General features: G+C 35.1%; 134 protein-coding genes and 4 pseudogenes (2 of these 138 running past the window's edge). 119 read left to right on the top strand and 19 right to left on the bottom strand.

The window, feature by feature from the left end:
• Positions 1-332: the 3' portion of a TetR/AcrR family transcriptional regulator gene (locus tag CCK98_RS20085; protein WP_088088201.1), read on the top strand. Its footprint begins 295 nt before the window's first position; 332 of the gene's 627 nt are visible here — the last part of the coding sequence; its start codon lies beyond the left edge, outside the window; it ends in the stop codon at positions 330-332.
• A gap of 178 nt (positions 333-510) precedes the next feature.
• Positions 511-687, top strand: coding sequence for a hypothetical protein (locus CCK98_RS35540; protein WP_179195872.1), 177 nt, complete (start codon positions 511-513; stop codon positions 685-687).
• A 151-nt stretch (positions 688-838) separates the two neighbouring features.
• Here the strand turns inward: CCK98_RS35540 and CCK98_RS20080 are convergent, their stop codons facing one another.
• A complete protein-coding gene (locus CCK98_RS20080; RefSeq protein ID WP_088088200.1) occupies positions 839-1,981 on the bottom strand; it encodes an SLC13 family permease in 1,143 nt (380 codons plus the stop codon).
• Positions 1,982-2,177: 196 nt separating this feature from the next.
• Here CCK98_RS20080 and CCK98_RS20075 point away from each other — a divergent pair, with 196 nt between their 5' ends.
• Positions 2,178-2,627, top strand: a complete 450-nt coding sequence (locus CCK98_RS20075; RefSeq protein ID WP_088088199.1) for a DinB family protein — start codon at positions 2,178-2,180, stop codon at positions 2,625-2,627.
• A gap of 125 nt (positions 2,628-2,752) precedes the next feature.
• On the opposite strand, the pseudogene CCK98_RS20070 reads toward CCK98_RS20075, so the two are convergent.
• Positions 2,753-2,923 (bottom strand): annotated as a pseudogene (locus tag CCK98_RS20070) (AIM24 family protein); the annotation flags it as partial.
• A 265-nt stretch (positions 2,924-3,188) separates the two neighbouring features.
• On the opposite strand from CCK98_RS20070, the gene CCK98_RS35535 reads away from it, so the two are divergent.
• Complete coding sequence (locus tag CCK98_RS35535; RefSeq protein WP_179195871.1) at positions 3,189-3,326, top strand: hypothetical protein; 138 nt, start codon at positions 3,189-3,191, stop codon at positions 3,324-3,326.
• 225 nt (positions 3,327-3,551) lie between these two features.
• Here CCK98_RS35535 and purF read toward each other — a convergent pair whose 3' ends face one another.
• Positions 3,552-4,931, bottom strand: a complete 1,380-nt coding sequence (gene purF / locus CCK98_RS20065) for an amidophosphoribosyltransferase (RefSeq protein ID WP_088088198.1) — start codon at positions 4,929-4,931, stop codon at positions 3,552-3,554.
• A gap of 197 nt (positions 4,932-5,128) precedes the next feature.
• Between purF and purK the strand changes: the two genes are divergently transcribed.
• The 8 genes from purK (at position 5,129) to purD (ending at position 13,208) form a co-directional block, all read left to right on the top strand.
• Positions 5,129-6,256: a 5-(carboxyamino)imidazole ribonucleotide synthase gene (purK, locus tag CCK98_RS20060; protein WP_088088197.1), complete on the top strand. Its 1,128-nt coding sequence runs from the start codon at positions 5,129-5,131 to the stop codon at positions 6,254-6,256.
• A gap of 64 nt (positions 6,257-6,320) precedes the next feature.
• The gene (purC, locus tag CCK98_RS20055) at positions 6,321-7,040 is read left to right on the top strand and encodes a phosphoribosylaminoimidazolesuccinocarboxamide synthase (RefSeq protein WP_088088196.1); all 720 of its coding nucleotides are present in this window, start codon (positions 6,321-6,323) and stop codon (positions 7,038-7,040) included.
• Positions 7,033-7,287, top strand: coding sequence for a phosphoribosylformylglycinamidine synthase subunit PurS (gene purS / locus CCK98_RS20050; protein WP_088088195.1), 255 nt, complete (start codon positions 7,033-7,035; stop codon positions 7,285-7,287). Before purC ends, purS begins: the two co-directional genes overlap by 8 nt.
• A 12-nt stretch (positions 7,288-7,299) precedes the next feature.
• Positions 7,300-7,983: a phosphoribosylformylglycinamidine synthase subunit PurQ gene (gene purQ / locus CCK98_RS20045; RefSeq protein WP_088088194.1), complete on the top strand. Its 684-nt coding sequence runs from the start codon at positions 7,300-7,302 to the stop codon at positions 7,981-7,983.
• On the top strand, positions 7,970-10,258 hold the full coding sequence (purL, locus tag CCK98_RS20040; RefSeq protein ID WP_088088193.1) for a phosphoribosylformylglycinamidine synthase subunit PurL: 2,289 nt from the start codon (positions 7,970-7,972) through the stop codon (positions 10,256-10,258). The genes purQ and purL overlap by 14 nt, the downstream gene beginning before the upstream one ends.
• A 13-nt stretch (positions 10,259-10,271) precedes the next feature.
• Positions 10,272-11,306 carry a phosphoribosylformylglycinamidine cyclo-ligase gene (purM, locus tag CCK98_RS20035; protein ID WP_088088192.1) on the top strand — a complete coding sequence of 345 codons (1,035 nt, stop codon included), beginning with the start codon at positions 10,272-10,274 and terminating at the stop codon, positions 11,304-11,306.
• Positions 11,307-11,308: 2 nt separating this feature from the next.
• Positions 11,309-11,887, top strand: coding sequence for a phosphoribosylglycinamide formyltransferase (purN, locus tag CCK98_RS20030; RefSeq protein ID WP_088088191.1), 579 nt, complete (start codon positions 11,309-11,311; stop codon positions 11,885-11,887).
• 58 nt (positions 11,888-11,945) lie between these two features.
• A complete protein-coding gene (gene purD / locus CCK98_RS20025) occupies positions 11,946-13,208 on the top strand; it encodes a phosphoribosylamine--glycine ligase (protein WP_088088190.1) in 1,263 nt (420 codons plus the stop codon).
• Between the two features lie 431 nt (positions 13,209-13,639).
• Here the strand turns inward: purD and CCK98_RS20020 are convergent, their stop codons facing one another.
• A complete protein-coding gene (locus CCK98_RS20020) occupies positions 13,640-14,542 on the bottom strand; it encodes a LysR family transcriptional regulator (RefSeq protein ID WP_088088189.1) in 903 nt (300 codons plus the stop codon).
• Positions 14,543-14,670: 128 nt separating this feature from the next.
• Here CCK98_RS20020 and gltB point away from each other — a divergent pair, with 128 nt between their 5' ends.
• Positions 14,671-19,221: a glutamate synthase large subunit gene (gene gltB, locus CCK98_RS20015; protein ID WP_088088188.1), complete on the top strand. Its 4,551-nt coding sequence runs from the start codon at positions 14,671-14,673 to the stop codon at positions 19,219-19,221.
• A gap of 16 nt (positions 19,222-19,237) precedes the next feature.
• On the top strand, positions 19,238-20,722 hold the full coding sequence (gene gltD, locus CCK98_RS20010; protein ID WP_088088187.1) for a glutamate synthase small subunit: 1,485 nt from the start codon (positions 19,238-19,240) through the stop codon (positions 20,720-20,722).
• 236 nt (positions 20,723-20,958) lie between these two features.
• Here the strand turns inward: gltD and CCK98_RS20005 are convergent, their stop codons facing one another.
• On the bottom strand, positions 20,959-21,963 hold the full coding sequence (locus CCK98_RS20005) for a DUF3231 family protein (RefSeq protein WP_088088186.1): 1,005 nt from the start codon (positions 21,961-21,963) through the stop codon (positions 20,959-20,961).
• Between the two features lie 249 nt (positions 21,964-22,212).
• Here CCK98_RS20005 and CCK98_RS20000 point away from each other — a divergent pair, with 249 nt between their 5' ends.
• The 10 genes and pseudogenes from CCK98_RS20000 (at position 22,213) to CCK98_RS19960 (ending at position 29,941) form a co-directional block, all read left to right on the top strand.
• The gene (locus tag CCK98_RS20000; protein WP_088088185.1) at positions 22,213-22,632 is read left to right on the top strand and encodes an Rrf2 family transcriptional regulator; all 420 of its coding nucleotides are present in this window, start codon (positions 22,213-22,215) and stop codon (positions 22,630-22,632) included.
• A 118-nt stretch (positions 22,633-22,750) separates the two neighbouring features.
• Positions 22,751-23,143: an IDEAL domain-containing protein gene (locus CCK98_RS19995; protein WP_088088184.1), complete on the top strand. Its 393-nt coding sequence runs from the start codon at positions 22,751-22,753 to the stop codon at positions 23,141-23,143.
• 72 nt (positions 23,144-23,215) lie between these two features.
• Positions 23,216-23,530, top strand: coding sequence for a thioredoxin (gene trxA / locus CCK98_RS19990; protein ID WP_088088183.1), 315 nt, complete (start codon positions 23,216-23,218; stop codon positions 23,528-23,530).
• 106 nt (positions 23,531-23,636) lie between these two features.
• Positions 23,637-24,761, top strand: coding sequence for an NADH-dependent flavin oxidoreductase (locus tag CCK98_RS19985; RefSeq protein WP_179195870.1), 1,125 nt, complete (start codon positions 23,637-23,639; stop codon positions 24,759-24,761).
• A 767-nt stretch (positions 24,762-25,528) separates the two neighbouring features.
• Positions 25,529-27,010: an NCS1 family nucleobase:cation symporter-1 gene (locus tag CCK98_RS19980; protein WP_088088182.1), complete on the top strand. Its 1,482-nt coding sequence runs from the start codon at positions 25,529-25,531 to the stop codon at positions 27,008-27,010.
• A 172-nt stretch (positions 27,011-27,182) separates the two neighbouring features.
• Positions 27,183-27,628, top strand: a pseudogene (locus CCK98_RS19975) (2-oxo acid dehydrogenase subunit E2); the annotation flags it as partial.
• Positions 27,629-27,708: 80 nt separating this feature from the next.
• On the top strand, positions 27,709-28,029 hold the full coding sequence (locus tag CCK98_RS19970; RefSeq protein ID WP_256942419.1) for a ribonuclease E inhibitor RraB: 321 nt from the start codon (positions 27,709-27,711) through the stop codon (positions 28,027-28,029).
• Positions 28,030-28,260: 231 nt separating this feature from the next.
• A complete protein-coding gene (locus CCK98_RS36455; RefSeq protein WP_256942418.1) occupies positions 28,261-28,620 on the top strand; it encodes a hypothetical protein in 360 nt (119 codons plus the stop codon).
• Entirely contained in the window at positions 28,595-29,368 is a 774-nt protein-coding gene (locus CCK98_RS19965) for a hypothetical protein (RefSeq protein WP_256942417.1), read from the top strand. The genes CCK98_RS36455 and CCK98_RS19965 overlap by 26 nt, the downstream gene beginning before the upstream one ends.
• Positions 29,369-29,491: 123 nt before the next feature.
• Positions 29,492-29,941: a DinB family protein gene (locus CCK98_RS19960; RefSeq protein ID WP_088088180.1), complete on the top strand. Its 450-nt coding sequence runs from the start codon at positions 29,492-29,494 to the stop codon at positions 29,939-29,941.
• Between the two features lie 179 nt (positions 29,942-30,120).
• On the opposite strand, the gene CCK98_RS19955 is transcribed toward CCK98_RS19960, so the two are convergent.
• Positions 30,121-31,332, bottom strand: a complete 1,212-nt coding sequence (locus tag CCK98_RS19955; protein ID WP_088088179.1) for an MFS transporter — start codon at positions 31,330-31,332, stop codon at positions 30,121-30,123.
• 382 nt (positions 31,333-31,714) lie between these two features.
• On the opposite strand from CCK98_RS19955, the gene fdhF reads away from it, so the two are divergent.
• From fdhF to CCK98_RS19925, 6 genes are all read left to right on the top strand, one after another.
• Positions 31,715-34,672 carry a formate dehydrogenase subunit alpha gene (fdhF, locus tag CCK98_RS19950; protein ID WP_373408502.1) on the top strand — a complete coding sequence of 986 codons (2,958 nt, stop codon included), beginning with the start codon at positions 31,715-31,717 and terminating at the stop codon, positions 34,670-34,672.
• A 15-nt stretch (positions 34,673-34,687) separates the two neighbouring features.
• Positions 34,688-35,167, top strand: coding sequence for a DUF1641 domain-containing protein (locus CCK98_RS19945; RefSeq protein ID WP_088088178.1), 480 nt, complete (start codon positions 34,688-34,690; stop codon positions 35,165-35,167).
• A 56-nt stretch (positions 35,168-35,223) separates the two neighbouring features.
• The gene (locus tag CCK98_RS19940) at positions 35,224-35,682 is read left to right on the top strand and encodes a phosphate-starvation-inducible PsiE family protein (protein WP_256942416.1); all 459 of its coding nucleotides are present in this window, start codon (positions 35,224-35,226) and stop codon (positions 35,680-35,682) included.
• Positions 35,654-36,001, top strand: coding sequence for a DUF2294 domain-containing protein (locus CCK98_RS19935; protein WP_088088177.1), 348 nt, complete (start codon positions 35,654-35,656; stop codon positions 35,999-36,001). Before CCK98_RS19940 ends, CCK98_RS19935 begins: the two co-directional genes overlap by 29 nt.
• Positions 36,002-36,012: 11 nt before the next feature.
• Positions 36,013-36,801: a formate dehydrogenase accessory sulfurtransferase FdhD gene (fdhD, locus tag CCK98_RS19930; RefSeq protein ID WP_256942577.1), complete on the top strand. Its 789-nt coding sequence runs from the start codon at positions 36,013-36,015 to the stop codon at positions 36,799-36,801.
• A 680-nt stretch (positions 36,802-37,481) separates the two neighbouring features.
• On the top strand, positions 37,482-38,486 hold the full coding sequence (locus CCK98_RS19925) for an ABC transporter substrate-binding protein (RefSeq protein WP_088088175.1): 1,005 nt from the start codon (positions 37,482-37,484) through the stop codon (positions 38,484-38,486).
• Positions 38,487-38,756: 270 nt separating this feature from the next.
• Here CCK98_RS19925 and CCK98_RS19920 read toward each other — a convergent pair whose 3' ends face one another.
• Positions 38,757-38,999: a glutaredoxin family protein gene (locus CCK98_RS19920; protein WP_088088174.1), complete on the bottom strand. Its 243-nt coding sequence runs from the start codon at positions 38,997-38,999 to the stop codon at positions 38,757-38,759.
• A gap of 420 nt (positions 39,000-39,419) precedes the next feature.
• Here CCK98_RS19920 and sstT point away from each other — a divergent pair, with 420 nt between their 5' ends.
• Positions 39,420-40,646: a serine/threonine transporter SstT gene (gene sstT, locus CCK98_RS19915; protein WP_373408541.1), complete on the top strand. Its 1,227-nt coding sequence runs from the start codon at positions 39,420-39,422 to the stop codon at positions 40,644-40,646.
• Positions 40,647-40,991: 345 nt separating this feature from the next.
• On the top strand, positions 40,992-42,356 hold the full coding sequence (gene glnA, locus CCK98_RS19910) for a type I glutamate--ammonia ligase (protein ID WP_088088172.1): 1,365 nt from the start codon (positions 40,992-40,994) through the stop codon (positions 42,354-42,356).
• A 157-nt stretch (positions 42,357-42,513) separates the two neighbouring features.
• Here the strand turns inward: glnA and CCK98_RS19905 are convergent, their stop codons facing one another.
• Positions 42,514-42,747 (bottom strand): ABC transporter, encoded by a 234-nt coding sequence (locus CCK98_RS19905; RefSeq protein ID WP_088088171.1) that lies wholly within the window; start codon positions 42,745-42,747, stop codon positions 42,514-42,516.
• Between the two features lie 245 nt (positions 42,748-42,992).
• On the opposite strand from CCK98_RS19905, the gene CCK98_RS19900 reads away from it, so the two are divergent.
• The 12 genes from CCK98_RS19900 (at position 42,993) to CCK98_RS19840 (ending at position 54,794) form a co-directional block, all read left to right on the top strand.
• Positions 42,993-44,066 (top strand): nitronate monooxygenase family protein, encoded by a 1,074-nt coding sequence (locus CCK98_RS19900; protein ID WP_088088170.1) that lies wholly within the window; start codon positions 42,993-42,995, stop codon positions 44,064-44,066.
• A gap of 143 nt (positions 44,067-44,209) precedes the next feature.
• Positions 44,210-45,160, top strand: a complete 951-nt coding sequence (locus tag CCK98_RS19895) for a ribose-phosphate diphosphokinase (protein WP_088088169.1) — start codon at positions 44,210-44,212, stop codon at positions 45,158-45,160.
• A 270-nt stretch (positions 45,161-45,430) separates the two neighbouring features.
• Complete coding sequence (locus CCK98_RS19890) at positions 45,431-46,990, top strand: acyl-CoA synthetase (RefSeq protein WP_088088168.1); 1,560 nt, start codon at positions 45,431-45,433, stop codon at positions 46,988-46,990.
• Between the two features lie 156 nt (positions 46,991-47,146).
• A complete protein-coding gene (locus CCK98_RS19885; protein ID WP_088088167.1) occupies positions 47,147-48,541 on the top strand; it encodes an MATE family efflux transporter in 1,395 nt (464 codons plus the stop codon).
• 85 nt (positions 48,542-48,626) lie between these two features.
• Positions 48,627-49,106, top strand: coding sequence for a PfkB family carbohydrate kinase (locus tag CCK98_RS19880; RefSeq protein WP_179195868.1), 480 nt, complete (start codon positions 48,627-48,629; stop codon positions 49,104-49,106).
• Positions 49,107-50,019: 913 nt separating this feature from the next.
• Positions 50,020-50,772 carry a hypothetical protein gene (locus CCK98_RS36450; RefSeq protein ID WP_256942415.1) on the top strand — a complete coding sequence of 251 codons (753 nt, stop codon included), beginning with the start codon at positions 50,020-50,022 and terminating at the stop codon, positions 50,770-50,772.
• Positions 50,773-51,094: 322 nt separating this feature from the next.
• Positions 51,095-51,832, top strand: coding sequence for an AAA family ATPase (locus CCK98_RS19865; protein ID WP_088090475.1), 738 nt, complete (start codon positions 51,095-51,097; stop codon positions 51,830-51,832).
• 176 nt (positions 51,833-52,008) lie between these two features.
• The gene (locus tag CCK98_RS19860) at positions 52,009-52,848 is read left to right on the top strand and encodes a DUF1835 domain-containing protein (protein ID WP_179195867.1); all 840 of its coding nucleotides are present in this window, start codon (positions 52,009-52,011) and stop codon (positions 52,846-52,848) included.
• A gap of 131 nt (positions 52,849-52,979) precedes the next feature.
• The gene (locus CCK98_RS19855; RefSeq protein ID WP_088088162.1) at positions 52,980-53,201 is read left to right on the top strand and encodes a hypothetical protein; all 222 of its coding nucleotides are present in this window, start codon (positions 52,980-52,982) and stop codon (positions 53,199-53,201) included.
• Positions 53,202-53,390: 189 nt separating this feature from the next.
• Complete coding sequence (locus tag CCK98_RS19850) at positions 53,391-53,696, top strand: hypothetical protein (RefSeq protein ID WP_088088161.1); 306 nt, start codon at positions 53,391-53,393, stop codon at positions 53,694-53,696.
• A gap of 211 nt (positions 53,697-53,907) precedes the next feature.
• Positions 53,908-54,240, top strand: a complete 333-nt coding sequence (locus CCK98_RS19845) for a hypothetical protein (protein WP_088088160.1) — start codon at positions 53,908-53,910, stop codon at positions 54,238-54,240.
• A complete protein-coding gene (locus CCK98_RS19840; RefSeq protein WP_088088159.1) occupies positions 54,213-54,794 on the top strand; it encodes a hypothetical protein in 582 nt (193 codons plus the stop codon). Before CCK98_RS19845 ends, CCK98_RS19840 begins: the two co-directional genes overlap by 28 nt.
• 422 nt (positions 54,795-55,216) lie before the next feature.
• Here CCK98_RS19840 and CCK98_RS19835 read toward each other — a convergent pair whose 3' ends face one another.
• Entirely contained in the window at positions 55,217-55,612 is a 396-nt protein-coding gene (locus CCK98_RS19835) for a DUF3888 domain-containing protein (protein WP_088088158.1), read from the bottom strand.
• A gap of 210 nt (positions 55,613-55,822) precedes the next feature.
• Between CCK98_RS19835 and CCK98_RS19830 the strand changes: the two genes are divergently transcribed.
• The 4 genes from CCK98_RS19830 (at position 55,823) to CCK98_RS19810 (ending at position 59,986) form a co-directional block, all read left to right on the top strand.
• On the top strand, positions 55,823-56,839 hold the full coding sequence (locus tag CCK98_RS19830; protein ID WP_088088157.1) for a hypothetical protein: 1,017 nt from the start codon (positions 55,823-55,825) through the stop codon (positions 56,837-56,839).
• A 135-nt stretch (positions 56,840-56,974) separates the two neighbouring features.
• On the top strand, positions 56,975-58,474 hold the full coding sequence (locus tag CCK98_RS19825; protein WP_088088156.1) for a hypothetical protein: 1,500 nt from the start codon (positions 56,975-56,977) through the stop codon (positions 58,472-58,474).
• A gap of 199 nt (positions 58,475-58,673) precedes the next feature.
• Positions 58,674-58,946, top strand: a complete 273-nt coding sequence (locus tag CCK98_RS19820; protein WP_088088155.1) for a hypothetical protein — start codon at positions 58,674-58,676, stop codon at positions 58,944-58,946.
• 572 nt (positions 58,947-59,518) lie between these two features.
• Positions 59,519-59,986 carry a DUF2691 family protein gene (locus tag CCK98_RS19810; protein ID WP_088088153.1) on the top strand — a complete coding sequence of 156 codons (468 nt, stop codon included), beginning with the start codon at positions 59,519-59,521 and terminating at the stop codon, positions 59,984-59,986.
• Positions 59,987-60,187: 201 nt separating this feature from the next.
• Here CCK98_RS19810 and CCK98_RS19805 read toward each other — a convergent pair whose 3' ends face one another.
• A complete protein-coding gene (locus tag CCK98_RS19805; RefSeq protein ID WP_088088152.1) occupies positions 60,188-60,631 on the bottom strand; it encodes an N-acetyltransferase in 444 nt (147 codons plus the stop codon).
• A gap of 103 nt (positions 60,632-60,734) precedes the next feature.
• Between CCK98_RS19805 and CCK98_RS19800 the strand changes: the two genes are divergently transcribed.
• The 4 genes from CCK98_RS19800 (at position 60,735) to CCK98_RS19785 (ending at position 64,158) form a co-directional block, all read left to right on the top strand.
• Positions 60,735-62,138 carry a PLP-dependent aminotransferase family protein gene (locus tag CCK98_RS19800; protein WP_088088151.1) on the top strand — a complete coding sequence of 468 codons (1,404 nt, stop codon included), beginning with the start codon at positions 60,735-60,737 and terminating at the stop codon, positions 62,136-62,138.
• A 194-nt stretch (positions 62,139-62,332) separates the two neighbouring features.
• On the top strand, positions 62,333-62,521 hold the full coding sequence (locus tag CCK98_RS19795) for a hypothetical protein (protein WP_088088150.1): 189 nt from the start codon (positions 62,333-62,335) through the stop codon (positions 62,519-62,521).
• A gap of 271 nt (positions 62,522-62,792) precedes the next feature.
• Complete coding sequence (locus CCK98_RS19790) at positions 62,793-63,326, top strand: RNA polymerase sigma factor (protein WP_088088149.1); 534 nt, start codon at positions 62,793-62,795, stop codon at positions 63,324-63,326.
• On the top strand, positions 63,286-64,158 hold the full coding sequence (locus tag CCK98_RS19785; RefSeq protein WP_088088148.1) for a hypothetical protein: 873 nt from the start codon (positions 63,286-63,288) through the stop codon (positions 64,156-64,158). The genes CCK98_RS19790 and CCK98_RS19785 overlap by 41 nt, the downstream gene beginning before the upstream one ends.
• A 242-nt stretch (positions 64,159-64,400) precedes the next feature.
• Here the strand turns inward: CCK98_RS19785 and CCK98_RS19780 are convergent, their stop codons facing one another.
• Positions 64,401-65,483, bottom strand: a complete 1,083-nt coding sequence (locus CCK98_RS19780; RefSeq protein WP_088088147.1) for a DUF4179 domain-containing protein — start codon at positions 65,481-65,483, stop codon at positions 64,401-64,403.
• Positions 65,480-66,046, bottom strand: coding sequence for a sigma-70 family RNA polymerase sigma factor (locus tag CCK98_RS19775; RefSeq protein ID WP_088088146.1), 567 nt, complete (start codon positions 66,044-66,046; stop codon positions 65,480-65,482). Before CCK98_RS19775 ends, CCK98_RS19780 begins: the two co-directional genes overlap by 4 nt.
• A 331-nt stretch (positions 66,047-66,377) precedes the next feature.
• Between CCK98_RS19775 and CCK98_RS19770 the strand changes: the two genes are divergently transcribed.
• The 13 genes from CCK98_RS19770 to CCK98_RS19720 all read left to right on the top strand — a co-directional run bounded on the left by CCK98_RS19770 (position 66,378) and on the right by CCK98_RS19720 (position 72,718).
• The gene (locus CCK98_RS19770; RefSeq protein ID WP_088088145.1) at positions 66,378-67,058 is read left to right on the top strand and encodes a hypothetical protein; all 681 of its coding nucleotides are present in this window, start codon (positions 66,378-66,380) and stop codon (positions 67,056-67,058) included.
• A gap of 138 nt (positions 67,059-67,196) precedes the next feature.
• The gene (locus CCK98_RS36445) at positions 67,197-67,475 is read left to right on the top strand and encodes a hypothetical protein (RefSeq protein WP_256942414.1); all 279 of its coding nucleotides are present in this window, start codon (positions 67,197-67,199) and stop codon (positions 67,473-67,475) included.
• Positions 67,453-67,680 carry a DUF4367 domain-containing protein gene (locus CCK98_RS36440; protein ID WP_256942413.1) on the top strand — a complete coding sequence of 76 codons (228 nt, stop codon included), beginning with the start codon at positions 67,453-67,455 and terminating at the stop codon, positions 67,678-67,680. Before CCK98_RS36445 ends, CCK98_RS36440 begins: the two co-directional genes overlap by 23 nt.
• A gap of 83 nt (positions 67,681-67,763) precedes the next feature.
• A complete protein-coding gene (locus tag CCK98_RS19760; RefSeq protein WP_088088144.1) occupies positions 67,764-67,973 on the top strand; it encodes a hypothetical protein in 210 nt (69 codons plus the stop codon).
• On the top strand, positions 67,942-68,292 hold the full coding sequence (locus tag CCK98_RS19755; protein WP_088088143.1) for a hypothetical protein: 351 nt from the start codon (positions 67,942-67,944) through the stop codon (positions 68,290-68,292). The genes CCK98_RS19760 and CCK98_RS19755 overlap by 32 nt, the downstream gene beginning before the upstream one ends.
• A gap of 595 nt (positions 68,293-68,887) precedes the next feature.
• Complete coding sequence (locus CCK98_RS19750) at positions 68,888-69,292, top strand: SMI1/KNR4 family protein (RefSeq protein WP_088088142.1); 405 nt, start codon at positions 68,888-68,890, stop codon at positions 69,290-69,292.
• Positions 69,293-69,481: 189 nt separating this feature from the next.
• The gene (locus tag CCK98_RS19745) at positions 69,482-69,901 is read left to right on the top strand and encodes a hypothetical protein (RefSeq protein ID WP_088088141.1); all 420 of its coding nucleotides are present in this window, start codon (positions 69,482-69,484) and stop codon (positions 69,899-69,901) included.
• Between the two features lie 145 nt (positions 69,902-70,046).
• A complete protein-coding gene (locus CCK98_RS35530; protein WP_179195866.1) occupies positions 70,047-70,220 on the top strand; it encodes a hypothetical protein in 174 nt (57 codons plus the stop codon).
• 167 nt (positions 70,221-70,387) lie between these two features.
• Positions 70,388-70,750 carry a hypothetical protein gene (locus CCK98_RS19740; RefSeq protein WP_088088140.1) on the top strand — a complete coding sequence of 121 codons (363 nt, stop codon included), beginning with the start codon at positions 70,388-70,390 and terminating at the stop codon, positions 70,748-70,750.
• Positions 70,751-70,953: 203 nt separating this feature from the next.
• Complete coding sequence (locus CCK98_RS19735) at positions 70,954-71,322, top strand: hypothetical protein (RefSeq protein ID WP_088088139.1); 369 nt, start codon at positions 70,954-70,956, stop codon at positions 71,320-71,322.
• 240 nt (positions 71,323-71,562) lie between these two features.
• Positions 71,563-71,982: a hypothetical protein gene (locus CCK98_RS19730; RefSeq protein WP_088088138.1), complete on the top strand. Its 420-nt coding sequence runs from the start codon at positions 71,563-71,565 to the stop codon at positions 71,980-71,982.
• A gap of 143 nt (positions 71,983-72,125) precedes the next feature.
• Positions 72,126-72,386: a hypothetical protein gene (locus tag CCK98_RS19725; protein WP_088088137.1), complete on the top strand. Its 261-nt coding sequence runs from the start codon at positions 72,126-72,128 to the stop codon at positions 72,384-72,386.
• An 80-nt stretch (positions 72,387-72,466) separates the two neighbouring features.
• Positions 72,467-72,718: a hypothetical protein gene (locus CCK98_RS19720; protein WP_088088136.1), complete on the top strand. Its 252-nt coding sequence runs from the start codon at positions 72,467-72,469 to the stop codon at positions 72,716-72,718.
• Between the two features lie 116 nt (positions 72,719-72,834).
• Here CCK98_RS19720 and CCK98_RS19715 read toward each other — a convergent pair whose 3' ends face one another.
• On the bottom strand, positions 72,835-73,038 hold the full coding sequence (locus tag CCK98_RS19715) for a hypothetical protein (RefSeq protein WP_088088135.1): 204 nt from the start codon (positions 73,036-73,038) through the stop codon (positions 72,835-72,837).
• 56 nt (positions 73,039-73,094) lie between these two features.
• The gene (locus CCK98_RS35525) at positions 73,095-73,265 is read right to left on the bottom strand and encodes a hypothetical protein (protein ID WP_179195865.1); all 171 of its coding nucleotides are present in this window, start codon (positions 73,263-73,265) and stop codon (positions 73,095-73,097) included.
• 272 nt (positions 73,266-73,537) lie between these two features.
• Between CCK98_RS35525 and CCK98_RS19710 the strand changes: the two genes are divergently transcribed.
• The 22 genes and pseudogenes from CCK98_RS19710 (at position 73,538) to CCK98_RS19590 (ending at position 89,400) form a co-directional block, all read left to right on the top strand.
• Positions 73,538-73,732, top strand: a complete 195-nt coding sequence (locus tag CCK98_RS19710) for a hypothetical protein (RefSeq protein ID WP_088090474.1) — start codon at positions 73,538-73,540, stop codon at positions 73,730-73,732.
• A gap of 159 nt (positions 73,733-73,891) precedes the next feature.
• Positions 73,892-74,833 (top strand): HEAT repeat domain-containing protein, encoded by a 942-nt coding sequence (locus tag CCK98_RS19705; protein ID WP_088088134.1) that lies wholly within the window; start codon positions 73,892-73,894, stop codon positions 74,831-74,833.
• A 153-nt stretch (positions 74,834-74,986) separates the two neighbouring features.
• A complete protein-coding gene (locus tag CCK98_RS19700) occupies positions 74,987-75,583 on the top strand; it encodes a hypothetical protein (RefSeq protein ID WP_088088133.1) in 597 nt (198 codons plus the stop codon).
• A gap of 190 nt (positions 75,584-75,773) precedes the next feature.
• Positions 75,774-76,022, top strand: a complete 249-nt coding sequence (locus tag CCK98_RS19695) for a hypothetical protein (RefSeq protein ID WP_088088132.1) — start codon at positions 75,774-75,776, stop codon at positions 76,020-76,022.
• An 832-nt stretch (positions 76,023-76,854) separates the two neighbouring features.
• Positions 76,855-77,374 (top strand): annotated as a pseudogene (locus CCK98_RS19685) (N-acetyltransferase family protein).
• Between the two features lie 1,675 nt (positions 77,375-79,049).
• Entirely contained in the window at positions 79,050-79,559 is a 510-nt protein-coding gene (locus CCK98_RS19670) for a hypothetical protein (protein ID WP_088088128.1), read from the top strand.
• Between the two features lie 76 nt (positions 79,560-79,635).
• Positions 79,636-79,818 (top strand): DUF2750 domain-containing protein, encoded by a 183-nt coding sequence (locus tag CCK98_RS19665; RefSeq protein ID WP_088088127.1) that lies wholly within the window; start codon positions 79,636-79,638, stop codon positions 79,816-79,818.
• 71 nt (positions 79,819-79,889) lie between these two features.
• Complete coding sequence (locus CCK98_RS19660) at positions 79,890-80,324, top strand: hypothetical protein (protein WP_088088126.1); 435 nt, start codon at positions 79,890-79,892, stop codon at positions 80,322-80,324.
• A 286-nt stretch (positions 80,325-80,610) separates the two neighbouring features.
• On the top strand, positions 80,611-81,138 hold the full coding sequence (locus CCK98_RS19655) for a nucleotidyltransferase family protein (RefSeq protein ID WP_088090473.1): 528 nt from the start codon (positions 80,611-80,613) through the stop codon (positions 81,136-81,138).
• A 171-nt stretch (positions 81,139-81,309) separates the two neighbouring features.
• Entirely contained in the window at positions 81,310-81,846 is a 537-nt protein-coding gene (locus tag CCK98_RS19650; RefSeq protein WP_256942412.1) for a hypothetical protein, read from the top strand.
• A gap of 141 nt (positions 81,847-81,987) precedes the next feature.
• Entirely contained in the window at positions 81,988-82,200 is a 213-nt protein-coding gene (locus tag CCK98_RS19645) for a DUF5316 family protein (RefSeq protein WP_088088124.1), read from the top strand.
• Between the two features lie 148 nt (positions 82,201-82,348).
• Entirely contained in the window at positions 82,349-82,624 is a 276-nt protein-coding gene (locus CCK98_RS19640; RefSeq protein ID WP_088088123.1) for a hypothetical protein, read from the top strand.
• Positions 82,625-82,750: 126 nt separating this feature from the next.
• Complete coding sequence (locus CCK98_RS19635) at positions 82,751-83,200, top strand: hypothetical protein (RefSeq protein WP_088088122.1); 450 nt, start codon at positions 82,751-82,753, stop codon at positions 83,198-83,200.
• A gap of 86 nt (positions 83,201-83,286) precedes the next feature.
• Positions 83,287-83,709: a hypothetical protein gene (locus tag CCK98_RS19630; RefSeq protein WP_088088121.1), complete on the top strand. Its 423-nt coding sequence runs from the start codon at positions 83,287-83,289 to the stop codon at positions 83,707-83,709.
• A gap of 71 nt (positions 83,710-83,780) precedes the next feature.
• Positions 83,781-84,521, top strand: coding sequence for a double-CXXCG motif protein (locus CCK98_RS19625; protein WP_088088120.1), 741 nt, complete (start codon positions 83,781-83,783; stop codon positions 84,519-84,521).
• A 193-nt stretch (positions 84,522-84,714) separates the two neighbouring features.
• Positions 84,715-85,185: a stage III sporulation protein AH gene (locus CCK98_RS19620; RefSeq protein WP_088088119.1), complete on the top strand. Its 471-nt coding sequence runs from the start codon at positions 84,715-84,717 to the stop codon at positions 85,183-85,185.
• Between the two features lie 165 nt (positions 85,186-85,350).
• Positions 85,351-85,638, top strand: coding sequence for a hypothetical protein (locus CCK98_RS19615; protein WP_088088118.1), 288 nt, complete (start codon positions 85,351-85,353; stop codon positions 85,636-85,638).
• A 157-nt stretch (positions 85,639-85,795) separates the two neighbouring features.
• Positions 85,796-86,278 (top strand): DUF4367 domain-containing protein, encoded by a 483-nt coding sequence (locus CCK98_RS19610; protein WP_256942411.1) that lies wholly within the window; start codon positions 85,796-85,798, stop codon positions 86,276-86,278.
• A gap of 157 nt (positions 86,279-86,435) precedes the next feature.
• Positions 86,436-87,014 carry a GNAT family N-acetyltransferase gene (locus CCK98_RS19605; protein WP_088088117.1) on the top strand — a complete coding sequence of 193 codons (579 nt, stop codon included), beginning with the start codon at positions 86,436-86,438 and terminating at the stop codon, positions 87,012-87,014.
• Positions 87,015-87,139: 125 nt separating this feature from the next.
• Entirely contained in the window at positions 87,140-87,331 is a 192-nt protein-coding gene (locus CCK98_RS36850) for an NUDIX domain-containing protein (RefSeq protein WP_306298953.1), read from the top strand.
• Between the two features lie 508 nt (positions 87,332-87,839).
• On the top strand, positions 87,840-88,373 hold the full coding sequence (locus CCK98_RS19595) for a sigma-70 family RNA polymerase sigma factor (protein ID WP_256942576.1): 534 nt from the start codon (positions 87,840-87,842) through the stop codon (positions 88,371-88,373).
• Position 88,374: 1 nt separating this feature from the next.
• Positions 88,375-89,400 (top strand): hypothetical protein, encoded by a 1,026-nt coding sequence (locus CCK98_RS19590; protein WP_088088115.1) that lies wholly within the window; start codon positions 88,375-88,377, stop codon positions 89,398-89,400.
• Positions 89,401-89,750: 350 nt separating this feature from the next.
• On the opposite strand, the gene CCK98_RS19585 is transcribed toward CCK98_RS19590, so the two are convergent.
• On the bottom strand, positions 89,751-90,005 hold the full coding sequence (locus tag CCK98_RS19585) for a hypothetical protein (protein WP_088088114.1): 255 nt from the start codon (positions 90,003-90,005) through the stop codon (positions 89,751-89,753).
• A 688-nt stretch (positions 90,006-90,693) separates the two neighbouring features.
• Between CCK98_RS19585 and CCK98_RS19575 the strand changes: the two genes are divergently transcribed.
• The 3 genes from CCK98_RS19575 (at position 90,694) to CCK98_RS35520 (ending at position 92,533) form a co-directional block, all read left to right on the top strand.
• Positions 90,694-91,119, top strand: coding sequence for a membrane lipoprotein lipid attachment site-containing protein (locus CCK98_RS19575; RefSeq protein WP_088088112.1), 426 nt, complete (start codon positions 90,694-90,696; stop codon positions 91,117-91,119).
• A gap of 612 nt (positions 91,120-91,731) precedes the next feature.
• Entirely contained in the window at positions 91,732-92,367 is a 636-nt protein-coding gene (locus tag CCK98_RS19570) for a hypothetical protein (RefSeq protein ID WP_088088111.1), read from the top strand.
• A complete protein-coding gene (locus CCK98_RS35520; protein ID WP_179195863.1) occupies positions 92,360-92,533 on the top strand; it encodes a hypothetical protein in 174 nt (57 codons plus the stop codon). The genes CCK98_RS19570 and CCK98_RS35520 overlap by 8 nt, the downstream gene beginning before the upstream one ends.
• Before the next feature lie 390 nt (positions 92,534-92,923).
• On the opposite strand, the gene CCK98_RS19565 is transcribed toward CCK98_RS35520, so the two are convergent.
• Positions 92,924-93,277: a hypothetical protein gene (locus CCK98_RS19565; RefSeq protein WP_088088110.1), complete on the bottom strand. Its 354-nt coding sequence runs from the start codon at positions 93,275-93,277 to the stop codon at positions 92,924-92,926.
• Between the two features lie 599 nt (positions 93,278-93,876).
• On the opposite strand from CCK98_RS19565, the gene CCK98_RS19560 reads away from it, so the two are divergent.
• On the top strand, positions 93,877-94,329 hold the full coding sequence (locus CCK98_RS19560; protein WP_088088109.1) for a hypothetical protein: 453 nt from the start codon (positions 93,877-93,879) through the stop codon (positions 94,327-94,329).
• Positions 94,330-94,978: 649 nt separating this feature from the next.
• On the opposite strand, the gene CCK98_RS19550 is transcribed toward CCK98_RS19560, so the two are convergent.
• The gene (locus CCK98_RS19550; RefSeq protein ID WP_088088107.1) at positions 94,979-95,845 is read right to left on the bottom strand and encodes a tyrosine-type recombinase/integrase; all 867 of its coding nucleotides are present in this window, start codon (positions 95,843-95,845) and stop codon (positions 94,979-94,981) included.
• A 152-nt stretch (positions 95,846-95,997) separates the two neighbouring features.
• On the opposite strand from CCK98_RS19550, the gene CCK98_RS19545 reads away from it, so the two are divergent.
• From CCK98_RS19545 to CCK98_RS19525, 5 genes and pseudogenes are all read left to right on the top strand, one after another.
• On the top strand, positions 95,998-96,357 hold the full coding sequence (locus CCK98_RS19545; protein WP_088088106.1) for an ankyrin repeat domain-containing protein: 360 nt from the start codon (positions 95,998-96,000) through the stop codon (positions 96,355-96,357).
• 151 nt (positions 96,358-96,508) lie between these two features.
• Positions 96,509-97,062: pseudogene (locus CCK98_RS19540) on the top strand (nucleotidyltransferase family protein).
• A 171-nt stretch (positions 97,063-97,233) separates the two neighbouring features.
• Positions 97,234-97,470 (top strand): hypothetical protein, encoded by a 237-nt coding sequence (locus CCK98_RS19535; RefSeq protein ID WP_142292180.1) that lies wholly within the window; start codon positions 97,234-97,236, stop codon positions 97,468-97,470.
• Between the two features lie 224 nt (positions 97,471-97,694).
• A complete protein-coding gene (locus CCK98_RS19530; protein WP_088088104.1) occupies positions 97,695-98,351 on the top strand; it encodes a hypothetical protein in 657 nt (218 codons plus the stop codon).
• 278 nt (positions 98,352-98,629) lie between these two features.
• Positions 98,630-98,863, top strand: a complete 234-nt coding sequence (locus CCK98_RS19525; RefSeq protein ID WP_088088103.1) for a hypothetical protein — start codon at positions 98,630-98,632, stop codon at positions 98,861-98,863.
• A gap of 220 nt (positions 98,864-99,083) precedes the next feature.
• Here the strand turns inward: CCK98_RS19525 and CCK98_RS19520 are convergent, their stop codons facing one another.
• Positions 99,084-99,530 (bottom strand): VanZ family protein, encoded by a 447-nt coding sequence (locus CCK98_RS19520; RefSeq protein ID WP_088088102.1) that lies wholly within the window; start codon positions 99,528-99,530, stop codon positions 99,084-99,086.
• Positions 99,531-99,585: 55 nt separating this feature from the next.
• On the opposite strand from CCK98_RS19520, the gene CCK98_RS19515 reads away from it, so the two are divergent.
• On the top strand, positions 99,586-99,798 hold the full coding sequence (locus CCK98_RS19515; protein WP_088088101.1) for a hypothetical protein: 213 nt from the start codon (positions 99,586-99,588) through the stop codon (positions 99,796-99,798).
• Between the two features lie 36 nt (positions 99,799-99,834).
• Here the strand turns inward: CCK98_RS19515 and CCK98_RS19510 are convergent, their stop codons facing one another.
• Positions 99,835-100,191 (bottom strand): hypothetical protein, encoded by a 357-nt coding sequence (locus CCK98_RS19510; protein ID WP_088088100.1) that lies wholly within the window; start codon positions 100,189-100,191, stop codon positions 99,835-99,837.
• A 374-nt stretch (positions 100,192-100,565) separates the two neighbouring features.
• On the opposite strand from CCK98_RS19510, the gene CCK98_RS19505 reads away from it, so the two are divergent.
• From CCK98_RS19505 to CCK98_RS19385, 22 genes are all read left to right on the top strand, one after another.
• Entirely contained in the window at positions 100,566-100,907 is a 342-nt protein-coding gene (locus tag CCK98_RS19505; protein ID WP_088090471.1) for a hypothetical protein, read from the top strand.
• A 139-nt stretch (positions 100,908-101,046) separates the two neighbouring features.
• Positions 101,047-101,514 (top strand): UPF0158 family protein, encoded by a 468-nt coding sequence (locus CCK98_RS19500; protein ID WP_088088099.1) that lies wholly within the window; start codon positions 101,047-101,049, stop codon positions 101,512-101,514.
• 185 nt (positions 101,515-101,699) lie between these two features.
• A complete protein-coding gene (locus CCK98_RS19495; protein WP_088088098.1) occupies positions 101,700-102,326 on the top strand; it encodes a DUF3885 domain-containing protein in 627 nt (208 codons plus the stop codon).
• A gap of 160 nt (positions 102,327-102,486) precedes the next feature.
• A complete protein-coding gene (locus CCK98_RS19490) occupies positions 102,487-102,807 on the top strand; it encodes a hypothetical protein (RefSeq protein ID WP_088088097.1) in 321 nt (106 codons plus the stop codon).
• Positions 102,808-102,973: 166 nt separating this feature from the next.
• On the top strand, positions 102,974-103,468 hold the full coding sequence (locus tag CCK98_RS19485; RefSeq protein WP_256942410.1) for a DinB family protein: 495 nt from the start codon (positions 102,974-102,976) through the stop codon (positions 103,466-103,468).
• A 195-nt stretch (positions 103,469-103,663) separates the two neighbouring features.
• Complete coding sequence (locus tag CCK98_RS35515) at positions 103,664-103,807, top strand: hypothetical protein (RefSeq protein ID WP_179195862.1); 144 nt, start codon at positions 103,664-103,666, stop codon at positions 103,805-103,807.
• Positions 103,808-103,877: 70 nt separating this feature from the next.
• Positions 103,878-104,120 (top strand): hypothetical protein, encoded by a 243-nt coding sequence (locus tag CCK98_RS19480; RefSeq protein ID WP_088088096.1) that lies wholly within the window; start codon positions 103,878-103,880, stop codon positions 104,118-104,120.
• Between the two features lie 602 nt (positions 104,121-104,722).
• The gene (locus tag CCK98_RS19470) at positions 104,723-105,586 is read left to right on the top strand and encodes a hypothetical protein (protein ID WP_088088094.1); all 864 of its coding nucleotides are present in this window, start codon (positions 104,723-104,725) and stop codon (positions 105,584-105,586) included.
• A gap of 257 nt (positions 105,587-105,843) precedes the next feature.
• The gene (locus CCK98_RS19465; RefSeq protein ID WP_088088093.1) at positions 105,844-106,119 is read left to right on the top strand and encodes a DUF5385 family protein; all 276 of its coding nucleotides are present in this window, start codon (positions 105,844-105,846) and stop codon (positions 106,117-106,119) included.
• A 1,322-nt stretch (positions 106,120-107,441) separates the two neighbouring features.
• Positions 107,442-107,876 carry a DUF4304 domain-containing protein gene (locus CCK98_RS19450; protein WP_088088090.1) on the top strand — a complete coding sequence of 145 codons (435 nt, stop codon included), beginning with the start codon at positions 107,442-107,444 and terminating at the stop codon, positions 107,874-107,876.
• A gap of 160 nt (positions 107,877-108,036) precedes the next feature.
• Positions 108,037-108,903 carry an Imm26 family immunity protein gene (locus tag CCK98_RS19445; RefSeq protein ID WP_088088089.1) on the top strand — a complete coding sequence of 289 codons (867 nt, stop codon included), beginning with the start codon at positions 108,037-108,039 and terminating at the stop codon, positions 108,901-108,903.
• A gap of 166 nt (positions 108,904-109,069) precedes the next feature.
• Positions 109,070-109,501: a hypothetical protein gene (locus CCK98_RS19440; protein WP_088088088.1), complete on the top strand. Its 432-nt coding sequence runs from the start codon at positions 109,070-109,072 to the stop codon at positions 109,499-109,501.
• Positions 109,502-109,707: 206 nt separating this feature from the next.
• Positions 109,708-110,397: a hypothetical protein gene (locus CCK98_RS19435; RefSeq protein WP_088088087.1), complete on the top strand. Its 690-nt coding sequence runs from the start codon at positions 109,708-109,710 to the stop codon at positions 110,395-110,397.
• Positions 110,398-110,665: 268 nt separating this feature from the next.
• Positions 110,666-111,085: a GNAT family N-acetyltransferase gene (locus CCK98_RS19430; protein ID WP_088088086.1), complete on the top strand. Its 420-nt coding sequence runs from the start codon at positions 110,666-110,668 to the stop codon at positions 111,083-111,085.
• A gap of 108 nt (positions 111,086-111,193) precedes the next feature.
• A complete protein-coding gene (locus CCK98_RS19425; protein ID WP_088088085.1) occupies positions 111,194-111,391 on the top strand; it encodes a hypothetical protein in 198 nt (65 codons plus the stop codon).
• A 167-nt stretch (positions 111,392-111,558) separates the two neighbouring features.
• Positions 111,559-111,786 (top strand): hypothetical protein, encoded by a 228-nt coding sequence (locus tag CCK98_RS19420; RefSeq protein ID WP_088088084.1) that lies wholly within the window; start codon positions 111,559-111,561, stop codon positions 111,784-111,786.
• A gap of 17 nt (positions 111,787-111,803) precedes the next feature.
• Positions 111,804-112,052, top strand: a complete 249-nt coding sequence (locus CCK98_RS19415) for a hypothetical protein (protein WP_088088083.1) — start codon at positions 111,804-111,806, stop codon at positions 112,050-112,052.
• Between the two features lie 166 nt (positions 112,053-112,218).
• The gene (locus tag CCK98_RS19410) at positions 112,219-112,566 is read left to right on the top strand and encodes a CPCC family cysteine-rich protein (RefSeq protein WP_088088082.1); all 348 of its coding nucleotides are present in this window, start codon (positions 112,219-112,221) and stop codon (positions 112,564-112,566) included.
• Between the two features lie 190 nt (positions 112,567-112,756).
• Positions 112,757-113,524 carry a hypothetical protein gene (locus tag CCK98_RS19405; protein ID WP_088088081.1) on the top strand — a complete coding sequence of 256 codons (768 nt, stop codon included), beginning with the start codon at positions 112,757-112,759 and terminating at the stop codon, positions 113,522-113,524.
• 170 nt (positions 113,525-113,694) lie between these two features.
• Positions 113,695-114,009 (top strand): hypothetical protein, encoded by a 315-nt coding sequence (locus CCK98_RS19400; RefSeq protein ID WP_088088080.1) that lies wholly within the window; start codon positions 113,695-113,697, stop codon positions 114,007-114,009.
• A gap of 501 nt (positions 114,010-114,510) precedes the next feature.
• Positions 114,511-114,945 carry a DUF4304 domain-containing protein gene (locus CCK98_RS19390; protein WP_088088078.1) on the top strand — a complete coding sequence of 145 codons (435 nt, stop codon included), beginning with the start codon at positions 114,511-114,513 and terminating at the stop codon, positions 114,943-114,945.
• Positions 114,946-115,238: 293 nt separating this feature from the next.
• A protein-coding gene (locus CCK98_RS19385; protein ID WP_256942409.1) for a sigma-70 family RNA polymerase sigma factor crosses the window boundary here: on the top strand, positions 115,239-115,343 show its 5' portion. Its footprint extends 420 nt past the window's final position; only the first 105 of its 525 coding nucleotides appear in the window; the start codon lies at positions 115,239-115,241; its stop codon lies beyond the right edge, outside the window.

Raw genomic sequence — 115,343 nt, 5'->3', positions numbered from 1 at the left:
TAAATCCTTTTGTAGAAGAAAATAAAGCTCGTTTTTCGGTTCACTTAGAGTTCAAACTTCATTCTTCAAGGAACAAAGAATTAACGGAACGTTTACGGGATCGGAGGCAAAAATATTTTATTTCTCAAATAACTGATATTCTTAAAGAAGGGCAGAAGTCTGGTGAAATAAAACAAGATGTGAATCCCGTAGTGTTTGCAGATCTATTTTGGTCCATGATCGATGGAGTGGTCTCGCAGACAATTGTATACGAAGATTATCCATACCAAGAGGTATTAAATGAAATAAAAAAAATGTTCATCCTAAGAGTTAAAGAACTATCGGTACATTAAGGCAAGCCCAACCTAATCGGCTTGTTTTTTTGCACTTATAAAATTGCTGCTGATAATATCAGGGACAAATTAAGAATCGTTGAACCATTAAATAAACCGAACGGTCGTCTTTTATACACTCGGGTTTTATTATGATGCTAAGAATTTATTCTTTAATTTTTGAGAGGAGAAAATACAAATGCGAATGTATGATTACCAAACAATGATTGGACTTAAACAACAGGAAGTGGAAAAAAGTGCTGAGTCTGCATGGAAGTATGTTAAGAATTCTAAAAAACAACTACAAGTTGATACAGCGGACGGCAAACAGTCTTTAAGGAAGAGATTGGAGAATTTGTTGGGGTTATCGAATTGAAGGTAAGATATTTCTTTGACCGGTCAAAAGAAAATTAGTTCAGGTTGGAGAGACTTAATCATAGGAATTCCCTTTTAATAAAAAATCAGGCATATCCAATTCTCTGGATGGTGCCTGATTTTTATATACACTGCATATGAAAAAGCTCATTTTAAAATAGTTTAATGATAAAGTACTGAATCAAACTTAAAAACGCTAAAAGGGAAAAATTATAGAGACTAAATTTAATTATATATTTTTTACTCTCGGTTGGATTTGCCTGAATGAATAGTTTGTAAGAAATCACACTGGCTAATGATGCAATAATGGTCCCTAGTCCTCCTATATTCACTCCCAATAATAAAGGTTTCCAATCTGTTGTGAATTCTGCCAGGAGGATAGAAGCAGGGACGTTACTAATAAATTGGCTTAAAAATATCGAGCTAAAATAGACGGAAGTAGTGTCTTTCAAATTTGCACTGGCAAATGCTTGTAATGTGTTTGAATTGGAAATATTTCCGATAAAGATAAAAAAACAGATAAAGGTAAACAGCAGCAGATAATCAATCTTTATCAATAATTTTACATTCAAAATGATCACGGATATGAATGTAACCACGAAGGCAACCTGGTAACTGACCATTCCAAAAATAGAAGCGATGATTATTGCTAGGATTAATCCCCAGACAGCTGGTTTTTTCCAATCGTCTAATAGCATGGGAGTAAGAACTACTTTCAAGTCTCTATTTTGCATTCTTTTTATAAGGATATATATAGAACATATCCCAAGGACAGCCATGAATAGGACGGTCGAAAAAAAGGGTAATGGCTTGATTCCATAATGAGAATAAATGAACAAATTTTGCGGATTTCCCATTGGTGTTAAACTGCTTCCAATATTGGCTGCAATAGTTTGCAGGATAATTGTCTCCATCATGGGAATTTTGGTTTTTTTGCTACTAACAAGAGTCAAAGGTACAAAAGTAAGCAGTGCCACATCGTTCGTCACAAACATTGAAGTAAAAAAACATAACAAAATTAATATGGCAGAAACGGACCGGCTATTATTACATTTATTAATAATAGCTATTGCGAATTTATCAAGAAATCTAAGTTCTTCCAACGCCTTTATGGTTAGCATCAGGCTAAATAAAATAAATAGCACTTGAAAATTGATATACTCCAATTTTGGAGGATAAATTAAAGAGCTTGTCACTGCTAAAATAAGTGAAATGGTAAAGACAATGTCTTTTTTTAGAAAACTAAATTTCAGTTTGATTCTTTTGTTTTCTTGTATTAGTACAGATTCTTTCACAAAACACCACCGGTAGTAGATAGAATATAACAACTATATGATTCTAACATGTACAGTTATGGTTGGAAACCTATAGATGATAATACCTAAAATTAGTAATGATTTATAACAAAAATATGTTGGTATTGTCTAAAATGTAAATGGTTCTAAATTCTATTTGATTATACATTTTGTTTAAATACATGGAGGTGGTAATGTGGAAACGATTCGAAATATGTTTGAGCATTTACATTGGTCTAATCATCGAATTCTTGAAACCTTAAAAAATATGGAAGGAGAGAACAAACAAGTTAAGAATCTATTCTCACATATACTTTTGGCAGAACATGTGTGGTTTACTAGGTTAAAAGGATCGGACAGTTCCAAATTACCTATTTGGGCAGAGGTCAGTTTAGAAGTCTGTGCAGAACTTGTTAATCAAAATCTGCAAAACTTTAAAGAATTTCTTTCTGGTTTTTCAAATTCTGATCTCGAACAGATCGTTTTATACAGAAATAGTAAAGGCAGAGAGTTTCAAAATTCGGTAAGGGATATATTGACCCATGTTGCATTACATGGTCAATATCACCGAGGACAGATCAATCTACTTCTGAGAGCTAATGAAAGCGAACCTGTTAATGTAGACTTTGTTACATTTAGGAGATAGAAGAGGGTATTAAATGGTGAACGCCAAAGCCAAAAAAAGTTTCTGGTACCATTAAATTTGGATGGTACCAGGAACTTTTTTTTGGTGTTTACCTTTTTCACCAACCCAACTAACTTTGCTTTCATGTAAACCTCTTCGTAGGGTTGGATTACAACAAAGCCTTCACCTTCGAACCTCATTTGAATGGACTCACCGCTGCCTCTTCCAAGAAAAGTCTTTAAACTGATATCTGTTTGAAATTCAGGCTGAAGATTTCCTGACCAGGCTACAGTTGCGTATAGATCCGTTATTTTTGGGAGTAAAAGAAAAATTTATCCTTTCAAAAGGTGGTGTAATAATAATGCACAAGGTAATCAAATTTCTCCACAGGAATTTCAAATTGAGGGGTAGACAATTACGAAAATGAATAAGACATTGAAGTGAACATAATAATAATGATATTCAGGCAGAAAAAGTCCTATTATTACCGGCTGGGATCCAAATTTTTCTCCTGATGAAGAAAAATCTTTAATTTAGGTTTTTAATAATACCTAAGACAATTATCGTAAAGGAGTAATGAAAATGATTAAAGAAAATCAGTATGTTGCAGCTACGCTTTCACCTAATTTGATTAATGAAATTCAATCACTAGAAGAAAAAATAAGCGAGCAAGCACATAAAAAAGTAGTGGTTATCGCGTACGAAAATGATAAAAATTAGTTAAGTAGAGATCTTTAGAGGAAAAAGGATGCCTTTTCTTTCTTTGCAAGGCTGGAATCAAATATTTATAATAATAAGCTAAAACCTTCATAAATTTGAAGGTTTTTCTTTATCGTAACATCTAAACTAACATAATTTAATTTCAAAAGTTTGGGTTTATTCGTGAATAAATATAATGATAAACTAGGACTTCCATTTTTGGAGGTCCTAGTTTAATTAAGATGATCACTTCAAATACAATTTAGTTGGATATGCTCCGCTAAAACAGGCGATACAGCGACTGCTTGTTTCTGCAAGATCTACATCTACCGCCTCTAATAACCCTTCCGTACTTAAGAAGGCTAATGAATCTGCTCCAATCACATTTCCCATTGCTCGTTCATGTTCATGTTTGTTAGCAAAAAGTTCTTCTTTGGTCGGCATATCCACTCCATAAAAACAAGGATTTCTTACCATAGGGGAACTAATTCGTACATGGACCTCCTTGGCACCTGCCTGACGAATCAATTCAACAATTCGCTTGCTTGTCGTTCCGCGAACAATCGAATCATCAACAAGCACGACCCGCTTATCCTCGAGAATTTCACGGACAGCACTTAATTTTAGACGAACGGCCAAGTCCCGCAATTCTTGGGTTGGTTCAATAAATGAACGACCGGCATAGGGGTTTTTGATGATTCCCATTTCATATGGAATTCCTGATTGTTGGGCATAACCCATTGCTGCAGGGACACTCGATTCTGGAACGGCAACGACAACATCAGCTGGTGTCGGATGTTCTTTTGCTAAAATTTGGCCTAATTCTTTCCGTATGGCTAAGACACTTCTTCCATGAATCACACTATCTGGACGAGCAAAATAAACAAATTCAAAGGAGCAAAGGGAAACGTCACCTTTTGGAGCAAATCTTCCTGTTTTTATTCCCTTCTCGTTCACAAGAAGCCATTCGCCCGGTTCCACATCCCTCCAGAACTTAGCATCTACCGCATTTAGTCCACATGTTTCTGATGACGCGATAATGGATTCACCAATTTTTCCAAGGCTAAGGGGACGTAATCCATGGCGATCCAGGGCAATCAGCATTTGTTTATCAGTCATGATGCACAAAGCAAAGGAACCGTCAATCCGCTTCAGGACATCCGGGCCAGCTTCATCAAAATATTTTTTACTGGATCGGGCTATTAGGTGAGCAATAATTTCCGTATCAGTTGTTGTCTGAAAGATGGCACCCTGTTGTTGGAGAACCTTCCGTTCAATATTGGCGTTCACTAGGTTCCCGTTATGGGCAACGGCCAAATCGCCCTCACTGTACTTAAAAACAAGAGGTTGTGCGTTTTGCAGTAAACTTGCACCAGAAGTAGAATATCGTACATGACCGATGGCCATATTTCCGCTTAGTCCATCCAGAATCTCACGTGAAAATACTTGAGTAACTAATCCCATGCCCCTGTGATGTCTGAATAATTTTCCATCACTAGCCACAATTCCTGCACTCTCCTGGCCACGGTGTTGAAGGGCATGAAGTCCATAATATGTTAAATGTGCCGCTTGGGGGTGATTAAAAACTCCAAATACACCGCATTTCTCCTGCATTTCTGAATCCATTATTATATTCCTCCCCTGATTTCATTTCATTATTTTTGGCGAAAGCAGAATTTTTATCCTTTTCTTTCAATGTCTAGTTGATTGTATTGGTTTTGGTTAACTATCAAAATTTTTTTGATAAAAAAAGTAAAGGAGTGTGTTTCAGGAAAACCTAAAATTATGAAAAGTTTAAAAAAGGATGAGGGAGGAAAAATACTTTGACAGTTATAAAACCCGGCTCAACGATTGGTATCTTAGGGGGAGGCCAGCTTGGAAGAATGATTTCAATGGCTGGTAGAAATATGGGATATCGTTTCATTACTTTGGATCCGACACCTAACTCACCCTGTGGGCAAGTTGCAGATCTTCAAATCACAGCTCCCTATTCTGAGCTTAAAGCAGTTAAAGAACTAGCAGATTCCTCAGATGTTATTACTTATGAATTTGAAAATGTAGATTCTACTATAACCTCCATGTTAGAAACTACATCCTTTGTACCTCAAGGAAGCGAACTGCTCAAAATAACCCAAAATCGGATTCGGGAAAAATCCACATTAAAGTCCTTCAATGTACCAGTAGGTTCTTTCTTGGTCATACAATCGGAAAATGACATTAAAACGGCTATCGATCGTTTGGGATTGCCTTTCATAATGAAAACAGCTACAGGGGGATACGATGGGAAAGGGCAATGGGTAATAAAAAGCAGGGATGAAATTCCAATAGCCATTGAGGCTTGGAATAAGGCAGGGATGGACATGATCATCGAACAATTTATCCCGTTTAGCAAAGAATTATCAGTGATTGTTGCCCGAAATATTCAAGGTCAAACAAAGACTTTCCCAGTAGCTGAAAATGTCCATATTAAGAATATCCTGCATCAGTCCTTCGTTCCTGCAAGAATCACCGATGAGCAAAGGATTCAAGCGGAAACTACAGCATTGAAAATAGCTGACTCCTTACATGTAGTAGGATTAATTGCGATAGAGATATTCCTTACGAATGATGGTGAAATTATCGTGAACGAGTTAGCACCAAGACCTCATAATTCCGGACATTTTTCAATGGATGCATGTATTACTTCTCAATTTGAACAACATATAAGGGCAATATGTGGACTACCCTTAGGAGATACTACTCTTTTAAGTCCGATTATAATGGTTAATATTTTGGGTCAGCATCTAAGTCAAGTGCTAGATAAAATAGATCAGCTTCCTCCAACAGCCAAACTACATTTATACGGCAAAAAGGAAAGCGTAGAAAATCGGAAAATGGGTCACATTAATTTTTTAGGTTCAACTCTCGAGCAAATAGACAAGCAAATTAAGGATCTTGGAATTTGGTCATAAGGATACGCGGCTATTATAGTCGTCCGGCTAAAACATAACCCACGAGTGAAAAGAGTGAAAAATAATGGAAAAATTAGAACAGCTTTATGAAGGTAAAGCGAAAAAAGTGTTTAAAACATCAGAACCAGGAAAGTATTGGATTGAATATAAAGATGATGCCACTGCCTTCAATGGTGAGAAAAAGGGTCAAATAGCAGGAAAAGGAACTCTAAATAATGAAATTAGTGCCATTTTCCTAAGTTTGCTAAAAGAAAAAGGCGTGGATAATCATTTTATTAAAAAGATTTCATCAATTGAGCAGATTGTTCAGCAGGTAGTGATTATCCCGATTGAGGTTGTCGTTCGCAATATAGCGGCGGGCTCACTTGCAAAAAGGCTGGGATGGGAGGAAGGGAAGGAACTCCCAAAAACCATTGTGGAATTCTACTATAAGAATGATGAGCTAGGGGACCCTTTGATTAACAATGATCATATTGCCATTCTTGGGCTGGCTAGAGAGTCTGAAGTAGCAGCCATTCGAAAGGAAGCATTAAAAATCAATGATATTATGAACGAATATCTCTTAAACAAAGATATTATCTTAGTGGATTTTAAAGTAGAGTTTGGAAAAACCCCTGCAGGCACTATTATCTTAGCAGACGAAATCTCTCCGGATACGTGTCGATTTTGGGATGCCGATACAAAGGAAAAGTTAGATAAAGATCGGTTTAGGCGGGATTTAGGGAACGTTGAGGAAGCTTATCAAGAAATATTAAGGAGAATTGGGGGTAGTGTCAATGTTTAAAGCAACGGTATATGTAACCTTAAGAGAAAGTGTTTTAGATCCCCAAGGGAATGCCGTTCATGAGTCGCTGCATTCACTAGGATATGATGAGGTTGGAGATGTACGAATAGGAAAATACATGGAGCTGGAAATTAATAGCGATGATCAAAAGGCGGCAGCAGAACGAGTAAAGGATATGTGTGAGAAGCTGTTAGCCAATACGGTGATTGAAGACTATCGGTTTGATCTTACTAAGCAGGAAGGATAGGAGGGGAATTAGTTGAACTTTGCTGTACTGGTTTTTCCTGGCTCAAATTGCGATGTGGATATGTATAAGGCTGTTTTAGATACGATTGAACAGTCGGTCGAATATGTATGGCATCTAGAAACGGACCTATCAAAATATGATGCAATTCTTGTTCCAGGTGGTTTTTCCTATGGAGATTATTTGCGGCCTGGGGCTGTTGCGAGCTTGTCTCCTGTCATGGAGCAGGTGAAAATTGCGGCTGAAGAAGGGAAATTGATTCTTGGTGTCTGTAATGGATTTCAAATACTAACTGAAGCTAATCTTTTGCCAGGTGCTTTAAGAAGAAATCAGCGGTTAAAATTTCATTGTGACACCATTGATTTAAAAGTAGAAAACAACCAAACTCCGTTCACATTAGACTATCAGGAAGGTGAAACGATACGTATTCCAATTGCCCATGGCGACGGAAATTATTATTGTGATCAAGAGACATTGGATCAATTAGAAAAGAACAATCAAATCGTATTCAGGTATAAAGGGACGAATCCAAATGGGTCGATTTCTGAGATTGCGGGGGTAATCAATGAGAGAGGAAATGTATTAGGTTTAATGCCCCACCCGGAACGCGCGGTTCATAAATGGCTGGGAACTGATGACGGAAAACGTATGTTTTCATCTATTTTAAGTTACTGGAGGAAACAACATGGTACAGCATAAAGAACCAAATCCTGAGCAAATCGCCCAGCAGGAGGTCTATCGGGAAATGGGATTAACCGATGAAGAATTTGATAAAGTAATCGAAATTCTTGGACGGAAACCAAATTATACCGAAACAGGCATATTTAGTGTCATGTGGTCCGAGCATTGCAGCTATAAAAATTCGAAGGTAGTGCTCAAACGTTTTCCGACTTCCGGCCCGCATGTCTTGCAAGGCCCTGGAGAAGGAGCAGGTATTGTTGATATCGGTGATAATCAAGCAGTCGTGTTTAAAATTGAAAGCCACAATCATCCTTCGGCCATTGAGCCCTATCAAGGTGCTGCAACGGGAGTTGGCGGTATCATTCGGGATGTTTTTTCCATGGGTGCACGCCCGATCGCTTTAATGAACTCTCTTCGTTTTGGCGAACTTGATAACCCAAAAACCAAATATATCTTTGAAAATGTGGTTGCAGGTATTGCCGGATATGGTAACTGTATGGGCATTCCAACGGTTGGCGGAGAGATATATTTTGATTCCTCCTATGAAGGGAATCCCCTTGTTAATGCCATGTGTGTGGGTTTAATCAGCCATGATGAAATTCAAAAAGGCGTGGCAAAAGGGATTGGTAACCCTGTCATTTATGTTGGAGCTGCTACCGGAAGAGACGGCATACATGGAGCTACATTCGCTTCAGAAGAGTTGAGTGAAAATTCCGAAGCGAAACGTCCAGCCGTCCAAGTGGGCGATCCTTTTATGGAAAAATTGCTGCTGGAAGCAACTCTTGAATTGATCGCCTCTGGTCATGTGGTCGGGATACAAGATATGGGGGCGGCTGGGTTAACCAGCTCAAGCTCTGAAATGGCCAGTAAAGCGGGAAATGGCGTTGAATTGGATCTTGATCTCGTTCCACAGCGAGAAAAAGGAATGAATGCTTACGAAATGATGCTTTCAGAATCACAAGAAAGAATGCTGGTTGTTGCGAAAAAAGGAAAAGAAGGAGAAGTAAAAAAGATATTTGATAAATGGGGGCTCCACTCCGCTGTGATCGGCCGGGTGACTGATGATAACCAACTCCGTTTACTTCACAAGGGAGAAATCGTAGCGGAAATCCCCGCAGACAAGCTGGCAGAAGATGCCCCAGTGTATTGTAAGCCATCTAAAGAGGCGCCATATTATGAAAAATATTCTTCCTTAGACACAGCTGCAGCTATTGAAGAGCCAAAGGATTATCATTCAGTTCTGCAGCAGCTGCTAGCATCGCCTACGATTGCCAGCAAAGAGTGGGTATATCAACAGTATGACTATATGGTTAGAACAAATACGGCAGTCATACCTGGATCGGATGCGGCTGTAGTTGCTATCCGTGGTACACGAAAAGCCTTGGCGATGACAACGGATTGCAATGGAAGGTATGTTTATCTTGATCCGTTTGTTGGAGGAGCTATCGCGGTAGCAGAAGCGGCGCGTAATGTCGTTTGTTCCGGTGCAGAGCCTTTAGCTATTACAGATAACTTGAACTTTGGAAGTCCAGAAAAGCCGGAAATCTTCTGGCAGTTTGAAAAGGCAGCGGATGGGATTAGTGAAGCGTGCCGTCAACTCAATACTCCGGTTATTGGCGGAAACGTCAGCCTATATAACGAAACAAAAGGAGAAGCTATTTTTCCAACACCAACCATTGGCATGGTTGGGTTAATTAAAGATATCGCTCACATTACAACTCAGGATTTTAAAAATGAAGGCGATGTAATTTATTTAATTGGGGAAACCAAAGCCGAAATAGGCGGGTCGGAATACCAGAAAATAATGACTGGAAAGATCGAAGGGCGCCCGCCGCAGTTAAACCTTGATTTGGAAAAGAAAATACAAGCTTTTACCCTTAAGATCATTCAAGAAGGATTAGTCCAATCGGCTCATGATGCGGCAGAAGGCGGTTTAGCAATAGCGATAGCTGAAAGCTGTATTGGTGGGAAGTTGGGAGCAGAAATCAAGTTAACTGATGAACTGCGAACGGACTTAAGCCTCTTTAGTGAAACGCAATCTCGAATTATTCTTTCCGTTTCTCCGGAACTTGCGGAGAAGATAAAAGAAATGGCACAACAGATGGAGGTGCCCATAAAAGAAATCGGTAGGGTGAAAGGTCAGGAACTATCAATTACACATAATGGAAAGACCGTTATTTCTCAACCGATTACTACATTGGAAGAAGCCTGGAAGAATGCAATTCCTAACATAATGCGTTCGGGATTATTAAAAAAGCTCAACATGCAGGAAATCTCTGCAAGTTTACCGTAAAGGAGAGAAACGAATGAGTGATGCTTACCGCCAAGCTGGAGTCAATATCGATGCGGGAAATGAAGCCGTTGAACGAATGAAAAAACATGTAAAAAAAACCTTCCGTCCAGAGGTTCTAACGGGATTAGGAGGGTTTGGGGCTCTATTTAAACCAGATTTAAAGAAGATGGAAGAACCTGTTTTTGTTTCTGGTACGGATGGAGTAGGGACCAAATTGAAAATTGCTTTTGCCATGAACAAGCATGATACCATTGGAATCGATGCGGTTGCCATGTGTGTGAATGACGTCATCGTCCAAGGAGCCGAGCCGCTTTTTTTTCTAGATTATTTAGCCTGCGGTAAGATCGTCCCGGAAAAAATTGAAGCCATAGTTAAAGGGATTGCTGATGGATGTGTGCAGGCGGGGTGTTCCCTAATTGGCGGTGAAACTGCCGAGATGCCGGGAATGTATCAGGACGAGGAATATGATATTGCAGGCTTTACTGTTGGTATGGTAGATCAAAAACATGTCATTGATGGTTCGAAAGTAAAAGAAGGCCAAGTTCTAATTGGTTTAGCTTCAAGTGGTGTACATAGCAATGGTTTTTCACTTGTCCGGAAAGTTCTTTTGGAGGATGCTAAGCTCTCATTAGGTGACTATGTGGATGAATTGGGGGCTGAACTGGGAAGCGTATTGCTTGAACCAACCAAAATTTATGTGAAATCCATCCTTTCAACTGTAAGAAAATATACTGTCTATGGTCTTGTTCATGTAACCGGAGGAGGTTTTTATGATAATATTCCACGAATTCTTCCAAAGGGTTATCTAGCTGAAATTAAGGAGGGATCTTGGAAGGTCCCAGGAATTTTTTCCTTTATTCAAAAATCAGGCGAAATTTCAGATTATGATATGTTCCGAACCTTTAATATGGGAATTGGAATGATATTAGTCGTAGATTCTGCAGACACCACAGCTATTATCGAGCACCTGCAAACGTTGGGTGAGGATGCCTTCGTAATTGGTACAGTGCAAAAAGGTACTGAAGACGTCGTATTCAAGAAGGAGTAAGTATGAAGATTGCAGTTTTTGCTTCTGGTACGGGTTCTAATTTTTCAGCGATTCTAGAATCCATTCATTCGAAAAAAATCATTAACGTTGAAGTGGTTTTACTGGTCAGTGACTGTCCTGAAGCCCTTGCAGTACAGAAAGCAAGGGATGAACGGATCCCGGTGTTTACTTTTTTTGCTAAGGACTATCCAAACAAAAAAGCTTATGAATTAGAGATCCTTGACGAGTTAACACAAAGGAAGGTTGATTTTATCGTATTGGCTGGATATATGAGACTGCTGGGGAATGTATTACTCCGGGTTTATGATCGGAAAATCATCAATGTCCACCCGTCTTTATTACCAGCATTCGCAGGAAAAGATGCCATTGGTCAAGCGCTCGATTATGGGGTAAAGGTGACTGGGGTCACGGTCCATTATGTCGACGAAGGAATGGATACAGGACCCATAATTGCCCAACAGGCAGTCACAATCGAATCGGACGAGACAAGAGAAACCTTAATTGAAAAAATTCAAGAGCAGGAGCATAGATTATTACCAGAAGTGATCCAAAGACTGGCGAATAGGGAGGCAGCGAGATGAGAAAGGCTAGATGCATTGGATTTATTGAAGGAAAAGAAAGACCTGGAGGTAAAACGAAATGAAGGTGTTAGTCATAGGGGGAGGAGGCCGTGAGCATGCGATTGTTTGGAAACTGTCTCAAAGTCCTAAAGTTACTCAAATTTATTGTGCTCCGGGCAATCCTGGGATTGCAGAGTTAGCAACATGTGTTTCAATAACGGTTTCAGATATAGAGAAATTAGCCGCTTTTGCTAAAATGGAACAAATCGATCTTACCTTTGTAGGACCAGAAGAGCCTCTCTCATTGGGTATTGTTAATTATTTTAAAGAGCAGGGATTAGCGGTTTATGGCCCTTCAAAGGAAGCGGCAATGATAGAGGGAAGTAAGGCATTCGCTAAAGAATTAATGATCAATTATGGGATTCCGACAGCTAAATATGCTGCGTTTACAAACTATGAGGACGCACTAGCTTATGTTCGCAGCGAAGGGGCACCAATTGTGATCAAAGCGGATGGCTTAGCTGCAGGAAAAGGTGTGGTTGTGGCAAAAACACTGGAAGAAGCGGAAGATGCACTTCAAAGTATGATGAAAGAAGTTTCCTTTGGCTTGGCGGGGGCGAAGGTGGTTGTTGAGGAATTTTTAGAAGGAGAAGAATTGACCCAGCTCGCTTTTGTGAATAGGACTATTGTAAAGGCAATGGTTCCGGCACAGGACCATAAGCCGGTTAATGATGGTGACCAGGGACCAAACACCGGAGGAATGGGAACTTATGCACCGTTACCACATATTGATTCATCAATGGTTGAGCGGATTATTCATGAAATAGTCGAACCAACGGCAAAAGCGATGGCAGCGGAAGGCTGTCCTTTTGAGGGGATTCTATATACCGGTTTAATGCTGACAAAATCAGGTCCAAAGGTCATTGAATACAATGCACGCTTTGGCGATCCGGAAACACAGGTAGTTCTTCCACTGCTAGAAACAGATTTACTGGATATCTTGCTGGCAAGTCTCACCGGAGAATTAGAAAAGGTAGAGGTGAAATGGAAAGACAAGTCTGCTGTTTGCGTGGTTATGTCTTCTGCTGGTTATCCGGGACCATACGAAAAGGGCCAGGTAATAAAAGGATTGGATCATGTAACTGATCCGGCTATTGTATTCCATGCCGGTACCACTTTAAAGGATGGCGAAATGCTTACAAATGGAGGCCGTGTACTGGGAATCACTGCCATTGGCGACCATTTGAAGGAAGCCAGAGAGGTGGCTTACATATCCGTAGAAAAGGTTTCTTTTATAGGTGCACATTACCGAACCGATATAGGATCTAAAGGAGTTCGTTGACTATTAATAACGTGTCATAAGCGACCCTTATGAAGGATAAATCTCTTGTTCCTGAAGCGGCTTTTGTCTTTCATACCGCTTATGAAGGACAAATCACTTGTTCCTGAAGCGGCTTTTGTCTTTCATGCCGCTTATGAAGGACAAATCACTTGTTCCTGAAGCGGTTTTTGTCCTTCATACCGCTTATGAAGGACAAATCTCTTGTTCCTGAAGCGGCTTTTGTCCTTCATACCGCTTATGAAGGACAAATCTCTTATTCCTGCAGCTACATTTGTCTTTCATACCGTTTATGAACGATAAATCTTTAGTTCCTGTGACCACAGAAAAAAGGAAATGGCTATAATGTCCGTCCCATATGGACAAATGAGCTAAAGTGTCTTTTAATGGTGCCTGACACCCACCACATCGTGACACCACACCGATAATCCCATCTATTGGAACTGCTCTAATACGCGGAAAAAATCAATCGCAAATTGGTAAAAGAGATTTTCGGATGGTGCTAGGTCCCTGTATTTTGGTGTGATAAGGCCGACTGTTCTTTTCACTTGAGGGGAATCAATCGGTATTTTTACTGTAAACCGTGGAATGGAGTCGTGAACGGTGCTTTCTGGTAAGAGGCATACCCCGATGCCTGCTGAAACCAGTCCCTTTAATGCATCTAAATCCTCTCCCTCTGAGGTGATATTTGGTACAAATCCTGCTTCTTTGCATGCCTCAACAGCAATTTTCTGGAGAATATACCCTTTTGGGAATGAAACGAAGGAATCGTTTCGTAACTCACCTAGATCTAATCTCTTTCGGTCGGCAAGTGAATGGTTTGCAGGAAGCAAAGCAGAAATGTTTTCTGTAAATAAAATTTTTGATTCAATATCAGGATCCTTTGTTGGGACAGGACCAATAAACGCGAGATCAATTTCTCCATTTTTAACGGCATCAATTAAGTATAGATAGGAACCTTGACGCAAATGGAAAACAACGTTTGGCTGCTTTGTTCTAAAAGCAGAGATCACGGTTGGAAGCCAATAGCTTGCTAAACTTGTTGGATAACCAATTTTAATGGTGCCGGATTGAGGATCTAAATACTCATCAATCTTTTCTTTTGCCTCATCAATAAATTTTACCGCCTTTTTTATATGAGTTAAAAAGATCATTCCAATCTGGGTTAACTTAATGTTCCTTCCGGTTCGTTCAAATAGACGAACACCGAGTTCATCTTCAAGCTTGGCAATCTGAAAACTTACCGCGGATTGAGCTACATTTAGATTTTCAGCCGCTTCTGTTACATGTTCGCGTTCAGCAACCTCCATAAAATACCTTAATTGACGCAATTCCACGCTAATTCCCTCCATTCATATTAATATCAGATTGATTTAATCTTAATTATATATTGTTTATATGTATGTTTAAACATAAAATTACTTCATACTGATTTATCGGAAAATTAAGAACGGGGGAGATAATAATGACATATCACCAACTACCAAAAGCACAAGGTCTCTACCGCCCAGAATATGAACATGATGCATGCGGAATTGGATTATATGCCCACATTAAAGGGTATGCAACTCATGAGATTGTAAAAAAAGGACTAAGCATGCTTTGTAAGCTAGACCACCGCGGGGGACAGGGAAGTGATCCATTTACAGGAGATGGCGCCGGGCTCATGGTTCAGATTCCAGATAGCTTTTTCCGAAAAGCCCTCCAAAACGTCCAATTACCTGAAAAAGGTCGCTACGGGGTAGGGATGCTTTTTTTCTCAAATAATGATTCAGAAAGAGAAAATATAGAATCTTATATTAATAAAATGATTGAACAAGAAGGACAGACGGTTCTCGGCTGGAGGACAGTGCCTGTTAATGCTGAAACTATTGGTGAAACAGCCAAGCAAAGCCGCCCGTTCATCCGCCAAGTATTTATCGGAGCAAACGAGGGACTGTTGGATGAATTATCTTTTGAGAGTAAATTATACATCATTAGAAAACAATCAGAACAATGGGCAATGGCATCGGATTTACGTTTTTATTTTGCCAGCCTCTCAAGCAGAACCATTGTATACAAAGGGTTATTAACACCGGAACAGGTAGACAGGTTTTACCTTGATTTACAGGATGAGAGTTTTGTATCGGCTTTTGCTTTAGTGCACTCCCGCTTTAGTACAAATACGTTCCCTAGCTGGGAAAGAGCTCATCCAAACCGGTACCTGATCCATAATGGGGAAATTAATACACTTCGCGGTAATGTCCATTGGATGAAGGCGCGTGAAAAGCAATTTGTGTCGGAAGCATTTGGTGAGGACCTGCAAAAGGTGCTCCCAATCTTAGATACTGATGGAAGTGACTCTTCGATTTTAGATAACGCACTTGAATTCTTGGTGTTAGCTGGCCGGAAACCTGCTCATGCTGCGATGATGCTGATACCAGAACCATGGTCAGAAAATCCGCATATGACAAAGGAAAAGAGAGCTTTTTACGAATATCATAGCTGTCTGATGGAACCTTGGGATGGTCCAACGGCTATTTCCTTTACGGACGGCAAACAAATAGGGGCAATATTAGATCGGAACGGCCTTCGTCCGGCTCGATATTACGTTACTGATGATGATTATATTATTTTTTCATCAGAGGTTGGCGTCATCGATGTCGAACCCGAGAAAGTAATATATAAAGAACGTTTAAGCCCAGGCAAAATGCTTTTGATTGATTTAGAAGAAGGCCGAATTATTTCGGATGAAGAAGTAAAATCCGAAATGGCTGAAGCTCTTCCTTATCAACAATGGTTAGATGAGCAATTGGTTCGATTAAATGACGATGGACAAAACGGAGAAGAGGTTCTATCGGATTTACTAGTTCGCCAGAAATCATTTGGATACACATACGAAGATATTTCAAAATATCTAGTTCCTGTTGTGAGCGAAGGGAAAGATCCAATTGGAGCAATGGGAAATGATATGCCATTAGCGGTTTTATCTGACCGTGCTCAATCCTTGTTTAACTACTTCAAGCAACTATTTGCCCAAGTAACCAATCCGCCAATTGATTCACTTCGTGAAGAGATTGTCACATCGACGATGACATTATTAGGGGCGGAAGGAAATATATTGAATCCTTCAGAATTAAACTGCCGCCGAATTCAGCTGGATACACCGGTAATAACCAATAGTCAACTGGAACAGCTAAAATCATTGGATTTAGTTGATTTTAAGAGTAAGGTAATTGACATCCTGTTCACTGAAAATATCGAAGGCAGTCTTGATAGGATTTGCCGAGAGGCGGATGATGCCATCTCTGAAGGTGTAAGTCTATTAATCTTATCTGATCGTAACATGAATCAAAAGGAAGCAGCGATTCCTTCCTTATTGGCTGCAAGCGCCCTTCATCAGCATCTGATTCGTGAAGGCAGCAGAACGAAAGCAAGCATCATTATTGAATCAGGGGAAGTACGTGAAGTTCATCATTTGGCCGCTTTAATTGGCTATGGTGTTGATGCCATCAATCCGTATCTTGCCTTCGCAACATATAAGCAGGCTATCTTAGATGGAAGCTTACCGTTCACATATGAGGAAGCAGTAAGCAAGTATGTAAAAGGAATGACTGAGGGCGTTGTAAAAGTCATGTCGAAAATGGGAATTTCAACCGTCCAAAGCTATCGTGGTGCGCAAATTTTTGAAGCAGTTGGAATTAGCGGAGATGTCATTGAACGTTACTTTACTGGAACAGTTTCTCAGCTTGGCGGAATCAGTTTAGATACAATTGCCGAAGAAGCGAAGATGCTCCATACTGCTGCATTTGCGGATTCTTATGATCATACATTAGATTCAGGAAGTAACTTCCAGTGGAGAAAAACAGGGGAACATCACGCGTTTAACCCTGGAACCATTCATACCCTGCAATGGGCTTGCCGTAAAGGCGATTACGAATTATATAAAAAGTATTCCAAGCTAGCAAATGAAGAAAGAATTGGATTCTTACGGAATTTGTTCTTATTTGATGAATCAAGAACGTCTTTACCAATCGAGGAAGTAGAAACAGTTGATTCCATTGTTCGTCGTTTTAAAACAGGAGCCATGTCATTTGGATCCATTAGTAAGGAAGCCCATGAAACATTGGCGATTGCGATGAATCGCTTAGGAGGAAAAAGCAACTCGGGTGAAGGCGGGGAAGATTCAAGCCGCTTTATCTTGGATGGAAATGGCGATAACCGCCGAAGTGCTGTGAAGCAAATTGCTTCAGGCCGATTCGGAGTAAAGAGTCATTATCTTGTCAATGCTGATGAGCTTCAAATTAAAATGGCACAAGGGGCAAAGCCAGGTGAAGGCGGACAGCTGCCTGGGAACAAAGTTTACCCATGGGTGGCCGATGTTCGTGGTTCTACACCAGGAGTCGGGCTGATTTCGCCGCCGCCGCACCATGATATCTACTCGATTGAAGACTTGGCACAATTGATTCATGATTTAAAAAATGCCAATCGGGATGCCCGAATCAGCGTTAAGCTCGTATCCAAGGGCGGAGTAGGAACGATTGCGGCAGGTGTTGCGAAAGGTGCAGCTGATGTTATTGTAATCAGTGGTTATGACGGCGGAACAGGAGCATCACCAAAAACCAGTATCCAACATACGGGATTACCATGGGAGCTTGGACTTGCCGAAGCACACCAAACATTAATGCTTAATGGCTTGCGTGAACGTGTTGTCCTTGAGACAGACGGTAAATTAATGACGGGAAAAGATGTCGTAATGGCTGCCTTGTTTGGGGCAGAAGAGTTTGGTTTTGCGACTGCACCGCTCGTTGTGCTCGGATGTGTGATGATGCGCGTATGTCACTTAGATACTTGCCCGGTTGGAATTGCTACACAAAATCCGGAGCTTCGTAAAAAGTTCACAGGAGAAGCTGATTACATCGTTAACTATATGCGTTTTGTTGCCCAAGAAGTACGTGAACTAATGGCCGAGCTTGGCTTTAGAACCGTTGACGAAATGGTAGGACGTACAGATGTTCTGAAAATGAGTGACCGTGCAAAAGCACACTGGAAAGCAAAGGATCTAGATTTAACTCCATTGCTGCATCAACCTGAAGGAGTTCGTACGTTCAAGACTCCACAAAATCATAAAATTGATGATTCACTTGATATTCAAAAAATCTTGCCGGCGGTTCAACAAGCATTAAAAGATCGAATTCCAGTGGATGCGAGCTTCCCTATTACGAATGTTAATCGTGTCGTTGGAACAATCGTCGGAAGTGAAGTATCGAAGCGTTACGGTGAAGAGGGGCTTCCTGAAAATACGATTACTCTAAGATTTACTGGATCTGCAGGTCAAAGCTTCGGTGCCTTTGTTCCGAGAGGCGTGACATTAGAGATTTCGGGTGACGTAAACGATTTCCTTGGAAAAGGCTTATCTGGCGGTAAGTTGATTGTGAAAACAGACGAATCTTCTAAACTATCGGCAGGAGAAAATGTAATCGCTGGGAATGTTGCTTTATATGGTGCGACAAGCGGCGAAGCGTATATTAATGGACGTGCCGGTGAACGTTTTGCGGTCCGTAATAGTGGTGTGAACGTTGTGGTCGAAGGAATTGGTGACCATGGCTGCGAATATATGACGGGCGGACGCGTTGTTATTTTAGGTGATGTTGGCAAAAACTTTGCGGCAGGGATGTCTGGCGGAATTGCGTATGTATTAGCAGACGATCAAGATGCCTTTAAGAAGTTATGTAACCAAGAGATGATTGAGATTGAAACTTTAACGAAAAACGATGCGAATGAACTTAAGCAAATGATTCAAAATCATTTCTATTATACGAACAGTGTGAAAGCAGGCTGTGTTCTAGAAAACTGGGAAAATCATGTGAGAAAATTTAACATGGTCATTCCAAAGGACTATAAACGCATGTTGGACCAAATCCAGAAGCAAAAGGAAAAAGGTCTAACTGAAGATGAAGCGATTATGAGTGCGTTTTTAGCCAATTCTTCCAAACAGAAAAATACACCTAAACAGCCAGAAGCTGTACTACGCTAAGAAAGGGGAGAGGAAGATGGGAAAAGCAACAGGATTTATGGAATACGATCGAGAAAAAGGAAAAGAACGAAATCCCCTTAAGCGTTTAGGCGACTGGAAAGAGTATTCAGCTCCTTTCTCGGATCAAGCCTTAAGCAGACAAGGAGCACGGTGCATGGATTGCGCCACTCCTTTCTGCCATATAGGTATGGAAATTCAAGGAGCAACATCAGGCTGTCCGATTCATAATCTTATTCCAGAGTGGAATGATTTGGTTTATCGCGGCCGTTGGAAAGAAGCACTCGATCGTTTGCTAAAAACGAATAATTTCCCTGAGTTCACAGGGCGAGTTTGTCCAGCTCCGTGTGAAGGTTCATGTACGCTGGCTATTACTGATCCAGCGGTAACGATTAAAAATATTGAGCAGGCAATTATCGATAAAGGTTTTGAAAATGGCTGGATCACGCCTCGTATTCTAGTTTCACGGACCGGGAAGAAAGTAGCGATTATCGGTTCCGGCCCTGCAGGATTGGCCAGTGCAGATCAACTAAACCAAGCAGGTCACTCGGTAACGGTTTTTGAACGTTCTGACCGTGCTGGTGGATTACTCATGTATGGGATTCCAAATATGAAGCTTGATAAAGAAGTGGTGGAGCGTCGAATCAGCTTAATGACCCAAGAAGGTATCAAGTTTGTTACCAATACAGAGGTTGGAAAAGATATTTCAGCTGAAGACCTGCAAGCACAATTCCATGCCGTGATTCTATGTACAGGCGCGCAAAAACAGCGTGAACTAGTGATTGAAGGTCGCGAGGCAATAGGGATTCATTTCGCAATGGAATACCTATCTAAAGCGACAAAGAGTTATTTGGATACGAATTTTGAAGATGGTCAGTTCATCAATACGGAAGGCAAAGACGTCATCGTCATTGGGGGTGGCGACACAGGAGCGGACTGCGTGGCAACAGCCCTGCGCCAAAACTGTCGAAGTGTGGTTCAGTTTGGTAAACACCCTCAGTTACCTGAGACTCGTAATTCTGGAAATCTGTGGCCTGCTTATCCCAATGTTTTTACAATGGATTATGCTTATAAAGAGGCAGAAGCAAAGTTTGGTGAAGATCCACGTCAGTATTCTATCCAAACGAAGAAAATGGTGGCGGATGAAAACGGCAACTTAAAGGAACTTCACACCATTCAAATGGAAAAATTGAGAGACGATGAAGGTCGGTTCTATTTTAAAGAAATACCAGGTACAGAAAAAATATGGCCCGCTCAATTTGTGTTTATTGCGATAGGATTTGAGGGAACGGAGCAGCAGCTTTTAAGCCAATTTGGTGTAAAAGCTGCCAATCAAAAGATCGAAGCAGCATACGGTGATTACAGAACAAACGTAGAAAGTGTATTTGCTGCGGGAGATGCAAGAAGAGGGCAAAGCCTAATTGTCTGGGCTATCAACGAAGGCCGTCAGGTCGCGCATGAAGTGGACCGTTATTTGATGGGGAAATCCTTATTACCAAAATAATTGTAGAGTTTGATCAAAGACCTGATTCATCACATTATTGAATTCAGGTCTCTTTTTTATGAATTAAAGTATAAGTTCCTGCGGAATAGATGTTTATTAATTGACAATGTTTATTATTTAAAAATAAAGGCGTAGTAGAAGATTTTTAAATTAATTAACCCAAAAATAAAGAATGCACATTAAAAAGAAAAAAACTAGCCTTTTTTAAGGTTAGTTTTGCTGTTCTAAAAAAACAATTATTTTGTTAATTGATTTCGATCCTCTATCTGTGGTGGTTCTTCCATCCAGCCATTTTTGATCATAATCTTTCCACCATCTTGAGCAAAAGTGAAAATATCTTTTGCAAGAAAAGCCATTTTTGCCGGCAAGTCACTTCGTAAACTGAATCCACCGCCTAATGCATTACTTCCGAGCCCAAATGAAGCTAATAAAGTGGTGTTGTACATCATTAATTTGTCGGAAAATGGTGCGGTTTTTGACGTTGTTGCTTTACCAGCATGAGTAGCTGGGGGCTCAATATAACTATGGCGTAAAAATTCACCTAAATCTATTTCGATTTTTTTGGACAATTCCATTCCTTTGGTAAGATATTTTCGAACCTCTTTATCAGAAGCAACTTGAGCGAATCCAATCATTAATTGCATCCCTACAAGGTTAGTTTCAATTGCATGATGGATAAGAGAAACTTCAACCGTATTCAGGGATCTAGTTTCACTAAACCAAGTAAACCCATCCATATAATTTTTATCCTGTACAAAATTTACCTGTTTTGGCATTGATACAAAAGGTGGACGTACTAGTACCCCTTTTTCTAAAAGGAATTGAGTTGCTTGGCTGTTCATTGATTGTGATTCAGCTGTCATTCCGATAAATAAATCTTCTATATCCTTTCGATAGGACATGCCTGTGAAAAGTGCATAAAGGCTCATTTCCACTTTAGTCATCAAATGTAAATACATAATATCGTACATAAAATCAAATAACTTTGGAACGCTTTTATATACATCGTTTTCTGTAAAACCAATTGGAATTACTGAGCCTTCTTGTTGAAAAATACTTTTAATCATCTCAATGTTTTTGGCGGCACCATTATAATATGACTGTAACAGTTGTTTTCCTTCAGGATCGGAGTGCTCGATAAAATGTTCCAATACTCTAAGCATCATGGTTTGTTCTTGATAAGCCATCCACAGATTTGCTAATTCTGATGAGGTAATAGGTGCTTGGCTTGAAGTCGTCATGCTAAACCCCCCCTAGTTTTATTATTATAATGTAACCATTAGGAAATAATTTTATGAAATGCTATAGAGTGCTTCTTCTAAATAATGAGTAAAATTTTATCCTGCATAAACTAAATTTTTTGATTGCAAAAACAATTTTCAGGAATTTAATGGGCATAGTAGAAATTATTAATATGGAGTTATTTTTGTTGACTTTATAAACTGTAAATATTAAAATTACATTAATCTTCTTGAGGAGGAAGCATCAAAGTGAATAGTGATTTTACGATAGCCGTCCATAGTTTAGTCTATTTAGCTTATTTACCAGATCATATGGCTAGCAGTGAGTCAATCGCTACCAATGTTTGCACAAACGCCGCACGGATTCGGAAGATCATGAGCTGTTTGCGAAATCATGGATTTGTTAAGACAAAAGAAGGTATCGGCGGTGGCTATATTCTCGACTGTAACTCTCAAGAGGTATCATTGGCAGATATTTATCGTATAGTTTCACGCGGAAGCCTAAAACCAAACTGGTGCACAGGTGATCCGGAGCAAAAATGTGTTATATCGTCAAATACCCAAGTGGTTATGGATCAGATTTTCAATGATGCTGAATTGTATTTTGAAAAATATTTAGAGAATATTACGCTTAGTACTGTTTTAGAAAAAATTAAACATTGTCCATGATTTAGTTTTTTCTTTTATTTTTACTGTATATTATTTTATTACAGTATGATGGAATATCGGTGATAAACTTTTAAAAAAACCAAACTGTAACTTTTTTTATAACATTTAAGGGGTGTAGATGACAATGGCCGATAAATATCGATTTGAAAATGGGGATTGGGTTCAGGGGAGGTCCAGAGATGGAAAACTGATCCACGGGTATATAGAAACCGTAGACACTCACAAAGGAATGCTACAAGTAAAAGTGGTCGATAGTGACAATGAAAAAGCGATTGGAAAATCGATTTGGATTGTAAATAAACGGGCTGAAAAGCTGCCCGAGACAACTGGTAGAAATGAAAGTGAGCTTTTAGCTTTAATAGATTTGGCTTTACTATTTAAGGATGAGCAGTGGTTTAAGGAATTATCGGCGAAATTAGTATCTATAAAAAAAATTCAAGAAGTGCCTATCAAGAAATCTGAATTTCTAATCAGTGGAAACAGAACGAGGAATTTTGATATAAAAAGATAATTTTCATATATTTGTAAGAGTAAACAATTAAGTTTTTTTAAAATAAAAAAATTATTTTGGAGGAAAAAAATAATGGCAATTTCACACGTAACAGATCAAACTTTTGCTGCAGAAATGAAGGATGGATTGGTGTTAGTAGATTTTTGGGCTCCATGGTGCGGCCCTTGTAAAATGATTGCACCTGTGTTGGAGGAAATCGATGCTGAAATCGGTGATAAAGTTGGGATTATCAAACTTAATGTAGATGAGAACCCAGAAACAACACGAGCATTTAGCGTCATGAGTATTCCAACGTTGATTCTTTTCAAAGATGGTGTTGAAGTAGAAAAGGTTATCGGCTTCCAACCAAAAGAAGCTTTGACAGAAACAATTTTGAAGCACACTTAATATGGTAGGATTTGCTTTGAACGAAACGGTAAACTATAGGATGAAGTTGTAGATTGGCAAAGTAATTTCCAATTTAACATTAATGAACAAGGTGGAGGAGTAAAGCATGATGAATGTAAAATTTGCACCATTATTTGAGTCATTTACGATAGGAAAGGGGATTCATTTAAAAAATCGAATTGTCATGGCACCCATGACCAATTTCTCATCAAATCCTGACGGGACCGTCTCAGATGCGGAAGTCAAGTATTATCAACGACGTTCCAATGGTGTCGGAATGGTCATTACAGCATGTACCTATGTGACCAGGAATGGTAAAGGATTTCATGGTGAATTTGGTGGAGACCGAGATGAGATGATCCCAAGTTTGCGTCGTGTGGCATCAGCGATTAAAGAGAAGGGTGCGAAAGCGATTTTGCAAATCTTCCATGGCGGACGCCAGGTTCCACCTGAATTAGTAGATGGTGATGTGGTAAGTGCTAGTGCAGTTCCTTCAGAAGGTGCAGGAAAACCTGTACCCCGGGAATTGACTGAAACAGAGATCGAATCCATTATTCACGATTTTGGAGAAACCACTCGACGAGCCATTGAAGCAGGTTATGATGGTGTTGAATTACATGGTGCCAATGGGTACCTGATTCAGCAATTCTTTTCCCCTCATTCTAATCGTCGTGTAGACCGATGGGGTGGGACTCTTGAAAAACGTCTAACTTTTCCGTTAGCGGTTATTGATGAAGTAAAAAGAGTTGTTGCTGAATATGGGAAAGAGCCTTTCTTGGTTGGCTATCGTTTTTCCCCTGAGGAACCTGAAACACCTGGGATCACTATGGCTGACACACTCGCACTAATAGATACACTTGCAGAAAAAGACCTTGACTATCTTCATGTTTCATTGCTGGATTTCAGGTCAACACCTAAACGCGGAGTTGAGGACACACGTTCACGGATAGAAATCATTCAAGATCGTGTAGGTGACCGTGTTCCAGTAATCGGTGTCGGTTCGATTTATACAGCTGATGAGGCCTTAAACGCTTTGGAAACAGGAGTGCCATTAATCGCATTGGGACGTGAACTGATTATTGATCCCGAGTGGGTGCAAAAAGTGGAACAAGGTAGAGAATCTGAAATTGTCACCAAAATAAACAAGAATCATCAGCACGCGCTGGAAGTACCAGATCCCTTGTGGCAGGCCATTATTCATTCGCCAGGATGGTTTCCGGGAGTAGAATAGATCAATTCATTACATGCTAACGGTATAAAGAGGGTACCTAAGAGAGCGAACAGTTTATTTAACAGGACAAAAAACTGTGTAAACTGAAAAACTTACGTTTTTAAGATTTTCGGATAATACACAAAGAAAAACCGACTTTCATTCTATATTTTAGAATGGAGAGTCGGTTTTTTCTTAATTTCCACTCCGATTACTTTATTTAATCCTGGAATCGTATTTTATTCGTGTCCATTAAATGGGTGTTTGACCACAGGCATTCTAGAAATACATTTTTAGATTCTGATTGGTAAGAAATCATGTTAGTGAACCTTCCGATATAGAGGACAAATCATCTCCTCTTTATTATACTCCATTATAACGTAAAGGTTGGCACTTCGGAGATGCAGATAATCGATCCGATGTTTCATCTTACATAACATAAAAGAATTGATAGAAATAATTCAACTTTTTGTCCAATGACAGAATGAATCTAAGATATATAATATAGGATAGGGAGGTAGGTTTTTTTCCTTTTGCTTTGCCTGGTACAAAGAGGATTGCAAAGATCCTAGCAGCAGAAGTTGAAGAACAATGGGTGGTGACGCTATAGTTAATTTTTAAAATCTATCTTAAATTTTTTAAATATTCTTTCAAATTTAGCTTGTGTTAAGGTAAATTCGATACCAATCATGTTTAAATCTTAAAGATTTCTGTCATATCCTTGATCTCTGACGGCAAAATTGTTTCACAAGAAAAGCTCGTTAAATAACCAATAAGGGGGAATTTTGTTGAAAACGCAAATTGAACAAAATGGGATTGTTACCCTGACACCTGAAGTAGCCGATGGTTTAAGTAACAGTGAAATGTGGAATGATGATTTACGCCCAACGACAATTAAGGAACATTCCTGGAAGGGGCTGAACTTTGCCACTTTATGGATTGGTATGTGTTTGTGTATTCCTGCTTATACGATGGCTAGTGGCTTGATTTCTTTAGGAATGAACTGGTGGCAAGCTATTGGAACGATTTTTCTTGGGAATGTTATTGTCCTTATCCCCATTTTATTAAACTCACATGCAGGTACGAAATTTGGAATTCCCTATCCAGTATTTGCACGATTATGGTTTGGTTCAAAAGGGGCTCACATCCCAGCTTTAGCAAGAGCCATTGTTGCTGCTGGCTGGTTCGGGATTAACACATGGATTGGTACGGGTGCAATTGATACACTTTTATCGGCTTCATTTCCTGCCTGGAGAAGCTTTTCAGGACATACGGCTATCGTTTTTGCCTTGTTTTGGGGTTTAAATGTGATTGTAGCCTATAAGGGACCTCAAGCAATGAAAGTACTAGGCTTAATAGCGACACCGATTGTGGGAATCGCTTCGATCATTCTTCTTATTTGGGCGTATACTAACGCAGGAGGCTGGGGCCCAATCTTGGACACCCCATCTGAATTCAATACAACAGGTGCGTTTTTAAAAGTATTTTTTCCTGCATTAACAGGAGTCATTGCTTTCTGGGCAACACTTGCATTGAATATTCCTGACTTCTGTCGGTATGCAAAAAGTCAAAAATCACAAATGATTGCTCAAAGCTTCTCTCTTCCACTTACGATGAGTATCTTCTCCTTTATTGGAATCGCCGTCACATCTGCAACTGTGGTGATTTTTGGAACAGCCCTTTGGGATCCTGTTCAACTGCTTGCGAAATTCCCACCATTTGTTATCTTTTTGGGAACATTAATCATTGTAATTGCATCCTTAACGATTAATGTCGGTGCAAACATCGTCGCACCTGCTCGTGCTATTGAAAATTTAAATCCCAAACGAATTACTTTCGGATTAGGTGCTCTAATAACGGGGATCTTTGCAATCTTAATGCAGCCATGGTACATTATGGAGAACTTTGGAAACTATATTTTTGGTTGGCTTGGAACATATGGGGCATTACTCGGTCCTATTGATGGGATTGCAATTGCCGATTACTGGCTTGTGCGCAAGAGACAAATGGCACTTAATGAACTATATGATGTAAACGGCCGCTATAGTTATACATCAGGTTTTAATAAAAACGGCGTTTATGCCCTGATCATCGGTGTAGCTGTTCCTGTACTTGGTCTTTTCATCCCGGGACTTCGCTTTTTATGGGATAATGCCTGGACATTCGGATTGTTTATCTCTATTATTGCTTACACCTACTTAATGAGAGGCGACCAAAGTGTTCTAAAACCAGGGGAATATGAAAATATAACGAGCTGGGGTGAAAATTGACTATTCCCGCTACTCTTTATTCAATGATAATAGTCCCTGGTACCATCTAGAAAATATTAATTGACTAAAAAAAGTGCAAGGCACCATCCTATTACCTGGAAGGTGCCTTGAACTCAATTATTAATAAAAAAATTCTGTTTCATTACTTGCCACTGATTCTTTTTTATTGCCGGGAGTGATCGTTTTGAAAAAATTTTATAACATTGGAATTGCAGTTCAAACCGAGAATGGACTTGTTGTATCGGTACTTAAGGATGCAGACTATTAAAATATCTCTGGACTCGCAAAGGAAATCGGCATGCTTACAAAAACAGCAAGAGACAACAAATTAACCATGGATCATATGAAAGGAGGAACATGTACAATTTCGAACATCGGATCAGCTGGAGGACAACGGTTTACTCCATATTAACCATCCAGAAACCTCCATCTTGGGGATTGGGGAAATTATTGAAAAGCCGATCGTGAGGATTGGGGAAATTACCATTGGCAAAATGCTTCCCTCTTTCTCTTAGTTATGACCACTCTGTAATTGACGGCGTTATTGCCCAAAATGCATTAAACCATATTATGAAATTATTGGAAGACCCTGAACTCCTGTTATTGAAATTAGAATGAAAATGAAAATGATTTTATTTTCACGAAGATGTGAATTATAATGACAACAATGAATGTACTAGAATATGGAGGAGAAACGAATGAAATTTCCAAATGATGCTGATGGAGATGCTTTACGTAGTCTATATAAAGAAGGATTAGATTTAAAAAAACAACAATCAGTGGAATTTTTTGTTGCCGTGCCTGACAAAGCAACAGGTGAAAAATTATCGCAAGTATTAAAAGGAGAAGGATTCAATTGTTTCATAGAGCAAGATGACGAAACTGAAGAGTGGGCATGTTGTTGCTCTAAAAGAATGCTATTAAATTATAATGAATTAATTAAAATACAGAATAATTTAAATAACTTAAGTAAACCACATGGTGGTTATTCAGACGGTTGGGGTGTTTTTGTAGAGTAAAAGGATTGAGGGAGGTATTTTGAGTTTAGCGCCTAGTGTGATAGTATCGATCCCCCTTGAGGGAAATATTAATTAAACTGGATCGGACATGTTGCTGCATGTTCGGTCTTTTTAATTCTAAGCTCTTTTAGAAACTTTGTTGCTTTTGTGCCCACTTAATGGCGACTTTAGAAAGGTTTTGAAGAATTCAAAGGCAATCGAGTCCGAACCAGAGTCAGGTTCGGACCATAGGTGATGATCAATTTATTTTGTGAAACATTTCACAAAATGTTCAATAATACGACGTCTATGGAAATGATTTTTCATGTATATTATCACTACAGTCATGTTGTTTATATTACTAGGGGGATTACTAATGAAAAAGATATTTCAGATACTATTAACACTAGGGATTGTTATGACACCTTTTTTGCACAAGCACATGTGAAGTGGTTCACAAAAGTAGTGCCACATAAGGAGTCTATTGAACATATATTATCACCGATGTTTATATTTTTAACTCTAGTTGCGGCCATTGTTTTAGCTGCATTAACCTTGATCATTCCGAAAATGGCTGAATGGGGAAATGGAGGATCGTCTCTCCAGTTTTAGAAAGTATTCTAGATACTTATTAAAATATGGGACCGCCATTGCGCTAATAATTCAAATGATAAATGGAACGTTATTTGCTCCCGAGTTCCATATAAGTAGTACTTTCATTACTGTATTAGCGTGGGTGACCATTGGATTTTTATTGATTCCGCATCATATTTCAACAAAAATCGGCGCTTCTATTTTATTAGGATTATTTATTTATGTAACGATCCATCATGGCATTTTCTATATGTTAGACTACGGTTTTTATGTAGCCATTATTGGTGTATTATTAGTAGGTAATACAAAGCTGGAGAAGGCAGGGTTTCCATTTCTCTATTTAGGGACAGGACTCTCACTTAGCTGGGTAGCCGTTGAAAAATGGGTATATCCAGGTATGGCATTAGATATTGTCACTAACCATCATGTGCCTACATTTGGCTTCGCACCAGAGTTGTTTGTTGTAATGGCGGCATTTATCGAGTTTGTCGTGGGTTATTTGTTAGTTGTCGGTATCTTAAATCGTGTGTTAGGTTTTGTGGTAACAGGCATTTTTATCTCAACCACGATGCTCTTTGGAATGACAGAAGTCATCGGCCATTTCATGATTCACATTGTATTAATCATCTTCATTATTGAGGGTGTTTCATTCTATAACCCGCCGATTAAAATGCATAAAACTAAAACAGATCAATTTATCTTTGTATTTTTAAACTTCATTTTTGTGCTAGCAACCTTTTTATTGATTTACTATCGTTTCGCATAAGGCCATTTGTAGTGAGATTTTTCTTAAAGACTTAAACTGAGTACTAATGATCGTGTCTAAATATATAATCGTTATAAATTTTATTTGCTAACACATATTGATAAAGTACATGGAGGTGGTCAAGTGGAAACGATCCGAAATATGTTTGAGCATTTAAACTGGGCTAATCAACGAATTCTTGAAACCTTGCAAAATATGGAAGGGGAGAACAAACAGGTTAACAATCTATTCTCACATATCCTTCTGGCAGAACATGTGTGGTTTACTAGGTTAATAGGGTCAGACAGTTCAAAAATACCTATCTGGGCAGAGGTCAGTTTAGGTGCTTGTACAGAAATGGTTAACCAAAATAATCTAAACTTTAAAGAATTTCTTTCTGGTTTATCTATTCCTGCTCTCGATCAGATCGTGTCATACAGAAATAGTAAAGGCAATGAGTTTAATAATTCGGTAAGAGATATCTTTACCCATGTTGCACTACATGGTCAATATCATCGGGGACAGATCAATCTACTTCTCAGAGCAAATGAAATCGAACCTGTTAATGTTGATTTTATTACATATAGGAGATAGATGAAGGAATCTGGTATCAATAAGGTGTTATTAAGCAAGATTTATAATGATTTAAGATAATAAATGTTAATGAAAAGCTCTAGACACAATCGTTAGGTTGGTCCTAGAGCTTTTATTTTTTGTATTCAATTATAAAATTCGTCGATTTGTGCGACGGTTCGAGTAAAGCCATCTTTTTCTTATAGTCTATGTGGAGAATGCTGTATTCTTCTTGTAGAAATGGTTCCTAATCGAATCGATATGATTATAGAAATAATAGCGAGAACTACAATCATAGAGACAACACCAAGCCAGCCAAAACTACTATAAAATGTACCACTGGCCGTTCCTCCAATACTTGAACCCGCATAATAGAAAAACAAATATAGGGATGCTGCTTGTGCTTTGTCGTGAGTAGCAAGTTGTCCTACCCAACCACTTGCAATCGAATGGCCAGCAAAAAATCCGTAAGTAAAGATGGCTATTCCGATAATTTTTAACCATAAAGACGAATTTAACGTTATACATGCACCTAACAATACAATGAATAATGACATCAGTAATAATTTTCTTTTACCGTATTGATCAGCTAACATGCCCATCCAAGTAGAGCTAAATGTTCCAACAATATACACTATAAATATAAATCCAACTAAGGTTTGACTTAATGAATAGGGTGGCACTATGAGTTGAAAACCAATATAGTTATATAAAGATACAAAGCATCCCATTAATAGAAATCCAGTGAAAAATAGGTAAAGGAGACCTGGTTCTTTAAATTGGACAAACAATGAGGTTACTAACTTCTTTATTTCAAATTTTCGGGGTTTGAAATGAGTAGATTTCGGTAAAATAAACCAAAAAATAAGGCTAGCAATTAAACTAATCATTCCAATTACGGCTAAAGCTACATGCCAATTAAAATGATCTGTTAAAATTCCACTAATTATTCGACCACCCATGCCACCAATGGAGTTCCCACTTATGTATAATCCCATTGCCATCCCTAAACTTTTCGGTTCAATCTCCTCTCCTAAGTAGGCCATCGCTACAGCAGGCAATCCAGCTAATGAAATCCCTTGTAATATTCTACATAAGATTAATAGATGAAAACTCGGACTAAACGCTGTTAAAATGGATAGTATCGATGAGGCAAACAAAGAAATAGTCATGACTGGTTTCCGGCCAAATACTTCAGATAAAGAACCAGCTATCAACATACTAATGGCTAAAGCGATTGTAGTAGAGGACAAGCTTAAACTTGATACGGCTGGTGAAATATGAAATTCCTTCCCTATCTCAGGTAGTAATGGTTGGGTACCCCAAAGGATAGCAAATGTATTAAAACCACCTGCAAATAAAGCTATGTTTACCATTTTAAATGTGTGTGTCCCACGCTGAATATAACCCATTATTAAAGCATACTCCTTTAGTTGTTTTAAAATAAGGTTTTATTATTTATATCTACTTATCATACTCCTCCTTTTACATAAGTTCTATTAAAATCCTTTTAAGAAACAATGCTAGAAATAAATAGATAAAGAGTTAATGCTAATTTCGGGTAGTGCAGACATCTTATTAATGTTCACCGTATTGACATAAATATTAAATACACTTAAACTTGTCAAAGTGGTGTTCGAATTTTGTTCACAATGTTTGAATGCCACCTTTAAAAAGTAAATGGATTGGTAAAAAGTATTTTAAAATGCTCGATATACATCCATCACAAAAGATCTATGTACTATTACATAGTTGTTTTGTGATGGATTTTTTTATTTTCTGGAGGTATAGGGAATGGCAATCAACATGGTTACTGTATCGATTAATTGCGTAAAGCAAGTAGTCGAAGAGAATGGAAGAATATTAGATTATTTAAATAACCAAGGAATAGAACATCCACACATCTGTTATTCGGAAATTACAGGTCCTATTCAGACCTGTGATACATGTATGTGTGAGATAGATGGAAAATTAATGAGGGCCTGTTCTACCACTTTTACTAGTGGGATGGAGATAAAAACAAACTCAGAATTAGCAAAGTCTGCACAAACAGAAGCAATGGACCGAATTTTAGAAAATCACATGCTGTATTGCACCGTTTGTGATAACAATAATGGCAACTGCCGCGTACATAACACGGCTGAACTGTTAGAAATTGAACATCAAACACGTCCATTTCGTTCGAAAGGGTATGAAGTGGATATGTCCCATCCTTTCTACCGCTATGATCCGGACCAATGTATCCTTTGCGGTAGATGTGTAGAGGTCTGCCAGGATGTTCAAGTAAATGAAACCCTATTAATTGATTGGGAAAGCAAGATGCCGCGTGTGAACTGGGATGGCGGCAAGTCGATTAATGAATCGTCATGTGTGTCGTGCGGCCAGTGTGTGACTGTTTGTCCGTGTAATGCCTTAATGGAAAAATCCATGCTGGGTGAAGCTGGATTCATGTCGGGGATCAAAGATGATTTGCTTACACCGATGATCGACCTTATCAAAGCTGTGGAACCAGGCTACAGTGGCATATTTGCTGTTTCAGAAGTGGAAGCAGCAATGCGGGATACGAGAACAAAGAAAACCAAAACCGTTTGTACATTTTGTGGTGTAGGTTGCACCTTTGAAGTGTGGACAAAGGGCCGGGAAATCTTAAAAGTAGAACCAGTTGAACAATCACCGGTGAACAGCATTTCTTCTTGTGTAAAAGGTAAATTCGGCTGGGATTTTGTGAATTCAGAAGAACGATTAACCACTCCACTGATTCGCAAAGGAGATGAATTTGTTCCAGCAAGCTGGGATGAAGCACTCACACTTATTTCTAATAAATTAGGTAACATACAACAAACCTATGGCAAGGATTCGATTGGTTTTGTTTCTTCTTCTAAAATAACCAACGAGGAAAACTATTTGATGCAAAAATTAGCCCGCCAAGTGTTTGGAACCAATAATGTAGATAACTGCTCACGATATTGTCAATCTCCTGCAACAGATGGGTTATTGTCAACGGTTGGTTTCGGCGGTGATTCTGGAACGATCCAAGATATTGCCAAAGCTAGTTTGGTTATCATCATTGGCGCGAATCCAACGGAAGGACACCCAGTTTTAGCTACCCGAGTAAAACGAGCTCATAAGCTAAATGGTCAAAAATTAATTGTTTCCGATTTACGTAAACATGAAATGGCGGAACGCTCAGATCTTTTCATTCATCCGAACCAAGGAACAGATTTTGTTTGGCTTAGTGCGGTCGCAAAATACATCATTGACAAAGGCTGGGAAAACAAGCAGTTTATCCGTCAACATGTTAATCAATATGAAGCATTTGTAAAACACTTAGAAATATATACGTTAGATTACGCCCAAAAGGAAACAGGAATAGCAAAAGAGTCCTTAATGGAAGTGGCGAAAATGATAGTTGAAGCAGACGGAACCTGTATTCTTTGGGGAATGGGTGTTACTCAAAATATTGCTGGCAGTTATACGTCTGCAGCCATCTCAAATCTGTTATTACTGACAGGTAACTATATGCGCCCAGGTGCTGGTGCTTATCCGCTTCGTGGACATAATAACGTCCAAGGTGCTTGTGATATGGGGACTCTGCCCGGATGGCTTCCTGGAAATCAACATATTTCAAATGATGAAGCAAGACAAAAGTTCGAACAAGTGTACGGAGTGGAAATCTCCCATAAACCAGGTAAGGATAATATTCAAATGCTCGAATCAGTCGAGACGGGCGATTTAAAAGCCATTTACCTAGTCGGCGAAGATATGGCTTGGATTGACGCTAATGCCAATCATGTCCATGAAACACTATCAAAACTAGACTTTTTTGTCGTTCAGGATGTCTTTTTTACAAAAACAGCGCAGTTTGCTGATGTGATTCTTCCAGCGGCACCATCACTAGAAAAAGATGGAACCTTCACCAATACAGAACGTCGTGTTCAACGACTTTATCAAGTACTCAAACCACACGAAGATTCAAAACCAGATTGGTGGATTATTCAGCAAGTAGCGAATCATATGGGGGCCGATTGGAGCTTCCAGCATCCAGGTGAAATATTTGCAGAAATGGCCAGCCTTGCACCGATTTTTGCAGGGGCGAGTTATGAGATGTTGGAAGGGTGGAATAGCTTTTTCTGGGGCAGCCATACAGGAGAAAGCACACCGCTTTTATTCACAGACGGTTTCAATTTCCCTGATAAAAAAGCGGTGTTTTCATTAATGGAATATGTTCCACCAGTCCGATTTGGAAAGGAATTTGATCTGACTTTAAATAATGGACGGTTATTGGAACATTTCCATGAAGGCAATTTAACCAACAAATCAAAAGGTTTGCTATATAAGCTACCAGAGGTATTTGTCGAAGTCTCTCCGGAACTTGCAGCGGAACGGGAAATTTCTGAAGGGGCATTGGTCAGGTTAATTTCCCCTTATGGAGCGATTAAGTTAAGGGCAACGATTACTAGCCGCGTACAGGGAAAGGAATTATATGTTCCAATGCACTCTGTCAGTCATGAAAATGCCATTAACCTTTTAACAGGAAGTGCTGGTGATGTGCATACACGTACTCCTGCTTATAAACAAACACAAGTGAGGATGGAAGTGATCAAAGCAAGAGGCGAATCACCGATTCCAGCCTTTAATCCTCGGAATGCGAAAAGAACGCCACAAAATGGAGTAGAGGTATTCCGCAAATGGGAACGGGACGATTATCAGCAGATTGCGTCAGTAAACGAATATATCAAACCAGGGGTATAAAAGGGGAGAATCAACGTGGCAAAACCAATTACTGCTTTTGCAAATAGACAAAAGTCAGAAGAAGAACTTCATTTCGAGAAAATTGACCATTTAGTTGATCATGTCATCCAAAATGCTGATGGATTAAAACAAACCATTGCCCTTCTGCATGAACTTCACGAAAGTGGAATACTAGAAGCGCTTGTGTCCCTTGTCCAGGCAAAAGAGAAAGTGGCGAAAATAGCTGTTGATCAAATGGTACGGCCACCTGTAACCAATCTTATTAACAATGCGATGGCGGCAGCAGGGGCGTTAACGGAATTAGATCCTGCTTTTACTAAAAAACTAGTCGATGGCGTATCAACTGGTATGAAAAACGCAGAAGAAAGTGTGAAAAACGGAGAAAAGGCAGGAGTGATGGATCTTTTTAAAGCGATGAAAGATCCTGATATCAATCGGACCATTTTATTTGGGATTCATTTATTAAAAGGAATTGGTGAAGGTTTAAAGGATTGAATCCTCTTAAACCTTCCTTTACTAACGATTTATTTTTAGAGAAAGCGGGAAAAATAGTGGAATCAAAGATTTTAACCCAATGTATTATAAAGTTTGCACAGTTAGTTAAGAACATTACTTTAATTGCGTTGCTGTTCCTTTTGATCTATTTAATGCTGAGGCAAACTTACTATATTGGAATATATGCCATCTATGATTCAAAAAGTGTTCATTTGATATTAGAACAAATTTTAAACTTTTTTCTATATCTTTCCTTTTTCTCAATGATAGTAATTTACCTTGAAAAACGTGAAAATTTCTCACTGCGTTATTTAATTTACATTGGAATTACCGCAACTGTACGTTACATTATCGTTAATCGTTCAGATGCGATGCAAAACCTGTTATTAACGCTTGTTATTCTATTGCTTATTTTTGGTTATCTTTTGTTAACTCCATCTATGAATGAATTGCGAAGTTATTTTAAGAACAGGAGGTGGCAGCGCATTGAGCAAAAAAGAACATCAATTCAATGAAATTGTCCGGAAGGTAAGAAAAGACTTATTTGGAAAAGGTCCAGAATCCATTAAAACAGTATTCTGTGAAAATATGGCGATTACGACTCTCAGAGGTAATTTAACTCCTGTTGAGAAGTTTATCATGCACAGTCCTGAAGGGTTTGAACAAGTACACCGGGCAAGAACAAAAATGATTCAAGAGCATTATAAACAACATAAGCCGGTTGAGATGGAAGACATCATTCAATCAAAATTACTGAATCTATTCTCAGACATCAATATTGAGGAAGATGTTGCGATATCGGTCTTTTTATTTGAAAAACCGATTGAGGGGTGAGGAACTTGTTACTGCAGAATGAAACTAGTTTTTCAATTGTTCGTTTTAAGGATGGGGAATTATCTAGAACAGATGATACGATTGTGACCGAGTTTCCCATCACGATTAAACTCAATCAAGTAGAATTTGCGACACTGGTGTGTACGCCAGAATATCTAGAAGAGATGGTTATTGGTTTTTTGGCATCGGAAAATGTGATTAAACACTTTGATGATATAGAAGATATTTGGATCGAAGAAGGCCGGGGCTTTGCGCATGTTACGGTAAAACAGCAGCCAGATTTATACGAAAAATTAAGGTCCAAACGCTATGTAACCTCTTGTTGCGGAATGTCAAGGCAAGGATTCTATTTTGTCAATGATGCGTTAACGGCTAAGAAACTCCATCATATCAAATTGACACTCACACCTAATAAATGCATTTCGCTTATGAAGGCATTACAGCAAGAAGCGGCGACATTTAAGCGGACAGGCGGGGTTCATAATGCGGCATTGTGTGACCAAAATGGGATGTTGGTCATGCGAATGGATATCGGCAGGCATAATGCCCTTGATAAATTGTATGGTTTTTGTGTTAAGGATTCCATTCCAACTAACGATAAAATTCTTGTGTTTAGTGGAAGAATCTCAAGTGAAATTTTAATAAAAGCATCTAAAATGGGATGCTCTGTTGTTCTATCGAAAGCCGCTCCGACTGAACTAGCCCTTGAGATGGCAAACAAACTTGGTATTACAACGGTTGGGTTTATTCGTAACCAAAGTTTTAATATCTACACGCATGATTGGAGAATACAAGAATAGAGTTGTAATTGTAACCACCAGTTTTTGCAATAGAGTGCGAGGCACAACCAGCAATTGGATTGTGCCTTGTGCTTTTTTTTGAATGCTGCACGTCAAAATGCATATTGCAAACGAATTTGAAATTGAGGAAACAATGGATTATTTGAGGCGGTATGAATTTAAGGGTATTGTTTTTGGTTGAACCAATTAGAGCAATTAGAGTGCCTTACACTTTTTCTTTGTAAAATCTATATTTAGGAGCTATTAAAAGGAGAAACTAACAACGATACAAAGAAATGGTTCAGGACAATAGCCAAAGTAGCTATGATAAAACTTTTAAAGGAAATTTAAATATAAATGATCACTATTTAGTAAAAGGTTTATATGTCTCCCAATTAGGTTATATTATCCGAGAAACTACTGTACACCAATGTGGGTCAATACAAATTTACATGCTTCGCAGGGCTATCTTCTCAAATTTCCCCAAATAAAATAGTTCTTTTTCTTTGTTCTTAATATGTAAATCATTATAAAACATCTTATTCTTGAAAATTACTATTGTCCCACAGTTACTTTACGTGATAAAATCTGAATATTATAAATTTTTTTTATAATAATTTACGATAGTAAGGGAAACTGTTTCCTTTATTGTTCACCAGGAGAATACATAAATAGTGGTTTGATTTGGGGAGGAATAACAGATGAAAAAGAGTTTAGCGTTATTATTTTGTGGGGTATTATTGTTGCTTTCGGCATGTGGAGGGGGAAGTAAGGAAACTGGCGGACAGACAAAGGACAAAAACGAGAAAGTGGTGAAAATAGGTATTACGCAAATTGTCGAGCATCCGTCACTTGATGCTGCACGAGAGGGTTTTATCGCGGCTCTAAAGGATGCCGGCTATGAAGAAGGAAAGAACTTGAAGCTTGATTACCAAAATGCCCAGGGAGATATGAACAATAATATGTCTATTGCCCAAAAATTGGTTGCAGACAAGAATAACCTTATTTTGGCTATCGCCACCCCTAGTGCTCAGGCGGTGGTCAAGCAGACGAAGGATATTCCAATATTGTTTACCGCCATTACTGATCCAGTTGGGGCCGAACTTGTCAAAAGCCTGGAAAAGCCAGGCGGGAATGCGACAGGCACATCTGATACGCACCCAGATGCGATAAAGAATACGATTGCTGCAATTAAAACATTTATCCCCGATGCCAAGAAGGTAGGCATCATATATAACAATGGTGAACCCAACTCTGTTGTAAATGTTAAACACGCGAAAACCGCATTAGAGGCAGCAGGGCTGGAGGCGGTTGAAACAACCATAACTGCTAGTACCGAAGTAAAACAAGCAGCCGAGTCAATGGTAGGGCGTGCGGACGTATTATACATTCCAAAGGACAACACCGTTGTTTCTGCCCTAGAATCGGTTATAACTGTAGCCAACGCCCAAGATATCCCAACCTTTGTCGGTGAAGGCGATTCTGTAAAACGTGGAACCTTCGCATCTTATGGATTTGACTATCACGATCTAGGCTACTCTACCGGTAAAATGGCTGTGGAAATTCTCAAAGGAAAGAAACCTAACGAAATTCCAGTTGGCTTCCCGGAAAACCTTGAGCTGTTTATCAACAAAAAAGCTGCTAAGGAGGAAGGAATCACCTTAACAGAGGAGATGCTGAAGAACGCGAAGATAGTAGGAGAATAAAATCTATATTTCTTTGTAACTGAGAGGTTCCTTGGAAGGGAAATATATTTCTCAAAAAGCACTTGCTCGTGTTAGTTAAAGGTTACCGTTTTGAGGAGCACGAATACAAATTGACGCATGCCATTTTTGTTGTTATTTCAAGGTTTTATGACCATTTTGAGAAGAATTGGACGGTTACTTTAAAGTTTCGTCTAGATACAAAAAAAGAGTGCCAAATGTCTTAATTTAGCACACCTTTTTTTGTTATATAACTTTATCTTATTACAGACATTAAACCCCAAATAATTCAGCGAATTTCGCTTGATCAAATCCAAGGATGAACTCTTCGCTATCTTCGTCTTTGATAATGGTTACTGGTGTAGCAGAAGCACCTAGTTCAATAAGTTCTTGCAGATATTGATCGTTTTTACGAATATCTTTTTCTTCGAACTCAATCCCATTTTCTTTTAACCATAGTTTTTCCGCATGACAAGGTGGGCACGTCTCTTGCGAATAAATAATCACTTTTTTCATTTTACGACCTCCACTTCATAATAGTTATTCTACACTGAATTCTCTTTTTCTGTGTACATTTATATTCTTTAGTTCAATAATCAACGGAATCTACATTTAATTAAACTCGAACATTTTTTAATATTTTTTTATTAATGTTCGTTTTTTATCTTAAAATATCACTTGATTCACGTAAGTTAATGAGTTAATATAGTCAAATAACAAACAATACGAATGAGGTGAAAAAATCTTGATCTCAAGATAGAAAAACATTCGGTACAAAAATGATGCTATTATAATTTATCTAAAAATTCAATATAGTACTATTTATTAGAAAATAGTTTAGTTGATTAAGTGGAGAGTGAACATGCGCATCTAAACGGACAATGAATGTTGCAATATTATCTTAAACAAGTGGGGGAATATATCTTGAAAAATCTAATGAAAAAGTGGAATCAGTTTAGTCTGGTAAAACAAATAATTGTAGGTTTAATTGTTGGTATTATACTTGCTGTAACGATCCCAGAAGCAGCAAAACCCGTTGTGATATTAGGTTCTTTGTTTGTAGGGGCATTAAAAGCAATAGCACCAGTTCTGGTACTTTTCTTAGTTATGTCAGCCATCGCTCAACACAAGAGTGGTCACCAAACGAATATGAAGTCCATCATTTTCTTGTACCTTCTAGGAACCTTTTTAGCAGGATTAATTGCTGTTATTGTAAGCTTTATTTTTCCTGTAGGCTTAACACTTGCAAAGGGTGCCGAAGAATTGGCGGCTCCTGGTGGTGTGGTAGAGGTGCTCAAAGCATTACTGATGAACGTTGTAGATAACCCAGTGAAGGCCATTTTTAATGGGAACTATATCGGTATTCTGGCATGGGCAATAGTCCTTGGTGTGGCTTTGAAAAATGCCCCGGATACGACTAAAACAATGATTTCTAATTTTTCAGATGCAGTATCCAAGGTAGTTACATGGGTCATAAAGTTTGCACCATTTGGAATCATGGGCCTAGTCATAGAATCTATTACGACAAATGGAATTGAATCTTTACTAAGTTATGGAAAATTACTTATAGTTTTGATTGGCTGCATGGTCTTTGTGGCACTTGTTGTTAATCCAATCATTGTGTTTGCGGCCATTCGTCAGAACCCATACCCGCTTGTTTTTAAGTGCATTAGGGAAAGCGCCATTACAGCATTCTTTACACGCAGCTCGGCTGCAAACATTCCAGTCAATATGAGATTATGTGAAAAACTAGGATTAGATAAGGATACCTATTCTGTATCAATTCCACTAGGCGCCACCGTCAATATGGCTGGTGCAGCAGTTACAATTTCTGTTTTGACACTTGCAGCGGTCCATACATTAGGAATTCAAGTGGATATACCTACAGCGATCATCCTCAGCGTACTCTCAGCTGTATGTGCTTGCGGTGCTTCAGGGGTTGCTGGTGGTTCCTTATTACTTATTCCTCTAGCATGCAGCTTATTCGGAATTCCAGCAGATGTGGCTATGCAAGTAGTTGGGGTAGGATTTATCATCGGAGTTTTACAAGACTCCTTTGAAACGGCGCTGAACTCATCTACAGACGTCCTATTCACAGCGACTGCTGAATTTAATAAGATGCGTAAAGAAGGAAAAAACATAGATATCCAAAAAGCATCATAATAAAGTGAAAACCCTCTATAAGCGGATAGAGGGTTTTCACTTTATTATATGGCTTATTTCTTATCCAAGAAAAATGGTCAACCTATTACATACTCTAATAGCTCGTGTCAGACACCTTTTTGTAATGCTAATTATACATATTTTTGTATATTTATAAATTAAAAAACCCATGCAGATTGAAAAAACTTCCTTTTAATGCCTATAACGTGAAAACGCTTACTTAAAAAAACAGCATAAATATTCAAAAAAGTTACTAAAAAGGATTGTCAAACTATGTTTTTTTAAATATAATCAATTTATTGATGATGTAACAAAATATAACATGAAATTGCGAGGTAATATAACATGACAAAAACATTCATTTCAAACGCACCTGCAGTAGCAACAACTTTAGAACAAATTAAAGAAACGATCAACGAAAAAAGTGTTGAACTATTACACTTGCAATTTGTCGATATAGAAGGGATTTTAAAGCACGTTACGGTAACAGTTGAACAACTAGAAGATGTCGTAGAAGGTAAAATGATGTTTGATGGTTCTTCGATTAAAGGTTTTTCACCTATTAATAAATCTGACCTTTATCTTCAACCAGATTTAACTACTTTTGCGGTTCTTCCTTGGACAGTTGAAGAGGGTTATGCGGAAGCACGATTCTTATGTTCTGTTAAGAACCCAGACGGAACACTGTTTGAAGGAGATACAAGAAATGTGCTGAAGAAAACGGTGGATCGTGCTGCCGATCATGGTTACACCATTTCAGTTGGTCCAGAGTTAGAGTTTTTCCTTTTTAAAACGGATGAAAATGGGTATGCAACGCAAGAACTTGGTGATAAAGCAGGCTATTTCGAGCCATCTCCACATGATCTGGGCGAGCGCGTTCGTTTAGAAATTTACCGTGCCTTAAAAGCAATGGGCTTTACGATTGAAGCATCTCACCACGAAGTTGCAGAAGGTCAACATGAAATTAATTTTAAGTATGCGGATGTATTAACGGCAGCTGACCTATCAACTACGTATAAATGGGTCGTCAAGACGGTTGCGAAGAAATTCGGTTTGCACGCTACATTTATGCCGAAACCAGTATTTGGAATCAACGGTTCTGGAATGCATGTCAATATGTCTTTCTTTGAAGGAAGCGAAAATGCCTTCTTCGATCCTTCAGATGAGTTACAATTGTCGGAAAAAGCTTACCAATTTATTGCTGGTGTGCTAGAAAACGTGAAGAGCTTTACGGCTGTAACAAACCCGCTAGTAAACTCTTACAAGCGTTTAGTGCCAGGCTATGAAGCACCTTGTTATATCGCTTGGTCTGCTTCTAACCGTTCAGCGCTAATTCGTATTCCAGCCAAGAAAGGTTTGGCAACACGTGTGGAATTACGCTGTCCAGATCCATCCGCAAACCCTTACTTAACGTTTGCTGTGATTGCTACAGCAGGTTTAGATGGAATCGAACAAGGATTAGAAGCGCCAGCTCCAATTAATGAGGATATCTTCCATATGACGGAAGAGGAAAGAGCCTTCCTGGGTATTGATAACCTGCCTGGTAGCTTAGCAGAGTCAATCAAAGCATTAGAATCAGGTGAGATTGCTGCTAAAACACTAGGAGAGCATGTATACAGCGAGTATGTCTCATTGAAGAAAAAAGAATGGGATAGCTATCGTACAGCTGTTCACACATGGGAAATCGATAACTATCATACAAAATTCTAATATAAAAAGCGGGACAACAGGGCTGATAATAGACCTAGTTGCCCGCTTTTTTTATAAAAATAATGAAAAGGACAGCCTCTAATAAGAGACTGTCATCCAGTATTGGTTTCTTGCACAAAATTTATTATTTCAAGCTAGATTAATCCTGAATGCTATTTCACTTACAGTGATGCCACGCCTTTTTGAATAGGCATAATCCGAAGATAAGGAATGCAAGGAAGCCAATTAAAGCGATAAGGAAGTTTAGAACGGTAACAAATAAACCGCTTAGGCCGATTACTCCAAGCAAGATAGTCACCCAGCCCAATACTACAAACAATAACCAAATAACACCTGTTAAAAATCCAAGGAAAATCCCAAAAATGCCACAGGAACAATGGTTATGACCCATCTGATTTCACCTCCTGTCTATTTATGGTTGTTCGATATTAATGTATGCAGTTGCTTGACAACTTGTTTATGCAAACACGAAAAGCGGGCTCAAAAAAGGCGCTAATAAAAAGTTTCTGACACTTTTGCACTAATTGTGTTTATATAGTAGTAGAGGAAAACGTTATTGGGATTGGGCCGAAAGAATACTATCCCTTGATACATAACGAACAATAAAATGGATTGTTAGGAGAAAGGAAGATTTCTATGCATTTAAACACAAAACTATGTGACCTACTGGATATTGCCTATCCAATTATCCAAGCTGGAATGGCTGGAGGTCCTACAACCGTAGATCTTGTTGCTAGTGTATCTAACGCTGGTGGGTTAGGGACTTTGGGTGCGGCCTATATGAAACCGGAGGAAATAAGAAAAGCTATCAGAGAAATTAAGGATCGGACAACACGGCCATTTGCCGTGAACTTGTTTTGTACAAATTTGAAAGATCATTATGAAGGAGTCGAAGAGTCACAGAAGGTACTTAATGACATTAGAGGGAAATTAGGGATCGAATTCACTGAGCAACAAGTCGTAACGAACAACTTCTTTGAGGAACAGTTTGAAGTATTAATCGATGAAAACGTACCTGTCATTTCAACTGCATTCGGTATCCTTCCCAAAGATAAAATGATAGTCGCAAAGCAACATAACATTATCATTACTACCATGGTAACAACTGTTCAAGAAGCACTGATTGCCGAGGAAAATGGGGTAGATATTATCATTGCCCAGGGGAGTGACGCAGGTGGTCATCGAGGAACCTTTGTAATTGGAAAAAACACCCATGGTGCAGCAATCGGAACCTTTTCACTTGTTCCTCAAATCGTGGATGCTGTTTCGGTGCCGGTTGTTGCTGCAGGGGGAATAATGGATAGTCGCGGCCTAGTTGCCTCATTAGCATTAGGTGCACAAGGGGTTCAAATGGGAACCGCTTTTTTAACGACCCTTGAGTCGGGAGCACACCCTGTATATAAACAATCACTAATCAACAGTACAGAAGAAAGTACGGTAATAACGAAAGTATTTTCCGGCCGTCCAGCGAGGGGAATCAACAATGCTTTTATTCAAACGTACCATGACGCCAATATCTCCCCAGCTGATTTCCCAACCCAAAATACCCTGACAAATGATATTCGAAGAGAAGCAGCTTTGCAAAATAATCCCGAATATATGTCATTATGGGCAGGTCAGGCAACAAGATTATTACAAAACGAAGTATCCGCTAGTAAAATTATCCATGATATAGTTACAGGTGCCACACGTTTACTATCTTTCAAATAGTTTGGGACAAACCATGATTCTAAAGCACGTTGAAAACAGATTATTGAAATTTCGTATTTCTACCATTGTAGCGTTGAGTATAGTAAAATAAGTGAGGATTAAAAAATTAACTATAGAAATAGAAATAGTGTGGAGGATCTAAGGTGACATACCAACAAAACAAAAGATTTAAACTTTTTTCATTGAATTCAAATCAAAAGCTAGCAGCAGAGATGGCAGAGCTATTGGGCTGTGAGTTAGGCAAAAGTTCAGTATCTCATTTTAGTGATGGAGAGATTCAAATCCATATAGAAGAAAGTGTACGAGGCAGTGAAGTTTATATCGTTCAATCTACTTCCTACCCTGTTAATGATAATATTTTGGAACTCCTCATTATGATTGATGCCTTAAAAAGAGCATCAGTTGGAGTAATCAATGTTGTCATTCCATACTATGGGTATGGGCGGCAAGACAGAAAGGCACGTTCGCGCGAGCCAATTACGGCTAAACTAGTCGCTAACCTTTTAGAAACTACTGGAGCAACTAGAATTCTTACAATGGACCTCCATACATCACAAATTCAAGGTTTCTTTGATATCCCTGTTGAACATCTATATGGTGTTCCGATCCTTGGACAGTATTTTCAGGAAAAGGGATTGGAAGATATTGTTATTGTGGCGCCTCACAACGGCAGCATCGGCAGAGCGAGGAAAGTGGCCAACCTATTACATGCTCCAATTGCTCTGATCGATAAAAGAAGATTTGAAGAAAATGGTGTCGAAACCACTAATGTAGTTGGTAATGTAGAAGGAAAAAATGTGATTATTATTGATGATTTAATTGATACAGGAGAAACCATTGCGTTAGCAGCAAAGGCGCTTGCAGAAAATGGGGCAAAATCCATTTATGCCGGGTGTACTCATCCTGTTTTTACAGACAAAGCGATTGAGAAAATTGAAGCATCACCAATTAAAGAATTAGTGGTGACGAATACCATTCAGTTACCTGAAGATAAAGTCATTACCAAAATCAAAACGATATCTGTTGCTCCATTGCTTGTAGAAGCAATCGATCGGATTCATAATGAAAAAGCAGTAAGTCCGTTATTTGAATAAGTTTATTGTGCCAAGCCAACAATTTTTTTGTTGGCTTTTTTATTTGTTAGAGAATGTAGAAAAGGATTAGGACCAGATAATAAACCCTGGTGTTGGGTGGGAATTAGAAATCTAAATAATTTACAATGTTATTTAAAGTGATATTATTAAAAGAGTGAATATTATTTTAATATCTTGTTTTAATACCAGATACTAAAATTTTAGTATATTTATTACAGGCAAAGCTCCAGAGGGAGCCCATAAATACTATCAAGATTGGAGTTAACTACCGTGGAATTAAAATCATTGATCGCACCAGAACACTTTAATTTAGCAAGTGAAATTTCAAAGCATGACTCAGATAAAATCGCCTTGCGCTGGGAAAATGACCTTGGGGAAACAAAAACAATCTCTTATGCTCAGTTAATCACGAAAGCAAATAAACTTGCCAATGGGTTAACTAAATTAGGATTAGAAAAAGGTGATCGGGTTGTCGTAATGACCACTCGTCTCATTGAATCTTATGTCATCTATTTAGCATGTTTAAAGGCAGGGTTTGTCATTAGTCCTACTTCAGAATTGCTTCGGGCGAAGGATTTAGTTTATCGCTTAAATCATTCTGAAGCTAAAGCGGTCATTTCATATTCTGATTTGGTAGAAGAATTTGAAAATATTAACGAGGAAACACCGTTTTTACAATTTAAAATCGCGTTCGGTCAAGAAGTACCCAATTGGCTCTCGTTAGAAGCGTTAATCGAAGAGGAATCAGAAACCTTTATCGATGTAGATACGCTAAGTGAGGATAATGCCTTTTTGGCTTATACATCCGGGACCACCGGACAGCCAAAAGGTGTGGTCCATAGCCATGGATGGGGATATGCTCATTTAAGAATTGCCGCTTCAAAATGGCTGAATATTAGTGAGGAGGATCTGGTTTGGGCCACAGCTTCCCCAGGGTGGCAAAAATGGGTCTGGAGTCCATTTTTATCGATATTGGGTTCGGGAGCAACAGGTTATATCTATCATGGCAGGTTCAATCCACATAAATATTTACGGCTTCTTCAAAATAACAAAGTAAATGTTTTATGCTGCACACCTACAGAATATCGGATGATGGCTAAACTAGATGACCTTTCAAACTTCGATCTATCGCCATTACATACCGCTGTTTCCGCAGGAGAGGCACTTAATCGTGAAGTCATCGATGTGTTTAAAAATCAATTTAACATTCTGATTCGGGATGGGTACGGTCAGACTGAAAGTACGTTACTGATTGCCAATTTAAATATAGATGAGAAAAAATTAGGCTCAATGGGGCAGCCGCTGTTAACAGAATTTATTGAAGTGGTTGATGAAAATGGCCAACCTGCTCCTATAAAGGAAGTTGGGACGATTGCAATTAGAAGCGATTTCCCAGCATTATTTAAACAGTATTATAAAAATCCCGAGACAACGGCGGCGTCCTATAATAATCAATACTTTTTAACGGGTGACCGGGCATTTAAAGACGAGGATAACTATTATTGGTTCCAAGGAAGAAAAGATGATGTAATCATCAGCTCTGGCTATACGATTGGACCTTTTGAAGTGGAAGATGCTTTAATGAAACATAAATCGGTGAAAGAGTGCGCGGTAGTCGCTTTACCGGACCCGATCAGAGGAAACATTGTCAAAGCATTTGTGGTATTGAAAGATGGGATTTCGGGCACAATTGAGCTAACCAAGGAATTGCAGGGCTTTGTTAAAAATTTAACAGCACCTTATAAATATCCACGGGTGATTGAATATATCGAGGCACTACCTAAAACAGATTCAGGAAAAATTCGTCGGATCGAACTTCGAACGCAGTGATAATAGAAAAAAGGCAAATTTGCGATTCTGACAGCCCCTTTGCGAGAGTCACATTAAAACACTATACCCTCTTCCAATTCGTGGTATAATAATCAAAGTTTATTTTACAAATATTGTCGTTGAATTTCTAAAAATCCATTAAAGAAGTGTCGTGTAATGAATAAATTAGAACTGAATATTAGGCATAGAACGGTATCTATATTAGATAAGTATTTTACTGGCAAATCGATAGATTACAAGAAAATATTGGCAATCATCTTGCCCCTTTTTGTAGACCAGGCCTTTTTAATCTTAATGAGTTTATTAAATACAGCGATGATCAGTTCTGCAGGAGTAGCTGCAGTCAGCGCGGTGAGTATGGTAGATTCATTGAATATTTTCTTGGCCAATGTATTTATTGCTGTGGCAACAGGTGGTACCGTTATTGTGGCCCAATATAAAGGCAGCGGTAACTCAGCGATGGTGTCTAAAACAGCGACCCAAGCGATAACTGCCTGTACCATATTTTCAGTCCTAATCAGCGCTCTTGTATTTATTTTTCATACACCAATCCTAAACATGTTATTTGGTAAAGCGGAAGCAGACGTGTTTCAAAACGCAAGAATCTATCTCATCGGCAGCTGTCTTTCATATCCGTTAATCGCGATCTTTCAAGCGGTGACGGGGGCCTTAAGAGGTGTCGGAGAGACAAAACCTTGCTTAAATTTATCATTAATCATGAATTTAACGAATACGATTCTAAATGTTTTGCTTATTACGATTTTTAAAATGGGTGTGGAAGGACTCGTGGTTTCAACGATTCTAGCACGATTTTTGGGAATGGCTGCTTCATTAATTTATGTCTTAAAATATAATGAGACGATCCGTTTTCAGATAAAAAACGCATTCCGAATAGATATGTCTATTCTCAAGAAAGTGATGTTTATTGGTCTTCCGTTTGCTGCAGAACAGATATTTTTCAATGGTGGAAAACTGCTTACGCAAACGTTTATTGTTCAATTAGGCACCCTGTCAATGACGGTATATGCCATCGGTAATTCCATTGCTTTGTTATATCAAATCGGACCTAATGCTCTCGGCATTGCAATTGTTACGATTGTTGGACAGTGTGTTGGACGTAGGAATATAGAAGACGCTAGGAAGTTTATTTATTCGTTGATTGGACTTTCCTCCATCTTCTTTGTTGTTGCAGATCTTATATTATTGCCATTGTTTCCGTTATTGATAAAATTGTTCAACCCGCCTGATGAAATTGTTCCAACAATATTTACACTTATACTGATATCTGCCATTGCCCAGCCAATCTTGTGGTCACCAAGTTTTATTATGCCATCAGCCCTACGAGCAGCTGGCGATTCGAACTTTACTTCGATTGCTTCTTTGCTGTCGATGTGGTTATTACGGGTAGTCCTCGGTTATATTTTAGGTATTACCTTAGGTTTTGGGATTATCGGTGTTTGGGTAGCGATGATTGTAGAATGGGGTGCACGTGGAATCATCTTTGGATGGCGATTCAAAGGGAAAAAGTGGTACGCGCATAAACTTGTATAATAAATTCAGATTGAACCTCCTTAACATGCATTTGAGGAGGTTTTTTCATATAATCATCTTAGATAATGTTTGAAGGAGGATCATCTTGGATCAACAAGGAGTTATTTCAATTGGAGAAGCATTTGTAGATTTTATTTCAATAGACCGAACCAATACCCAATATAAACAACTATTTGGCGGAGCTACTGTTAACGTGGCTGTCGGCACAAGGCGACTCGGTATCCCTGCTTATTATTTATGTAAACTTGGAACCGATGAAATTAGTCAATTTGTAGAACAAGAATTTAGGAAAGAAAATATCGATACTTCATTTTCTGTCCACTCACCGAGTAAAAAGATTTGCGCTGTCTATGTTCATATTAATGCAAGCGGTGAACGGTATTTCCATACTTACGTCAACGACACCCCAGATGAAGTATTAACTGAAGACGAATTAAGAACGGGAGTTTTTGAACAGGCGAAGATCTTTTATTTTGGATCAGGAACTCTCTTTCATGAAAAAGCAAAAAAGACAACAGAAGCTGCGCTAAAATATGCCAAAGATTTCAGCAATATGATTGTGTGATTGATACGATAAATTTGCCGATTGGCAACCATATGTTACCTAATTTTTTAAATTCTTAAAATCATAACTTTGCCCAGTAATACGGGGTTTCTTAAACCAAAAGATTGCCACTCTTGTAGTCTTATACTTTAATCTATTCGGGGAACTTATGCTTGAAAATTATTTGATTGTTATCAATTGATGTTAATTCAATTTATTTAAAGAACTAATAATTAAAGGCAAACAAACTTGGTTTAGATGGCAGGAATGTTAGATCTTTGGTTAGGGAAACGTATAAAGGAGGATTGAATTATTTATTGAGGAGTGTTAATGATCGGGGCACTATCCTTAGTTGCAGGTGTTGTATGTATCGTAATTTCAATAATGCTTTTTATACCGAATTTTAAGAAAGCAAAATCTGTTAAGGAAAAATGGGAAGTATTTTTTGAATTTCTTATAGACCCCTTTGGATTAACATCTTTGTTTTATTTAGGTCTCCTACTGATATTATATGGATTATTAAAGCTATCAAATTTACTTTGAGTATTTTCCAACTGGTATGTTTTGGATTATTATTAAATCATTAACAGGAAGGAATGCCTTTTTCTAACGGGACAGTTTGGAGATATTGCGAAGGATTGTACATAAAGTAATGATTGCAAGAGCTCGATAATTGGAGGTTGCTGAGGCAATCCTTTTTGTTGAACTATCGGACAGGTTTGTGAAGGAAGGAAATTACATATGTAAAGTTGTTAAAACTATAAAATAATGTGCCTACTTTCGATTAAAAATTAATTAGTTGGGGAACTTTGCTAGTATTGAAAATAACAAAATATAGAGGTATCTTATGAGGAATATACTGAAAACGTTATTGATTATCATAACAGGGTTGGTAGGTTTTTTTATTTTACGTAAGTATAAAAGGAAACGACAAATGGGTTGGACATTATACTCTCCTATTGAACAGGACTTTGTTACCGAACCAAAAGAATATACTTTTGAATGGATAGAAGAACTTAATGAGGAAGAATTTGACAGTCTTTTTGAAGACTGTGACGATGATGGTGAGTTTCATATAAATGGATTTACGTATAAAACTATAAAATCAGAAAATCGCTTAAATGAAATGAGTGAAATATGTTTCCTTTACGCTGCACCTGATGCTATTTTCGAGAATCACCATTCTGCTCTTGTTTTTCAAGATGTGACCCCGTGGGTTTTAGAAATAATAATGAAGGAAATTGTCCCGCACTATAAGGTTGTTAAAGAACTTTATATTGAGGAAAAATTCAAGGAAATTCAGTTGTCGGGGTTAAAAGACGAGTCAAAAGAGATGGCAAAGGAATTGATTTATCAAAGGTTTTATCCTGTAGTAACAGATTTATATAGGAATAATCGATTGGACGAAACCGTAGGATGTATTCAATATTTTTTAATCAAAAAGGAAGATGTTACTCCATTGTTTTTTAAAGAGACCGAGCGTATTCATCAATTTATGAAGAATAATAATTTTCAAAACAATAAACCTTTTGTAATAACACCCTATGGATGGAAATTAGATGAGAATTTAAAAGATTCCATCGCAATCCGTTCTTTTTATTCTTTCGCGAAAAAAATTGTTTTGGTGGTTAATACGTTTGATGACAGTGTAAGAGCAATTTTTATTTTTGGGGAAAATGAGGATTAAAGGCTTCTCGTTTGAAACATTTGAATTCACCAGTGGGCTGTCAATGGATATTTTAAAAACAAATAATGAAAAACCGATAAAACAGGGTTCTGATATTGTATATATATCAGAACCTTTTAGTATTTCTTATCTTAGGTAATTGGTTTAAATCAGGAGAACTTACTTGTTAAAATGCATTTGTATTTTTAATATAAAGTTCATTTGTAGATAAGATTGTGAAGGGTTGTTCTTTAACTAACGAAGCAGGTTACTTGAATAAGAAGTATCTCAAAACCTCTCAATACCTGTATAATTAAAATAAAAAACCGGAGTGTAGCCAATGTTGTTTTTACGTAGAATTACTCTTTTACAAGAAGAAGTTCCCGATTTTAATACGTACCCATTCACTGTTCCTGCTATAAGAGGAATGGATGCATTGGACTTAGATAGTGAAGTAACATTTTTTGTAGGGGAAAATGGTTCTGGAAAATCTACTTTGCTTGAGGCAATTGCGTACAAGTGTGGGTTTAATACAGCAGGTGGAGGAAGAAACAATATATATGATGTAGATTCATCCTACGCTGCTTTAGGAAATTACATTCGTTTGTCTTGGTTGCCAAAAATCAGTCAAGGCTTCTTTTTAAGGGCTGAAAGTTTTTATCATTTTGCTTCTCATCTGGATCAACTAGCCAAAGAAGATCCGACTATTTATCAAGGGTATGGAGGCAGGTCATTACACCACCAGTCTCACGGAGAATCCTTTTTATCATTATTTTTAAACCGTTTTTCGGGTAAGGGCATTTATATATTAGATGAACCCGAGGCAGCATTATCACCAGCTCGCCTATTAGCATTTATGAGGGTTATTTATCAATTGGTGAGTAGTGGAAATTGTCAATTTATTATCGCCACCCATTCGCCTATTCTTCTGGGGTATCCAAATGCAAAGATCTTTAGTTTTGATTCCAATGTAATTGAAAGCGTCAGATATGAAGACACAGAACATTATCAAATAACAAAGGGATTTTTAAATAGAAAGGAAAGGTACTTAGAAGAGTTGTTTTTAAATGACGAGGATTAATAAAAATATACTTACTCAACTAACGGGTGCTTGAGTTGAAGTTTGGGATTGCTGTGGCAACCCTATTATTTGTTTACGGGGCTAACGATGTAATATAGTTTAACAAAGAAAATATGTTGGGGAAATCCATAGTATCGAATAATCTTAATCAAAGCTTTTATCGGAGGCTAATTACATTGAAAACACATATAGTATTTGGACATTCATCTGGTTCCGTCCTTAAGGAAGCTTTAAAGATTCATAAATTAAATGAAAATATTGTCGTAATAGGTGATGACCTGATGTGGGGACCCCTTGGCAATTTTCTGTTGAAAATTGATTTAGAGGAACGATTTATATGGTGGGAACAAGTTTTAAATGAAGAGGATAAATCCTTTGCAACTACCTATCTTAGGTCTACATATAAAAATTTGTTAGATTGGGTTAATTCACTAACTGGTGAAGAAACGTTAATGTTTTGGGTAGGTGACAGTCCAACGGAATATACAGGGTTAATGTTTTTATTAGCTAATATTCCTAAAACCATTCCAGCGTCAATCGTTATGGTTTCATCTGCTTACCATAAGAGATATGGGAGATTCAAACCACTTTCTGTGGGCGAGACTATCCCAGAAAAATTGTTCCCACTTATGGAAGATGCTAAGTCGCTATCTTCACGAGTTAGAGTAGGATATTTGAAAAATTGGGCACAACTTCTCGAAGATAATGGGCTTCTTCGAATTCGTAAGAACCGTCAAGTTGAGACTGTTTCTGAAACATATTTTGATGAAGAGATATTAAACCTTGCTAAAAAGATTTGCAAGGAGAAAATGTATAGTAAATTTGATGGATTCTTTCCTGCTGCAAGGTTGGTAGGTGATTTTATTGGTCGCCAAAAACAGAAAGTTTCGGATATATCTATAGAATGGCGAATTCGCTGCTTAATACAAAATGGGGATTTTACTTACAAGGGAATCCTTACCCATATGAGATTTTATAATATTAAACCAGTCACAACAGGAGAAACGATTGATTAAATTAAACGTCTTGATGTATTAAAGGCAACATTTTTTACGAGGCAAAAAATAATTTTACTTGTTCAACTAACGGGTGCTTTGCTTTAATAGGAGCAAGGCATTTTTCTTATTGAAGTAACGGAGCAGGTTACTTGAAGAAGGAAAATGTAAACAATGGGGGAATTATTAGAATAAGTAAAAAGAACATTGGGGGGCTTTTTTTGAAGCGAATATATGGGGGACTATTTGCGGGAATAGTGGTATTTATTATTGGAATCCTTATTCCAGAATCAAATTTTAAAACTATTATTATGCCGTTTGTTGTAGGCTTAACTGTTTTGGTCGCTAATTTAACATTCAAAAAAAATAGCTAACAAAAACAGCGTGGAATTTCCAATTCGTTTTATTTTAATTACAATTAAGCCTGTTCTTATTCAACTAACGGGTGCAAGAGTTGAAGATTGGGATTGCAGCGGCGATCCCTTTGCTTATTCAGCTAACGTGGCAGGTTACTTTAATAGGTAGAAAAATTAATATACAGTTTCTGAAGGGAGTGAAAATATTTGGGGCTCGATGTTTTGCTTTATGACAAAAACGATAAACGAATAGGAATGTATGAAATAACCGAAGCCTTACACAACGAAATATTTAACTCTAAGAAACTTTGGCGGAGCTATCTGGAGTTAAGGAAAATAAGTGAGTATTATCGTTCAGATGAAGAATATGAAGGGCAGGCACTTATAGAATTAATCAATGATTTGAAAAGATACCAGATGTTTATAAGTGAAAATAAACAAAGAGAATATCAAGAGTTTATAACCGAAATTTCCCATCCATCAATTAGAAAAGTATTTATTGTAGGAGATTGAATTAAAGAGGGCTTTATTCAACTAACGGGTGCTTATGTTAAAGATGGGATGGCTGCGGCAATCCCGTTTTCTTATTGTACTAACTATGCAGGTTAATTCAATAATAGATCAATCAAAAAATAAATATTATTCTTTATCGAACTATTTTTAGTATGATTAAATCATTACTTGCTTGAAGCAAAAACTATAAAGCGAAAAATGGTGATATTTTATGACTGATAAATTGATTGGGCTGTTTATTTCGATAACAGGTAGAGTTGGTATATATATAATAAACAAAATTAACCGTTTTAAAAGAAGAGGGCAATATGGTTGGACATTGTATGCCTCGGTGGACGAAATTTATGAAGGAGAACAAAAGGAATACCCTTTTGATTGGATTGAAGAAATTGATGAAGGGTACTTTGACAGTCTATTTGAGGAAGAGGACGATGATCAAGATTTTTATAGTAGGATTGGAAACCAGAGTGTTAGTATCATTAAATCAGAAGATTGTTTAAATCAGATGAATGAGATTTGTTTTTTTATGCAGCCCCTGATGTGATACTTGGGGAACACCATTCTACTCTAGTGTTTCAAGATATGAACCATTGGTTGTATGATGTTATCATAAAAGAGTTGGTACCACACTATAAAGATGTAAAGCAATTTTTTGTTCACGGTAAATTTAAAGAAATACAGTTATCAGAGCTTAAAAAAGAATCAAAAGAATTGGTTAAGGGCTTACTTTCCCAAGGGTATTTTCCTGTTGTATCAGATTTATATAGGGTTACAGAATCTACCCAATCAACAGGGAAAAGGAATCTTAAATTTTTTGTAGTTAGAAAAGAATCAGTTAGCCCTTTGATACTAAAAGAAAACGAGCGTTTTCAGCAGTTTGTCTATAATAATAGTTTTCAAAAAAATAAACCATTTGTATTACAGCCAGTGGGATGGAAATTCCAAGAGGACTTAAGGGATTCCATAACAATACGTTATTTTTCCAACTTTGCAGAACAAATGATTTTGTTGGTTAATACAGTAGATGACTCCATCAGAGCAATTTATATTTTTGGAGAAAAGCCAGAAATGATTACTGAGTTTAAAGAAAATAATTAACAGTAAAAGGTTTTTGAGAAAAGTACAAAATAGAATTATCTAAACTATTTAAGAAACTTGTAGTAAGTAAAAATCAAAACGGTTATTGAGGAAGATGCTCCTTGTTTCACTAACGAACAGTATCCCCATAATAAAAGCCAAGGTTGTGAAGAAATGTACTTAAAGAAACGTGGTGCTAGAGTTAAACAAGGTGTTGCTGGGCAACATCTTTTTGCTTATTGAGCTTAACGTTGCAGATTAGTGAAAGAAGGAGAAATTCATTAAAGGGAAGAAATAAAATATTTTAGAAATGTGATGCATAGTTATCACCCATAGTCCTTATTCAGCTAACGGGTGCGATTATTCAATAAGGCAGTCGCTTTCCTTGTTCCACTAACAAAGCAGCTTAGTTTAAGAATATAACCGAAGAAAAAACACCCTTTTTACAAAGGATGCCCGCATTTAGTTATTTCATTTGGCTTTAACCTTCTTCTTTTGAAATCAATAGCCTTCCACTCTATGGTTTTTTCATTACTAAAAGTGATTGTCACTAAATCATTGGGAGGACCGTGAGCACCTTCAAATGTTGTTACCTGCACGGTGACATTAAATAAGTAAGTGCCTATTGGCAGTTTCTTGATTTGGGTTATTTTACCATAATAATTTTGTTTAATTTCGCCATATTGCTTCTTCAATTCCTGTTGAATTGAGGGATAAAGCATAATGAAAATCAAGTCATCACGCAACTGTACATCATTTTTAGTTACGGTTTCAGCTTTAACGGGTGAATAGAAGAAAAGGGTTAAGCAGGCAATCAATATGAAAAGGCTTTTTCTCATAAATATCCTCCATTCCAGGTTTCTCTTATAATTAACAATTAAAGAAATTCTTATTAAGCTAACGGGTGCTTGAGTTGAACAACGGGGATTGCAACAGCGGTCCTTTTTTTGTTATTCAGCTAACGAAGCAGTTTACTTTAATAAGGATGCAATCTTATGAGTTTGGGAAAATACTTATAAACTCTAGAAATAGAAAAGGTAGGTATTGGTATGAAGAAAATTAATGTAATTATCTTTTTATTCCTCTTTGCTTTCAATCCTATAAATATGGACGTTTATGCTGAAGAATCAAAGAGTGCAGAATTTAGAGGTGATAATCTTTTTATAAACTTTGTAGATGATAAACTGAAACAAAGATTTTATCAATATGATACAAATACAAAAAAAAACAAAATTTTATTTAAAAAAGAGATAACAGATTATCCTACGGCAACATATTCAAGTTCGAACAAAGAAGTGTATTTTACTAACAAAACAAAAAATCAAACATCACAACTTTTCAAACAGAATCTTAATAATAGTCAAACTAAACAACTTACCAATCAATTTAATAATGTTGATTTATTAGAATTGGATGAGGAGAACCAACTTTTATTTATGAGGGTATTGATAGGTGATAACGAACGTAACTTTCAATTAGCAATATATGATTTAAAGAACAAAAAAATAAATAAGTGGAATAACCAGGATAAAGACACATCAGTATTTATGATGGATTATAATCCAAAGAAGAAACAATTGCTTTTAGTAACGAATTCGGTAAAAAAAGAGTATGAAAAAATTGAACAAGCTAACAAGAAAGGAATTCCTCCAGAACCACCAGTTTATACTCTATCTATTTATAATAAGGATGGACAGAAAGTAAAAGATATAAAAACCATAGAAGTTTTCTTAACAGGTGCATCGTTATCTTCAGATGGGAACAACATTTTAATTAGTTACTTTAATAACCCAAAAGAACATACTTTCAGTATCGCAACAATAGATATGAAGAGTAAGAACACTACACTACTCTTAAAAGACCCAACAGTAAGTATGCGGCAACCTGAATATAACAAAGATAAGAGTGGATTTTATTTTTTAGCAGACAAGAATAAACAAATAAATATAAATGACGAGAATGTTAATGAAGTAACTATAAACTTCTACGAAATAAAAAATAAAATAATATCTAAAACTTGGTTTTGTAAGAATGGACAAGTTGTAAATTTCTACGTTGACAAGTGAAATTCTATTGAACTAAATTCTAGGAGAAGTTATTGAACTAACGGAGCAAGTTTATTGAATAAAAAACCAGTTTTGGCAAAACCTTTGTTAAAACTGGTTTTTTATTTTTATTTTTAGGGTGGATGGTGGTTTTTCTTGTTTAGGATTAAAAAGGCCTCATTTAAATTAATTGCATTATTAATAGTATTAACTCTTATGAGTAGTGAAATAACAGAAGTTAAGTCATCAATGATAAGCATAGAAAAGGGGGAATTATCTCTTAAAGAAGCCATAAACCTCGGTCTAGGCCGAGCAAAAGAATGGAATGATAACGCATCTTTATTAAGAGTAAGAAGTGTTGACGAGACAATGGGCGGATCAAGAGGAGAGACTGGGAAACGTTTTACTTGGTTCTTGAATTTTATTGTTCCTGGTACAGATGAATATTTACTTCTTGGTATTTCAAAAGGAAAAATTACAGTATTCGAAAAGTTAAAACAATCGGGTCAGGATCAAACGATAGCCTACAATGATATTAAGTTTGATAGTGCTGAAGTAGTAAAAATAGCAAAGAATAAATATGGACTTAAACCGGGAAAGGACTGGGCAACAGGATATCATTTTACACTTAATATTATTGAAGATACACCGACTATAACTGTATTGGGCATTGACAAAGATAAACTCTTTACAAGAATTACTTTCGATGCAAAAAACGGTAAAATCACTGGTGCGATTCACAAAGTTCCCTATGGCGGTGGTTTAATATCCCGACAACCAGGATCAAATATATCTAAGATAACAAAAAAAGGTATGGCTATTATGGGAATCACAGCAGGGAAAGAATACTTGGTTACTTGGGGTGACAGAAAACCAACTCAGTTTAGTACAACCAATGATCCATTTCTTGAAGTCTGTTCAAATAATGGAAAAAGATGGACTGACTTAGATATAAACAAGTATGTAAAATATGCGTGGTTTAACACTAAAGATGAATTATATGTTTCAACAGCATATGAAATATGGTCAAATGTAACGCATAAAAGTAAAGGGAATAAAATATTGACTTTAAAAAAAGAAATTGAAAACATAGATTATTCTTTGAATAATAACATTGCAGTTTTATCTGACGGAATGGTTTACTCAACTATAAATCAAGGGGATAGTTGGGAAAAACACCCGGTTCCTGAATCCCTACACACAGTTCAGATCTCTGATAAGGGAGAGTTATTTGTCTTTACTCAAGATAGGAAGATTTTTCGGAAAAACAGAGATAAATGGAAAGCGATATCTATACCTTCAAATGCAGGTGTTCCTTGGGATATGAAAATCCTTAAGAATAAGATCGTTATTTCCACCGAAAGTGGATTGTGGATACGTGACGTTAGTGGAGGTAAATGGGGAAAGCGACAAGTCGATGAACCGATAGCGAGATTAATTAAAAAGGGGCATAATTTATTTGGTATTACAGATAGAAGTGCGGCTATTTACGAATTAGACTTTGAAAATGAAACCAACGATAAGATAAAGAAAGTGTATCAGGCTAAAGATATTATTATTGTTTGGGATATAGATGTATTCCAAAACATTTTATTAATTGCAACCATACCAGATTATAGTTGGGAGGAGATGGACACTAATATTTCAAGAAAGTAATCCATTAACAAGAATATAAAGCTTTTTACTAACGGTGCAGGAGCTTAATAGAGAGCTGCCATTCTTGGTGGCTTTTTTAACTAACGGGCAGTTTAGTGGAAGAAGGAAAATAAATCTAAACCATAGAATAAGGTAATATATAATGCCTTAAGTGGGTTAATAAAGAGATGAGTGAAAAGTATTATTTGGAGGGGGAAAAATGCTAATTAAGATTAAGGAAAGATATTCAAAAAGTAATAAACCAATATATTTTATGCATTTGTTACTTTTTGTTTTAGGCATTATGCTGTTCATAAAAGGATATATTGAGGGATTTTCATCTGTTTATATAAGGTCTGCTTGTATTGTAGGTTCACTTATGAGTTTGCTTGGTGTTGTTGAAGATATATTAATAAAATCAAATAATAAGTGGAATTACCTTTCCAATATTGCTTCGGTTGGCATTTTCATAATGGTCTTCTTTTATTACTAACGGTTGCAGTTTAGTTTAATAAGCAGGGAAATGCCAGGTGCATCTTCCTTACCTGGGTTATATAGATTTTGTTCAACTAACGGGTGCAAGAGTTAAACAAGGTGTTGCTGCGGCAACATCTTTTTGCTTGTTAAGCTAACTGGCAGGTTAGTGCTAGAAGGTGTTACTATTGTGTATATAGTATTTCAATGAAGAATGAGTACAGAATCAATCATTATTATTTTGTGATTAATGGGTAGGTGTAAAAAATGGGGAATGAAACATATATTAAAAATACTCCAATGTTACTTCTTTTCGCATTAATTTTTATTGTGATTTTTGGATTTTGGTTAAGAAAAAGGATTCATTCATTCGATTTTAAAAATAGAAGTAAGTTGTTCTTCTTGTTGGACAATTATGAGTTGATTGGTGGAGTTCTAATAGGTATAGGATTACTATTAATTGTGATTTTTCTCTAAGACTAATTTCACTAACGGGTTGCAAGAGTTCAAGATTAAGGGGGACTGTGGAGCCCTTTTTCTTATTGTGCTTACGGTGCAGGTCAATTCAATAAAATATAGGCAGGAGAAAAAATGAAACGAGGAATCAGTTTTGAAATCCCCAATGAATACGGAAGATTTCTTTGGGAGGTATTAACACCCATTGAAATTACTAAATTCATATGGCTAAGTGGGGGCGAGGAATCATATTTAGTCGAGGATGATGAGTTAGGAAAACCACTATTCACAGATAAGGTAAACTGGATAGATGGCTTATCCCTTAAAGAACTTTTAAAAGATAATAGATATTATCTCATTTTTGTGGACTTAAAAGCCTATCCAAAAGGAAAAAAACCATCAGTAATTGAGACGTATAGGGATTTTTTAAATAGCGATTGTGAAATCGTATTATTAGTTGTTGATTCTGTTTATGTCACAATTTATTGTAAGGAAAGTGAAAAACTTGAAAGATTATATGATAATGCAAAGATAAAAGGGTTTGAAAATCTCCAATACATTACAGATAAAAATGACACAAGAACAAAGCTATCAGTTTGGTAACAGTTGATTTATAACTTTACCTTCTTGTTCCACTAACGGGTGCTTTAGTTTAAGATGGAGCTGTAATCGGCAGCTCCTTTTTCTTGTTGAACTAACGTGGCAGGTTAGTTGAACACGAGGGTTTAAAATTAAGTTAACTCTATTAGGAACTATATGAAAAAAAGACCTTCATTGGGTCTTTTTCTATAACATAATTTCGATTTAAAGTCTTTTAAGAAAAACATAGCTAACCTTGTCATATTCCATTTTATTTTCATAAAAGCGATGAGCATCTATTCGTTGTAATCCTGATGAGAGTGAGACAATATCATAGCCATTTTCCTTTGACCAAATATGTACATAATTTAGAAGTGCTTCGCCATATCCTTTCGAACGACTATCTGAATCTGTAACTAAATCACAAACCCAAATGAACCTTCCATTGTATAAAGTGATCATTGGCATAAAGCCTGTTACTGCTACCATTATTTCATTGTCATATAAAGCTGCAATTTTATAATTTTCTTTTTGTGTAGCTTCTTGAACTAGTTGAAGGAATTGCTGTTCGTCCAAATGGGTCCTTAATTGCTTCATCATTGGATAGGCTTCTTTCCATTCCTGCTCATTTCTCAGTTCTTTTATTAAAATTGATTTTTCATTAACCATTTTTGTTCATCTCCTTTACCATTATTTAAACACAATCTGGTATAATCAAAAGGACCAGATTCAAGAATTTTAATGGTGCCAGTATTATTATGGGAGAGGAAATATGATTGAAATAACACCTGTTTTGGATAGTAAAAATGGCAAACCTATGTACATACAACTAGCCAATTACATTAAACAAGAAATTTTATATGGAAGAATAAAGTCAAAAGAAAAATTACCGTCAAAACGAAATTTATCAAATTACCTTGGATTAAGTTTAAACACAATTCAGTCGGCTTATGAGCAATTATGTGCGGAGGGGTATGTGGAAAGTAAACCTCGAAAAGGATTATTTGTTACAACCTTTGATAATGATTTAATCATTAACCAAAGAGGTTTAGATAAATTGGAGTCAAAAACCAAGAAAGTACAAGTAAATAACAAGATTGATTTCAATTCGGGTAAGGTTGATTTGGAACACTTTCCATATGCCATTTGGAGAAAATTAACCATTCAATCATTATACGAGGACCAGGGAGAATTATTTTATAATGGAAATCCTCAAGGGGAGGAGCTACTTCGTGAACAAATTGCAGCTCATCTGTATGCTTCCAGAGGTGTTAGATGCTCTGCCGAACAAATCATAATTGGTGCAGGTACTCAGGTACTTATTGGATTATTGTGTATGTTAATCGGTAAAGAACATATCTATGCTCTTGAGAATCCTGGCTTCCATAGAACGAGAATAACTTTACAAGATTTAGGAGTACATACGGTTCCTATACCTCTCGACGAAGATGGGATAAATATAAACCAGTTAAAAAATTCGGATGCAAATGTTGTTTATGTAACACCGTCTCATCAATTTCCTTATGGGATGATAATGCCCATTTCAAGAAGAATGGATTTGATAAAATGGGCAGAAGAAAAGAACGGATATATTATTGAAGATGACTATGACGGTGAATATCGATATAAAGGGAAGCCAATTCCGTCTTTACAAGGGCTGAGTACAAAGGAAAGAGTCGTGTATTTAGGTACATTTTCGAAGTCTTTAATTCCATCTATACGTATTAGCTATATGGTTTTACCATCCCCACTTATGAAAAAATATCTGGAGCACTTTACTATTTATAAACAGACCGTTTCTCGTATTCACCAGGATACTCTTTATCGTTTTATGAAAGAAGGATTTTGGCAAAGTCATTTAAACAAAATGAGAACTCTTTACCGTAAAAAGCATAGTACCTTAATGTTAGCCATTAACAATTATTTTGGGCAAAATGTAAACATAATCGGTGGAAAATCAGGACTTCATATTGTTTTGGAAGTAAAAAACAATATGGAGGAAGACGAGTTAATTAACACTGCAATGAATGTTGGTGTAAAGGTTTATCCATTATCAATATATTATAAAGGAGCAACAGGAAGAGTAGGTTCTAGAATCTTACTTGGATTTGGAGGATTAAAGGAAACTGAAATCAATACAGGAATTAAGTTATTAAAAGAAGCTTGGAAGCTCTAGGAAAAGTCACTTGTTCTTTTAACAGTATTGAGTTTGTGAAAGATTGTACTTACACTGACGGGTGCTTGAGTTGAAGAATGGAGGTAGCTGCGGCACCTCTTTTTTCTTCTTCAACAAACGGAGCAGGTTAGTGTAATAAGGATTTTGTTATATTATTAAGATAGATAGTAACTAATGAATGGAGATAGTTTGTAATGAAACCCAAATTTTGTCCTAATTGTGGAAAGGAACTAATTGATGAATCTCTTTATGTTAAACCATTTACAAGCCTTGTTTTTAATGAAAGAAAAAAAGATGAAGTAATAGTGCCTGTTAAAGGGTGGGGAATTGATTGTTTTTACTGTGACTGGGGAGGAGAAATTCTACCTAATGATAATGACTAAAGTTTACGGCACATTTCGTATTTTTTTTATTAAGCTAACGGGTGCAAGAGTTTAGGAAGGGGATCGCTGCGGCGTTCCCTTTTCTTGTTGCACTAATTGGCAGGTTAGCATAAGAAGGATTATTCTAATAAAGTGGAGAATTAAGGGCTAAAAGTGAAATTCGCTTTAGCCTTTTTATAATAATCTCAAAAAAAAATGGAACCTTTTTTAATATAAGTGCATCTTACTTTTGAAAGACCAAAATAAACCAAATTGAAAAGGGGGCGAATTCTTGGATAAGAAGGAAGTTCTAGAAGAATGGATAAATAATTACACTCAGCGTCTTGTTAGCCTTGCTTATACTTACGTCAAAGATTGGCTAAAAGCAGAAGATTACGTTCAAGAGGCATTTATTAAAGCCTTCAATGCAATGGAACAATTAGAAAATAAGGAAGAGCCGTTTCCTTGGCTTGCACGAATTGTCATTAATGAATGTAAAAGTTCATTTAGAAAAGGCTGGCGAGAAATTATATCCGAATTTTTACCTGAAAAGAAGCAGGAAAGCACTGAAGATTTATATCTCCGCAATGCAAAGGAAGAAAACATTCATAAAGCTGTATATGGACTTCCGAGACATTACAGCATACCTATTACGCTTTTCTATTTTGAAGAGCTTTCCATTCACCAAATTTCACAAATTTTAAATCTAAATATTGGGACAGTTAAATCCAGACTTACCCGTGGTAGAAAATTATTAAGAAACAAAATTATTAAGGAGGATGGCTATGGAGGAAAGGGAATTAAGGTCAGCAAAAATGTACTATGAACATAAAGTAGATATTGAAAAATTTAAAAAAGAAACATTTGAAAAATTAGAAAGAAATAACTATCAACACAAAAAAAGGACAATCATTTCTAAGAATAGATTAATACTTGCAACTGTTTTCACGTTAATAATAATCCCTACAATTGGTTTTACAGTAGGTGGTTCGCAATTTACCAAGGCAGCAGAATCTTTAATATCCCAAATGTTTGGTCAAACAGACATTAAAATAATATTTCCAAATGCAAGCGTTAATGAAATTAATATGCTTGAAGAACATTTACAAGTAGCAAAACGAATTTTGTCAGATAAAGAATTTTCAACTTATAGCGAGTTGATTAAAGAAAATAGAGAAATACATAAATCCGATGATTATTTGAGTGATAATGAAAAAATAATGAGAGTTGATGAAATAAGTTCTCAAATAAAAAAATATGAACAAAAAATCTTAGCAAAATCAGTAGACTTTCCGATTTTCAAACCAACATATATACCAGAAGGGTATGTTTATAAAGAAACAACCATACGACCGAAAACAGGATTTTTCCGAAAAGATCCGTCTGTTGAGTTGGAATATCAAAAAGGTGAATTTGGGTTCTGGGCTACTCAGGCAAAAACGGGGCAAGAGGATGGGTTTGCCTTATGGGAATTTCAATATACAGATTCTTATACTTTAAAAGGCTATACGCTAGAATATAGACATTCTGAGGATTCTAATATCCAAGGTATAAAAGTCAACGTACCAAAAGAAGGAATTGAAATCTTTATTTTGGCAGATAGACTATCAAAAGAAGAGATGGAAAAAATTCTGTTATCAATGGTTGAAAAGAAATAAGAGGATTTTTGAGAGCGTAAACAGAATTCCTCAGATGTTTACTTTTGATAAAAAGATTGTGAAAAAGTGTACTTAAAGTAACGGGTGCTTTAGCTCAATATATCCATATTTAAAAAATAATCACAATTTGATACTCCGATTATTTTTCATTTTTGCTGTCAATTTGGCTCAGTTAAATAAGTATTTTACGAATAAAAATATAGCTACCTAAATTCATTTAGGTAGCTATTCTGGAAAATTATTTACTTTTTTATTTTAATAATTATATCCTTTGCCACAAATTCATCATTGCCTTTACCTAGTTTCTTATCCTGTAAAATGATATGAGGCGTAATAATGAGCTTCGATGCATTCGGATCTAATTTTCCGAATGTTTTACTTGTTTGAAAGAAGGCTTCTGTGCCAAAACCTCCATTCCCCTGACCTGAGTATTTATTTCCTAAGTCATCTTTGATTTCTAAATCAACATACATTACGTTCCACTTTTTGCTAATCATCTCCGAAATCTCTTGGTTATAAGAAACGGCAAAGGACATCGGATTAAAGGTGATTTTTTCTATATTAACGGTTACACCATTTTTTTCAGCACTACTACCCTCAGTTAATTGTATTTTGCTATTAGCAGCGTTTAAACTAAATTCAAATTTCCAAGCACCTTTAATCTCAGTGTGATTTTCAGGGTTCCTAAGACTGTCAATATTCCATTGGATATCAGCACCATTTAAATTTGTATCATCAAAATTAGATACAGTGAGTATACCAACATATTTGTCTGTACCTATTTTTGAAGTACCGCTTGTTCCACTTCTCGCTCCTATTCCATTTATTTCTGGCAAAGATATACCTACATTACCTAACTCTTGTTTACTTTCAATAGAATATGTTAATGTGAGGGTCTTGCCATCAAAAATGGCATCATTAATTGTGATTTTAATTCCATTGCTTTCCTTAGTAAGACCGATTGCAGTGGAGAATTTCTTATAATTAGTATACAGTCCATTTTCATTTTCCAAGGATTGGTATTCTTTGCTGCCATCATAGTGTACAGTCTTATTATCGAAAAAGCGAAAAATATCATCAATTATAGGGATGTTTTTAGCATAAGCTGGAAATGTTAATCCAAAGGTTGTAGCCGAAATACAAACTAAAATAGAGGCTACAAGGGCATTCCTTTTCCAAATATTGCTCTTCAATTTTTTCTTCTCATTAATCGCTTTTTTTAGAGCTTTCTTTACCCTGGCAGTTTCTATTTCATTAACTTCCATTTCTACGAATTCATTATCATCTAGGTTAATATCATTTAATAATTGATAAATATCTTTCATATCCTATTCTCTCCTAACTTAAGGTTCGATGCTTTTTTGTTAAGCTTCTGTTTGCCCCTATAAATTCGATTATCAATTGCGGCTTTGGTTAAGCCTAGTTTCTTTGATATATCTTCAGACTTTAGGCCAAGAAAGAACTTCATTATAAAAATATCTCGCTCAACAGGATCTAGTTGATTGATTAAAATTATTAATTCAGCTCTTCTTTCGTTAAGAATTAGTTCCTCTTCAATGGATTTTCCTGATTTTAATTCTAAAACGTTCGATGTGGATTCCACTTTTTTACTTTCTTTTCTGTAATAATCAATAGCTTTGAATTTTGCAATTGCACAAATCCATCTCTTAAAATCACTAGAATCTCCATTAAATGTTCTGGAATTATCCCATATTGATAGAAAAATATCATTGATACATTCTTCAACGATCCCTGTATTATTAAGGGGAGAGAGAACTTTATAAGTCACACCCTTAATTAATGGCAAATATTGATCAACAATATAATCTAAAGCATCTTCTTTTTGTCGATGTAGTCGCTGTATAAAATTTGATTCGTTTGATTTCATATCAAATTCCCCTTATTTTTTTGTAAAAGCTTTTACATCTTATATAACGAAACCAAAGGAATTTTTTCTCGCAATTTTAAAAATTTTACTGTTTAAAAATAGTATATCATCATCGATCCGGTGGTTGATTGTTCTTCTGATTTTTGGGGGGCAACGGTAAGAAGTAAATATGCCAGCTGGCTGATTTGACATCCTTTTCTAATTGAAGTGACGGGGGAAAGATTTAAGATAAAGATCACTACGGTGGTCTTATTTTTTCTTGTTCCACTAACGAAGCAGGTTAGTTGAATAACAAAACAAGGTTGGGAACACTAAAATGAGGTGTTGACTAATGAAAAGATTCATCATTTCAATAATAGCAATTCTTTTTGTAATTGCCCCTAATAAAGCAGGAGCAACAATTCCAGGATATACTGTGATAGCAAAATCCGATAAAGATAATATAACTATTTATGCCAAGAAAATGGATGGTTTATATTATGACTTCAAAATTGATTTAAAGGGGAGGGTTTTCTCAAGACCTTTTTGGATGAACGTTACTAATCCTACCTACGCCCCGCAAATATATTACGAAGACATCAATAAAGATGAAAAGAAAGAATTAATCATAATCTTAACGAAAGGTTACGGTACTGGTGTTTTAGACCAAGAAGTTAATGTTTTTCATATAGATTATAATCGGTTTGGCGAGGTGCTTGTTGATAACCCCCTTGCAATAGTATTGAAGAATGTTAAAACCAGGTTAACACCAACTGAAGCGAAAATAAGTATTGGAGACAAGCATTATGTTGTAGATATAAGTCCAGTAGGTATCGAGCCTGAGAATATATTTAATGATATATCCTTTGGTAGCATTATTAAGTATGAAGTAGAAAACAATCAACTTAATGTTAGGTTAGCGTCCCAAGTTTCCCCAGCACATTCTATTGGTGAAGTTATTATTGCTTATGAGTATCGTGACAAAATGTATCAAGCAAAATCAATTGAATTCCAACAGTACCAATCTAATTGATATTGAACTAACGGTTTGCGATGCTTATTATAAGGCATTGCTTTTTCTTGTTCAACTAAAGTAAGCAGGATAGTTTAATAAGAAGTGATTGATCTGAGATACGAATACCTGAAATTTCAATTACAATTGAGGTGTAAAGTGGCATTTCCAATTCGTTTATTCATTGTCCTAATCGTGTTTAATAGTAGCCCGATGATAATAATGGCTAAAGAAATTAAGTATAACCACAACAGCATTACCATTCCAGAAATAAAGAAAAAAGTTGATTTTACCGTTTTGACTCCCAAAAAGATTCCTGACGATTGGACATTAGATACCAAAACATCCCCTTGGTTAATGCTACATTATATGGACAGTAAGGATACAAAGATGATGGTTGGTATTAACCCAGAGAATGGGATTTCCTTTATCGGATGACGATTTTCCTTATGCTCAGCCAGTTGATATTAATGGAAACAAGGGTTATTTTCAGGAATGGATAGATAGTGGTGAAGTTGATAAAAAGGGAGACACCATTACTGGTGGCTTACTTAATTGGGTACAAGATGGTACTTATGTAGAAATGAATAGTTCAAGATTACCGAAAGAAAAAATGTTAGAAATTGCAGGGTCAATGAATTAACGTTCTTCAACTAACGGGTGCAAGAGTTAAAGAAATAATCGCTGTGGCGGTCTTTTTTCTTGTTGTGCTAACGTACAATGAGAATGAATAAGAGCTTAGAATTTAAAACTTTTGTTTCTAATTATGTACCTGAGCTAGGTTATTTAACGAAAGAAGAGAATGAATTTTTACCCATTGACCACCCTTTAGCAGAAGTAGCTGCCCAAAAGATATTAGATTATGAAGAAAATGAGTATTTACCTGGATATATTGAGGTTACATATGATCATCAAAGTATTTTATCAACAGAATGAAACTGATGATTTATTGGAGACGTGGGGCGATTTATCTTACATTGTTATTAATCAAGCAGCTGACCAAAGGTATCGTATTACCCTCATAGGTTATCCGATAGAAGTGTTCGTCCTTAAAAAAGATGGTCAATTTTATTTTGAAATCAATGAAGGGAATAAGCTGGTAAATATTTCAACTAGTTTTCCATTGGAGGAATTAATGGATTCAATCGTTAAGGGGTATAGAAATTTTATTGGTTTTTGTAAAAAAGACAGCTTAACTTTTAGTGAAAGCACCATTTACAAATCTTCCATAAATACTTTCGAATCAGTAGAATGAAAAAAAGTTAATACTATCCCTTTGTCTCCGTAGTTCAACTAACGGAGTGCTTGAGTTAAAAACCAGAGCTGTCGTTTAGGCAGCTTTTCTTGTTTCACTAACGGTCAGTTTAGTTTAAGAAGGAATTCTTAATATCTCTAAAGAATAATGATATAAGGGTTTATACAAGAACGGGAGAGTGGAACAGTTCAAAATTTTTATTTTATCTCTCTTAATAATAGGGATGATACTTAGTATCACTGGGTTCTTTAATCATAATGAAGTTATATTTGAGGTATCGCAAATTTGCATTGGATTGGGAGTCCTTATAAATGTAATTTCAATTTTTAAACACAAATTGTCCAAAACAAATTTATATTTAATTATTATTTGTTTTTCTTTTTTCCTATTGTTTGAAGTTTATAGGCTTGGAAAGTTTTTGATGTATTAACAGCATTTTAGATGTTCAACAGGTGTTAATGTTAAAGATGGGATGGTTGCTGCAATCCTGTTTTCTTATTGTGCTAACTGGGCAGGTTACTTGAAGAAGGAAATGATATATTTGTTATTGAATTAATAATAATGAAAGATTTATGGGTGAAGGAGTTTTATCTAAATGCAGAATGTACGGAATTTAATCGAAACAAAGAAATCAGGCGTTGATGAATCGGATATAAAGCTGGCAGAGGAAAAGTTAGGTTTGATTTTTCCTGAACAGTACAAAGAACTTTTTAAGTTAGTAAATAATGCGGAGATTGGTGAATGGATTCTCTATCCTATTAAAACCCAAATAAATCCTAAAAAAACTTGGGATGATGTTGTTAGACAAAATAAGGAAGTAAGAGACGAAAGAATGTCTGAAGACCTTATTGCGATTGGTGATGATGGTTCGGGAGATATACTTTGCTTTAAAAAAATGAACGGGAAAATGGGAGATACCATTTATCTTTGGAATCACGAAACAACAGTATTAGAAGAATATGCACCTAGTTTAAAGGAATTTATTATTATATTTTCTTAAGAATATGATGACTTTGATGATGAGTAAAAAGTAAAAGCCTTATTGAAGTAACGGGTGCATTACTTAAAGATCTAGCTGCCATAAACAGGCGGCTCTTCTTATTGAACTAATGGGCAGTTTAGTTGAAGAAGGATTTTTCATTATTGGTAGTGAATATAATGATTATTAGCAGTAAAACGAGGTGAATTGGTGGCTTTAAAATTAAAGTATTTCGAAGATTTCAAGGGGAATCGAACTATCCTAATGTCAGTAGATAAGCAATCTTTACAGATGTTTTTTGAGACTATTAATGATTGGGAAAATAATAATAAAACAATCTGCCTAACAAATTTACCCTATGTCCAGGCTTTTAATCAGACAGAATTAACCCTTTGTGTTTCTAGAAATAACACTGGTTTATATGAGACAGCAGATGGGTTTGTCTTTACATTACCTTATGAGGGATGGAATTATGTTAAAGAACTGTTAAAGGCTTTGCTAAATAGTAAATCTGGACACGGACATCAGTACATTGATTATGATTCCATCTGTGGGCAATTAAATGATACCGGATTAGTAATATCTTTAAATGAATATCACGAGGATGATTGGATAGGTTGGAAGGCATAAATCCAAACTTTTTTGTTTTTACTAATGGGTGCTTGAGTTTAATAACAAAGAGTCGTAGTAAGGGGTCATTTCTTATTCGACTAACGGGGCAGGTTAGTATAAGAAAAATTGATTAAAGAAACCTTATTTGTTAGGGAGTGATAGAATGGGTAGATATATTATCGGCATTTTAATGATTATTGCAGGTATCGTGCTTTTAATGATTACTCAGGATAGGGACTTTAAAGAAGTCGAAGAGTCTATTGTCATAGCATATTCATTTCTAATTTTCGGGTTTATATATATTGTTTATAAATTAATTCGTAAGCGAAAGCAATAAACCCTTATTCAACTAACTGTGTGCGATAGTTGAAGATTGGGGTTGCTGCGGTAGCTCCTTTTCTTGTTCCACTAACTGGCAGTTTAGTGGAACAAGAGTCAGGAAAAATCACCCACTAGAAAAAGGATTTTTTTCTGTTAGAATTACCTCGAAGAAAGGATGGTTTAATGGTAGTTTTTTTGATGCTAGTGGGCTTTTTCGTTTTAAGTGGTGGAGGAAGTGCTGTATTAAAAAAGAAGTATCATATCACTGGTGAAGAGGACACAAGAAGATGGCGATTGTCTAAAAATAAATATGTCATTATCTTTAGTATTTGTTGGTTTGGTTTGATATCAATATTGATTTTAAAAGGAATTTTTAATCAACTTAATGGTTTTGCAGCACTTATTATCCCTACGGAAATATGGCAGGGAATAAAGCAATACCGAAATAATAGGGAAAATCGGATTTATATATTGAATTTTTGGCAATCATTGTGTTTAATAATTTTCGTTGTTGTTTTTACAGTCTATTGGTCATTAATAAAATAAAATCGCACCCTTATTGAACTAACGGGTGCAAGAGTTTAAGATCAGGGCTGTCATCGTGGCAGCTCTTTCTTTTTGAACTAACGGGCAAGATAGTTAAATATAGGTTAAATGAAAGTTGGTTAACATAGTAAATGGAAATAGTTGTAATATTTTCCACACCTTCAATACATACTAATGATTAACCAAACATATGAGGTGACAGTATGAGAAAAATTACAATTATGTTGATTATAGCTTTGATTATGTTAAGTGGTAACAATTCATCGTACGCAGAACATAAGGAAGATAAAATTTCAGTGAGTTCTGAAGATGTTTTAAAGTCAATACTCTATCCGAAATTATTGCAGATTGTAGATGAGCAATATGGTGGACCGAACGTAGATTGGAGCATAGAAGGTGTTGAAAATGTATCTTTAAAAAAGAATAATAATGATATATGGTATGAAGTTCAATTATCATTGAAGATTAACCAATCAAAAAAAGAACATTATGACAATGTTACCTTAAAAACCGATGTATATAATCCGAACACTAATGAAGTCGCATTACTTAATTATCAAAAAGGAAAGTAATAAAAGGCGTGGATATTCCTCTACGTCTTTTTTAATCTCTAGGTCTTGTTGAACTAACGGGTGCTTTTGCGGAAGATCAGGCTGCCATTTTCGGCGGCTTTTCTTATTGAAGTAAAGGTAGCAGGTTAGCTTAATAAGGATATTATTGGTGAAAGGATTAATTTTCCTATATCCATAGATATAACTATTCAATTAATATAATAATGAGCTTTTACTTGTATTGGAGGGAAATCCCTTTAAATGATGAACTTCAAAATGCCAAAGGGGTACATATTAAGGCTTTTGTCTTTTTGTTTGTTGTATTTGCTTTATATACTAGTGGGTGAGATTTGGTTCACAGTATTATACGCCAATGATAATTGGATAAGCCTAAGTGGAATTATTATTATTGCTGTCCTTTTGGTTCCACTTTATACGTTTATAAACACAAGATTATCCCTTGGGACAATGAGATATCTATTTTATATACCCATCCTCCCATCCTTTATTGGAGCGTTGCTGTTTCATCCAATTGAATACAACCTTTTTCCAAATCTTTATACACAAGACGACTTAGGTGCAGGGATTCTTATGTTTATGATTGCTTTACCCCATTGGGGTGCTATGATTCTCTCTTTTTTATTGGCGGATACATTAAAAATGCGACTAAAAAAAGGTTGAAAATCCTTTGTATTAACGTGTGAAAAAGCTAAAAATAAGGTATTGCTGCGGCAGTACCTTTTTGTGTATTGAGCTAAACGGGGCAACAAGAATAACGGAAAAGATAAGTATTAGCAGTTACAGTCTGTTAGGAGGTATACAGAATGGAAGGTAAAATAAAAGTGGAATTTGAAATAAATGCAGTTGGAGAAGAAACTATAAATGGTTACGATAGTTCGTTTAAAAAGTATGAAATTGCAAGAACAAAAAATCTTTCACAAACACTAACTTTGGGGAATCTTGAAGAGATTATTAACGAACTTTTTGAAGAAATTCAGTCATCGTATGAAAATCCAGAACATTTAACAGCAAAAATAGTGATTCGTGCGAAAAAAGAGAAAAATAAAATTTTATATCTTGGATAATAAAAGGAAACCTTGTTCCAATAACGGGTTGATTTAACTACACTACAAATGTGGCAACGAAGGGAAAAATTTTTATAGTTATGTTCGGTGGGTTCATTCTCCTATTAATAGGTATTGTTTCTTTTATATCGCTATTGGTTTATGGTTATAAAGAATTTAAGTCCGATGAGTCCAAAACATCAAAAAAAGTGGTCTTTTTAGTTTTAGGAATACTTGATACCTTTTTCGGTACAGGTGGTGAATTAGTAGGACTTGCTTTAATATTATCACTTGCAGCTATTCTTATTGGTCTTGTGATTATAGGGGTATTTCATCCATTTGAAAGTTTGTGAAATATTGTACTTAAAGTAACGGGTGCTTGAGTGAAAGATCGTTTTCCGGCAATGATCGCTGCGGCGGTCATTTTTTCTTGTTAAGCTAACGAAGCAGGTTACTTGAAGAAGGTGTTTTATTTGTATTGATACCAAACCTTCCATTCCTCTGATTTAGTTTTTGTAACAAACATTATACCAGTTGAAATACTAGCAGACGGTAGGTATTTAGGAAATAGTAATTCAACATACCAAGATTTTTTTGCTGTTTCCTTATTGCAACGTAATATTGCCATTCCATAAAAAGGACTATCTTTCATATCAATTAATGGTTTAACCATTCTAATTTCCCATTGCTCTTCTGGATAGACTTTAGGAACAATAGTTTTTAAAGCATTTAGAAGTTCTTCTTTATCTTTAGAAGTTCTTCTTTATCTTTAGAAGTTGTTTCAACAAGTTCTTCTTCTTTAGGACATTGTGGGGTTAAATAAGGTAAAGGTGTCTCTGCAAAAGCCGTATCATACTGGATAATTAAAAGGATTATAAGAAGAGTTGCTATATATTTCACTAATACCACCTCAGAAATAACTTCCCCAGTTGAATAAAATTTTATCGCTTAGACAAGTGAGTGATAAGGATTTTTCTTATTAAGCTAACGGGTGCTTGAGTTTAATAACAAAGAGTCGTAGTAAGGGGTCATTTCTTATTCGACTAACTGGGCGTTAGTGCAAGAAGGATTTTGCATTAAATACGGTTATCCAAAATTTTCTTTTAATAGTACAATAAAAAGAAACATTAACTAAAATGGTGATTACATTTAAAGCAAAGAAAGGGTTCCATATGAAAGCCTATTTTATTAGATTGATTTTCGGACTACTGACTATCGGGATTGTCTTAGGAATAACCTATATTTTTAATATCGACTGGCTCCAAAAAGGAAAACCCGAACGCAACCTTTTTATATTACCAATTGCATTAGTTGGAGGTTGGGGTGGTTGGTATCTTTACAAAGCAATTAAAAAAGAAAAGAGATGAAGAAATTCTTCCCGATTTTCTTTTTGAACTAACGGGATGCAAGAGTTAAACAAGGTGTTGCTGCGGCAACATCTTTTTGCTTGTTAAGCTAACGTGGCAGGTTAGTTAAACAAAAAAATGATTACAATAAGATAAAAACTGCATTAGGAGCCCATCACTATGGATGAAAAAGAACTATTAGAATTAATTAAACAAATGTCAGAAACTGATACCATTTATAAAGAAGGATACTATACAAGTGAAGATTCACCATCTTGGAATGCTTACCGAAAAGCAGAACAACTGACGGATGCTAATCTCATTCCTTTCCTTAATAATTTATTAGAAAAAAGCAAGGATAGAGAAACCAGGAAAGATATTTATTTTATACTTGGTAAAATTGGCAAAAACACGGGAGATAAACGTATATCTACTAGTCTTATTAAATGGCTTGAAACAGAAACGAACAAATATCTTCTAGAAGAAATACTTAATCGAATTGCAGAACAAAGAAATATACAAGAATGCTCACCTATTATTAAGTTTATTAAGGATGAACGTCCTTCAGTCCGACACTCAGCAATGCACGCTATGCAGGCTTGTGAAAAGTCTATGGCAGAGGAAGCTCTCATAAGAATTTTATCAGACTCATCTGATGAGTATGACTTAACCTATGCTATTTCTGTATTATCAAAGATTGGCTCAAATAAAGCAATTCCACATCTCATAAATTCACTCGGACATCCAAAAGTAGACGTTAAATGTTCCGCTCTATCGGCACTAAATGAATTAGGTAATTCCTCGTTACTACCCGTATTTTTAGAGGCTTTAAAAGAACGTTCCTCTGCTGTAAAGGGGTATGCTTTGTTAGGAATAAATAAACACGGTGATGAAACTGCTATTAATCCTGTTATTGAACGAATAAAAACTATTTTAAAAAGGAAAAGGACCGTTGAAAGTGATGAATTAATATTAGGTCTGGAGCTACTTATTCGCTTTGAAACCAAGTACCAGGAAATTCTAGAATTATTTGACTGGATAAAATTTAAAAAATGGGATTTTCTTTTTGATACGGAAAAGATATGGGTAGATAAAAATATTAGCAAGGGCTTCTTGAACTAACGGGTGCAAGAGTTATAGATGGGGACGCTGTGGCGATCCCTTTTCTTATAGTGCTAACGACGCAGTTTACTTGAAGAACTAAGGATTCCCTTTAATTCCAAATATGTTAATATTAACGTAAACCATAATTATAAAATTTGAGGTGGGAATGTAATGGAACAATTGCCGTTTGAACAACCGACCGAGCATTATGATGAACGGTTAATCCCGATCGATGAGCAAATATGTTCTTTGTTTAAGCAAAGAAAAGATATTTCAAACAATAACCCAGGTTGTCCACCACTTGAATATATTTCAAAGTGGGCAGAAAAGTTTGACCTTTATGAGGACTTGTTAGAGTTGATATTCAGCGAACTAAAAAATGATTACGAATTTCGACCACAGGTTGAGCCAACAGATTTCCAAAAGTATATACCAGTCTTAAAATCAGTGGAAAAAGAAGAATGTTTATATTCCGTAACCTGTGTTCGGCAATATGCGAATGCAAGTGTTGTTAATTTTAATATTGATTGGGAGCCAGCAGAGGAAGAGAGATTACTTCGAGATAGTTATTGGCATTTATGGTTAGGGGAGGAATATGATTGTAGACAAACTGGCGGAGGAGGTTCTGAAGGGCATATTAGTTATAACTTCATTGTGTCTCCTCCATTACCAGATGATATTTCAGGTTTGGATTTGGTTTTTAGAGAATCTCTAACTCCTTTTAAAGGAAAATCAACAGGTCTTGAGATTGTTATGCATATAGAATAATAAAGATTAGGCTTATCTTCAAAAGGTTAGCCTCTTTTTTTTGAATAAAGGGAAGGTATTAAAGATATTGTGAAGAATTGTACTTAAGCTAACGGGTGCTAGAGTTTAAGATTGGAACTGCTACGACAATCCCCCTACTTGTTGAACGAACAGTTCAAATGAATGAGCCTTATAAAGGACGGTTTAAAAAATGTGGTATAAAAATAAAGTTGCTTGGTGTCCGATTTGCAATCAAGGATGGGTTGAAATTTTCAAAGATAAAAAAACAAATATATTATTTGTGTGTTGCGATGAATGTGAATCATTATGGGAACATCCTGACTTAATAAAAGAAGTCGGTATAGCAACATCCACATTTGATTTTGATTATGAAATTGTTGTACCCTCAGAGGAAGAAATTAAAAATAGAGGCTGGGATAAATACATTATTAATGATTAAACATTACGAGTCCTTCTTCAAGTAACGGGTGCAAGAGTTGAAGATTCAGCTGCCATTCTTGGTGGCTTTTCTTATTGCACTAACGGGCAGATTAGTTGAATAAGAAATTTGAAAAGGACTTTCAAATATCGGTTACATAGATTATAATTTGTGTAATATTACACTGTTTTGCAAGGAGAAATGTGTATAAAAAATAGTGGATATTGTGGTTGTAACCCTATTTTTTTCAAATTAATTCAATTATGAACTTTATTATAATAGGGTTTTAATAATTCAAGATAAGGAGGAAAACTAAATGATTACTAAAATCCTATATCATTTATTGTTGTTATCTTCAATTGGGTTTGCATTCTTTTTGTATTCAGATGATTATACAATCTTCCCGTGGGCAAAACAGGACGAAGCCTTAAAATTTTTACACCTTATTATTACAATTCCAATCCCACTAATAAGTGCATTAATAATCAATAATTTCATAAATAGGAATGGTAGTCTTTTGCATACTTTTTTACTTAAATATTACCCAATAATTTGCCTTATCCTAATTTCAGGCTACTGTTTTATTATTAATTCGCTAAATTCTTTATTATTAAAGATTGGTTTTGGAATCACTATTTTTCTTTTATTCTTAGAGATTTATTTATTTTATTATGATATAAAAAAGGAATTTAAGAAGAAATTAATCTTCAACTAATGGGTGCTTTTATTGAATAACCGCAGAAACAACCAGCTGCCTTTTTAGGTGGCTTTTTTTATTGAGCTAACGAAGCAGGTTACTTCAAGAAGAAGAGGAAAGTAAATGGTATAATGTGTATATTGAGGGGTGGAACATATGGATAACGGGTTTTTTAAAATTAGAAAAGCTATCTTAACCGATACGAAGGGAATAGGTACACGTCGATAGTTGGAAAACAACATATGCCAATATTGTTCCAGAAGAATACTTAAGTAATTTAACATATGAAAGTCGGGAACAGATATGGATAAATAACATTTCTAATGGTGGTGTATATGTAGCAGAAAATATTAAAGGGGAAATTGTTGGTTTTTCTTCTGGTGGTAAAGAAAGAAGTGGAAAATATAGCGGATTTTATGGGGAGTTATATGCAATTTATATATTAAAAGAGTATCAGGGACAAGGTATTGGAAAAGCACTTGTTAGACCAATCATAGATGAAATTAGAGGAATGGGATTAAACTCTATGCTTGTTCTTGTCTTAAAAGATAATATTTCTCGTCTATTTTATGAATCACTTGGTGGTAAAAAAATAAATACTGTTGAAGTTGAGATTTCAGGGAAAAAACTTTCTGAACTTGTGTATGGATGGGAAGATATTAGTAATATATTTTAGTTTTCCTTCTTCAAGTAACGGGTGCAATAGTTTAAGATGGAGCTGTAATCGGCAGCTCCTTTTTCTTGTTGAACTAACGAAGCAGTTTAGTGCAAGAAGGATTATTTGACCCAATAGAAGAATATTTATATTTGAAAGGTCAAGTATCTGAAAAATTTTTCCTCAAAAAGGGTGGCTTTATTTATGGTAGATAAAAACTGGAAAACAGATAGGAAAATTTACTTTTGGGTAGCATTATTAATATCATTACTTGTAGTGATTATTACATTTAAGTTTAATATAAAACAAGATACCAGTAAGATTTGGATACCCTTGGTATTATTGTTTTCATTTTCGGTCTATTTACGTTCCAGTTATAAATCAAAGCAAATTTTCGAGTTTCTTGGGAATATATTTATGATTATTGCTGTATTTAGTATACTAATCAATTGGTTATTGAAAGGTTTGTAATTATGATAAATTACAACAGAAAAGTGGCTTTAGAAAAGTTGAATAAAAGGTTCGTCTTTTGACAACCTTTTTTTAGTGAGAGTAAACAGAACTTCAAAATGGTTACTAAGTGCACTAGATTGTGAAAGAATGTACTTAAAGTAACGGGGTGCTTTAGCTCAAGAACGATTTTGCTGCTACGGCAGCCTTTTTTCTTGTTCCACTAACGGGCAGGTGTGCGGCCGAGCCTAGGTCGTATCATATAGCGGGTGGGATTCCCGTCGAGTAAGAACTAGCCATTCGCTCGTAGCGAGTCTTGGAGGGCTAAAGGTAACTTTAGTCTTTAAGCGTAGACAGTTAGGTGGCGGGCCGAAAGCCAAATGGTTGAAGGGATTGAGCTCCATAATGTTAGTAAATCGAGAGGGCTGATGCTTTACCTGCAGCAGAAAGCTACATTTTATCCTTCGTTAGGGGCCAGATGGATAAAACCTCTTTGGAGTCAGAGACCTTGGCACGTTAAACATCGATATGATACGGCAACTCGGGATACCCTACCGGTCTTTTCTCGTTAGAAGAGTATGGTGTACAAGCGATAAAAAGCAAGGAGACCAAATGCTGTGTAGGGAGTCGGATAGCAGCGTAGTACCAATGAAGTTGGGTAATGCCGATGGAGGAAAGGCTAGCTACCAGTTATCGCCCTTACTAGGGAAACATTTACTACACTCATAGGTAGAGATAAATGGAAACAAAACTACTAAGGATAGCAGAAGTAGCAAAATCTCAATCTATGAGACTAGCTACATTTTGTGAATGGTAACTAGGAGGAGCCGTGTGCATTAATAGTGCAAGCACGGTTCTGTGAGGGGGGGGAGTACAATCTACCGAAAGGTAGAAAGGCTCCCTTCTACTCGACTAGTTGAATAAGGGTTATAATTACAATGAAGTATTTTTATTGCTTTCAGAATTTATTATGAGGTTTTTCCTTTGAAAAAACAAATATTTCTTTCGTTATATTCGCCATATTTATAACAGTTTTAAATCAGTTTATTTCTCCGATTTTCTTCGATGTGGGTCCCAATAGTGGGTACACTGGCTTAGCTATAATTTTTTTGGCTACGGCACTATTAAATCATCTTAGGGAAAATTAAATTAGATGATTCTTTCCTTGTTGCACTAAAGAAGCAGGTTAGTACAATAAGGTTATTAATCTGGTTCAAGGGAGATAAATATTAATGGTGGTGATAAAGTGGAAACAAATATTTTATTTTATAAAATTCAAAAGGGTACAGTTTCAACTGAGGATTATGTAAATTGGTCTCACAATTTATTAGAAAAAGATGTATCGTCACCATCCTTAAATATTCTCTCTTCATTTTCATTCGATGATAATATATTTGAAGTCGAATTGTATTTTAAAAGAGCATTAGATGAATTGGCAATAAAGGAGCCAACCTTTGAGATATGTGCAAGAGCCTATATAGTTTTTTTAGCAAATAGAATAATAAAAGCTAATGACCATAAAGAAATTTTCAATTTAGCTAATATGATTTTTCAAGTTGTTGCTATTGAGTTAGATAATTCAGATGGTCTGTATGCTTGGTTTGAAATTAGTGAATTGATTGATAGACTTGATTATGATGATAAATCTTTTGTGTTAAATGAAGAGGATGTAATATCAAGGATAAAGAATGAAGCTGAAATCTTAATAAGATTAAATATTAACATTCCTTATGGTGCTAACGGGGGCAAGACTTGAAGAATGGTGGTTGCTCCGGCGATCCTTTTTTCTTCTTCAACAAACGAAGCAGGTTAATTAAAGAGGGGATTAAGTAATGAAGTTCGACTTGACTATAAATTCTAAAAGACGATATGAAAACTTTATAAAAAGTGTTTCGGAAAGTAAGACAGTTTGGGGATTAAAGAGTGAAGATGGATGGTGTGTTTACGAATCGAACGATAATAAAGATGGGGTCGCTGCGGCGGTCTGTTTTTTTGCTGTTTGTGCTAACGGATGAGTTTTGTTTAGGAGGATTATGCCAATAATGTATAGAATAAGAAATAATTAAAGCGTGAGGAGGAGTGCCATATGTCTATTTGGAACGAAAGAAGTGCGACTGAAAAAGTTGCCTTTATTTTGGGATTAATGGGTGCAATTTTTGGTGGTATAGTTTGGAGTAGTTATCATTGGGGAGGAGGAATTTTATGGGGACTTATACAATTGGATGATTTTAATAAGCCAGATTCCCAATTGGAAACCTTAATCTACTATAACTTCTTGTTTATACCTGCTTGTTTAGCATTTACGTCCGTATTGTTTAATAAAAAGTATCTTATGTATTTAGCAATATTTTTACATTTACCAATTGGAGATTTTATAGGTGGAATGACATCAGGATTAGGTTCATTTACTAATATTCAAATTGTTTGGATTCTTTATGTAATATCAGCTGTATTAATGACTATAAAAATCAAAACCAGAGACAACCGAAATATCGGTTTTAATATTGAAAATACGAAGTAATACCTTAAAATAATTTGACTAACTGCGTGCGATGCTTTTAAAAGGCATCGCTGTTTTTGTTTATAAAGTAACAGATTGTGAAATATTGTACTTAAAGTAACGGGTGCTTGAGTTTAAGACTGGGATACTACGGCGATCTTTTTTTGTTATTGTGATGCAGTAGTTTAGTTGAAGAAGGATAAGTATTCAATGTTAACGAATAAACAATGTATTACACATTTTAAGGAGTAATTTTAAAGTGATAAATGAGGAAAAAATCATTAAGTTTATTACTGAAGATAAGTGGATGATCAACATATTAAAAGCAGCAAAATCTTTAAATTTGCCTGATTGGTGGATATGTGCTGGATTTGTTCGCTCAAAAATATGGGACACATTACATAATTTTCGTGTAAGAACTCCAATACCAGATATTGATGTAATTTATTTTGACCCAACAAATGTTGATGAATTAGAGGAAAAGAAACTTGAGGATTTGCTAAAAACCCTTCAGCCTGACATTCCTTGGTCTGTAAAGAATGAAGCTAGAATGCACATTAAAAGCAATATGCCCCCCTATTCTTCTTCTGTAGATGCTATTTCTAAGTTCCCAGAAACAGCGACAGCTTTAGGGGTAAAATTAGATGATAGAGAAAATGTGAAATTAACAGCTCCTTACGGAATTAGTGATGTTATTAATCTGGAAGTGAGGCCGACTCCTTTCTTTACAGAGACTGAAGAAAGAGTAGAAATTTACGAAGACCGCCTAACTAAAAAGAATTGGAAATCTACTTGGAATAATTTAAAAGTGTATCATATCAATAATTCTTATTAAGCTAAACGAGTTTCTTAGGCTTAAAATGATCGCTGAGGCGGACTTTTTTCTTATTTAATCTACCGGGCAAGATAGTTCCAATAGAAGAACGAGGTTTTAGACAAGAAGATACACTTGTGACTTAAATCGTTAGTTTAAAGAATATCCAAGATAGGTGGTGTGATTGCTGTGATGGATTGGCGGTGGTCTGAAGTTGATACACTAGAAAGCCAAGGCAAATGGAATGAAGCAAAAGCTATCCTTATAAAAAATTGGAACCAAAATCGTGGTGACTTAAAAACTGTTATTCGCCTTGGGTTCTTTTGCTGGTATGTACTAGCAGAAGAGGGTCCCTTGGATATTAAAGGTGTGGATTTTGATGAATTAGAGACTGTGTTACGTCAGGTTACGGATTTTGGATTGGCTAATTTTATGACTAACGAGGATTTTCTCTGGTGCTTTGGTTATATGATTTCACTTTTCCCATATTACTTTGGTGACTACGAGTATTGGGAAGAAAAAGGTACTTTGATGTTAAAGCAGGCATATGAACTTTGTCCCAATGATCCGGTTTATAAATATTCTTACTTGGGGTCCCTTCCCAATACTTACGGTAAACATAAAGATGAATATCAGCAGGTCCAAGCTGTTCTTGAAGATAGATTTCAAGGAGAAGGGGTATTATCGGGATATTTCAAAAGTGTTTGGTATCGTTGGCACGGAAATTAAACTGGAAGAACAGGCTGCATCAAAGGTCTTTTTCTTCTTCAGCTAACGGGGCAGAATAGTTCAAGAAGGAAAACTGATATGAAACCAAGAACCCCTTAATGCGTATGTATTGGTAAGGCGGTGAAAAAAGGGGGAATTTTATTGTTTCAGTTTTTTCTAATTGTAGGGATAGTAGGTATTATTATTTCAAGTGTTTTTATCGGGGCTTGGGTTGATGGAGACCGTCAAAGAGGAAATTTTTATTCAGAAACCCCAGAAGACAGAAATTCTAGAACGAAAATAGCGTTAATATCTGGTTTCGTCGGCATAATGTCTTTAGTAATTTCTGGGTTAATTTATTTTATATTACATTAAAGCGATTCTGAGGTGTTTTACTTAAAATAGAGAATAAAGCCTTTTTCTTGTTCGACTAACGGGGCAGGTTAGTGAAAGAAGGAAAAACTTACATCTAGTGGAATTATTAAGTACAACTAACAAAGATGAATGAAAGGCTGAGATTATTTTGATAACTGGTTTAATAATATACCCCATTATTGCAGGGGTCATAGCAGGGGTTATAGATGGTTTTCGTAATAAGAAATTTTCAACTAAAAGTTTTATAAAAATGTTTTTGTTTATTTTTGTAGTAGATATAATCATTATATCTTTGAATGAAATATTGAATAAACACGTTAGTAATAAACAATCGGAAAAATATGGTTTATGGATATTTGGAGGATTTTTATTATTATATTCAATTTATCTTTCAATTAAAGGTTTGAAAAATAAGGACAAATAACTCTTTTCATTAGTTACTGAAATTGATTCCTCATATACAACTAACGGGCAGGATAGTTGAAGAAGGAAATTAAATTTATTTACCGAATTGAAAATAAAAATCCAGGATAATAAGAGGTAATTTGTTGTGGAATATAGGGATTTAATGAATGAGAAAGGTTATATCTATCTTCATAACTTAGAAGAACCTGAAACCAATTCTTTAAGAATTTTTATTAATAGATGCAAAGTTAATCAGCAAAGTGAAGACATTGAAATAGGTAAACATATTATAAATGACACATATCCAATAGAGGTTGATGCACAATTACCAATAATACAGTTAGATTTTGATTCATATGTATCATATTCAATTATTAATGAGTCATTTACTGTTTTAGATGAATATGAAATCTTTGAAGGAAAATCATTTCGAATATTTAAAAAATCAAGATATTTAGACTTCATTAACAAAGGTACAATCGTTAACGATGTATTTCCAGAAGAACAACCTGTTCATTACGAGATAGCCTGTTTAGACCATATCATTGATGTTATTTCTTTTGATAAACCAATAGTTACTGAAATAAAAAGGTAATTCTTCTTCAGCTAACGGGTGCTTGAGTTTAAGATCAGAGCTGTCATTAAAGCATCTTTTTCTTGTTGAACTAACCGGGCAGGTTAGTGCAAGAAGGAGAAGTAACAAAAAACAGCGAATTCTTTAATTTATTGAAGGAGGCTGAAGGCATAACGATGTTTGAGACCATTGGTTGGCGGTTTTACATAAATGCAAAAACTGAAGAAAAAGCTCAAAATGTTATAAAGAGAATTGAAAATGTTACCGGCAAATTAAAAATTAGTTTATTAGAACAATATTGGAAAGACAATTCGCTCTTTGAAGTTTATTGTGAATCTTCATTTCAGGTGTGTGAACCAGAAAAAGCAATATTCGAAGTTCTTGTTTTGGTTAATCAATTAGGACACGATATAGAAGTTGTTGGTCCTTTATTATATGAGAATGAACAAGTAGAATTTTCGGGTTATGTTTCAACTTCATCTATCGTTGGGTTAAACTGGTTTCATTTTTATTTAGATAATTTCAATTAAATTAACGTTCATATTAGGCTACCCCTACAAAAACGGGTTAGGTTAATAACAGATGATTGGAGATAAATGAAGTGTTTTATAATTTAGGTTCACCTGTTTATTCAAGTGACGTAGCAATGTCTAGAGCTAATCCAGTTGAGTATATAAATCCTGTATTTTTACCTGGAATATACTGCCCAAAATGTAATGATTTATGGGCAAGTAGTTCAAGAGTTAGAATAAACGAAACTGTGTCCAAACAAGTATCAAATATTCTTCAAAGTCACAATCTCCCAGACTTTGGAGTTCCATTGGACCAATTCCAAAGTCTTTGTAAAGAGATAGCATTAGCAACGAACATTCCATTAAAAATGCTTGAGCCTGGAGTTGATTTATGTCCACCAGAAGGACTAATTCGGAATACAAAAGTCAAAGATTTTACGCATCCTTTTCCAGGATTGATATGGGTTAAGGAGTCAGTAAAAGCTAGCTTAGAAGAGGCTAAACTACAAGGAATAACCTTTATCAAAGTAAATCTAAAATGGACTGGTAAAATGAAGAATTCCACAGAAGCTGTACCTGAACTGTGGGAAATCGTTGTAAATGGAAAAGCGTGGCTTGAAGGTAGTAACCTTGAAACGATAACTGCTTGTTCAATGTGTGGAAGGAAAGAATTTCTTAGGGGAAAGAATTCGAAGGTGGATAAAACCCGTTGGGAGGGCAGTGATGCCTTTTATGTAGACGATAATCCAAACATAGTCATTGTTACTGAGAAGGTAAAAGAGATACTCGATTATGGAAAGTTTACTAATTTCGATTGTAAGGCAATTTAATGAGTTTGGATTTTCCGCTATATAAAAAACGAATTAGGCTAGGTTGGAAATTTTGAGCTGCTTTTCCTCCAGAACTGGCTGCAATTAAGGCAGCCTTTATTTATTGAACTAACGAAGCAGTTTAGCACAAGAAGGTAAATGATAAAATTGTGGTGAATTTAATTAGTATCATATTAAAAAGGAATGAGCTTTGTTGAACAATATATTTGAAAATTACAGGAATTATCAGATAAAAGAAATTTATGGGGAACAATACAAAAAATTTATTCATTTTGCTATAGAGAAGAGTGATTATTTCATCCTTGTACAAAGAAATGATATGCCTTGTGGTGATACAATCGATGAGTTATTAGAGAAATTAGAACCCTATCTGATAAATGTTCGCAAGCAAAAAAGTTGGGCGAATACACAACTTAGAGGTAGTAGTGCCTATGTGTTTTACTATCACTCTCATAAGGAGTGTGAGTCCATTTTAGTGGAGTATGCTAATAATATGTTTGATTGGCAGCAGCCAAGGTTGTTGGAGGATTTATCTTTTTATAAAGAAGAAAATATATTATGGGTATCTAATACTGCACACGAAGAAGAACTTTATATGGAAAAGGTTAGTAATGAAGAAAAAAGTGAATTAATAATGATGGGTATTAGATTGAAACATATATGAGGGTGACATTCGTGAAGGACAGATTGTGAAGAAATGTTCTTAAACTAACGGGTGCTTGAGTTAAACAATAGGCTGAAAAGGTAGCCTTTTTTTGTTGTTCCACTAACGGGGCAAGATAATTGAAAAAGGATTGGTTACACATTGTAGATAGGAGGTGTAATTAAAATGTTTTATTTTAAGTTTCTTTTTTATGAATTTATATTATTTAGTTTATTGGTTATTGTAAATCATTATTTGGATGGTTACCTCAATCCACCCTTTACAAAAGTTGATTTAATAGCAAGTATAATATCTCTATCTATTTTTGTGGCTTTTTTTATTCTAATGGGTAAATTGTATAAACGGTTTGATACCATTTCATTAAGAAATAAGATTTTACTTTCTATCCCCACTTTTATTATTGCGGGATTAGTTACAGGCATTATAATGTCTCACGTTTTTGGTGTAGAGTAACTTTGCTTCTTAAACTAACGGGTGCAAGAGTTGAAAATGGGGATACCGCTGCGGCGATCCTTTTTTCTTGTTGTACTAACGTGGCAGGATAGTTTAATAAGAAGAGACACTTCGGAGATACTACTATCAGAAATTACATTAGAATTGAGGTAGTAAATTGGCATTTCATATTCGTTTTTTCATTGTCCTAATCCTGTTAATTAGTAACCCAATGATAATTACGGCTAAAGAAATTAAGTATAATCACAACAGCATTACCATTCCAGAAATAAAGAAAAAAGTTGATTTTACCGTTTTGACTCCCAAAAAGATTCCTGACGATTGGACATTAGATACCAAAACATCCCCTTGGTTAATGCTACACTATATGGACAGCAAGGATATAAAGATGATGGTTGGTTTTGACCAGAGAATGGGATTTCCTTTATCCGATGACGATTTTCCTTATGCTCAGCAAGTAGATATTAATGGGAACAAGGGTTATTTTTCAAAATGGGGAGATAATGGTGAAGTTGATAAAAATGGAGACACCATTACTGGTGGCTTACTTAATTGGGTGCAAGATGGTACTTATATAGAAATGAATAGTTCAAGATTACCGAAAGAAAAAATGTTAGAAATTGCAAGGTCAATGAATTAACGTTCTTCAACTAACGGGTGCAATAGTTCAAGATAAAGCTGCCATTTTTGGTGGCTTTTTTGTTATTCAACTAAACGGATTTAGTTCAACAAGAAGGAGAAATAAAAACTTATATAGAAGTAGTTTTCATAAAGAAGTGGAATTGGAGAGGTTATTTATGGAGATTGAAAAAATATATGGTGATTTACCTATATTAGAAACTGAACGTCTTATTCTAAGAAAAGTTACTTTAGATGATGCTGAAGATATATTTTCATATGGTTCAAATGAAGAAGTATCTAAGTATGTAACTTGGAATACCCACCAGACATTATCCGAAACAAAAGAGTTTATTGGTTTTGTAATGAACAAATATGAAAGCAGTCAAGTGGCTCCTTGGGGAATCGAACACAAAGAAACTGGAAAATTCATCGGGACTATCGACTTTGTCTGGTGGCAACCAAATCAAAAAATTGCTGAAATTGGCTATGTTATTTCTCAAGACTATTGGGGAAATGGTTTAACTACTGAAGTTGCAAAAGAAGTAATTAGATTCGGTTTTGAAAAAATGGACTTAGTTCGTATTCAAGCAAGGTGTTTTGTAGAAAATATCGGTTCAGCACGAGTAATGGAAAAAACGGGGATGTCTTTTGAAGGGATACTTAGGAAAGGTATGTTTGTAAAGGGAAAACATCGGGATTTAAAGATGTATTCTATTTTAGAAGAAGAGTTTTATTTATCTTATCTTGTAGATTGAAGACATCTACATCCACCAAAACCATTTTTAAACTAACATTTTGAAGAAATCAACACTGTCAGCTTGAAGAAGGATTATGATTTTAAATAACAAATAAGAAATGTAATAATGGGAAAAAGGAGAAAATGATGGACTATATAAAGAATTTAAGGTCTTTGGTTGGTAAAGAAAAAGTAATTATGGTTGTTGCTGGGGCTTTTGTATTTGATAAAGAAAATCGGTTGTTATTGCAGCAGCGATCTGATAACGAGATGTTGGGTCTTCCAGGTGGTTTTATGGAATTAGGTGAAACAATTCAGGATACAGCAAGTTCTTGAGGAAACGGGACTACGTTTAGGGAAACTTGATTTATTCGGAATTTATTCAGGACCAGAGTTTGACAAAACGTTTTCTAATGGGGACCAAGCTTCGATGGTGCAACTGTTATTTACTTGTAACGAATTTGATGGAGAATTAATTGACCGTAATATAGAGTCATTAATAAATGGCTTTTTCCCCTTGACAAATTACCTGAAAATTTATTTCCTGACCATCAGATTTTTGAAGATTTATTAGCTAATAGGGACCGGCGGATTTTAAGATAAAAGTTGTTCTTCAACTAACGTGTGCTTTCCTTTAACATTTGGCTGCAAATTACGGAAGCCTTTTCTTATTGAACTAAAAGGGCAGGTTAAGAAGGTCAAAGGGATATATTTTATACATTTTAATGTTAAGGCTACTCTGCTGGGTAGCTTTTTTTTATTATTGAAATAAAAAATGAAACCAAAGCTTAACTCAGTCGTCTTAGCAGTAAGTGAGAAATGGGGTGGTATAAGGTTGAGAAAAGTGATTGGAAAGGTAAATTTATATCCAGAAAATAAAGATATGTGGTTTGAAAAGATAATGGATGAATATGGTGACAGGTTAACTAAGCTTTCCTATAACTATACAAAGGATTGGAATCTTGCAGAGGATATCGTACAGGATGTATTCATTACTTGTTATAAAGAATATGAAAACATTGATAAAATTGTATCTTTTAAAGCTTGGATATTTAGGATCACGATAAACAAGTGTAAAGATTTATTAAAGAGTTCAATTTTTAAAAGGGTTGTTACGAACTCTAACTTACTTACACTTATAAAATCGTCAGAATTATCACCAGAGATGGCCATAATGAAGAGTGGGGAAGAAGAATTTTTATCTACTTGTGTGTTAGAACTACCAATTAAATATCGTGAGGTTATTACGCTATATTATTATGAAGAATTATCAATTGAAGAAATTAGTGAGATCTTGAAAATAAATAGAAATACGATAAAAACTAGACTGAATAGGGCAAGGATGAAATTAAAAGCATTACTGGAAAGGTGGCGATAAAGTGGAGAAAGAACTTAGAAACTTACGGAAAGCAATGAATTCTTCCACTCACAAAGGGGTACGCTTTACAGAAGTACAGAAAGAAAAAATAAGGGCCTCGCTCCATCAAGAAAAAATAAATGTGCCTAGAAAGCCAAAGTTATATATTTATTTAATCTCCACTCTGGCAGCCTCTTTATTTGTCCTACTCTTTTATACAGAGTTAATAGCATACTTATCTTCAAAAGACGACGGTGTAAAGCAAGGAGCCAACCAGACTTTAGAAAGCGAATGGAAGATTAGAAACGATTACTCAAGAAATGGTAAGCTACTGTTTAGGGTCTTCCCGGATTCTTATCTTTCTGCCGGTAAACCTTTTGGTTATGTATTTAGTTTCAGGGAACCTTTTGATGCTTATAAGGGAAAAGAAATAGAAATTTACGCTATCCATAAAGAGACAGGTGAACGTATAAATGTATTACCTTCAAAAAAGATTACTGAACCTTCCGCTGGATATGCAAGTTTAGATAGGTTTAATACAACGTTAATAGTTCCAAAAGATGGACTTTGGAAATATAAGGTCTACTTAAATAATAAATTCTATGGAGATGTAGTATTGTCAGTTGGGGAAGAAACTTTTTTACCACCAAATATTCCTAATTTTGTTCAAACAGCTGACTTTGAAAAGATTGACTGGAACCGTAAAGCCTTATATATAGACAACAATATACTGGGTAATAAAAATAAATCCGGTGTTATTGGTGCTGATATGCCAAGCATAAACATCAACCAAAAGTGGATGTGGCATCTTTGGGGGATTGAAAATCCAAAAGAAACCGAACTAACGGTAGTTGGTTTTCATAAAGAAACGGGAACTGTCCATCAAATCCTAACAACAGGTTGGTCTATAGGTCTTGGAGGTGAAAATAATGGAGCAGATGCACACACACCTTCAAGCGTGAACATTCCAACGGCAGGAGAATGGGCGATATTACTTTATGTTGATGGGAAGTTATTCGATGTATTAGTCTATAACATACATCGATAGATTATAAATTAAATAGGCAATGAAGGACCTTAACATTATTGTTAACGTCCTTCATTTGGAAAACATCTAAAGTTTGTGAAGAATTGTACTTAAACTATTGGGTGCGATTGTTCAATATGAGCAGTCGTTTTTTCACTAACGGGGCAGGTTAGTGAAAGAAGGAAAAAGAGTAGAGTATAGAACTTTAGGGTGTATGGAAATAATTAGAAGAAATTAAAGAAGTGAGGGGAATTGGCTTCACAAGATATTTCACATCTAATTTTTCACCATAAATTCACTACAAAAAAACGCTGCTTTTCGCTGCGATTTTAGTTTTAACTAATTTATTTTTTGGTTTTATTGTGTACTATTTATATATTACAAACTTTATCAATCTCATAATCATCGGAAGAATCTGATTCACCTGTTGTGCAGGAAAAACACATATCAGTTCCAGTAATAGCGGAACCAATCACCCAAATTGGTTGACTACACACGATACAAGTGGCTCCATTTTCTTTCCGATTTAACGCACTTTTTAAATTATTAATGACTTTTTGTTTATTCTCACCCTTATTCTCTCTTACAAATCTCTCAGCAAATTTCTCTATAGAAATAGGATACATTGTAATTTCTCCCTTGCCTTTTTGTTTGGTGATTGCTCTCTAATCTATTTACTCAGCAATCCTTAATCTTCTGTGAATTGAATATCCCACATAAATTTAGTGCTGTCAATTTCTTTTCCTTCTAATTGATACAGTAACATTATGGACTATATATAATTTTTTTTACATTATATTGTTAATAGATTATTAGACTTATCACAAAGGTGCTAATTGAAGTTCAGCTGCCAAATAGCGGCTTTTTTTGTATATTCAACTAACGGGGCAGGTTAGTTGAACAACAAATGTGATAAACTGTTATAAGCAATTTTTATTTTGGAGGGTTCGAACATAATGAATAGTTCATCAATAAATGTAGGAGACGTTATATTTCAGCTAATAAATTTGGGTTTTTTAGCATTAGCCATTATCATAGTCGTTTCATTTTTCCGTTCTAATAAGAAACGAAGCAATCAACTTAACAGGATTGAAGAAAAATTGAACATATTAACTGAGGAAATTAAGAAATTTAACAAATAAATGAACCACTTGTTAGGTTTAGCCCTTCGTGTGCTTATTAAAGTAACGGGTGCAAGAGTTGAAGAAATGATTGCTGCGGCAACCCTTTTTCTTGTTCCACTAACTGGCAGTTTAGTTAAAAATGTCATAATCCTCCTAGAGAAAACTATTTATAATATGGGAGGGTTGTACTATGAAAAAATTCACTTTTTTTATTTTAATCGTCTTATTTTTATCAGGATGTACAGGTACTACTAGCCAATCTGAAAATTTGATACAGAAGCTACAAGAGGAAGACCATACAGTTATTGAAATGGGAGTTGGAAATAGTTCTGGTCCACGTCTTTTTTCGGTTAATGCCACTTACTACAAAGTTGATGGTAAACCATTAGCTATTTATGAATTTCCAAATGAAAAAGAAGCTAAAAAGGAATCAAAAACAATATCTGAAGATGGCACAAGAATCGGACGTGTAATAGTGGAACCGATAGATATTCCTCATTTTTACCAGAAAGGGGAAATCATTGTTAGCTATATTGGGTCAGATACAAAATTAGAAAAGGATTTAGAAAATGTTCTTGGAAAATCAATCACAAACAGTCCTATTTTAAACAAATAATGTTCTTCAACTAAAGGGTGCGTTACTTGAACAAGAAAAAAGCCTGAATCGATGATAACTTAAGTAATTATCGATTCAGGCTTTTTTTTTTTAATACTTTCTTGATCTCATATATTTTTAATCAAAAATGCGTTGCCTGAATACATATTTAGTGCATAAGTTAAGTTCTTATCTAGATTTAAAACCAAGTTAAAAGTTGGTTTTTTCGCTAATTAACTGCCTAGCTAAACATACCACTTAATTTGATTAGATAGTCACATAAATCTTACTAAAGACTTCGATTTTGGAAAATTTTTTAATGCTCAAATGCTATTTTTATAAGGACAAAGACATCACATACCCACTTAAAAATTAAAACTTGAATTCATCCTTATGGGGGAGTTTAGCAAATTGATATTGGTTAAAGTAAGGTTGTATGGGTTGTGGACCCAGATTCCTTTTATTAACAGAAGAATTGTTTTAATTGGTCTTAGTCTTTTTTACGGGCAATTAAAAACTTAATTGATTATTTCACGAATTAATAGAAAATGAAGACCAAAAAGTATTTATTTTAATAACTTATTCAGTTATACTTATTTAGTAAAATCAAAATTTTGGAATTTGGGGAATATTATGCAAGAACGATTTGAATATTTTAAAGAAATGTATTATAAAGAACTGGAATCGAAAGAACTGTTAATGAATCGCTTTACCACTAATTTAACTATCGTGACTATATTGATGTCGGCTTTAATTTATTGCATACAGAATATAAACGATTTGAAACAAACAATATTCTTTTGGCCACTTTCTATATTGGGCATTATATCACTCATATTAAATTTGTTAATAATTGTTTTCTTGCTTATCCATATTTATGGAAAAAATTATGGTTTTATACCTAACCCATTAGTATTAAATAACCGTTTTAAATACCTAGAAAATTATTATTCTAACTACCCATCTCAAAATACAGATGCGGAAAGTCATTTTAAAAATGAGATTTATGATTACTATGTTGAAGCCGCAGCTCATAATTATGAAGTGAATGAAATAAGAACCGCCACAATGGGTACCGTTAACCGTCTTATTATCTTATCAGTTATTTCAACCCTTTTGACAGTTTCTTGTTACGTACCTAGCTTTTTTAAGGACGATGCCAATACACAAAAAGTTGAAATAATTAAAAAGCAAGAAACAAATATTCAAAAAGATAGGAATACCCAAGAAATCAAAACAATCAATAATGGAGGCTCAAGAAATGAGTAGTAGTAATTCTCAACAAAATAGTAGTTCGCAACCACCAACACCAGCTACTTCACCAGCTCAACCAGCAATTGATCCAAAACCGCCTATACGTTGGAGACGTGAAAATTACTTAGATGTGGAAACTGCAAAAAAGATTATAAATCCTAAAAATAATAGAACACGTTAAAATATCTATATTAAGGGGTTTCGTTTTGAACTCTGAAATTTAAAGCTGAAATGACAAGCAATTTTACATAGTTATCCCAAAAATAAGAACACTCCCTTCGACGGTATTTAAAGGGAGTGTTCTTATTTTCTGGGTTAACTGAAACTCAAACCAAGTAGGTGAAATCGTCCTCCTAGCTAAATTCTTTATCGTTACAGTTTTGAATAAGTACATTCTAGTATATTAAACATTTCTTTGAGTGTAAATTAAAAGCTGCTAATGAAAAAGTCATTTTTATCTTGCTAAAAATATAATGCGAATTACTGATTTTTCACTCACTGAAAGAAATAAACACCATTTATTAAATGGTATGGTTAGAAGTTGTCCTGTCCAAGCTAATTAAAATTCCCTTTATAATTCCATCTTAGTGGAACAACTATGATATTTATTTAACTCACGTAAAAAAACATCTAATTCTTCATCTGATTGAAATTTATAAGCATACCCAAAGCAAATCGGGCCATTACCAGTGTGCTCTCTCTTGGGGAATTCTAGGAAAGCTGTGTTATGATTTAACCCCGTAGATTTTTTCTTTAGTTCGTTATTTTCTTCTACTGTTTTTGGATTTAAAACAATAGTAATCTCTTTATTTGGAAGTAAATAAATTACTTCATCGTTTACAATATTTTTGAATTCAACTGCTTTTGATGTTTCTTTCATTGTTTTGAAATTGTTTAATCCAAAAGTATTTTGTATATTTCCCATATTACAATTCACCTCTTACTGCAATTATATTCCTAATGCTTATATTATAAGGTATAAATCAATAGATATCTTGTTAACTAATAAAAAAAGTGGCTAGAAGGTAGTTATTCTCTTTTGGTCTTATGAATTTAATCAATAATATTTGTGGGATTATAACAACAAGATACCTATAAATAAGTCAGAAAAGATTTTAGTTGTTTGTTGTATCATATTTTTATAGTTAATTCATTAGCATACGGGTACTATATTTCTAATATTTCAGGATACTTGTATTCAATTGTTTCAATTATTGCGATAACAATGATTTTTATAAACACAATTAAAAGAAAAGACTATGTATGGAGCGTTTTATCCTTCCTGGTATTACTATTCTTTTTATAAACCTAATAACAATATTATTTGGTTTGTTTTTTTAAATTAGATAGTTACAACAATCCATTTTTCTTATTGAGCTAACGGAGTGCTTAAGTTAAAGATGAAGATCGCTGCGGCGGTCTTATTTTTCTTGTTTCACTAACGGGCAGGTTACTTTAAGAAGGAGTATCAATATTTAGAACAAAATAAGGGTAAATTAAACAAAAAAATGTTAGAGGTGCAATATGAAACGATTTATTTTAAGCATATTTATCATCTCAATTTTTTGTATTTATCCTTTACCATCAAAGGCAGCAACCTTCCCTTGCAGTATGGTCTTGGAACCGATAGATAAGAAACTTGAAAATGCAAAGGGCACTGCATTAATTTATAAAGTACGGTTGCGTGAGCCAGGTTTCGTACGAACAAATATAAGTATCCTTGGAGTTCACCTTCCTAAGCCCTCCTCTTATGGCAATTACGACAGTTATGAAGGATTCGCTTTTATACCAAGTGAAATTAGTTGGCGTTTCAGGCTTTACCCTACTCCAGAAATAGATAGTCCGACTTGGGCAGGAAGATTTGATGAAATAACAGCAAAGATGGAAAATGTAAAAGTGCAGGTACGTCTTTCTAACTCAAAGAATGAAAAATTAGGACCACCAATATTAAGAAGCAATATCAATAAGTGTAAGTAAACTAAGATGCATTACTTCTACAATGAAGTTAAAGATGGGATGGCTGCGGCTATCCCGTTTTTTATTGTACTAACTGGGGGTTAGTTTAATAAGAAAAAACGCATTAATGCGTTTTTGAAACAAAATGCAACGTAGGGAAGTGAATAGAAGGAAGGGCAATAATAAATTAATACTCAAATTGTTCATTTTTTTTTACTTTCCCAATTTAGAAAAACATTCGTAAAGAAATATGTAAGTATTGCTGCAATGAGAGATATAAATAGATTAATCATACTATCGAGACCCATATTTAAAGGTCCAATTAATACTGAATTTCGTGAGTAAATTATATATAAAATTATCAATGATACTTTTTGGCAAATAGGAAAAAAAAGACCGAATAACATAATGAAAAACAAATATTTTTTCAAAGCCATCATCCTTTCTTACCCTTTTTACCATCATATTAAAACTAGTCTAATTTTATTAATGAAGATAAAAATGGTTAGGAAGGTTGTGTCGCATTACGAGGATATTGTGAAGAAATGTACTTAAGCTAACTGGGTGCAAGAGTTTAACACCCCGTTACCATTTTGGTGGTTATTAGAAAAGAGTTAAACGAAGCAACACTCTTTAAAGGTGTTGCTTTTGTACATATTTGAGCCATTGATTAAAAATATTTTCTATACAATTCTTGTCTAAGACTACCACTTAATTGGGCATAAATTTTTGTAGTTTCGCTCTTCTGGTGACCAAGTAGACTTTGGATAACATCAAGAGGTGCTCCATTATTCAACAAATGTGTTGCATAGCTATGTCTTAGTTGGTGTGGATGAATTACTTTACTAATCTCTGCTCTATCAGAAATCCGCTTAACAATGTATCTCATTTGAGCAATGCTCATTCTATGTGGTTTACGTTCTGTAACAAAAATGGCCGGATCATTATCCTGACGATTATCTAAGTACCGTTTAAGCCAAATTTCACAACGAATATTAAAATATACTTCTCTTTCTTTAGCACCTTTGCCTAGAACAATCGCTGATCGGTTTGACCAATTGATCCTGTTCTTATCTAGCGAAACAATTTCACCTATTCTACAACCTGTTGAAAACATAAATTCGAATAATGCCTTTTCCATAGGAGTGTCACAGGCTTCCCTTAAGTATTCGATTTCTCTTTCCGTTAAAAATTTGGGGATTCGTTTTCCTACTTTAGGTTCTTTTAATTTAGCAGCCGGATTCTTTAAAATATGTCCTTCCTCGTGTGACCAACGGAAAAGTGATTTTATAAAACGTATACGGTGAGCTAAGCTGGATGGCTTTAGATTTTCACTTGACTTTGCCAAGTATTCTTTTAATTTGATAGTAGTAATGGTTTCGAGTTTTACATCCTCAAAATACCGTATCACCAACAACGCTTGAAGTTTATAGGCCTTTAAAGTCTGTTGGGAGAACCCTTCAATTCGTTTATCAGATTCATAAATTTCCCAGGCTTTTTGATAATAGCAAAATACATCTCTCCCTAAAAATTCTATTTTTAGAGGAATTATTGACCTGATTATAAAATTTGATACAGTACGGCAATCTTCAACTATCGTAAGCAGGTTAATTTAATAAGATAGGTGAAGTTTATGGTAGGATTTAGTTTGAAGGGGCTGCAGTAATTAAGAAAAGAGGCTGGTTACTAATGAATTATTCCGATTTATTACATAGAAAAGATAGTGAAGGTCTAAATAAATTTTTAAAAACACACGATGTAAATGAGGAATTTCAAGGTCAAAGTCTTTTATACTGGGCAGTTCATAGCAATAATTTTGAATTTATAAAACAATTGGTTCATCAAGGTGCTGATTTGAACCTATGTGACCGTTTAGGCAGGACACCGTTGTTAATTGCGTGTTATTTCGGCTTTATTGACATTGCTTCATATTTGTTAGAAAACGGAGCAAAGATGGATGGTTGTTTAGAAAGAGCAAAACAAGGTTGGGATGATCATATCCAACCAGAAATTATTGAATTACTAAAGCAATGGGAAAAGAAATGTTAAATTTCATTTACAACTAAAGGGTTAGTTCCGGCTGCCATTTCAAGCGACTACTCTTTTTTAACTAACGAAGCAGGTTAGTTGAAGAAGGATTTGCATTCAAGATTAAAGAATAATTAATGTAATACATATTTTAAGGAGTAATTTTATAGTGATGAATGAGGAAAAGATTATTTCGGTTATTAGTGAAGATAAATGGATGATGGAAATATTAAAATCTGCAAATACATTAGATTTACCTGATTGGTGGATATGTGCTGGATTTGTTCGTTCAAAAATATGGGATACATTACACGATTTCAGTGAAAGAACTCTTATCCCAGATATTGATGTAATCTATTTTGAACCAAATAATATTAATGAATTAGAAGAAAAGAAACTTGAAGAAAAACTTAAAACCCTTAATCCCTACATTCCTTGGTCAATTAAGAATGAAGCAAGAATGCACATTAAAAGTAAAATGCCTCCTTATTCTTCTTCTGTTGATGCTATATCAAAGTTTCCTGAAACAGCGACAGCATTAGGAGTAAAATTAGATGTAAAGGACAATGTGATATTAACTGCCCCTTGTGGAATTAGTGATGTTGGTAATTTAGAGGTGAAGCCAACTCCTATTAAACGAAAGAACGAGTGGAAATTTGCGAAGAACGTATTAAAAAAAAGAATTGGAAATCGACTTGGAGTAAATTAAAAGTATTTCATATCTAAAGCTCTTATTAAGTTAACCGGTGCTTTCCTCTAACAAGGAGTAAAGCATTTTTCTTATTTAAGTAACGGAGGTTAGATGAAAAGAGGGGGTAATTCCCAATATTTTTGGTGTGTTAAATCGATTATTATAGAGTATAAATGCATCCTAATAATAAAGGCGGTTTAGTTAACTTGAAAAAATGGGAAAATGTAGCTAGAGGTATTTCTTTTGTGTTAATATTTATTTTCCTTCGAAAACTTGGTGAATCGTTTTGGCTGGAAACGTTGTATGCTATTATATTATTTTTTGGAGTTTCGTTTATTTTGTCTAAAATCCAATTCCTCCAGAAGCAAGTAACAAATAAAATTGGCTGGTTAACTTTAATTGCATCGTTCATCTTCATAGAAGTATTGTTTTGTTTATTTTAAAGAACTAAATATTGATGATTTAGTAATTGTGAAATTATAAGATTAATAAAAGTAAAATTATAACCTTGTTCAACTAACGTGTGGAAGAGTTGAAGAATAGGGGCTGTCGTTGCGGCAGCTTTTTCTTATTGTGCTAACGGGGTAGGTTAGTTGAAGAAGGAAATTGTCTGATATGTGGTATATAATGGAATAAATATATAATTTAAGTTAATTGAGGAGTTATAATGTTTAAATGGCTTAAAGAAATTGATGAACCACCATTCCAATTGAATAGCGATAATGGTGAATTAAATATCAAGAGATTGGATTCAACCGTTGAATTAAATGAAGTGAGCCCTGTTTGCCAGTTTTTTGCCTCTTTTGATTTAATTTTAGGTGAAGATTCCCTAACAACATTACCAACACCAAATGACAATGCTTTAGAAACTATATTGAGTGAAGTGGTTCCTCATTATTCAGATGTAAAGCAAATTTTCATTGATGGGAAGCTAAAAGAAATAAACGTAATGTGTCTAAAAAAAGAGTCGAAAAAAATGTTAAAAGATTTACTTTCAAATGGAATATATCCAGTTGTTCCTGATTTATATCGCACAAAAAATCTTAATTTGGCAACTAAGCCTAGAAAATTGAAATACTATTTAGTAAGTCAAGAATCGATAAACCCAGTACATATTAAAGAAACAGAAAAGATACGAGAGTTTTTAATGAGTTCTTTCTTTACTGATAGTGGTTCAATATTGCTTCAACCAACAGGATGGAAATTAGATGATAATTTAAAAGAATCAGTGACAATTCGTGCTTTTAGTACATTTGCAAAACAAATTATCTTAGTTGTTGATGATAATGATGAGAATGTAGTTGGACTTGATATTTACGGGTGATTTTATTTTTTTCTCTTCAACTAAATGGCAGGATTGTTGAATAATTCATTTTAGACGACTTAATTCGATTAGCAGAAAGACCTTCAGAGGGTGAGAAATTAAGGCGAAGGAGGTATTAAAACAATTTTGATTCACTAACGGGTGCTTTACTTGAATATCCAGCTGCCAATGGCAGCTTTTTGTTTCTTCAACTAAAGGGGCAGGTTAGTAGAGCAAGAAAAAATTAATGTTTATACGACTGAATTTTCAGTCAAATTATGAAAACAAGGAGGTGTCTAATGAAACAAATATCTTTGTTTTTATTGATACTTGGCATCCTACTAACTGTTTTTGGGCTTATTCCTTTGATTTTCGGTTATCCATACAGTAATTCTTCAAATTCTGGTCCCGAAAATTTTTGGGAACTTATTGTAATTATTTCATATGAGATAAAAGGATGGGTATTGCTTAGTGGGATTTTAATTTCCTTGCTTTCTTTATTGCTCCATAAAAGAATTACAATACTTAAATAAGAAACTTATAAATTGCTACCGCCCCTTTGAGGGCACTGCAAAAGTCCAAAAATAAATGTAAAAAGGGTGAGCACCCTCCACTGGTAGTGTTTCACCCTTTTGCTTTTTCTCTACATATTGTGCTTCAGAAATAAAATCTTTTGTTTTGCAGTAGCCTCCCTTTGGGTGGCATTTTTTATTTATTGAGCTAACGTGGCAGGTTAGTACAATAAACAATTCACTATTTTTGGGGAGTTGGGTTACGAAAAAGATTTAAAGCAAAAAAGCCTAATACACATCCCAATAAATTTAAAATGGTTTTATCAATATCAAATACCCCTAATTTAGTCAGGTATTGTGCTACTTCGATAGTTAAACTTAAAATAATTGATATAAAAATAACTTGGGGCAATCGAAATATTTTGTCAAAAGTTAGAGGAAGTAATATACCTAAAGGTAAAAATATAAGTATGTTTCCAACTGTATTAAAAAGCCAAGTATCAAGGTTAAATTGATGAAAATTTTGAGGAATAATATTATGAGACACCCCACTGAAATCTGCTTGAATTCTTGGAGAGAACACACTTATTCCCCAAAAACTTGCTACGAACAATATAAAAATATAAATAGCAAAAGCTACATTGAATATTTTTTCAAATGATTTATTTTTAACATAAACTACTTTCATAATTGATGTCCCCCCATTTACATTGATATAAATATATGAACGAATGAGGGCTTGTATGCAAATAAGTATGTTAATGATTACACTTAAAGTAACGGGTGCAAGAGTTCAAGAACAGGGATTGCAGCGGCGGTCCCTTCGTCAGCTAACGTGGCAGGTTAATTCATTAGGAAAGTCTTATTATTTCGAATTGAACCATATTGTGAAGGAGCAAAATAAAGTCTCAGAAAATGATCAAAGTACCCTTGTGGGGTACTCTGGTAGTGGTTAAAATAATAGTATTAGTGACAGAGAAAAAATAAACACTTTATTTAAACGCATAATTAAATAAGCCGAAATATAAAGGTCCAACTAAGAAAATTAATGTAATTCCGATAATTGCTAGTTTAATGGATTGAGGTGTATCATCGTCACCTTCAACCTCTTCATTGAACTTTTTGAAACTAAAATAAACATCCCATATCAAACCAATTACAAATACAAATTTCCATACAAGAGGAGTAAGAATCTGTGTATTAGTAATGTAACCAAATAAACCTATCCAAGTAATTACGGAAAATAGAAAATCTATTATACCAAGAGTTTTTTTATAGCCAGTTATGAGTATTGCAATAGCAGCAATTGCTAAAATTACTAAGTAGCAATACCAAAGAATATCTATCATAATTTTTTCTGATCTCTCCCTTGAATTTATTGATTTCATTATAAATGAAATCAAAATAAATATGAATAACATTACTACGTATTTCGAGGAAAATGTGCAATAGAAGAGAAGGTGCTTGTTCAACTAACGGAGCGGTTTAATAAGAAAAATTAAAGTGAAATTTGATAAAAGAGTTTGTACCATTTTCCAAAAAGTTCACTTATAATTGTTTTTGTATAAGACATAATAGGGGTTTTACAACTATGAAAAAGCTATTATTAATTTCTATTTTATCATCTGTTTTAGTTGTAGTTTTAGGGGCTTGTAGCGAAAACAAGAAATCCGCCGAGGGTGAGGAAGATCCAAAACAAGAAGTAAAAAATTTGGAGGATAATATGACTTTTGAAGAGTTAACTAAAAACAAACCAACGCTAGTATGGAAACAAAGAATGGATGAAGATGATAACCTATTTACTGACGAAAATATAAATGCAACTAATGAGGTTCTTGATTCATACATCAATAGCCTAAAAGTTCTTAGAGAAAATCCGACTGAGGAAGAAATATTAGAATGTGTTAAAAAAGTAGTTATCAGTTTAAATGAACTAAATGAAAATTATGATTACTTTATTGAGACAATGGAGAGAGAAGAACTATATGAGTTTATTACTGAAGCAGCACGAATAGCTGGCTTTGAGTCTGAAGAAGACATAACTGAAGAATGGAGAGAATGGTAAAACTATTTGAACTAACGCGTGCGATGCTTAAACAAGGCATCGCCTATTTTGGTTTGTTCAACAAAGCAGATTGTGAAGTATTGTACTTAAAGTAACGGGTGCAAGAGTTTAAGATCGATAATGGAAGGTGAGCTATATTATGAGCATTCAAGTAAAGCTAAAAGATATAATTGAAGAAATGGAAATACAGTTTGAAGAGTCACGTTCATTACTAAATATTACTACTGGTGAAATAGTGTTAGTAACATCGGAGGACTTGAGAGCTGCTGAAAATGAAGAACCATTCGATCATTTACCTGAGTGGCAACAAGAAAATTTAATGGTTGCAAATGATGTTGTTGAAAATTTTGAGAATTACATAGAGTTACCAACAAAATATGAAGTCAATGAATATGAAATTATGGAAGACTTTTGCCTAACTATCAGTGACCAGAGAAAGCAGGATATATTATTAAGATCCATTAAGGGAAAAGGTGCCTTTAGAAGATTTAAAGACCAAATAATAGATTTTGAAATCGAGGATCAATGGTATTCCTATCGTGACGAGTGTTTTAAAGAAATTGCGATTAAATGGTGCCAAGATAATAACGTAAACTATATTGAATGAATTAATAAACAATCTAATTTGTTTAGATGATTTTCCCTAACAATAAGTATTGCTTCAAATCAAGAAATAATACTTTTCATATTCCACTAACGGGGCAGTTTAGCTGAACAAGGAAGCTTATACAGATGTATCGAATTTAAAGTAGACAAGAAATTATTAATTATTTAATTAAGGGAGTAACTCCAATGAAGGATAGAATATTCAAGTACATAGAAAGAAATTTTCCTAATCTAACAAGCGATGTACATCTAAGGTTTGAACTAGGTGAGCCCTTTGAAAATGGATCTGATGAAAGAATCAATCAAGTTGTTACAAGAGTTACTACATTGTTTGAAGATGTGTTCCATCCCGAAGATTATATATATGTTTATATAAAAGATTGGGAAATAAAAGAGGATATAATGTTTGGGAATACCACTCCAGAATACTTGTATGATTTATTAAAAGGTCAAAATATTGAAGTAGAAACTTTGTTCGATTTAGATGAGGATTATGATGAAATAACGGGTAAAACAATTGAAATAAAACGGGAATACAAAGTGAAACTTGTATACTCACAAGTAAAGTCTATTACTTACAAGGATATTCTTGAAGGAATAGGTAATTATGAACAAGGAAGTGAACCTTCAATTGGTCAGTCTGTTTATTTCATTAGCACCGAGAAGGACTTAATATTTCATATGTATGACGATAGAGGTTGTATAATCCATTCTAATGAGGTTAAGAAACTGGTACATATGTATCATAAATATAATAAATGGTTGGTTGATTATTGGCGTGATTATTTTAATAGCATTTTCAAGATGTCATAATCTTTCTTATTTAGCTAACGGGTGCTTGAGTTTAAGATCAGAGCTGTCATTAAGGCAGCTTTTTCTTGTTGAACTAACGAAGCAGGTTATTGGAAGAGGTAATGAAGGGATTTTTGTTGTAATACATTGGTTATAAACAATAATTTTTTGGGGTGAATCAATGAGAAAGATTCCAAGTTTATTAATTATTATTTTCCTTTTGATTGTTACTGCTTGTGGAGGTCCTTTTTCATCAACATCTTCCGACTTGTATGTAGTTAAAAAAGCCCATTCAAAGGATTATAAAAAAGCCTGGATAATAGCATTTGACCCCAACAGTGATTCAGGTAAGAAGGAAATAAAAATAATGGTCAAAGAACCAATGGTTTGGAATTTGATCGAAATTAATAAAACGTATTTTACAAGTTACTCTAAGGAAGGAGATAATCCTTGGATTTTAGAGCAAATTGAACATCTTGGTGACAATGATACTATAAGATGATTACACTTTAGTAAGTTTAATTGAACTAACGGGAGCAAGAGTTAAAGATGGGGACGTTGCGGCGATCCTCATTTTCTTGTTGAACTAACGAAGCAGGTTTGTGGAAGAAGGTTTATTTTTACATATCTAGAATAAGTATTATCATTATAAGAAAGTGGGTGTATAGATGATGTTTCATCAAAACGAATATGAATGGGTTCGTCAGACACGATTAACGCTGCTAGACTATTGTAAGGAACTTAATCAAAATGATTTTACTCGCCAAAATGGATACGGTTGGGAAAGTGTGCGAGACTCATTGGTTCACATAGCAGATTGTTATATTGCGTGGCTCGGCTCATTTGTTTTATTAAAAACAAAGAAGCCAATTACACCAAAGGATGAACGACAGAAATTGAAACTGGACGATATAAAAATACGCTTTGAACAGGTTGATTCTTTTGTAAATGAGGTATTTGAATTACACGGAAAGCAATTATCTGAGCCAATTCAAAGAAAGATTCCTTGGAGAGATGAAACAGAAATTATAACATTTACCCCTGGTAAATTAATAATGCATACTATAACTCACGAATTTCACCACAAGGGACAAATTGTAGCTATGATACGTCAGATGGGTTATGAACCTCCAAATACAGATGTATTAGGAACTAACGATTAATATATGTAAGAGAAAATAGATTTCTTTACCTTTTTCTATTAACAGGTACAAGGGTAAAGTTCAGCTGCCTATTCAGGTGGCTTTTCTTATTGAACTAAAGAGGCAGTTTAGTTTAACAAAGACCAACTTCTTATTACAGGATTACCCAAATTAGGTTATTATTAATTTAATATATTAAATGAAGAAGGTGTTAAAATGGATTTACTGGTCGGTTTCTTAGTATTTGCGGGAATTTTTGCGGTTTATGATGCTTTAAGAAAAGTGAATAATAATATATTAGACCAAACAGAAGAGATAAAAAAATTACGTGAAGAATTATCCAAGGGTAGTAAAAATTAGAATCTCCCTTCTCAACTAACGGGTGCTATTCTTCAATAAGATAATATTTAGTAGTTAAAGGGGAATGCGTATGCCTGTACCAGAAATAACCTTAAAAGTGATAGAGAATATTGCCGACGAAAAAGACGAAATTTATAGAAATTATTTATATTCCATTGATGATATATTTACATTGTATTCAGTTTATATAAATGAAAATGAAGTTGCTGTGTGTAATATTAAGAAAACAGAAACTGGATATGAAATTGCTGATTTTATAGGTTCTCATAGTGTAATAAAATTAATTGAAAAGAGACTTGAAAATTGGAAGTGATTTCTTCTTCAACTAACGGGTGCGATACTTCAAGAAGGAGGTCGCGTTTTTTCTTTTTTCACAAAAAAGATTGTGAAATGTTGTACTTAAACTATCGGGGCAGGTTACTTCAATAAGAGTGATTTGCAGGGAATAATAAACTGAGGTTGAATATTAATTGTTGTGACAATTAATGGGGGTGGAGATATATGAAAATATTTCGTAATTATTCCTATGTGATTTTGTTTATATTATTTTATATTTACTTTATTTTGAAAGATTATTTTAGCTCTAATTCGTTTAATTGGATTGATAACGGTGTTCACTCTTTAATTTTGGTTTTGTTATTTATCTTTTTCAATTGGCTATTCAGTGATAAAGGCAAAAGGGATAAAAAAGATTAAAAGCTAGGGTTTTTCTTGTTCAACTAACGGGTAGCATTACTTGAAGATACGATTGCCCATTAAAGACGGCTTTTCTTAATGCACTAAAAGGGCATCAGTGCATTATTAAACAAATAATAAATTAATAATATTCCTTTTGGGATTTGTGACTATTTTTAGTAATATTAAATAATTACATTTGATTAAGAAAAAACAAAAATCGGAATATGGTGATATATTTTGGCAGGTAAGTTAATTAGCCTGTTCATTTCAATAACAGGTAAAGTTGGTATATCTTTATTAAACAAAATAAACAGTTTTAAAGGAAGACGGCAAACTGGTTGGACATTGTATGCCTCAGTGGAGGAAGTTTATGAAGGAGAAGAAAAGGAATATCCTTTTGAATGGATTGAGGAAATTGCTGAGGGGGACTTCGACAGTCTATTTGAGGATGAGGACGATGAAGAAGATTTTTATAATAGGATGAGAAACCAAAGTGTCAGATTGATTAAATCAGAAAAAAGTTTAAATGAAATTAGTGTGATTTGTTTCTTTTATGCAGCTCCTGAAGTGATACTAGAAGATCACCAATCTGTTCTGGTGTTCCAGGATATGAACCCGTGGTTGCAGGAAGTTATTATGAAAGAGTTGGTTCCCCACTATAAAGTTGTAAAGGAATTTTTTGTTCAGGGGAAATTTAAGGAAATACAGTTATCAGAGCTAAAAAAAGAATCAAAAGAATTAGTTAAGAGTTTGCTTTCCAAAGGGTATTATCCTGTGGTATCAGATTTATATAGGGGTACCCAATCAGAGCAATCGACAGGACCAAGGAATCTTAAGTATTTTTTAATCAAAAAGGAATCAGTTAATCCATTAGAACTGAAAGAGAACAAGCGTATTCAGCAGTTTTTGTTGAATGAAAGTTTTCAAAAAAATAGACCATTTTTTTTAAAGCCAGTAGGCTGGAAGCTACAAGAAGACTTAAGGGATTCCATTACAATTCGTTCTTTTTACAACTTTGCCGAAAAAATCGTATTACTGGTAAATACAGTAGATGACAGTATCATAGGAATTTATATTTTTGGAGCAAAAGCGGATAGCTAACTAAAAGGGTGCGTTTATGTAATAAGCAGGAACTCTTTTTGACTAACGGTCAGTTTAGTTGAAGAAGGATTTTTCTGGTCAACAGTTTGGTATGAGGGATAAGGAATTTAAGATTGAAGATATTCTATATCTAAGGTAGTAGGTAAACGCTGTTGTTAAACGCAACAGCATTTTTTTTTAAGCCTGTAAAAATTTGTAATCAAAGCACGAAAATTTCATACTCATTAATATAGGACAAGTAAGGGGTTGTTGCTAATTTGAATAAATTTGTGATTCTGGCTCTAATATTACTCCTAATAATTATTATAGTTATTATTTTTCTTTACTTTGTTTCGAGAAATAAACAACAGTCTGTTCAAGTAATCACACTACAAAATTTTATGAGTAGTTATCATTCTAATGAAAATGAAAGTGAGAAAAAAAGCTTTTTAGATACCATTAAGGACTTTTTCAATGATAATGATAATGATGGAATCATCGATGGTATTGATAACGAGGACAATGATGATGGGGGAGATGATGGCGGCGAATAACACCCCCTTTTTTTACGTGTGATTTAGTAGGCTATTTGTTCAACTTATTTATCTATTAATTCGTTTTTTCTCTCCCTAAACGTAACCCCTTATAATAAGTTTTCTTATCGAGCTAATGGTTGCGTTGGTTGAACAATGGTAGCTGCTATGGAAGCTTTTTTTTGTTTGCTCCACTAAAGGGGCAGTTTAGTGAAAAGGATTTAACTACATAGGATTGAATTCCCATTATAATTATCCAAAAAATCAATTATTATTTAATTGTTATGAAACTTAATATCAATTGTGCTGTAGAAGCAGCTAGGAGAAACAAATGAAAACATATCTCTTGGAAAGATTGAAACACATTTTATGGCTTATATGTGGTGCTGTATTGGGTTATTTGACCCACTATTTAAGAACCGGAAAATTGACCCTCACTTCAGATAACCTCTTTTTCTTAAAGGCGATATTGTTTGGTTTCGTGCTTGTTGAAGTAATAAAGTTATTTAGTTGGTTATTTAAACTAATAAAGCAAAACAATCAGTGAGATTTTAGCTGATTGTGAAGTATTGTACTAAAGTTAACGGGTGCTTGAGTTTAAGATCATAGCTGTCATTGAGGCAGCTTTTTCTTGTTAAACTAACTGGCAGGTTACTTTAAGAATGATTATAATTGAATAAAGAACTTAACTCAGAGGTGTTGATGTTTCTTAATTAAGGAGGTATATGATGAAGTTTTTTATAAAGTTAAATATTATTAGTGCCTTATACGCTATAGCGTTGTTTATAGCAATCGAACTCATAATAAATGTATCTCATATTAGTATGTTAACTGGCTGGGAATGGGATAATGTTTACATTGTAATTGCTGCTATTAATGTTATTGGACTTCTACTTTCGACAATTTTATTCATTTACTTAACAAAAAAATGGACTATAAGTAGAAAATACAGCTATTTGTCACTCCTTTTGTGGGTACCATATTTTATTCTTTTTTTCTCTTTTTTCCCTGTTGTTTTTCCTATTAATGTAGGAGTAACACTATTTCCGAGATTTAGCCTTCTGATTTATGGGTCTGTCATTCTGTATCCAGTTTACATATTATTTATTAATCTATATGCTTCACCTCTAAGTACAGATTATGAGGAAATGAGGCATTAAAAATGCAGGTCACTTTTTGCAACTTATTCATCTCGCTTATTGAATTAAAGGGTGCTTTAGTTTAACAAAGAGTCGTAGCTGCGGCTCTTTTTCTTGTTCCACTAACGTGGCAGGTTAGTTAAAGAAGGAATAGACGAGTTTGCATAGAATAATTGTCCTAAAAGAACAAAAAGGAGATTACGAATGGAAACTGCGGAGTTTAAAGAGATTGTAGAAGAAATAGTTATTTCTAACGGAATGACCAAAAGAAGAAGTTGCTATTATATAGAAAGTAATGAATTAATGGTTGTACTTGGGTTGCAAAAATCAAGCTACTCATCTAGTTATTACTTTAATCTGGGATACATAATTAAAGATTTAAATGATGAACAATACCCTAAATATACTGATGGAAATGTTCGTTTGAGATTTGATTTTGAACTTAACGGCAAAAACACAGATATTGTTGATATTAATGAAGTCCTAAAAGAAGAACTTGCTGATGGACTAGAGAAAAACATCAAATATTATGCCTCCCCTATAACAAGCATTAAGGCTTTAAAGAACCTAATTAAAGAACAACCTGTTCTCTTATATCAGACCACACTTGTCACAAAACAATACCTTCAAATTGAATAACTCTTATTCAAGTAACGGGTGCGAGAGTTGAAGATCAAGGCTGTCATTGAGGCAGCTTTTTCTAATTGTACTAACGGTCAGGATAGTTGAAGAAGGATTATCTTATAAACTAAGCGTATATGTATAATATCTAGTTTAAAAAAGAAAGGTATGTTTTTACTTGGAAATAAAAATCGGGGCATTAACAATTTATTTTCCTGATGCGAGTTCGAGTGATTTTTTTATAAACGAAGACCTGGCAGAATTTTTCGGATTTGAAACCAGTCTAGAAGCAGCCACTTTCATTAAGAAAAAATTAAAAGACAGAATGGAGTATTCTTTTAAAAAATTAAAAATTGATTATGAAACTAACGGAATTTTTATAACTTCAAAAAATGGCGAAATAATAGTTGAGGCTGCAATAATAATCAATGAATTGGTTATTATTGAAATAAAGAATTCTGAAATAGTAGAGGTAATCAAGTCGGTAAAGAATTTCAAAAGACCGAAAAAACAAAGATGGGTTGTAGGCGATATTTTTTACATTCCATTAAAAAATGGTTATTTTAGTTTTGGTCAAATAATAAAAAAAGGTGATCTTGGTTTACCGATATGTTGTTTATTTGATTTAGTTTCTAATGAAGTAGTAGAAATTCATAATATTATTAATAAAAATGTTGTTTCGATATTACCAATCTCCTCGCAATCCCTGGATAATCACACTTGGAAAATCATCGGAAACAAGAGTATTGTAGTTAAGGTTGAAGAGGTGATTAAGGGGCAACCCAAAAATTATTTACGTCGGATAACACGTGGTACATATTCTGATAGCTCATTAAAAGAACTGGCAGAAGCTCTTAATGGGATAAGACCCTGGAATGAAAATATTGACGTAAACTATTTCGATAAAATGCTGGTGCCAGATTATCAAAAACCAGACAACCTTTTATTTTTAACAAGAGATGAAAAGATCAATTACTTTAAGAAACTGGGATACGATTTACATCAGCTAGAAGAATCATATAGTAAAACACCTGATTGGTTTTAAAAATTGTGTACCATTGGTTCTTCAGCTAACGGGTGCAAGAGTTCAAGAATGGGTTGCTGCGGCAGCCCTTTTCTTGTTCCACTAACGTAAGCAGTTTAGTTCAATAAGATTTGGGCAGGAATACCCCTACCTTTTATGGAATAAATATTATGAAGGAGTGGGAAAAGTGCGGAAATTCAATTTAGTATTTTTGATTCTTATCACTTTATTATTTTTATCGGGATGTACAAATAACGAAGAGTATGAATCTCTAGAAACAGAAACGTTCATACAATCATTAAAAGACAGAGGATATACTGTTATCAAACCAGAAATTGAGGAAGGTACAACCCCACATACTTTCTTTTCTGTATATCCAACATACTATGAAGCCGATGGGAAAAGATTAGCAATTTATGAATATAAGAATGTTAAAAAAGCCAAAAAAGATTCAGAAATGATTTCTAAAGATGGTTCTACCATCGGTAATGCACAAGTTGAACCGATAGACCAACCACATTATTATCATATAGGGAAAATTATTGTTAGCTACATTGGTTCCGATGCTGAATTACAAAAAGATTTAAGTGAAATTCTTGGAAAATCAATTACAAACTAAAAGACCTCTTATTAAGCTAACGGGTGCAAGAGTTTAAGATCAGAGCTGTCATTTTGGCAGCTTTTCTTGTTCCACTAACGGTAGTAGGTTAGTGGAATAACAATATGGAAAACATTCTTTATCTGTACAGCGACTAGGAATTGTAACCAAAAAGTTTAATATAAATGAATGATGTACTATATTTTTGATAATAGTGGGTGAATTGGATGAGTCAAGATTTGGCGGATTTTTCAAATGAAATATCTTGGTTTTTTAGTGATAACGAAAAAATAGAAGTAATTGATGAAAAATCATTTATTTGTTCTAAAGAATTTGAAGAAAAGTTCCCTTCCTTAACAAAACTACTTAAAAAAGCAAGAATTACAAAAATCAAATATGAAAATCAAAATTATCAATTGTTTGGTTGGACAAACCAATTTTCCAAATCATTTGGTTGGCTTTGTTTAGAACCCAGAACAGAAGTTGAGATTGATAAGACACTTCATCCTGACCATATCCTCTTACTAAAAAATTTCGGTGGGATAACTGAAAGATGGAATGAACCTGAAGATACTTGGCTAATTAATTTAAATAACGCATTAACCTTTGAGGATACACAAATTGGATTTATTGGGTTTGAAGACTATTTTAATGAAATGTGTCAAGAAGAAGCGATAGAAGTAAAAGTAAAACCTGAAGAATTTATATCATTCGCTTTCGAAGCGAATGGAAATATTACAATGTACCACAAACAAACAGGCGAAGTTCTTATGTTTGCTGCTGACCACTTTTTTGATTTCATTACTCCATATGAAAACTATCCAGAATATACACTTTATAAAATCGACAATTGCAATACTTTTAGGGACTGGGTTGAAATAATTTCAGACCAATGGTTAAATCATATAAAAAATTAGATGGATAAAAATAAACAAAAAACAGTTTGACTATTGGTTGCCAAACTGTTTTTTTAGTTAATTTGGATGGTGTTTTTTAATAATTTAACCAAATACTTAAAAAGATTATTGTGAAGAAATGTACTTAAACTAAAGGGTGCTTGAGTTGAGTAAGGCAAGGCTACTGCGGCGGTCCTTTTTCTTGTTGCACTAACGGGGCAGGTTACTTAAAGAAGGTGCAATCAACAATAATGGAGAAATACTTATAGTATTGTAAGGAGGGGGTTTTATGGATTTAAGAATACATAGTGATTTTTCTAAAGTGAATCTTGATGAAATGAAGGAAATCTATTCTTCTGTCGGTTGGACAAAGCATACAAAAGAGATTATCAAACAAGTTTTCGAAGCAAGTAATGTCATAGCATTGGTTACAGTAAATGGTCGTATTATTGGATTTGGTAGGGCGATGACAGATGGTGTTTTTAATGCTGCAATTTATGACGTTATAGTGCATACAGAATTTCAAAAACAAGGGATAGCAAGACAAATTATGGAATATCTACTTGATAAGCTAAGTAATGTATCGTGCGTTCATTTAATTTCTACCTCTGGAAATCAGGACTTTTATAAGAAATTAGGATTAAAGAGAATTAAAACAGGAATGGCTAGGTATCTAAACCCTAATCTAGCCAGCGAGTATTTAGAATAACCACTTTTCTACTAACGGGCAGGATAGTTGAACAAGGATTTGTAAAATATACTGCTATACAAAATTCCTCCTTAATAGATACTTCAAGCGAAAGAAAGGAATCTACATATGAAAGAATATTTTATTAAAGTTTTTTTTGCAATTTTGACTATTGGGTTTATCTTTGGTATTGGGTATATTTTTAAATTAGACTGGCTACTTGAAGAGAATAATCCTAAACGCATCCTTATTATATTGCCAATAGCATTAGTTGCAGGCTGGGGTGGTGAGTATCTTTACAAAAGAGTTAAGAATAAAAAGGGATAAAGAAAATTTTTATTCAATTTCTTTATTGAACTATATGGGTGCGTTAGCATAGAAACCATTCCGCTGCCTCGGCAGCCTTCTTTCGTTATTCCACTAACGGGGCAGTATAGTTTAAGAATGACATTGTTACAATACGAAAAAGTAAAGTGACTTCATAGGAGGCTGTGATGGATAAAACGATTATTTACATACTAGGGGCTACAGCAGGGTGGCTATTAGTGCAAGTTGCTGATTCGGTAGAGTGGACACTTAATTATGTTGTTGGGGAGATAATTCTAATTTCTTGGCTACCAGCAATTATAAGTATGGCAGTAGCTTTGATGGGCTGGATTGTAACTATTATTTTTTCTATACCTGTAATTAAAATAGCCTGGAAGAACCTTCGTAGTAAATGAAGACGTAGGGTTTTTACTTGTTCAACTGGCAGGTTAGTGAACATTTATTGGGAGGTGTTTGTATTGTTATTGAAATTGAAGAAGTAAGGGGAAAAATTAAACAGTTAGATGAATCATTTGCTAAAAGTCTTTTAATGATAATTTATGCAAGACTTGATACTCCAATAGATGGAACGGGTGGGGATGAAGTCATCAAACAAACCGTTAAGGATTTATTTGATATGTATTCCAAACTTCCAGACAGTAAAAAATTCAAAAAAATATAAATTCTTATTGCACTAACGGGTGCTTGAGTTTAAGATCATAGCTGTCAATGAGGCAGCTTTTTCTTGTTAAACTAACGAAGCAGATTAGTTCAATAAGAACGTTTAACCCTTAAAGAAAGATTTTAATATTATTAAAATTAATTAGAACAATTAGGATGGGATTTTAGTGAAACGTGAAAAGTGTCCTTGTTGTGGCTTTCCAACATTAGAAGAGCGTGGGATTTTTAATATATGTGAACTTTGTAATTGGGAAGATGATGGACAAGACGACCCATATGCAGATGAAGTATGGGGTGGCCCAAATGGGGATTACTCTCTTACAGAAGCAAGAAGAAATTTTAAAGAAAATCTCATTATGTATAGAGATAGAAGAAATATACTTAGTCAAACCGATAAAGAAATTGAAATAAAAAAGTCTTTAATAAGTGTGTTCGTTGAATTAGGCAAGTGTGAACCAAATTCGTTAGAATATAAGGCACTTTGGAGCAAAATAAAGTCTTACGAGAAGATTTAATAGCTTTACCCTTAACGAACTAACGGGTGCGTTGATCCAGGAAGGATTAACCGCCTTTTTTGTTGGATTCCTTATTATGCTAACGGGGCAGGTTTGTTTAATAAGAACAGCTATCTCTGGTAAATACTGATACTAACAACAGTAGGTAATTAAGGAGTTTTTATGAAAAAAACTCAGAGAAGGTGATAAAATGGACGAATTCGAACTTATGTTAGAAGAAATAAGGAATTCAACAATACAGAGGTTGAAAAATTCAAATATACAAATTGACCAAGAAAAATTAAAAATATTTAAAGGCATTATTTCAGAGTTAGTAAGCATTAGAAATGAGTATGAAGAACAACTTCACCGCTTACGAACTTTAACGGTAAAGGAAATTGTAAATGTTCAGTATTCAAAAGGTGGCGAAACCATACACAGAGGTTATTATTGTCCGAGTCCTGTTCTAGATTTGATTGTTGGGGGACTCAAAAGAGGTAAGCTTTACAAAAGAAAACCTGATTTCGGAAGATACTCTTATGAATACTGCTTTGATTCAAACAACAGACTAATTCTCGTAAAAGGTGTAAATGAATTTACAACGCCAGATAGCAATTATAATGAGGAATATTTGCTTTATAATGATGATACCATTTCTGGTGTAGAGTTCGATAATATGGGTGACATTGTAGCTGTTTCAAGATGTACTTATGAAAATAATAATATTGTTAAATATGAACGTAGTTTATGTAGGTTACCACGGTATGCAGACCTTTATATGGAAGAATACGCTTATGAACATAATTTGCTTTCCGAGGTTAGAACATTTAAGGTAAATCCACAAATTGAAATATACAATGAACAAAAATATAAAGTAAAGCTTAATGAAAACGGAAAAATAGTTAAGTTAATAGGGGGGGTTATAAAAAATGGGGTCTGGGAACAGGATTACATTATAAATATAAACCCCAAAAACTAAAATTGAACATTTTGTTCTTCAACAAACGGGGTGCTTGAGTTGATGATGGAGTTGCCGCCGGCAGCTCCATTTTCTTGTTCAACTAACGGAGCAGGTTACTTGAAGAAGGATTTATCGATATAATTGAAGAAATATCTGTAAATATATTGATACTTATGAGGTGAATCTGAGTGAAATACGAAGAAATCGAGAATAACAATAATGATTATTTCATTGAACAAATAAACTCTAAAGACAAAGAAAATGTTGTTAAAGGATTGTTGGGATTAGCGTTATATGGTTCTGGCTTTGAATTTATTCAAGATACATTAGTGAAATTTAGCAAAAATGAAGATGAGAATATCCGAGGTATAGCTATACTTGGTTTTGGTCACATAGCAAGATTATATGGAAAAATTGACAAAGATGTTGTGATACCGATTGTTCAAAATGGGCTTAAAAAGACAAAAGCGAAATTGTTAAAGGACAATCAACCGCAGCCTTAGATGATATTAACTTATTTACTGAATGTTGAGTTTTTCTTGTTAAGCTAACGGGTGCTTGAGTTGAACAGTAGAGTTGTTGCGGCAGCTCCTTTTCTTGTTAAGCTAACGAAGCAGTTTAGTGAAAGAAGGAGAAATTCATTAAAGTGAAGAAATAAAATACTTTAGAATTTTTGAAGGAAAGGCTACGGGGAAGAGGAGATATATGAAAACATTTCGTAATTATTCCTATGTGATTTTGTTTATATTATTTTATATTTACTTTATCTTGAAAGATTATTTTAGTTCTAAATCGTTTAATTGGATTGATAACGGTGTTCACTCTTTAATTTTGGTTTTGTTATTTATCTTTTTCAATTGGCTATTCAGTGATAAAGGCAAAAGGGATAAAAAAGATTAAAAGCTAGGGTTTTTCTTGTTCAACTAACGGGCAGGTTAGTTTAAGAAGGAATAGACGAGTCTGCATAGAATAATTGTCCTAAAAGAACAAATAGGAGATTACGAATGGAAACTGCGGAGTTTAAAGAGATTGTAGAAGAAATAGTTATTTCTAACGGAATGACCAAAAGAAGAAGTTGCTATTATATAGAAAGTAATGAATTAATGGTTGTACTTGGGTTACAAAAATCAAGCTACTCATCTAGTTATTACTTTAATCTGGGATACATAATTAAAGATTTAAATGATAAACAATACCCTAAATATACTGATGGAAATGTTCGTTTGAGATTTGATTTTGAACTTAACGGCAAAAACACAGATGTTGTTGATATTAATGAAGTCCTAAAAGACCAACTTGCTGATGAACTAGAGAAAAACATCAAATATTATTCCTCCCCTATAACAAGCATTAAGGCATTAAAGAACCTAATTAAAGAACAACCTGTTCTCTTATATCAGACCACACTTGTCACAAAAAAATACCTTCAAATTGAATAACTCTTATTCAAGTAACTGGGTGCAAGAGTTTAAGATGTGGATGGCTTCGGCGGTCTTTTTTTCTTGTACTAACGTTGCAGGTTAATTTAAGACGCATTATTAGAATTATTAGAGAAAAAATTCAAAAAACTGGTTTTTATTTTGATAGGGTAGCAGGATAGTTGAATTAAAAAGTTGAATTTCGTATTTTTTTGAGATTGTAAGGTAAGGTCTTAATAAAATTTATATGTTTTTTGGGAACGGTTTATTAAAGATGTTTGTCTAATTATTAGATGATTGGAGGTGGAATGCAATTGTTGAAGAAAAATATCGTTAAGAAAGCCAAAAGTGGAGACACGAAGGCCTTTCAGGAGTTGATTGATCGTGAAAAGATTAAGTTATTTAAAATTGCTTATCTG

Source organism: Bacillus sp. OV166 (assembly GCF_900177675.1).
Classification (GTDB): Bacteria; Bacillota; Bacilli; order Bacillales; family Cytobacillaceae; genus Neobacillus.
This window is presented reverse-complemented; position numbering and strand designations above follow the sequence as displayed.

Bases quoted from the DNA above. Each gene is read 5' to 3' on its own strand.
- CCK98_RS19995 (WP_088088184.1), top strand. From the start codon at position 22,751: ATGACAATGGCCGATAAATATCGATTTGAAAATGGGGATTGGGTTCAG.
- CCK98_RS19920 (WP_088088174.1), bottom strand. From the start codon at position 38,999: ATGAAAAAAGTGATTATTTATTCGCAAGAGACGTGCCCACCTTGTCAT.
- CCK98_RS35520 (WP_179195863.1), top strand. From the start codon at position 92,360: ATGAGTAGTAGTAATTCTCAACAAAATAGTAGTTCGCAACCACCAACA.
- CCK98_RS35535 (WP_179195871.1), top strand. From the start codon at position 3,189: ATGATTAAAGAAAATCAGTATGTTGCAGCTACGCTTTCACCTAATTTG.
- CCK98_RS19725 (WP_088088137.1), top strand. From the start codon at position 72,126: ATGGAAGGTAAAATAAAAGTGGAATTTGAAATAAATGCAGTTGGAGAA.
- CCK98_RS19800 (WP_088088151.1), top strand. From the start codon at position 60,735: ATGATTGAAATAACACCTGTTTTGGATAGTAAAAATGGCAAACCTATG.
- CCK98_RS19520 (WP_088088102.1), bottom strand. From the start codon at position 99,530: ATGAAAGTAGTTTATGTTAAAAATAAATCATTTGAAAAAATATTCAAT.
- CCK98_RS19530 (WP_088088104.1), top strand. From the start codon at position 97,695: ATGTTTAAATGGCTTAAAGAAATTGATGAACCACCATTCCAATTGAAT.
- CCK98_RS19760 (WP_088088144.1), top strand. From the start codon at position 67,764: ATGAATAAGAGCTTAGAATTTAAAACTTTTGTTTCTAATTATGTACCT.
- CCK98_RS19605 (WP_088088117.1), top strand. From the start codon at position 86,436: ATGGAGATTGAAAAAATATATGGTGATTTACCTATATTAGAAACTGAA.
- gltD (WP_088088187.1), top strand. From the start codon at position 19,238: ATGGGAAAAGCAACAGGATTTATGGAATACGATCGAGAAAAAGGAAAA.
- CCK98_RS19525 (WP_088088103.1), top strand. From the start codon at position 98,630: ATGAAACAAATATCTTTGTTTTTATTGATACTTGGCATCCTACTAACT.
- CCK98_RS35515 (WP_179195862.1), top strand. From the start codon at position 103,664: ATGGATTTACTGGTCGGTTTCTTAGTATTTGCGGGAATTTTTGCGGTT.
- CCK98_RS19505 (WP_088090471.1), top strand. From the start codon at position 100,566: ATGACTTTTGAAGAGTTAACTAAAAACAAACCAACGCTAGTATGGAAA.
- CCK98_RS19830 (WP_088088157.1), top strand. From the start codon at position 55,823: ATGAAGAAAATTAATGTAATTATCTTTTTATTCCTCTTTGCTTTCAAT.
- CCK98_RS19435 (WP_088088087.1), top strand. From the start codon at position 109,708: ATGAGTCAAGATTTGGCGGATTTTTCAAATGAAATATCTTGGTTTTTT.
- CCK98_RS19565 (WP_088088110.1), bottom strand. From the start codon at position 93,277: ATGGGAAATATACAAAATACTTTTGGATTAAACAATTTCAAAACAATG.
- CCK98_RS19740 (WP_088088140.1), top strand. From the start codon at position 70,388: ATGGTAGTTTTTTTGATGCTAGTGGGCTTTTTCGTTTTAAGTGGTGGA.
- CCK98_RS19905 (WP_088088171.1), bottom strand. From the start codon at position 42,747: ATGGGTCATAACCATTGTTCCTGTGGCATTTTTGGGATTTTCCTTGGA.
- CCK98_RS19755 (WP_088088143.1), top strand. From the start codon at position 67,942: ATGATCATCAAAGTATTTTATCAACAGAATGAAACTGATGATTTATTG.
- CCK98_RS19750 (WP_088088142.1), top strand. From the start codon at position 68,888: ATGCAGAATGTACGGAATTTAATCGAAACAAAGAAATCAGGCGTTGAT.
- purD (WP_088088190.1), top strand. From the start codon at position 11,946: ATGAAGGTGTTAGTCATAGGGGGAGGAGGCCGTGAGCATGCGATTGTT.
- CCK98_RS19615 (WP_088088118.1), top strand. From the start codon at position 85,351: ATGTTTTATTTTAAGTTTCTTTTTTATGAATTTATATTATTTAGTTTA.
- CCK98_RS36850 (WP_306298953.1), top strand. From the start codon at position 87,140: ATGATGGACTATATAAAGAATTTAAGGTCTTTGGTTGGTAAAGAAAAA.
- CCK98_RS19430 (WP_088088086.1), top strand. From the start codon at position 110,666: ATGGATTTAAGAATACATAGTGATTTTTCTAAAGTGAATCTTGATGAA.
- CCK98_RS19560 (WP_088088109.1), top strand. From the start codon at position 93,877: ATGAAACGATTTATTTTAAGCATATTTATCATCTCAATTTTTTGTATT.
- CCK98_RS19885 (WP_088088167.1), top strand. From the start codon at position 47,147: ATGAATAAATTAGAACTGAATATTAGGCATAGAACGGTATCTATATTA.
- CCK98_RS19770 (WP_088088145.1), top strand. From the start codon at position 66,378: ATGAAAAGATTCATCATTTCAATAATAGCAATTCTTTTTGTAATTGCC.
- CCK98_RS19970 (WP_256942419.1), top strand. From the start codon at position 27,709: ATGAAATTTCCAAATGATGCTGATGGAGATGCTTTACGTAGTCTATAT.
- CCK98_RS19495 (WP_088088098.1), top strand. From the start codon at position 101,700: ATGAAGGATAGAATATTCAAGTACATAGAAAGAAATTTTCCTAATCTA.
- CCK98_RS19545 (WP_088088106.1), top strand. From the start codon at position 95,998: ATGAATTATTCCGATTTATTACATAGAAAAGATAGTGAAGGTCTAAAT.
- purL (WP_088088193.1), top strand. From the start codon at position 7,970: ATGGTACAGCATAAAGAACCAAATCCTGAGCAAATCGCCCAGCAGGAG.
- CCK98_RS19795 (WP_088088150.1), top strand. From the start codon at position 62,333: ATGAAACCCAAATTTTGTCCTAATTGTGGAAAGGAACTAATTGATGAA.
- CCK98_RS19900 (WP_088088170.1), top strand. From the start codon at position 42,993: ATGCATTTAAACACAAAACTATGTGACCTACTGGATATTGCCTATCCA.
- CCK98_RS19515 (WP_088088101.1), top strand. From the start codon at position 99,586: ATGCAAATAAGTATGTTAATGATTACACTTAAAGTAACGGGTGCAAGA.
- CCK98_RS19500 (WP_088088099.1), top strand. From the start codon at position 101,047: ATGAGCATTCAAGTAAAGCTAAAAGATATAATTGAAGAAATGGAAATA.
- gltB (WP_088088188.1), top strand. From the start codon at position 14,671: ATGACATATCACCAACTACCAAAAGCACAAGGTCTCTACCGCCCAGAA.
- purS (WP_088088195.1), top strand. From the start codon at position 7,033: ATGTTTAAAGCAACGGTATATGTAACCTTAAGAGAAAGTGTTTTAGAT.
- CCK98_RS35540 (WP_179195872.1), top strand. From the start codon at position 511: ATGCGAATGTATGATTACCAAACAATGATTGGACTTAAACAACAGGAA.
- CCK98_RS19650 (WP_256942412.1), top strand. From the start codon at position 81,310: ATGGATTGGCGGTGGTCTGAAGTTGATACACTAGAAAGCCAAGGCAAA.
- CCK98_RS19965 (WP_256942417.1), top strand. From the start codon at position 28,595: ATGGAGGATCGTCTCTCCAGTTTTAGAAAGTATTCTAGATACTTATTA.
- CCK98_RS19955 (WP_088088179.1), bottom strand. From the start codon at position 31,332: ATGGGTTATATTCAGCGTGGGACACACACATTTAAAATGGTAAACATA.
- CCK98_RS19485 (WP_256942410.1), top strand. From the start codon at position 102,974: ATGATGTTTCATCAAAACGAATATGAATGGGTTCGTCAGACACGATTA.
- CCK98_RS19695 (WP_088088132.1), top strand. From the start codon at position 75,774: ATGTGGTATAAAAATAAAGTTGCTTGGTGTCCGATTTGCAATCAAGGA.
- CCK98_RS19420 (WP_088088084.1), top strand. From the start codon at position 111,559: ATGGATAAAACGATTATTTACATACTAGGGGCTACAGCAGGGTGGCTA.
- CCK98_RS19490 (WP_088088097.1), top strand. From the start codon at position 102,487: ATGAGAAAGATTCCAAGTTTATTAATTATTATTTTCCTTTTGATTGTT.
- CCK98_RS19705 (WP_088088134.1), top strand. From the start codon at position 73,892: ATGGATGAAAAAGAACTATTAGAATTAATTAAACAAATGTCAGAAACT.
- CCK98_RS19665 (WP_088088127.1), top strand. From the start codon at position 79,636: ATGAAGTTCGACTTGACTATAAATTCTAAAAGACGATATGAAAACTTT.
- CCK98_RS19785 (WP_088088148.1), top strand. From the start codon at position 63,286: ATGGAGGAAAGGGAATTAAGGTCAGCAAAAATGTACTATGAACATAAA.
- CCK98_RS19575 (WP_088088112.1), top strand. From the start codon at position 90,694: ATGAAAAAATTCACTTTTTTTATTTTAATCGTCTTATTTTTATCAGGA.
- CCK98_RS19845 (WP_088088160.1), top strand. From the start codon at position 53,908: ATGACTGATAAATTGATTGGGCTGTTTATTTCGATAACAGGTAGAGTT.
- trxA (WP_088088183.1), top strand. From the start codon at position 23,216: ATGGCAATTTCACACGTAACAGATCAAACTTTTGCTGCAGAAATGAAG.
- CCK98_RS19720 (WP_088088136.1), top strand. From the start codon at position 72,467: ATGTTCGGTGGGTTCATTCTCCTATTAATAGGTATTGTTTCTTTTATA.
- CCK98_RS19660 (WP_088088126.1), top strand. From the start codon at position 79,890: ATGTCTATTTGGAACGAAAGAAGTGCGACTGAAAAAGTTGCCTTTATT.
- glnA (WP_088088172.1), top strand. From the start codon at position 40,992: ATGACAAAAACATTCATTTCAAACGCACCTGCAGTAGCAACAACTTTA.
- CCK98_RS19405 (WP_088088081.1), top strand. From the start codon at position 112,757: ATGGACGAATTCGAACTTATGTTAGAAGAAATAAGGAATTCAACAATA.
- CCK98_RS20005 (WP_088088186.1), bottom strand. From the start codon at position 21,963: ATGACGACTTCAAGCCAAGCACCTATTACCTCATCAGAATTAGCAAAT.
- purF (WP_088088198.1), bottom strand. From the start codon at position 4,931: ATGGATTCAGAAATGCAGGAGAAATGCGGTGTATTTGGAGTTTTTAAT.
- CCK98_RS19585 (WP_088088114.1), bottom strand. From the start codon at position 90,005: ATGTATCCTATTTCTATAGAGAAATTTGCTGAGAGATTTGTAAGAGAG.
- purC (WP_088088196.1), top strand. From the start codon at position 6,321: ATGGAAAAATTAGAACAGCTTTATGAAGGTAAAGCGAAAAAAGTGTTT.
- CCK98_RS19730 (WP_088088138.1), top strand. From the start codon at position 71,563: ATGATGAACTTCAAAATGCCAAAGGGGTACATATTAAGGCTTTTGTCT.
- CCK98_RS36440 (WP_256942413.1), top strand. From the start codon at position 67,453: ATGGGATTTCCTTTATCGGATGACGATTTTCCTTATGCTCAGCCAGTT.
- purN (WP_088088191.1), top strand. From the start codon at position 11,309: ATGAAGATTGCAGTTTTTGCTTCTGGTACGGGTTCTAATTTTTCAGCG.
- CCK98_RS19810 (WP_088088153.1), top strand. From the start codon at position 59,519: ATGAAACGAGGAATCAGTTTTGAAATCCCCAATGAATACGGAAGATTT.
- CCK98_RS19700 (WP_088088133.1), top strand. From the start codon at position 74,987: ATGGAACAATTGCCGTTTGAACAACCGACCGAGCATTATGATGAACGG.
- CCK98_RS19450 (WP_088088090.1), top strand. From the start codon at position 107,442: ATGGAAACTGCGGAGTTTAAAGAGATTGTAGAAGAAATAGTTATTTCT.
- fdhF (WP_373408502.1), top strand. From the start codon at position 31,715: ATGGCAATCAACATGGTTACTGTATCGATTAATTGCGTAAAGCAAGTA.
- CCK98_RS19710 (WP_088090474.1), top strand. From the start codon at position 73,538: ATGAAAGCCTATTTTATTAGATTGATTTTCGGACTACTGACTATCGGG.
- CCK98_RS19570 (WP_088088111.1), top strand. From the start codon at position 91,732: ATGCAAGAACGATTTGAATATTTTAAAGAAATGTATTATAAAGAACTG.
- CCK98_RS19835 (WP_088088158.1), bottom strand. From the start codon at position 55,612: ATGAGAAAAAGCCTTTTCATATTGATTGCCTGCTTAACCCTTTTCTTC.
- CCK98_RS19390 (WP_088088078.1), top strand. From the start codon at position 114,511: ATGGAAACTGCGGAGTTTAAAGAGATTGTAGAAGAAATAGTTATTTCT.
- CCK98_RS19425 (WP_088088085.1), top strand. From the start codon at position 111,194: ATGAAAGAATATTTTATTAAAGTTTTTTTTGCAATTTTGACTATTGGG.
- CCK98_RS19805 (WP_088088152.1), bottom strand. From the start codon at position 60,631: ATGGTTAATGAAAAATCAATTTTAATAAAAGAACTGAGAAATGAGCAG.
- sstT (WP_373408541.1), top strand. From the start codon at position 39,420: ATGAAAAAGTGGAATCAGTTTAGTCTGGTAAAACAAATAATTGTAGGT.
- CCK98_RS19655 (WP_088090473.1), top strand. From the start codon at position 80,611: ATGATCAACATATTAAAAGCAGCAAAATCTTTAAATTTGCCTGATTGG.
- CCK98_RS19820 (WP_088088155.1), top strand. From the start codon at position 58,674: ATGCTAATTAAGATTAAGGAAAGATATTCAAAAAGTAATAAACCAATA.
- purM (WP_088088192.1), top strand. From the start codon at position 10,272: ATGAGTGATGCTTACCGCCAAGCTGGAGTCAATATCGATGCGGGAAAT.
- CCK98_RS35530 (WP_179195866.1), top strand. From the start codon at position 70,047: ATGGGTAGATATATTATCGGCATTTTAATGATTATTGCAGGTATCGTG.
- CCK98_RS36450 (WP_256942415.1), top strand. From the start codon at position 50,020: ATGGGTTGGACATTATACTCTCCTATTGAACAGGACTTTGTTACCGAA.
- CCK98_RS19775 (WP_088088146.1), bottom strand. From the start codon at position 66,046: ATGAAATCAAACGAATCAAATTTTATACAGCGACTACATCGACAAAAA.
- CCK98_RS19480 (WP_088088096.1), top strand. From the start codon at position 103,878: ATGCCTGTACCAGAAATAACCTTAAAAGTGATAGAGAATATTGCCGAC.
- CCK98_RS19985 (WP_179195870.1), top strand. From the start codon at position 23,637: ATGATGAATGTAAAATTTGCACCATTATTTGAGTCATTTACGATAGGA.
- CCK98_RS19735 (WP_088088139.1), top strand. From the start codon at position 70,954: ATGAGAAAAATTACAATTATGTTGATTATAGCTTTGATTATGTTAAGT.
- CCK98_RS19715 (WP_088088135.1), bottom strand. From the start codon at position 73,038: ATGGTTAAACCATTAATTGATATGAAAGATAGTCCTTTTTATGGAATG.
- CCK98_RS19510 (WP_088088100.1), bottom strand. From the start codon at position 100,191: ATGATAGATATTCTTTGGTATTGCTACTTAGTAATTTTAGCAATTGCT.
- CCK98_RS19780 (WP_088088147.1), bottom strand. From the start codon at position 65,483: ATGAAAGATATTTATCAATTATTAAATGATATTAACCTAGATGATAAT.
- CCK98_RS19925 (WP_088088175.1), top strand. From the start codon at position 37,482: ATGAAAAAGAGTTTAGCGTTATTATTTTGTGGGGTATTATTGTTGCTT.